Annotated in this window: 92 protein-coding genes, 3 pseudogenes and 2 riboswitches (1 of these 97 running past the window's edge); of the genes and pseudogenes, 26 read left to right on the top strand and 69 right to left on the bottom strand. The window is 67.5% G+C overall.

Going from position 1 to position 115,343, the window contains the following annotated elements:
- Both cobN and cobW read right to left on the bottom strand, forming a co-directional pair.
- Window positions 1-591, bottom strand: partial view of a cobaltochelatase subunit CobN gene (gene cobN, locus LGN17_RS30170; protein ID WP_226200698.1) — the 5' end (the start) only. Its footprint begins 3,207 nt before the window's first position; 591 of the gene's 3,798 nt are visible here — the first part of the coding sequence; its start codon is at window positions 589-591; the stop codon falls past the left edge of the window.
- Window positions 592-597: 6 nt separating this feature from the next.
- Entirely contained in the window at window positions 598-1,686 is a 1,089-nt protein-coding gene (cobW, locus tag LGN17_RS30165) for a cobalamin biosynthesis protein CobW (RefSeq protein WP_226200697.1), read from the bottom strand.
- A gap of 329 nt (window positions 1,687-2,015) precedes the next feature.
- Window positions 2,016-2,282, bottom strand: a riboswitch (cobalamin riboswitch).
- A gap of 113 nt (window positions 2,283-2,395) precedes the next feature.
- A riboswitch (cobalamin riboswitch) is annotated at window positions 2,396-2,633 on the top strand.
- Between the two features lie 168 nt (window positions 2,634-2,801).
- Here cobW and cobA point away from each other — a divergent pair.
- Genes cobA through LGN17_RS30145 form a run of 4 tightly spaced genes read left to right on the top strand, consistent with a single transcriptional unit; the run spans window position 2,802 to window position 5,873 of the window.
- Window positions 2,802-3,551: a uroporphyrinogen-III C-methyltransferase gene (gene cobA, locus LGN17_RS30160; RefSeq protein ID WP_175955505.1), complete on the top strand. Its 750-nt coding sequence runs from the start codon at window positions 2,802-2,804 to the stop codon at window positions 3,549-3,551.
- Complete coding sequence (locus LGN17_RS30155) at window positions 3,551-3,925, top strand: cobalamin biosynthesis protein (RefSeq protein WP_226200763.1); 375 nt, start codon at window positions 3,551-3,553, stop codon at window positions 3,923-3,925. The genes cobA and LGN17_RS30155 overlap by 1 nt, the downstream gene beginning before the upstream one ends.
- A gap of 38 nt (window positions 3,926-3,963) precedes the next feature.
- A complete protein-coding gene (gene cobO, locus LGN17_RS30150) occupies window positions 3,964-4,566 on the top strand; it encodes a cob(I)yrinic acid a,c-diamide adenosyltransferase (protein WP_175012900.1) in 603 nt (200 codons plus the stop codon).
- A 2-nt stretch (window positions 4,567-4,568) separates the two neighbouring features.
- Window positions 4,569-5,873, top strand: coding sequence for a cobyrinate a,c-diamide synthase (locus tag LGN17_RS30145; protein WP_226200696.1), 1,305 nt, complete (start codon window positions 4,569-4,571; stop codon window positions 5,871-5,873).
- 12 nt (window positions 5,874-5,885) lie between these two features.
- Here LGN17_RS30145 and LGN17_RS30140 read toward each other — a convergent pair.
- Window positions 5,886-6,095 (bottom strand): annotated as a pseudogene (locus LGN17_RS30140) (hypothetical protein); the annotation flags it as partial.
- A gap of 15 nt (window positions 6,096-6,110) precedes the next feature.
- Window positions 6,111-7,274 (bottom strand): M20 aminoacylase family protein, encoded by a 1,164-nt coding sequence (locus tag LGN17_RS30135; RefSeq protein ID WP_226200695.1) that lies wholly within the window; start codon window positions 7,272-7,274, stop codon window positions 6,111-6,113.
- A gap of 351 nt (window positions 7,275-7,625) precedes the next feature.
- On the opposite strand from LGN17_RS30135, the gene LGN17_RS30130 reads away from it, so the two are divergent.
- Both LGN17_RS30130 and LGN17_RS30125 read left to right on the top strand, forming a co-directional pair.
- The gene (locus LGN17_RS30130; protein WP_226200762.1) at window positions 7,626-8,699 is read left to right on the top strand and encodes a type IV toxin-antitoxin system AbiEi family antitoxin; all 1,074 of its coding nucleotides are present in this window, start codon (window positions 7,626-7,628) and stop codon (window positions 8,697-8,699) included.
- The gene (locus tag LGN17_RS30125) at window positions 8,668-9,573 is read left to right on the top strand and encodes a nucleotidyl transferase AbiEii/AbiGii toxin family protein (protein WP_226200694.1); all 906 of its coding nucleotides are present in this window, start codon (window positions 8,668-8,670) and stop codon (window positions 9,571-9,573) included. Before LGN17_RS30130 ends, LGN17_RS30125 begins: the two co-directional genes overlap by 32 nt.
- 48 nt (window positions 9,574-9,621) lie before the next feature.
- On the opposite strand, the pseudogene LGN17_RS30120 reads toward LGN17_RS30125, so the two are convergent.
- From LGN17_RS30120 to LGN17_RS30080, 9 genes and pseudogenes are all read right to left on the bottom strand, one after another.
- Window positions 9,622-10,038 (bottom strand): annotated as a pseudogene (locus tag LGN17_RS30120) (PIN domain-containing protein).
- Complete coding sequence (gene vapB / locus LGN17_RS30115; RefSeq protein ID WP_226200692.1) at window positions 10,035-10,298, bottom strand: type II toxin-antitoxin system VapB family antitoxin; 264 nt, start codon at window positions 10,296-10,298, stop codon at window positions 10,035-10,037. Before vapB ends, LGN17_RS30120 begins: the two are co-directional and overlap by 4 nt.
- Before the next feature lie 229 nt (window positions 10,299-10,527).
- Entirely contained in the window at window positions 10,528-11,544 is a 1,017-nt protein-coding gene (locus tag LGN17_RS30110) for a GNAT family N-acetyltransferase (RefSeq protein ID WP_226200691.1), read from the bottom strand.
- Window positions 11,544-12,383 carry a formyltransferase family protein gene (locus tag LGN17_RS30105; protein ID WP_226200690.1) on the bottom strand — a complete coding sequence of 280 codons (840 nt, stop codon included), beginning with the start codon at window positions 12,381-12,383 and terminating at the stop codon, window positions 11,544-11,546. The genes LGN17_RS30110 and LGN17_RS30105 overlap by 1 nt, the downstream gene beginning before the upstream one ends.
- An 86-nt stretch (window positions 12,384-12,469) precedes the next feature.
- Window positions 12,470-14,719 (bottom strand): TonB-dependent siderophore receptor, encoded by a 2,250-nt coding sequence (locus LGN17_RS30100; protein WP_226200689.1) that lies wholly within the window; start codon window positions 14,717-14,719, stop codon window positions 12,470-12,472.
- A gap of 22 nt (window positions 14,720-14,741) precedes the next feature.
- Complete coding sequence (locus LGN17_RS30095) at window positions 14,742-16,118, bottom strand: lysine N(6)-hydroxylase/L-ornithine N(5)-oxygenase family protein (RefSeq protein WP_226200688.1); 1,377 nt, start codon at window positions 16,116-16,118, stop codon at window positions 14,742-14,744.
- Between the two features lie 32 nt (window positions 16,119-16,150).
- A complete protein-coding gene (locus LGN17_RS30090; RefSeq protein WP_226200687.1) occupies window positions 16,151-17,176 on the bottom strand; it encodes a GNAT family N-acetyltransferase in 1,026 nt (341 codons plus the stop codon).
- A complete protein-coding gene (locus LGN17_RS30085; RefSeq protein ID WP_226200686.1) occupies window positions 17,166-22,166 on the bottom strand; it encodes a non-ribosomal peptide synthetase in 5,001 nt (1,666 codons plus the stop codon). The genes LGN17_RS30090 and LGN17_RS30085 overlap by 11 nt, the downstream gene beginning before the upstream one ends.
- 9 nt (window positions 22,167-22,175) lie before the next feature.
- Window positions 22,176-31,841, bottom strand: a complete 9,666-nt coding sequence (locus LGN17_RS30080) for a non-ribosomal peptide synthetase (RefSeq protein WP_226200685.1) — start codon at window positions 31,839-31,841, stop codon at window positions 22,176-22,178.
- A gap of 272 nt (window positions 31,842-32,113) precedes the next feature.
- On the opposite strand from LGN17_RS30080, the gene LGN17_RS30075 reads away from it, so the two are divergent.
- Window positions 32,114-33,859, top strand: coding sequence for a cyclic peptide export ABC transporter (locus tag LGN17_RS30075; RefSeq protein ID WP_175955391.1), 1,746 nt, complete (start codon window positions 32,114-32,116; stop codon window positions 33,857-33,859).
- Window positions 33,860-34,062: 203 nt separating this feature from the next.
- Here LGN17_RS30075 and LGN17_RS30070 read toward each other — a convergent pair whose 3' ends face one another.
- The 7 genes from LGN17_RS30070 to LGN17_RS30040 all read right to left on the bottom strand — a co-directional run bounded on the left by LGN17_RS30070 (window position 34,063) and on the right by LGN17_RS30040 (window position 40,876).
- Complete coding sequence (locus LGN17_RS30070; protein WP_226200684.1) at window positions 34,063-35,109, bottom strand: ABC transporter substrate-binding protein; 1,047 nt, start codon at window positions 35,107-35,109, stop codon at window positions 34,063-34,065.
- Complete coding sequence (gene fhuF / locus LGN17_RS30065) at window positions 35,106-35,906, bottom strand: siderophore-iron reductase FhuF (RefSeq protein ID WP_226200683.1); 801 nt, start codon at window positions 35,904-35,906, stop codon at window positions 35,106-35,108. Before fhuF ends, LGN17_RS30070 begins: the two co-directional genes overlap by 4 nt.
- Window positions 35,903-37,993 carry a Fe(3+)-hydroxamate ABC transporter permease FhuB gene (gene fhuB, locus LGN17_RS30060; RefSeq protein ID WP_226200682.1) on the bottom strand — a complete coding sequence of 697 codons (2,091 nt, stop codon included), beginning with the start codon at window positions 37,991-37,993 and terminating at the stop codon, window positions 35,903-35,905. The genes fhuF and fhuB overlap by 4 nt, the downstream gene beginning before the upstream one ends.
- On the bottom strand, window positions 37,990-38,838 hold the full coding sequence (locus LGN17_RS30055; protein ID WP_226200681.1) for an ABC transporter ATP-binding protein: 849 nt from the start codon (window positions 38,836-38,838) through the stop codon (window positions 37,990-37,992). The genes fhuB and LGN17_RS30055 overlap by 4 nt, the downstream gene beginning before the upstream one ends.
- Window positions 38,838-39,845 carry a TauD/TfdA family dioxygenase gene (locus LGN17_RS30050; protein WP_226200680.1) on the bottom strand — a complete coding sequence of 336 codons (1,008 nt, stop codon included), beginning with the start codon at window positions 39,843-39,845 and terminating at the stop codon, window positions 38,838-38,840. The genes LGN17_RS30055 and LGN17_RS30050 overlap by 1 nt, the downstream gene beginning before the upstream one ends.
- Window positions 39,846-39,890: 45 nt before the next feature.
- Window positions 39,891-40,133 carry an MbtH family protein gene (locus tag LGN17_RS30045; RefSeq protein ID WP_175955417.1) on the bottom strand — a complete coding sequence of 81 codons (243 nt, stop codon included), beginning with the start codon at window positions 40,131-40,133 and terminating at the stop codon, window positions 39,891-39,893.
- A gap of 86 nt (window positions 40,134-40,219) precedes the next feature.
- The gene (locus tag LGN17_RS30040; protein WP_226200679.1) at window positions 40,220-40,876 is read right to left on the bottom strand and encodes an RNA polymerase factor sigma-70; all 657 of its coding nucleotides are present in this window, start codon (window positions 40,874-40,876) and stop codon (window positions 40,220-40,222) included.
- A 281-nt stretch (window positions 40,877-41,157) separates the two neighbouring features.
- On the opposite strand from LGN17_RS30040, the gene LGN17_RS30035 reads away from it, so the two are divergent.
- Together LGN17_RS30035 and LGN17_RS30030 are read left to right on the top strand one after the other, a co-directional pair.
- Window positions 41,158-41,382: a hypothetical protein gene (locus LGN17_RS30035; protein WP_226200678.1), complete on the top strand. Its 225-nt coding sequence runs from the start codon at window positions 41,158-41,160 to the stop codon at window positions 41,380-41,382.
- 46 nt (window positions 41,383-41,428) lie between these two features.
- The gene (locus LGN17_RS30030) at window positions 41,429-41,566 is read left to right on the top strand and encodes an HHHH-motif protein (RefSeq protein WP_175955423.1); all 138 of its coding nucleotides are present in this window, start codon (window positions 41,429-41,431) and stop codon (window positions 41,564-41,566) included.
- Between the two features lie 154 nt (window positions 41,567-41,720).
- On the opposite strand, the gene LGN17_RS30025 is transcribed toward LGN17_RS30030, so the two are convergent.
- The 8 genes from LGN17_RS30025 to LGN17_RS29990 all read right to left on the bottom strand — a co-directional run bounded on the left by LGN17_RS30025 (window position 41,721) and on the right by LGN17_RS29990 (window position 53,242).
- A complete protein-coding gene (locus tag LGN17_RS30025; protein ID WP_226200677.1) occupies window positions 41,721-42,746 on the bottom strand; it encodes a fimbrial protein in 1,026 nt (341 codons plus the stop codon).
- Window positions 42,743-43,489 carry a molecular chaperone gene (locus LGN17_RS30020; RefSeq protein WP_226200676.1) on the bottom strand — a complete coding sequence of 249 codons (747 nt, stop codon included), beginning with the start codon at window positions 43,487-43,489 and terminating at the stop codon, window positions 42,743-42,745. Before LGN17_RS30020 ends, LGN17_RS30025 begins: the two co-directional genes overlap by 4 nt.
- Window positions 43,490-43,505: 16 nt before the next feature.
- Window positions 43,506-45,959: a fimbria/pilus outer membrane usher protein gene (locus LGN17_RS30015; protein ID WP_226200675.1), complete on the bottom strand. Its 2,454-nt coding sequence runs from the start codon at window positions 45,957-45,959 to the stop codon at window positions 43,506-43,508.
- Window positions 45,960-46,078: 119 nt separating this feature from the next.
- The gene (locus LGN17_RS30010) at window positions 46,079-46,591 is read right to left on the bottom strand and encodes a fimbrial protein (protein ID WP_226200674.1); all 513 of its coding nucleotides are present in this window, start codon (window positions 46,589-46,591) and stop codon (window positions 46,079-46,081) included.
- 205 nt (window positions 46,592-46,796) lie between these two features.
- On the bottom strand, window positions 46,797-47,054 hold the full coding sequence (locus LGN17_RS30005) for a hypothetical protein (RefSeq protein WP_226200673.1): 258 nt from the start codon (window positions 47,052-47,054) through the stop codon (window positions 46,797-46,799).
- Window positions 47,055-47,427: 373 nt separating this feature from the next.
- Window positions 47,428-48,885, bottom strand: coding sequence for an efflux transporter outer membrane subunit (locus LGN17_RS30000; protein ID WP_226200761.1), 1,458 nt, complete (start codon window positions 48,883-48,885; stop codon window positions 47,428-47,430).
- The gene (locus tag LGN17_RS29995) at window positions 48,885-52,022 is read right to left on the bottom strand and encodes a multidrug efflux RND transporter permease subunit (protein ID WP_226200672.1); all 3,138 of its coding nucleotides are present in this window, start codon (window positions 52,020-52,022) and stop codon (window positions 48,885-48,887) included. Before LGN17_RS29995 ends, LGN17_RS30000 begins: the two co-directional genes overlap by 1 nt.
- A gap of 20 nt (window positions 52,023-52,042) precedes the next feature.
- Complete coding sequence (locus LGN17_RS29990) at window positions 52,043-53,242, bottom strand: MexX/AxyX family multidrug efflux RND transporter periplasmic adaptor subunit (RefSeq protein WP_226200671.1); 1,200 nt, start codon at window positions 53,240-53,242, stop codon at window positions 52,043-52,045.
- Window positions 53,243-53,392: 150 nt separating this feature from the next.
- Between LGN17_RS29990 and LGN17_RS29985 the strand changes: the two genes are divergently transcribed.
- Window positions 53,393-54,040 carry a TetR family transcriptional regulator gene (locus LGN17_RS29985; protein WP_174980006.1) on the top strand — a complete coding sequence of 216 codons (648 nt, stop codon included), beginning with the start codon at window positions 53,393-53,395 and terminating at the stop codon, window positions 54,038-54,040.
- A gap of 335 nt (window positions 54,041-54,375) precedes the next feature.
- Window positions 54,376-55,638, top strand: a complete 1,263-nt coding sequence (locus LGN17_RS29980; protein WP_226200670.1) for a M23 family metallopeptidase — start codon at window positions 54,376-54,378, stop codon at window positions 55,636-55,638.
- A 169-nt stretch (window positions 55,639-55,807) separates the two neighbouring features.
- Here LGN17_RS29980 and LGN17_RS29975 read toward each other — a convergent pair whose 3' ends face one another.
- The 25 genes from LGN17_RS29975 to LGN17_RS29855 form a co-directional block, all read right to left on the bottom strand.
- On the bottom strand, window positions 55,808-56,533 hold the full coding sequence (locus LGN17_RS29975) for an amino acid ABC transporter permease (protein ID WP_226200669.1): 726 nt from the start codon (window positions 56,531-56,533) through the stop codon (window positions 55,808-55,810).
- 2 nt (window positions 56,534-56,535) lie between these two features.
- Entirely contained in the window at window positions 56,536-57,258 is a 723-nt protein-coding gene (locus LGN17_RS29970) for an amino acid ABC transporter permease (protein WP_175955442.1), read from the bottom strand.
- A gap of 94 nt (window positions 57,259-57,352) precedes the next feature.
- Window positions 57,353-58,168, bottom strand: coding sequence for an ABC transporter substrate-binding protein (locus LGN17_RS29965; protein WP_175955443.1), 816 nt, complete (start codon window positions 58,166-58,168; stop codon window positions 57,353-57,355).
- 198 nt (window positions 58,169-58,366) lie between these two features.
- Window positions 58,367-59,542, bottom strand: a complete 1,176-nt coding sequence (locus LGN17_RS29960; protein ID WP_226200668.1) for a fimbrial protein — start codon at window positions 59,540-59,542, stop codon at window positions 58,367-58,369.
- 59 nt (window positions 59,543-59,601) lie between these two features.
- On the bottom strand, window positions 59,602-62,598 hold the full coding sequence (locus LGN17_RS29955; protein ID WP_226200667.1) for a GLUG motif-containing protein: 2,997 nt from the start codon (window positions 62,596-62,598) through the stop codon (window positions 59,602-59,604).
- A gap of 80 nt (window positions 62,599-62,678) precedes the next feature.
- Complete coding sequence (locus LGN17_RS29950; RefSeq protein WP_319000875.1) at window positions 62,679-63,323, bottom strand: molecular chaperone; 645 nt, start codon at window positions 63,321-63,323, stop codon at window positions 62,679-62,681.
- A gap of 154 nt (window positions 63,324-63,477) precedes the next feature.
- Window positions 63,478-66,114, bottom strand: coding sequence for a fimbria/pilus outer membrane usher protein (locus LGN17_RS29945; RefSeq protein ID WP_226200665.1), 2,637 nt, complete (start codon window positions 66,112-66,114; stop codon window positions 63,478-63,480).
- Between the two features lie 178 nt (window positions 66,115-66,292).
- A complete protein-coding gene (locus tag LGN17_RS29940; RefSeq protein ID WP_175913381.1) occupies window positions 66,293-67,051 on the bottom strand; it encodes a molecular chaperone in 759 nt (252 codons plus the stop codon).
- Between the two features lie 24 nt (window positions 67,052-67,075).
- On the bottom strand, window positions 67,076-67,660 hold the full coding sequence (locus LGN17_RS29935) for a fimbrial protein (protein WP_226200664.1): 585 nt from the start codon (window positions 67,658-67,660) through the stop codon (window positions 67,076-67,078).
- Window positions 67,661-68,620: 960 nt separating this feature from the next.
- On the bottom strand, window positions 68,621-69,925 hold the full coding sequence (locus tag LGN17_RS29930) for an MFS family transporter (RefSeq protein ID WP_226200663.1): 1,305 nt from the start codon (window positions 69,923-69,925) through the stop codon (window positions 68,621-68,623).
- Between the two features lie 234 nt (window positions 69,926-70,159).
- Window positions 70,160-71,839, bottom strand: coding sequence for a SpoVR family protein (locus LGN17_RS29925; RefSeq protein WP_089494795.1), 1,680 nt, complete (start codon window positions 71,837-71,839; stop codon window positions 70,160-70,162).
- Window positions 71,836-73,104 (bottom strand): YeaH/YhbH family protein, encoded by a 1,269-nt coding sequence (locus tag LGN17_RS29920; RefSeq protein ID WP_039358726.1) that lies wholly within the window; start codon window positions 73,102-73,104, stop codon window positions 71,836-71,838. Before LGN17_RS29920 ends, LGN17_RS29925 begins: the two co-directional genes overlap by 4 nt.
- A gap of 125 nt (window positions 73,105-73,229) precedes the next feature.
- Window positions 73,230-75,152, bottom strand: coding sequence for a PrkA family serine protein kinase (locus LGN17_RS29915; protein ID WP_175970062.1), 1,923 nt, complete (start codon window positions 75,150-75,152; stop codon window positions 73,230-73,232).
- A 551-nt stretch (window positions 75,153-75,703) separates the two neighbouring features.
- Window positions 75,704-77,470, bottom strand: coding sequence for a methyl-accepting chemotaxis protein (locus tag LGN17_RS29910; RefSeq protein ID WP_226200662.1), 1,767 nt, complete (start codon window positions 77,468-77,470; stop codon window positions 75,704-75,706).
- Between the two features lie 280 nt (window positions 77,471-77,750).
- Window positions 77,751-78,677 (bottom strand): ribokinase, encoded by a 927-nt coding sequence (gene rbsK, locus LGN17_RS29905; protein ID WP_226200661.1) that lies wholly within the window; start codon window positions 78,675-78,677, stop codon window positions 77,751-77,753.
- Window positions 78,674-79,705 (bottom strand): LacI family DNA-binding transcriptional regulator, encoded by a 1,032-nt coding sequence (locus LGN17_RS29900; protein WP_011351902.1) that lies wholly within the window; start codon window positions 79,703-79,705, stop codon window positions 78,674-78,676. Before LGN17_RS29900 ends, rbsK begins: the two co-directional genes overlap by 4 nt.
- Window positions 79,706-79,740: 35 nt before the next feature.
- Window positions 79,741-80,760 carry an ABC transporter permease gene (locus LGN17_RS29895; protein WP_175004679.1) on the bottom strand — a complete coding sequence of 340 codons (1,020 nt, stop codon included), beginning with the start codon at window positions 80,758-80,760 and terminating at the stop codon, window positions 79,741-79,743.
- Window positions 80,757-82,370, bottom strand: coding sequence for a sugar ABC transporter ATP-binding protein (locus tag LGN17_RS29890; RefSeq protein ID WP_226200660.1), 1,614 nt, complete (start codon window positions 82,368-82,370; stop codon window positions 80,757-80,759). Before LGN17_RS29890 ends, LGN17_RS29895 begins: the two co-directional genes overlap by 4 nt.
- A 146-nt stretch (window positions 82,371-82,516) precedes the next feature.
- Window positions 82,517-83,467: a sugar ABC transporter substrate-binding protein gene (locus LGN17_RS29885; RefSeq protein ID WP_226200659.1), complete on the bottom strand. Its 951-nt coding sequence runs from the start codon at window positions 83,465-83,467 to the stop codon at window positions 82,517-82,519.
- A 276-nt stretch (window positions 83,468-83,743) separates the two neighbouring features.
- Window positions 83,744-84,130, bottom strand: coding sequence for a DUF805 domain-containing protein (locus tag LGN17_RS29880; protein WP_226200658.1), 387 nt, complete (start codon window positions 84,128-84,130; stop codon window positions 83,744-83,746).
- A gap of 502 nt (window positions 84,131-84,632) precedes the next feature.
- A complete protein-coding gene (locus LGN17_RS29875; protein ID WP_175955462.1) occupies window positions 84,633-85,559 on the bottom strand; it encodes a CysB family HTH-type transcriptional regulator in 927 nt (308 codons plus the stop codon).
- Window positions 85,560-85,634: 75 nt separating this feature from the next.
- The gene (locus LGN17_RS29870) at window positions 85,635-86,693 is read right to left on the bottom strand and encodes a sulfate/molybdate ABC transporter ATP-binding protein (RefSeq protein WP_175970070.1); all 1,059 of its coding nucleotides are present in this window, start codon (window positions 86,691-86,693) and stop codon (window positions 85,635-85,637) included.
- Between the two features lie 13 nt (window positions 86,694-86,706).
- Window positions 86,707-87,654 carry a sulfate ABC transporter permease subunit CysW gene (cysW, locus tag LGN17_RS29865; protein ID WP_226200657.1) on the bottom strand — a complete coding sequence of 316 codons (948 nt, stop codon included), beginning with the start codon at window positions 87,652-87,654 and terminating at the stop codon, window positions 86,707-86,709.
- On the bottom strand, window positions 87,651-88,550 hold the full coding sequence (gene cysT / locus LGN17_RS29860) for a sulfate ABC transporter permease subunit CysT (protein ID WP_226200656.1): 900 nt from the start codon (window positions 88,548-88,550) through the stop codon (window positions 87,651-87,653). The genes cysW and cysT overlap by 4 nt, the downstream gene beginning before the upstream one ends.
- Window positions 88,551-88,672: 122 nt before the next feature.
- Window positions 88,673-89,710, bottom strand: a complete 1,038-nt coding sequence (locus LGN17_RS29855; RefSeq protein WP_069256599.1) for a sulfate ABC transporter substrate-binding protein — start codon at window positions 89,708-89,710, stop codon at window positions 88,673-88,675.
- Window positions 89,711-89,974: 264 nt separating this feature from the next.
- Between LGN17_RS29855 and lexA the strand changes: the two genes are divergently transcribed.
- Genes lexA through LGN17_RS29840 form a run of 3 tightly spaced genes read left to right on the top strand, consistent with a single transcriptional unit; the run spans window position 89,975 to window position 91,733 of the window.
- On the top strand, window positions 89,975-90,622 hold the full coding sequence (gene lexA / locus LGN17_RS29850) for a transcriptional repressor LexA (RefSeq protein WP_009689103.1): 648 nt from the start codon (window positions 89,975-89,977) through the stop codon (window positions 90,620-90,622).
- A 26-nt stretch (window positions 90,623-90,648) separates the two neighbouring features.
- Complete coding sequence (locus LGN17_RS29845) at window positions 90,649-90,984, top strand: hypothetical protein (protein ID WP_043182727.1); 336 nt, start codon at window positions 90,649-90,651, stop codon at window positions 90,982-90,984.
- A gap of 29 nt (window positions 90,985-91,013) precedes the next feature.
- Complete coding sequence (locus LGN17_RS29840; RefSeq protein ID WP_226200760.1) at window positions 91,014-91,733, top strand: DUF2939 domain-containing protein; 720 nt, start codon at window positions 91,014-91,016, stop codon at window positions 91,731-91,733.
- Between the two features lie 97 nt (window positions 91,734-91,830).
- On the opposite strand, the gene LGN17_RS29835 is transcribed toward LGN17_RS29840, so the two are convergent.
- Window positions 91,831-92,328 carry a universal stress protein gene (locus LGN17_RS29835; RefSeq protein ID WP_175955466.1) on the bottom strand — a complete coding sequence of 166 codons (498 nt, stop codon included), beginning with the start codon at window positions 92,326-92,328 and terminating at the stop codon, window positions 91,831-91,833.
- Window positions 92,329-92,665: 337 nt separating this feature from the next.
- Between LGN17_RS29835 and nodI the strand changes: the two genes are divergently transcribed.
- Together nodI and LGN17_RS29825 are read left to right on the top strand one after the other, a co-directional pair.
- A complete protein-coding gene (gene nodI, locus LGN17_RS29830) occupies window positions 92,666-93,580 on the top strand; it encodes a nodulation factor ABC transporter ATP-binding protein NodI (RefSeq protein WP_226200655.1) in 915 nt (304 codons plus the stop codon).
- Between the two features lie 6 nt (window positions 93,581-93,586).
- The gene (locus tag LGN17_RS29825) at window positions 93,587-94,420 is read left to right on the top strand and encodes an ABC transporter permease (RefSeq protein ID WP_226200654.1); all 834 of its coding nucleotides are present in this window, start codon (window positions 93,587-93,589) and stop codon (window positions 94,418-94,420) included.
- Window positions 94,421-94,457: 37 nt separating this feature from the next.
- On the opposite strand, the gene LGN17_RS29820 is transcribed toward LGN17_RS29825, so the two are convergent.
- The 4 genes from LGN17_RS29820 to LGN17_RS29805 form a co-directional block, all read right to left on the bottom strand.
- Window positions 94,458-94,880 carry a hypothetical protein gene (locus LGN17_RS29820; protein WP_175955471.1) on the bottom strand — a complete coding sequence of 141 codons (423 nt, stop codon included), beginning with the start codon at window positions 94,878-94,880 and terminating at the stop codon, window positions 94,458-94,460.
- Between the two features lie 101 nt (window positions 94,881-94,981).
- Complete coding sequence (locus tag LGN17_RS29815; protein WP_175955473.1) at window positions 94,982-96,040, bottom strand: permease; 1,059 nt, start codon at window positions 96,038-96,040, stop codon at window positions 94,982-94,984.
- A complete protein-coding gene (gene mnmH, locus LGN17_RS29810) occupies window positions 96,037-97,164 on the bottom strand; it encodes a tRNA 2-selenouridine(34) synthase MnmH (protein WP_226200653.1) in 1,128 nt (375 codons plus the stop codon). The genes LGN17_RS29815 and mnmH overlap by 4 nt, the downstream gene beginning before the upstream one ends.
- 64 nt (window positions 97,165-97,228) lie before the next feature.
- Entirely contained in the window at window positions 97,229-98,182 is a 954-nt protein-coding gene (locus tag LGN17_RS29805) for a LysR family transcriptional regulator (RefSeq protein ID WP_226200652.1), read from the bottom strand.
- 165 nt (window positions 98,183-98,347) lie between these two features.
- Here LGN17_RS29805 and LGN17_RS29800 point away from each other — a divergent pair, with 165 nt between their 5' ends.
- Entirely contained in the window at window positions 98,348-99,769 is a 1,422-nt protein-coding gene (locus tag LGN17_RS29800) for a M20 family metallopeptidase (RefSeq protein ID WP_226200651.1), read from the top strand.
- A gap of 35 nt (window positions 99,770-99,804) precedes the next feature.
- The gene (locus LGN17_RS29795) at window positions 99,805-101,091 is read left to right on the top strand and encodes an MFS transporter (protein WP_226200650.1); all 1,287 of its coding nucleotides are present in this window, start codon (window positions 99,805-99,807) and stop codon (window positions 101,089-101,091) included.
- 86 nt (window positions 101,092-101,177) lie between these two features.
- On the opposite strand, the gene LGN17_RS29790 is transcribed toward LGN17_RS29795, so the two are convergent.
- Window positions 101,178-102,230, bottom strand: coding sequence for an NADP(H)-dependent aldo-keto reductase (locus LGN17_RS29790; RefSeq protein ID WP_226200649.1), 1,053 nt, complete (start codon window positions 102,228-102,230; stop codon window positions 101,178-101,180).
- 147 nt (window positions 102,231-102,377) lie between these two features.
- Window positions 102,378-102,815, bottom strand: coding sequence for a PaaI family thioesterase (locus LGN17_RS29785; protein ID WP_175955484.1), 438 nt, complete (start codon window positions 102,813-102,815; stop codon window positions 102,378-102,380).
- A gap of 169 nt (window positions 102,816-102,984) precedes the next feature.
- Between LGN17_RS29785 and LGN17_RS29780 the strand changes: the two genes are divergently transcribed.
- Window positions 102,985-103,473, top strand: a complete 489-nt coding sequence (locus LGN17_RS29780; protein WP_226200648.1) for a winged helix-turn-helix transcriptional regulator — start codon at window positions 102,985-102,987, stop codon at window positions 103,471-103,473.
- 341 nt (window positions 103,474-103,814) lie between these two features.
- Entirely contained in the window at window positions 103,815-104,438 is a 624-nt protein-coding gene (locus LGN17_RS29775) for a phospholipase D family protein (protein ID WP_319000874.1), read from the top strand.
- Between the two features lie 107 nt (window positions 104,439-104,545).
- On the opposite strand, the gene LGN17_RS29770 is transcribed toward LGN17_RS29775, so the two are convergent.
- Entirely contained in the window at window positions 104,546-104,773 is a 228-nt protein-coding gene (locus tag LGN17_RS29770; protein WP_226200646.1) for a hypothetical protein, read from the bottom strand.
- A gap of 264 nt (window positions 104,774-105,037) precedes the next feature.
- Between LGN17_RS29770 and LGN17_RS29765 the strand changes: the two genes are divergently transcribed.
- A complete protein-coding gene (locus LGN17_RS29765) occupies window positions 105,038-106,009 on the top strand; it encodes a sensor domain-containing diguanylate cyclase (RefSeq protein WP_226200645.1) in 972 nt (323 codons plus the stop codon).
- Window positions 106,010-106,069: 60 nt separating this feature from the next.
- On the opposite strand, the gene LGN17_RS29760 is transcribed toward LGN17_RS29765, so the two are convergent.
- The 5 genes from LGN17_RS29760 to LGN17_RS29745 all read right to left on the bottom strand — a co-directional run bounded on the left by LGN17_RS29760 (window position 106,070) and on the right by LGN17_RS29745 (window position 108,616).
- Window positions 106,070-106,543, bottom strand: a complete 474-nt coding sequence (locus LGN17_RS29760) for a VOC family protein (RefSeq protein WP_226200644.1) — start codon at window positions 106,541-106,543, stop codon at window positions 106,070-106,072.
- A gap of 161 nt (window positions 106,544-106,704) precedes the next feature.
- Window positions 106,705-107,247 carry an aspartyl-tRNA synthetase gene (locus tag LGN17_RS29755; protein ID WP_226200759.1) on the bottom strand — a complete coding sequence of 181 codons (543 nt, stop codon included), beginning with the start codon at window positions 107,245-107,247 and terminating at the stop codon, window positions 106,705-106,707.
- 178 nt (window positions 107,248-107,425) lie between these two features.
- On the bottom strand, window positions 107,426-107,668 hold the full coding sequence (locus LGN17_RS36790) for a hypothetical protein (RefSeq protein WP_319000877.1): 243 nt from the start codon (window positions 107,666-107,668) through the stop codon (window positions 107,426-107,428).
- Window positions 107,669-107,876: 208 nt separating this feature from the next.
- On the bottom strand, window positions 107,877-108,185 hold the full coding sequence (locus LGN17_RS29750; protein WP_046546333.1) for a phosphatidylserine/phosphatidylglycerophosphate/cardiolipin synthase: 309 nt from the start codon (window positions 108,183-108,185) through the stop codon (window positions 107,877-107,879).
- 47 nt (window positions 108,186-108,232) lie between these two features.
- Entirely contained in the window at window positions 108,233-108,616 is a 384-nt protein-coding gene (locus LGN17_RS29745; protein ID WP_226200643.1) for a VOC family protein, read from the bottom strand.
- A gap of 86 nt (window positions 108,617-108,702) precedes the next feature.
- On the opposite strand from LGN17_RS29745, the gene LGN17_RS29740 reads away from it, so the two are divergent.
- Window positions 108,703-109,455 (top strand): DUF695 domain-containing protein, encoded by a 753-nt coding sequence (locus LGN17_RS29740; protein ID WP_226200642.1) that lies wholly within the window; start codon window positions 108,703-108,705, stop codon window positions 109,453-109,455.
- A gap of 420 nt (window positions 109,456-109,875) precedes the next feature.
- On the opposite strand, the gene LGN17_RS29735 is transcribed toward LGN17_RS29740, so the two are convergent.
- Together LGN17_RS29735 and LGN17_RS29730 are read right to left on the bottom strand one after the other, a co-directional pair.
- A complete protein-coding gene (locus LGN17_RS29735; RefSeq protein WP_226200641.1) occupies window positions 109,876-110,190 on the bottom strand; it encodes a hypothetical protein in 315 nt (104 codons plus the stop codon).
- Window positions 110,191-110,543: 353 nt separating this feature from the next.
- Window positions 110,544-110,939, bottom strand: coding sequence for a hypothetical protein (locus tag LGN17_RS29730; RefSeq protein ID WP_226200640.1), 396 nt, complete (start codon window positions 110,937-110,939; stop codon window positions 110,544-110,546).
- A gap of 326 nt (window positions 110,940-111,265) precedes the next feature.
- Between LGN17_RS29730 and LGN17_RS29725 the strand changes: the two genes are divergently transcribed.
- Window positions 111,266-111,730 carry a plasmid fertility inhibition factor family protein gene (locus LGN17_RS29725; protein ID WP_226200639.1) on the top strand — a complete coding sequence of 155 codons (465 nt, stop codon included), beginning with the start codon at window positions 111,266-111,268 and terminating at the stop codon, window positions 111,728-111,730.
- Between the two features lie 74 nt (window positions 111,731-111,804).
- On the opposite strand, the gene LGN17_RS29720 is transcribed toward LGN17_RS29725, so the two are convergent.
- Window positions 111,805-112,320, bottom strand: coding sequence for a GNAT family N-acetyltransferase (locus tag LGN17_RS29720; RefSeq protein ID WP_226200638.1), 516 nt, complete (start codon window positions 112,318-112,320; stop codon window positions 111,805-111,807).
- A gap of 69 nt (window positions 112,321-112,389) precedes the next feature.
- Here LGN17_RS29720 and LGN17_RS29715 point away from each other — a divergent pair, with 69 nt between their 5' ends.
- From LGN17_RS29715 to LGN17_RS29705, 3 genes and pseudogenes are all read left to right on the top strand, one after another.
- On the top strand, window positions 112,390-112,815 hold the full coding sequence (locus LGN17_RS29715) for a hypothetical protein (protein ID WP_226200637.1): 426 nt from the start codon (window positions 112,390-112,392) through the stop codon (window positions 112,813-112,815).
- Window positions 112,816-113,357: 542 nt separating this feature from the next.
- Window positions 113,358-113,936 (top strand): VUT family protein, encoded by a 579-nt coding sequence (locus tag LGN17_RS29710; protein ID WP_226200636.1) that lies wholly within the window; start codon window positions 113,358-113,360, stop codon window positions 113,934-113,936.
- Window positions 113,937-114,159: 223 nt separating this feature from the next.
- A pseudogene (locus LGN17_RS29705) lies at window positions 114,160-115,308 on the top strand (IS256 family transposase); the annotation flags it as partial.
- Window positions 115,309-115,343 lie beyond the last annotated feature (35 nt).

The following is a 115,343-nucleotide window of genomic DNA, read 5'->3' as shown; positions in this document are numbered from 1 at the left end:
CCAGCGCGGCCGCCAGTCGTCGACGCTCGCGCGGTCGCGCGCCGGGTGGTACAGCGCGGCGGCCGGCAGCGGGCGCGGCAGCTCGGGTTCGTCGCCGAAGCCGAGCGTGTGGAATGCAATGCTGCGCAGCAGCGCCTCGGCGTTGTGCACGCCGCCTTCGCGCAGGTAGCGCCACCACAGCCGGCACAGGTCGGGCGCGACGGTGCTCTTCGCGACGAGGTTCGGGTCCTCCTGCAGGTCGCCCGAAAACATCGCGAGCTGCTGCCTGCGCTTCGACGCGAGCGACACAGCCTGCTCGATCCCGTACGGCCAATACGTCTCGCCGCCGAGATGATCGATCACGACCGACTTCGCATGCTGCAGCACGTCGTCGACGTAGAAGTCGACCGACGCCGGCTGCCGCAGGAACGTGACGTTCGCGAGCCGCACGCTCGGGAAGCCGGCCGGCAGCTGCGGCACGACGCTCGCCAGCAGCGACAGCGTCGTGTCGGCCGAGCTCAGGATCACGATGTCGGCCGGCTGCTGGTCGATCCGGACGACGCCCTGCGTATCGTCGACGAAGCCGCCCGGCGTGGTGCGCAGCAGATGCATCGTGCGTTACGCCTGTTGCGGCTCGGCCGCGCACGCGGCATCGAACGCGTGTTGCAGCGCGGCCGCGTCGAGATCCTCGCCGATCAGCACGAAGCGGCTCGCGCGCGTTTCGCCGTCCTGCCAGCGGCGATCGAAATAGCTGTCGAAGCGGCGGCCGACGCCCTGGATCACGAGCCGCATCGGCGCGCCGGGCAGCGCGGCGAAGCCCTTCGCGCGGTAGATCGTGTGCGCCTCGACGACGCGCTGCAGCGCGGCGATCGTCGCTTCGCGCGTGCCGGCGTCGCCCGACACGACCACCGAGTCGAAATCGTCGTGATGATGATCGTGATCGCCGTCGTCGGCCGAGCCGTGATGGTCGTGACGCAGGTGGATCGTTTCTTCCGATGCCGATTCGAGACCGAGCAGCATCGCGAGATCGAGCTCGCCGCGCGTCGCGCGCACGATCTTCACCTGCGGCGGGATCTCGTCGCGGATCGCGGTTTCGATCTGCGCGAACGCCGCGCCGTCGACGAGATCGGCCTTGTTCACGATCACGAGATCGGCGGACGACAGTTGATCGGCGAACAGCTCGTGCAGCGGCGATTCGTGGTCGAGGTTCGGATCGGCGCGGCGCTGCGCGTCGACGGCCTGCGGGTTTTCCGCGAACTGGCCGCTGGCGGCGGCCGGCCCGTCGACCACGGTCACGACCGCATCGACCGTGAAGCTGTTGCGGATCGTCGGCCAGTTGAACGCCTGCACGAGCGGCTTCGGCAGCGCGAGGCCGGACGTCTCGATCAGCACGTGGTCGATGTCCGCGCGGCGCTCGACGAGCGCTTCCATCACCGGATAGAACTCTTCCTGCACCGTGCAGCACAGGCAGCCGTTCGCGAGTTCGTAGAGCTGGCCGGACGCTTCGCCCTGCGCGCCGTCGGCATCCTCGCAGCCGATGCCGCAGCCCTTGAGGATTTCGCCGTCGATGCCGAGCTCGCCGAATTCGTTGACGATCACCGCGATGCGGCGGCCTTCGGCGTGCTGCAGGATGTGGCGCATCAGCGTGGTCTTGCCGCTGCCGAGAAAGCCCGTGACGATCGTGACGGGAAGCTTGCGTAGGGTCATGGTAGGTCCAGGGTCGAAAATGGAATCAGGCCGGGATGGTCGCGTCGAGGGCGGCGTGGCAGTTCATCTGGCGGATCGCGGGCAGGCCGCCGCGCGATCCGCACGGACAGTCGCGGGGCGGGCGGAACGACGAATCGGACATGGTGCTTCCTTGCGAACGGTCGACATCGTGAATGCCAACACGGCTGCCGCCGGCCCGGCTCGCGCAGCCGGCCGTTTCCCGCGACGGCCGGCGCGGGTTCGCGCATGGGCAGATCGGCGGAGGAAGCGGGCAACATGCGGGCGTCGGGCCTGCTGCGGCCGTGGACGATGCGCCGCCTCCCCGCGGCGCTGAACCCCAATGTTTAGGCCGGTATCCGGGCTGACGAACACGCCGCTTCGCCTTCCCGGATGCGCGCGGCATCCAGTGGCGGTCGTCCGCATGCGCGCAGCATGCGGCGAAGCGGCGTTGCGTGGCGCTTGCGCGCGACGCGTTCGCTTACCGTTGCGGGGGCAGCACAGGTTGGCTCGACTGCGGCGCAGGCGGGCGCCCTGTTTCCCGTTTAACTGCGCGCACCGGAGCGGCGCGCGCGAGCACCAAAACGCGTGCGAGTGTAGGCGGCGGTGCGGGGAGCGTCAAGGCGAAGCGGGCCGCCCGGCCCGGTTGCGGATGGCCGGCGCGCAGGGCTGGACGCCGTGCGCGGCGGTTCGTTCGGGTGGATCGCTGTGCTATCGTAGCGCCGCGTTCGGTGCTCGCATGCGCATTCCGCGCCTGCAGTTAAACGGGAAACAGGAGGCGGCCTGCCGCCCGGCCTGTGCTGTCCCCGCAACGGTACGCCGCCCGCGCGACGCGCTTCCCCGCGCACGCGCCCATGCCGCCCACGATGCCACTGCCCTTCAGCCGGGCGGGAAGGCTGCGGCCTGGCAAGCGGCCAGCCCGGATACCGGCCGACGCAAGGGGCGAGCCCGACGCTCGCCAAACGCCCGATCCGCGGGGGACGGATGGGTGCGCATTCCGCCCGCGTCCGCGCGGGCTTCGTTCGATCCGCCATGCGTGACCTGTCTGCCGGCCGCCACCGCGCTGCCCGCCTGCCCTGTTCCACTGTTTCGACACGGTGCGCGCCGTGCCGCGCCCGATGAGCCGCGCGTGGCTCGTCGGCGCCGGCCCCGGCGACGCCGACCTGCTGACGCTCAAGGCCGTCCATGCGATCGGCGCGGCGGACGTGCTGCTCGTCGACGATCTCGTGAATCCCGACGTACTGCGCCATGCGCGTGCCGATGCGCACATCGAGCACGTCGGCAAGCGCGGCGGTCATGCATCGACGCCGCAGGCGGCGATCGTCGCCGCGATGCTCGCGCATCTGCGCGCGGGCCGCAGCGTCGCGCGGCTCAAGGGCGGCGATCCGTTCGTGTTCGGCCGCGGCGGCGAGGAACTCGCCGCGCTCGGCGCGGCGGGATTCCCGGTCGAAGTCGTGAACGGCGTCACCGCGGGTATTGCCGCGCCGGCCGCCATCGGCATCCCGGTCACGCAGCGCGGCGACGCGCAGGGCGTGATCTTCGTCACGGGCCACGGCGCGGGCGCCGACGAGCCCGACTGGCGCGCGCTCGCGGCCACGCGCATGACGATCGTCATCTATATGGGCATCCGCCGGCTCGACGCGATTGCCACCGCGCTGCGCGAAGGCGGATTGCCCGGCGATACGCCGTGCGCGGCGATCGAGCATGCGACGCGCCCCGAACAGCGGCACGTGCTCGCGACGCTCGATACGCTCGTCGAACGCGTCGGCGCAACCGGCATCGGTTCGCCGGCGATCGTCGTGATCGGCCGCGTCGCGGCGTTCGCCGACGCTCCCGCGGTACGTGCCGCGCTCGGCGGCCGCGCGTGATGCGCGTCGCGCTCGGCATCGGTTTCCGTGCGGGCGCAACGGCCGCGCAACTCGATGCCGCGATCCGAGCGGCGCTGAAGCGGTACCCGGCCGCCGAACCGGCGCTCGTCGCCACGCTCGCCGACAAGGCAAGTGCCCGCGCGCTGCGCACGCTGTGCGCGCGACGCGGCTGGCCGCTCGTCGCGTTCGACGCGGCGCACCTCGCGCGCCATCCCGAACTGGCCGCCAGCGGCCCGTCGGATGCCGCGCTCGCCCGCTTCGGCGTCGCGGGAGTCGCCGAGCCATGCGCGCGGCTCGCGGCGCCGCACGGCCGGCTGCTGGGCCCCAAATCCATCCGGGACGGCGTGACGGTCGCACTCGCCGGCCCGCTCTGAACCCTTTTGTTTCGCTTTCTTTCGACAGGACGAATCCGATGAAAACCGACGCCGAATCCCATCAACGGATGACCGAACGCCGCCGCGCGGGCCACGAGAAGAAGCAGGCCGCCGCCGTCAACGAAAAGGGCCTGCTGATCGTCAACACCGGCAACGGCAAGGGCAAGAGCACGGCCGCGTTCGGCATGGCGGTGCGCGTGCTCGGCCACGGCATGCGGCTCGGCGTCGTGCAGTTCATCAAGGGCGCGCTGCACACGTCCGAGCGCGACTTCCTCGGCGCGGTGGCCGAGTGCGATTTCGTGACGATGGGCGACGGCTATACGTGGAACACGCAGAACCGCGACGCCGACATCGCGACCGCGCGCAAGGGCTGGGACGAGGCGCGCCGGATGATCGAGAGCGGCGACTACCGGATGGTGATCCTCGACGAGCTGAACACGGTTCTGAAGTACGAATACCTGCCGCTCGACGAAGTGCTCGCGACACTGGCCGCGCGGCCCGATTCGGTGCACGTCGTCGTGACCGGACGGCATGCGCCCGATGCGCTGATCGAGGCGGCCGACCTCGTCACCGAAATGCGGCTCGTCAAGCATCCGTACAAGGAACAGGGCGTGAAGGCGCAGCGCGGCGTGGAGTTCTGAGCATGCCCGCCTGCCCCGCGCTGTTCGTCAGTGCGCCCGCGTCGGTCCAGGGCAAGACGTCGGTGACGGCGGGTCTTGCTCGATTGCACCGCCGGCTCGGCCGGCGCGTGCGTGTATTCAAGACCGGGCCCGATTTTCTCGATCCGATGCTGCTCGAGCGCGCGAGCGGCGCGCCCGTGCATGCGCTCGACCTCGGGATGGTCGGCGAGGCCGGCTGCCGTGCGCTGCTTGCCGACGCCGCGCGCGAGGCGGACCTGATCCTGATCGAAGGCGTGATGGGGCTGTTCGACGGCACGCCGAGCAGTGCCGACCTTGCGGCCGCGTTCGGCGTGCCGGTCGTCGCGGTGATTTCCGCGAAGTCGATGGCGCAGACGTTCGCGGCGATCGCGTTCGGGCTCGCGCGGTTCCGGCCGGGGCTGCCGTTTCACGGCGTGCTGGCGAATCGCGTCGGCTCGGCCCGGCACGCGGAACTGCTGCAACAGGCGCTGCCCGACGACCTGCGCTGGCTCGGGCACGTGCCGGCCGATGCGGGCATCGCGTTGCCGGAGCGGCATCTCGGCCTGCACCAGCCGAACGACATCGACGATCTCGACGCGCGGCTCGATCGCGCGGCCGACGTGCTCGCGCACACGGCGCTTGCCGAATTGCCGCCGGCTGTCGGGTTCGCGGAACCGGATGCGGCAGCGCCGCTGCCGCGTGCGCTCGCCGGCAAGCGGATCGCGGTGGCGCGCGATGTCGCTTTTTCGTTCATCTATCCGGCGAATCTCGCATTGCTCGACAGGCTCGGCGCGCAGGTGCGATGCTTCTCGCCGCTCGCCGACGAACCCGTGCCGGACGACTGCGACGCACTGTTCCTGCCGGGCGGCTATCCGGAGCTGCATGCGGCGACCCTCGCGGCGAACGCCGCGACCGCACGGTCGATTCGCGCGCACGCGGCGGCGGGCAAGCCGGTCGTCGCGGAATGCGGCGGGATGGTGTACCTGTGTGAATCGCTGACCGATGTGGACGGCGCGACGACGCCGATGCTTGGACTGTTGCCGGGTCAGGCAACGATGCAGCGCCGGTTTGCCGCGCTCGGCATGCAGCAGCTCGATACGCGCAGCGGAACGATGCGCGGCCACACGTTCCATTATTCGCGGCTCGCGACGCCGCTCGAACCGGTCGCGAGCGCCGCGCGGCCCGACGGGATGTCGGGCAGCGGCGAAGCCGTCTATCGACGCGATGCGATCGTCGCGACGTACATGCACATGTACTGGCCGTCGAATCCGGAAGCGGTCGTGGCGATGTTCAGCGGGGAAGCGTTCTAGACTCGGGACGGCTCAAGTCATGCTGGGATTGCGCGCCCCGTCGCAACAATCCCAGGCGTACTTTATGCGGCTGCGGATGGCGTTCGATTCGCGCGTCGCCCGCATCCGGGCCAGGACGGCCTCGCTGCCGAACGGCTTGGGCGCGCCCGATGCCTCCCCGGTTTTCGACGCTTCCTGCCACGCTCGCCCCTGCGTTTCGTATGACTCGAGAAGCCGCCAACCGGCTCGTACGACGGGTCACACCAGGAACGCCTCCGCCAGCTTCACCCAGTACGACGCGCCGGTCGGCAGCGCCGCGTCGTTGAAGTCGTAGCCGGGGTTGTGCACCATGCAGCCCCCCTCCCCGTCGCCGTTGCCGATGATCAGGTAGCAGCCCGGCCGCTTCTCGAGCAGGAACGCGAAATCCTCGCTGCCGGTGAGCGGCACCATCTCGTCGATCAGGTTCGCTTCGCCCACCCACTCGCGTGCGACGTTGCGCGCGAACGCGGTCATTTCCGCATCGTTGACGAGCACCGGGTAGCGGCGCTGGTAGTCGATCGTCGCGGTCGCGCCGAACACGGCGGCCTGCGCATGCACGACCTCCTTGATGCGCGTCTCGAGCAGGTCGCGTACCTCGGGCTTCAACGCGCGCACCGACAGGCGCATCTGCGCGCGATCGGGAATCACGTTCGGCGCCTCGCCCGCGTGGATTGCGCCGACCGTGACGATCGCCATGTCGAGCGGCGGCACGTTGCGCGACACGATCGTCTGCAGCGCGATAACGATCTGCGCGCAGACGACCACCGAATCGACCGCCTTGTGCGGCACCGCGCCGTGGCCGCCACGCCCCTGCACGTCGACGATCACCGTATCCGACGACGCCATGAACGACCCCGGCAGGAAACCGAACTTGCCCGTCGGGAAGCCGGGCATGTTGTGCATCGCGAAGATCGCGTCGCACGGGAACAGCTCGAACAGCCCTTCGTCGAGCATCTTCTTCGCGCCGCCGAGCCCTTCCTCGGCCGGCTGGAAAATCAGGTTCAGCGTGCCCGAGAAGCGGCGCTCGCGGGCAAGATGCTTCGCGGCCGCGAGCAGCATCGCCGTGTGGCCGTCGTGGCCGCACGCGTGCATCTTGCCGGCGATCTTGCTCTCATACGGCAGGCCCGTGGCCTCGTGGATCGGCAGTGCGTCCATGTCGGCGCGCAGGCCGAGGCGCTGCGCGCCGTTGCCGACCTTCAACTGCGCGACGACGCCCGTGCCGCCGAGCCCGCGGTGCACCGTGTAGCCCCACGACTGCAGCTGTTCCGCGACGAGGTCGCTCGTCGCGAATTCCTCGAAGCCGAGCTCGGGGTGGGCATGGATGCGGTGCCGGATCTCGATCATTTCGTCGGCGAGGCCTGCGGGAATCACGCTGTGCGTCACGGTGTCGTCTCCTGATGTGCGGTGGTGCTGCCGGGATGTGCAGGCAAGGATAGTCCGTTCAACGGCAACCGAGCAGACGGAAAGTTGTCGCGGTAGCAACTCGCAGTTGCCATATTGAGAACGGTGCGCGAGCCGCGCAAGCTGGCCGTCCGGACGACTGCCGCGCCGGGGCCGGACACGCGAAACTGTGCGCCACCTGTCAACTTCTTGCGTATGAGGGCTCCAATGACCATTGCTCGGCATCATTAAATAGTTATGAATAATCAAAATCTTGCGAATATTTGTTCACTTTTTGACGCTCGTACATTTTTTGTGTACGATGGAAAAAAAGTGAACATGCGATTGCCTTCGATGCCCGCGAACCCTTCCCTCTCCATGTCGGAACAGCAGGTGCTCGACGAAGCCTGCGCCGCGTTCGAACGCGCTACCCGGCGCTTTCGTGCGCGGCCCGTACGGGTGCCGGCCGCCGGCCACGCGCGCGCCGACGCGATGATCCGCTTCGACGTTGCCGGGCACGCCTTCGAGATGCCGGCCGCCGTCAGCCTGCGCGTCGAATCGCTGGCGGACGCGCTCGCGACACTGCGCCGCCTCGGCGGCGATACCGCGAAGCCTGGGGAGCGGCCGCTGATGCTCGTCGCGCCATACCTTTCGGCCGAACTGGCCGCCGGCCTGACCGACCAGGGCATCCCGTATCTCGATACCGCCGGCAACGCATGCCTGATTCAGCCGGAGGCGACCGTGATGATCTCGGGCCGGCCGAAGCCCGCACGCGCACCGCGCCGGCAGGCGTCGCGCGCAACGACGCCCAAGGGGCTGGCCGTGATGTTCGCACTCGCGACGCAGCCGGGCCTCGTCGCCCAACCGTACCGGGCGATCGCCGCCGCGTCGGACGTCGCGCTCGGCACGGTCAATCTCGCGATGGACGATCTGGTCGCGCGCGCCCTCGTCGGGCAGCGCCGCAACGGCGAGCGCCTGATTCCCGACTGGCCGCGCTTCGTGCAGGAATGGGTCGCGCTCTACCCGAGCCGCTTGCGCGCGAAACTGCCGAGCCGACGATTTGCCGCGCTCTCGCCCGACTGGTGGCGCGGCTTCGATTTCGCCGCATTCAATGCGCGGCTCGGCGGCGAGCCGGCGGCCGACCTACTGACGCACGATCTGAAGCCGGCCGCGATCACCGTCTATACGCACGGCCCCGCGTCGAACCAGCTGCTGCTACAAGGCCGCCTGCGCGCTGACGAGCGCGGCGACGTCGAGCTCGTCGAAGCGTTCTGGCCGCCGCCGGCGGCGCTCGCCTGGCGCGAGCAGGACGTACCGGTCGTGCCGCCGCTGTTGATCTACGCGGATCTCGTCGCGTCCGGCGACAGCCGCAATCTCGCCGTCGCCGGGCGCATCCATGACCGATACCTCGCCCACCCGCCCGCTTGAGGTCGACGCACGCCGGCCGCTGGCGCCCGCGGCGCTTGCGCTGCTGCAGAGCGTGTGCTCGACCTGCTCACGCCTCGACGCGGCATTCGTGGTCGCCGGCGCAACCGCGCGCGACATCCTGATGTGGCACGTTCACGGCATTCAGCCGGCGCGCGCGACGCGCGATGTCGACGTTGCGGTGTGCGTGGTGAGCTGGCCGTTTCACGAGCGACTCATCGACGCGCTCGTCGCAACCGGGCAGTTCGCCCGCGCACCGAAACAGCAGCAGAAACTGCTGTTCGACAGCGGCACACACGGTGTTCGCACGGAGCTGGATCTCGTGCCGTTCGGGCCGCTCGAAACGCCGCCCGGCGAGATCGCGTGGCCGCCCGGCGGTGAGTTCGTGCTGAACGTGTTCGGTTTTCAGGAAGCGGTGGACACCGCGCAGCCGGTGTCGATCGACGCGCACACCGTGGTGCCGGTGGCCAGCCTGCCGGCGCTCGCGCTGCTCAAGCTGCTCGCGTGGAGGGATCGGCGCGCGCGCCAGAACAGCGACGCGTACGACCTGCTGTTCCTGCTGACGCATTTCCACGACGCCGGTAATCGCGAGCGCATCTGGGATGTCGCGCCGGACCTGCTCGAAATGCACGCGTTCCAGCCGGAACTCGCCGCTGCCGCGCTGCTCGCGCGCGACGCGCAACGGATTGCGTTGCCGCACACGCGCGACGCGATCCGCGCGCTGCTGTCGGATGAAGCGACTTATGCCGCGCTCGGCCAGGATCTGCTGGCACGCGCGTTCGCGCTGTTGCCCGGCGAATTCAGCGATGACGCCGACCGGTATCTCGACGCGTTCCGCACCGCCTTTCTCGCAGATCGCCCCGCACCGCGCACGTGACGCGCTGCTGCGGTACAGCCGCGCGACCGTGCGCGCGGCATGCTGCGCTCAGGCCGCCCAGTCTTCGAGCGACAACCCGGCGACACGGCCGAACTCGCGGCTGCCGTGGGTGTCGAGCACCGCCCCGGCCGCGATCGCATGCCCGGCGATCGACGTATCGTTCGCGCCGATCGGCGTGCCGCGCGCGGCAAGACCAGCACGAATCGCCGCCGTGGCATCGACGGCCGCCGTATCCCACGGCAGCACGCCGTCCAGGCGCGCAACGAAGGTCGCCACGAGTTCCGCATGCTTCGGCGACACCTTCCTGCCGAGCGCGCCGAACCGCATTTCGGCCTAGGTGATTGCCGAGACGACGATCCGGTGCTGCGCATTGACGCACGATTGCAGCCGCGACAGCACCACGGGCGGCCGCTCGCGCATGATGAACGAACAGATGTTCGTATCGAGCATGTAGAGCGTGGTCACCGGCTGGACTCCGTCGGCGCTTCGCCCTCACCGCAGAGGTCGAAGCGGCCGGACTCGATCACGGTCGGGCGTTCTGCGAGAAAATCGGCGTCGGCCAGCGGTTCGCTCGCGAACGACAGCCACGTAGGCCGCACCGGCCACAGCAGCAGCGTGTCGCCCTCGCGGCGGATTTCGAGTTCCGTCACCCCCTCGAACTCCATGTCCTTCGGGATACGGATTGCCTGGTTACGGGCATTCTTGAAAATGGAAACAGTACGCATGAGCCACTCCACGGGAGTACGATGCACCCGGTCTAGACATATGCCGGCATATGTCAATATGGGCGTACGCAACCCGGATGTCGCGCCCCATGCTGCGGAAGATGTTTCGCCATTGTTGCGGGCCTGTCGTCGATGAGGAGAGTGATCCATTCTTCACGACGCAGGCCGCGCGGTCCATATGCCGGACGGCCGATGCCGGCGCGTCGTGCCGCGCCGCGCATTCGCGCCGTCACGGCAACCGGAACGTGTCGAAGAACGTATCGCGCTCGATCATGGTGAGCGCCGCGCGCTTGTGCGGGAAGTCGAATTCCTTCAGCGTGTGGAACCCGAGCCGGTGCATGTACGCGATATGCCGCACGTGATCGACGCGCGGTTCGCCGACGAGGCGCTGCGTGCGCGGTTCGTCGACGAACATGTAGTGCAGCACCCCGCTCCACCAGGCATGCAGCTTGCCGGCGCTCTGGAAGCGCGGATCGCCGATCAGCAGGTGCAGCCCGCGGTCGTAGTCGTGCGCGTCGTAGAACGGCGCGAGACGGTCCTCCTTCGCCCAGTAGAACTCGAAATAGCCGAACGGCGTGTCGTCGAAATAGCCGATCATCGGGTGCATGTGCGGATCGGCAAGCCGCTCGGCGAGATACGCCGCGTGTTCGTCGCGCGTGCCGCGCTGGTCCCAGAACTGCGCGACGCGATCGAGGTTCATCCAGCCGCTGAACAGATCCGCGTGCGCGTCGACATCGACCGTGCGCAGGCTGAACGTCATCCCGACCTGCGGCATATAGCGTGCGTAGATCTCGCCGGCCGGCGATGGCGGCCGCACCGGGTGCCGATGGCCATTCGTGATCACGTGGCGCAGCGGCATGCCGCCCGACGCGGGCGCCTTCAGCCACGGCCGCGGGTTCTGCCAGAACGTCGCGCGCGACACGGTGAGACGCAGCGTGTCGCCGGCCACCTGCGCGCCGTCGATCACGCCCTCGCGCACCGCGCGAGCGACGTACGATGCAATCGCCGCCGCATCGGCGCCGCCGAGCGGCGCGGTGATCGTCGCCGCGTCGTAGCGCGTGTCGGTGTTGAACAGCGCGACGAACGCCGCGAGCAGTACGTCCGGCGAGTCGTCGGGCCGCCACGCGTCGAGCGTGTGCTCGGCGACCGCCAGCGCCTGCCCGCGCGCGGCGCCGTCGAGCGCGGCGGCCACTTCACCTTCGACGGCGTTCGGGGCGCCGGCCGGTTTCGTCAGCGTGTCTTCCATCACAGTGCTCCCGCGTCGTGGCGGTCGGCGAGGACGTGCAGCCCCCGCTCGAGTGCCGGAAACAGGCTGCGCTGGAAGTTGTTCCAGCGCAGTTCGAGAATCGTGTCGTCCGGCGCGATCGGCGTATCGAGCACGTCGCAGATCACCTCGCCGGAATCGATGCCGTTGTCGACGTAGTGGAACGATGCACCCGTCATCATCACGGGCTCGACGGACGACGTTGCGCCGCTCGCCCAGTCCACCCGTTCGCCGCGCGCGCCGTGCAGTGCGTCGAGCGTCGCCCACGCGCCGCGCCGCTGGTACGGCGAACCGTCGGCCGTGATGCCGGGGTGGATGTTGGCGATGCGCCGGTGAAAGCGCGCGCCGGGCCGCACGAGTTCGTCGAGGATCACGAGCAGCCCGTCGAGCACGACGACGTCGGCTTCGAGTTCGAGCAGGCGCTCGAGCAGACGGCGCTCGAACGCCTGTTTGGCCGCGGCGCGCTCGCGCGCGTCGCGCGGCAGCCGCCGGTACGTCGACGGGATCGTGCAGAACAGTTCGTCGACCGGCCGGCCCTGCACGGTCAGGCCTTCCGGCAGGATCCACGGGCGGCCGGGCGTGCGCGCGAAACCGTAGTCGGCGACTTTCGCGCGGTCGGCCGGCGAGCCTTCGTCGTCGTCGACGATCACGCCCTTGAGCGTGTAACGCTCGCCGAGCGGCGAGTCGTTCAGGCGCTCGACGAGGAATTCGAGCGGCGCCTTCATGTAGCGCGTGCCGCCGCGATAAGCGACCGGCTGGCCGGCGCGATCGGCCGCGCCGTTGCGCAGCGACTGGATGTAGACGAGATTTTTCTTCGGCATGGATGCGTCGTGGAAAAGCGGACGATGGCGCCGCGGCCCGCCCGCGCCGGCCACGCAGGCCGGCCGGCGCGCCGCGGCGCGCATCGTCACCAGTTGTATTTCGCGGTCGCGATCACGGTACGGTCGGTCCCGAACACGCAGACGTTCGCCGACTGGCAACCGCTGATGTAATGGCGGTTGAACAGGTTCGTCCCGTTCACGGCGAAGCGCCAGTTGCGCGTGTCGTAGTGCACGCCCGCGTCGAACAGCGTGACGCTCGATACCGTCAGCGAGTTGTCGGCCGCACCGGCCGATGCGCTCTGGTAGCGAACGCCGCCGCCGAGGCCGAAGCCCGCGAGCGGCCCCGTGTGCCACGTCCAGTCGGTCCACAGCGACGCCATCTGGCGCGGACGCGGAATGTCGACCGGCCAGTTGTTCAGCGACACGTCGTTGGCCTTCACGTTCTTCACGTCCTGGTAGACGTACGACGCGATCACCGACAGGTTGCGCGTGAGCTTGCCGGTCGCGCTCAGCTCGATCCCGCGCGAGCGCACTTCGCCGGTCTGCACCGACTTCGTGCCGGTATTGTCCTGGCTCGGCAGCGCCGGCGTGAGCACGTTGGTCTGGTTGATCTGGTAGATCGCCGCGTTCAGCATCAGGTTCTTGCCAGGCGGTTGCCAGCGCAGGCCGGCCTCGATCTGCTTGCCGCGCGTCGGCTGCGGCAGCCCGCCGCCGAGCAGGTTCACGCCGATCAGCGGATTGAACGACGTGGCATAGCTGACGTACGGCGACAGCCCGTAATCGCCCTGGTACGTGAGGCCCACGCGGCCGGTGAATGCCGTGACGTCCGCCTTCGTCGACGTGCCGCCCGCGCGGTCGTCCATCCGCATGTTGACCCAGTCCTCGCGGCCGCCGAGCGTCAGCGTCCAGCGGTTCCACTTGACCTGGTCCTGCGCGTACAGGCCGAACGTGTTCATCGTCGTGTACGTGTTGGTGCGGAACGTCGCGTCGGGCGTGAACACCGCCGTCGTGACGGGCTGGTACACCGGGTTGTAGATGTTCAGCGGCGGCGCGGCGGCGAGCCATTCGCTGTCGGTCGCGGTCTGCCGGTTGTACTGGAAACCGAGCAGCAGCGTGTGCTGGAGCGGGCCCGTCGCGAAGCGGCCTTCGAGGTTGTTGTCGATGTCGAAGCGGCTGTAGTTCATCTGGAACACGCCGGCCCAGCGCGACACGTCGGTCGTGCTGCCGTCGACGAAGCCGTTGCCGAACACCGACCCGTTGTCGAGCGACAGGTGCATCAGGCGCGTGTTCTGGCGGAACGTCCACGCCGGCGTCAGGTTCCGCTCGAACTGGTAGCCAACCGACCACTGCTTCTTGCGGTAGTAGTTGAAGTTCCCGTCGCCTTCGTAGATGTCCTTGTTGATCTGGCCGTTCGGGTTCGGCAGCACCGTGCCCTGCGCGGGCAGGAAGTTCGACGAGATGTCGCCCCAGTCCTGCAGATAGGTGGCCGACAGCGTCAGCGAGGTGTCCGCGTCCGGACGCCAGCGGAACGACGGCGCGAGCGCGACGCGCTGGTCGTTGTTCGGGCCGGTCAGCGCGTTGCCGTCGCGTGCAACGCCGACGAAGCGGTACGCATACTTGCCGTCCGGGTCGAGCTTGTCGCCGACGTCGATCATGAACTGCTTGCGCGCGTAGTTGCCGATCTGCACGCCGGCCTCGCGCACGCGCTCGCCGTCGGCGAGCTTGGTCTGCACGTCGACGATCGCGCCCGGGTCGCCCGCGCCGTACAGCACCGAGGTCGGCCCGCGCAGCACGCTGATGCTGTCGATCATGTACGGATCGACGCGCCAGCTCGCCAGGTTGATCGTGTTCGGCACCTGCAGCCCGTTCACGTACGCGGTCGGCGTGAAGCCGCGCAGCGCCGCGTACCAGTCGGAGCGGTTGTCCGAGCCGTACGACGAGAAACCCGGCACGTAGCGCAGCGCCGCGTTCACGTCGGTCGCGCCGGTCATCTCGATCTGCTGCGCGGTGACGACGTTGATCGTCTGCGGGATCTCGTTGATCGACGTACTGGTCTTCGTACCGGTCCGGCTGCGCTTCGCGACGAGCCCGACCGTGCCGTCTCCTTCCGAGGCCGCGTTGACGTTGATCGTCGGCAGCGTGCCGGTCGACCCATTGGCCGACGCACCGTTCTGCGCACTGCTGGCCGACGCCGCGGCGGCAGCGTTCACGGCTGGCGCCGTCTGGGCCTGCGCCTGCCCTGCCGCCACCCCGAACGCCACGCTCGCCGCGGCTGCGATCGCACGCAAACGCGTGCCTGTTGCCCACTCCATCTTTCTCTGCTCCACTTGTTTCATGCGGTCTCCGACCGCGCCTTTGTCAAAGAGCGAAAGCCATCCGGCTCGCGCTCACCCCGTTGTCCCGTCGTTTGTCCTGTGATGCCCGGGCCGCGCCTTCTTCATGGGCGGGTGCGATCTCGTTTTCGAGCGACGCGCAGATTTCGTCCGCGCGACGCGCCAGTACCGACAGCAGCGTGTCGGACAGGCCGTGGCTGTCTTCGCAGCAGCCTTGCAGGTAGATGCGCGGCGCGAAGTGCTCGGGCGTCGCGAGCAGGTAGTCGCGCGTCACGTCGCCGCGCGCGAGCGCGTCACCCAGGTGCGGCGCGAGCCCTTCGAGCAGCGCCGAATGCGTGTCGCGGCGGTAGCCGGTGGCCAGCACGAGCGCGTCGAAGCGCTCGACGCGCGTGTCGCCGCTCATCCGGTCGCGCAGCGTCAGCTCGATGCGGCCGTCGGCGGTGCGCACCGCGGCCTCGATCGCGCTGTTCGCGAGCAGCGCATGACGCGGCGTGCCGTCGATGCGCTGCAGGTACAGCATTTCGTAGATCTGTTCGATCAGCGGCCGGTCGACCACCGCGTAGTTCGTGTCGCGATAGCGCTCGAGCAGCGCGCGGCGCGCGGCGTGCGGCTGCGCGTAGACGACATCGGTGAACTCGGGGCTGAAGATCTCGTTGACGAACGGGCTGTCGTCGGCCGGCTTCAGCGCACCGGCGCGCATCACGAGGTTCGCGTCGACGTGCGGGAAGCGGCGCGCGAGATCGATGAACACCTCGGCCGCGCTCTGCCCCGCGCCGATCACCGCGACGCGGCGGCGCTCGCCGTCCGGCGACGCGACGAGCCGGCCGATGTCGGTCAGGTACGACGACGAGTGGATCACGCGGTCGCGGCCGAGCGCGGCGAACGCGTCCGGAATCGCCGGCGTGCCGCCGACGCCGACCGACAGCGCGCGCGTGACGCGCTGGCGCTCGTGGCCGGCCGCGTCGCGCGACAGCACGCGCAGCGCATCGATCCGCGCGCCGTCGCCGCGCACGGGCTCGATCGCCAGGACGGTTTCGCTGTAATGGACGCGATCGTCGAACGCCTCCGCCACCCAGCTCAGGTAGTCGTGGAACTCGACGCGGGTCGGATAGAAGTTCTTCAGGTTGACGAATTCGTTCAGCCGGCCGCGTTCGAACAGATAGTTGATGAACGTGTAGCGGCTTTTCGGATCGCGCATCGTGACGAGATCCTTCAGAAACGAGATCTGCATCCGGCAGTCGTCGAGCAGCATGCCGCGGTGCCAGCCGAATTCCGGCTGGCGCTCGACGAAGCAATGGGCGAGCGTGCGTGCGCCGCCGCGCTCGGCGAGGCGCACGGCCAGCGCCAGATTCGACGGCCCGAAGCCGACGCCGATCAGGTCGAATACGGTTTCTCTCTGCATGTCTCAGCTCCCTTGTCGGTGAATCCGGCGCGTCAGACGTGACGGCCGGAGAAGAACGTCTCGCGCAGCGTGCGCATCCACAGCGGCTGCGCGTCGGCCAGCGCGAGACGGCGCTGCCGCGCGAAGCCATGCCGCGCGAGATGGTCGGCAACCCGCGCGTGGCCGGCCGGAACGGCACAGCCGACCGCTTCGGTACGCGGGTCGTCGAGAAACAGGTAATGAACGACGGACGGCAGCCAGCCCGCCACGCAATGCGGGCCGCGCCAGCGCGGCTCGCCGACCAGCATCCACAGCCCGCGGTCGTAGTCGCGCGCCGCGACGTGCGGCGCGAGCGCGTCTTCCTTCAGCCAGACCGCTTCGAAATACGCGAACGGCTCGCCGTCGAAGCAGCCGACAAGCGGAATCACGTGCGGATCGGCGTCGGGCGCAGCGCCTTGCGTGCCGGGCGGCGTGCCCGGCCAGCCGTCGCGCACGCGCGGCTCGTCGAACCAGCGCGCGAGACGCGCGGCGTCCTCGGCCGGCTGCCAGCCGCGCAGCGTGAAGCGCACGCCGAGCGCAGGCAGGTCGCGCGCGTAGACCTCGCCGCGCGGCGCGGGCGGCCGGCGCGGATGACGGCGGCCGTCGGTGAACATCGGCAATGTCGCGCACGGCAGATGCGGGCCGACGAGCCACAGATCGGCCTGCTGCGCCCAGCCTTCACGCATGCAAAGACCGCCGTCGGCGAGCACGCCGCTCGCGCGCAGCGCATCGAGCGCAACCGCCGGCCACGCGGCCGGGTCGAGCCGGATCGCCGCGTGGCGGGCGCTATCCGAAAACGCCGCGGCCAGCGCGACCAGCAGCGCACGCCGCTGGTCGGCCGGGGCCGCGCGATGGTTGTACGCGACGAGGCGCAGCGCGCCATCGTCGCCGAGCTGTGCGCGCAGCAACTGCGCGCCGATGCCGTCGCCCTGCGCGACGCGGATCTGCGCGCCGTCGCGCACGGCGAACAGGCCGTCCGCGAACGCGAGGCGGCAGGTATCGAGCAGCGTGAATCCGTCCGGACGCACTTCAGCCAGCATGGCGCGCCTCCTGTCCCGTTTCCGTGTGCGCATCAAGTCGCGCGCCGAGTGCCGCGAGCGTCGGCGACGCGAACAGGTCGGCGACCGTCAGCGCGTGACCGGCACGGACCGCCGCGTCGACGAAGCGCACGACGTCGAACGAGGTCGCGCCGGCTTCGAACAGGTTGGCGTCCGCTTCGGGGGCGGCCGTCGCGAACGTGTCGGACCACAGCGCCGCGAGAGCGGCAGCCGCGTGCGGTGCACGTGACGACGTTGCCGCGCGCCCGTTGCCTTCCGCCTGCGAGCGATGCGACGCCGGCGCGACAGCATGCTGGTCGGGCGCGCCGAGCGCCGCTTCCGACGCGCCGGCGAAACGCGCGACTTCGTCGTGATAGACGTCGACGAGCGCATCGACGAAACCGCGGTCGATCAGCTCGTCCGCATACGAGAATGCGGCGCTCACGCGGCCGTCCGGATGCTCGACGACGTCCAGCTCCAGCGTAAACACGACGCGATGGCGCACCTCGTCGAATCCGGCCAGCGACAGGCCGGCCCAGTCGCGCGCCGCGGCACCCGCCGGGCGCAGGTAGTTGAACATCACCTGGAACAGCGGATTGGCCTGCGCGGCACGCGGCGCGCGCAGCGCCGCGACGACGTCCGCGAACGGCACGTCGGCGTGCGCGTAGGCCGTGAGCGCCGTGTCGCGCACTTGTGCGAGCACGTCCGCGCGGCGCGCGGCCGGGTCGAGCCGCGTGCGTACGACGACCGAATTGATGAAGAGGCCGAGCGCGTCGCGGGCCGCGTCGCCCGTCAGCTCGCGCGTCGACGCCAGCACGCCGACCGGCTGGTCGGCCGCGCCCGTCGTGCGGAACAGCGCGGTGTTGAGCGCCGCGTGCAGCAGCATCGGCAGTGTCGCGTGCGCGGCCGACGCCGTGTCGCGCGCGGCGCGGATCAGGGCGCCGTCGAATTCGAATGCGATGCGGGCCGCACGCCATTGCGGCACGGCCGGTGCGTCCGCGCGCTGCGGCAGCACGCGCGCCGGCAGATCGGCCAGCGCGTCGCGCCAGTACGCGACGCGGGCCGGATGGCACGGCGCGGGCAGCACGAGCGGCATGGCCGGTTCAACGGCCTCAACAGCCTCATCGGCCGGCGCGGCGCCGCCTTGCACGCGGGCGACATAGCGGGCACGAACCGCGTCGAGCCACAGCTCGATCGATTCGCCATCCGACACGATGTGATGAATCGTCACCGACAGCACATGATCTTCCGCCCCGAGCCGCAGTACCCGCGCGCGCCACAGCGGCGCATCGGCAGCGAGGTCGAACGGAGCGAGTGCATCCTCGCCGGTCAGCGCCGCGGCGCGAACGAGCGCATCGGGTTGCGCCGACAGGTCGACCACCGGCAGTTCGACGGCAATGTCCGAGTCGATCCGCTGGCCCGGAAGTGCGCCGTCACGCTCGACCAGCCGCGCGCGCAGCGCCGGATGCACGATCCCGACATCCGCAAAGGCCGCACGCAGCGCATCGACATCGAGCGGGCCGCGCACGCGCAGCGCGACCGGAATGTTGTACGCGGCGCTGTCCGGCTGCGCGCGCCACAGGAACCACAGGCCGAGCTGCGCCGGCGACAGCGGCCACACGCCGTGCGCGTCCGGTTGGGCGACGGCAACGCCCGGCGCTGCCGCACCGGCATGCGCGGCGTGCGGCGCACCGGCGACCTGCAACGCGTACTGCGCGAGCACGGGCGCTTCGAACAGCGCACGCACCGGGACGTCGCGGCCGAGCCGTTCGGCCACGCGCGTCGCCACGCGCACGGCGGCGAGCGAATGGCCGCCGAGATCGAAGAAGTGATCGCCGCGCCCCACGCGCTCGAGATTCAGCACGTCGCACCAGATCGCGGCGAGCGCGGCCTCGTCGCCGTCGTGCGGCGCTTCGTACGCGCGTTCGACACGTACCGGCGCCGGCAGCCGTGCGCGGTCGACCTTGCTGTTCGCGTTGCGCGGCAGCGCGTCGAGCACGATCAGCTGCGCGGGCACCATGTAGTCGGGCAGCGTGCGGCGCAGGTGCGCGTCGAGCGTCGCGGCTTCGACCGGCCGCGCGGCCGCCCGTGCGTCGGCGGTCAGCTCGACGTACGCGACCAGCTGCGCGCGTGCGCCCTGCCCGTGCACGACCGCGCACGCTTCGCGCACCGCGTCGTGCGCGGCAAGCTGGGCCTCGATCTCGCCGAGTTCGATGCGCAGCCCGCGCAGCTTCACCTGATGGTCGACGCGGCCGATGAAGTCGAACACGCCGTCCGCGCGACGCCGCACGAGGTCGCCCGTGCGGTACAGCCGCGCGCCCGGCGCGCCGTACGGATCGGGCACGAAGCGCTCGGCCGTCAGCGCGGGACGGTCGAGATAGCCGCGCGCGACGCCGATCCCCTCGCCGCCCAGATACAGTTCGCCGATCACGCCGACCGGCAGCGGATGCAGGCGTTCGTCGAGCACATGCGCGGTGCGCGCGCCGACCAGCGTACCGATCGGCAGGTAGGCGGCGTCGCCGAGCTTCGCGAGATCGTCGCCGGGCCGGAACATCCACAGCGTCGGCGTGATGACCGTCTCGGTCGGGCCATAGCCGTTGACCACGCGCACGTTCGGCAGCGCGCGGCGCAGCATCGCGAACGCCTCGCGCGACGTCGCCTCGCCGCCGACGGTCAGCGAACGCAGCGTCGGCGGCGCACCGTGCGCGAGCGCCCATTCGGCGAGCTGCGCGGCGCAGCCGGGCGGCACGTAGGTCATCGTCACGCCATCGCGGACCATCATCGCGCAGGTCTGCGCGGGCGGCCACAGCACGTCGGCCGTCACCGACACGGCGGCGCCCGACATGTACTGCGAAAACCAGCCTTCGTGCGCGCCGTCGAAGTTGACCGACTGGAACAGCAGGAACACGTCGTTCTCGCCCGCGCCGTAGCGCTCGGCGATCGCCGCGCAATGTCGCGCGAATGACGCATGATCGACGATCACGCCCTTCGGCTTGCCGGTCGAGCCCGACGTGTAGATCGCATAGGCCGCGTGGCCCGGCAGCACGTCCGGCAGCGCGACGTGCGCGGCTGCGTCGAGTGCATCGACTTCATCGGCACGCCACACGCGCAGATCCGGCAGTTCGGGCAGCGACGCGGCGCTCGCGCCGTCGGTCAGCACGTGCGCGATGTGCGCGTCGCCGACGATCTGCGCCAGCCGTTCGCGCGGATGCGCCGGATCGAGCGGCACGAACGCGGCGCCCGACTTCAGCACCGCGATCAGCGCGACGAGCAGATCGACCGAGCGCTGCAGCGCGACGCCCACGCGCATTTCGGGCCGTACGCCGGCCGCCACCAGATGGCGCGCCAGCCGTGCCGCGCGTGCATCGACTTCGCCACGCGTCAACGCGCGATCGGTATCGGCAACGCCGCGTGCGTCGGGCCGTGCCCGCGCATGCGCGGCGATGCGTGCATGAACGGGCACGAACGGTTCGGATTCGGCGGCGCCCGCCGGGGCGTTCCACGCAACGAGCTGCTCGCGTTCATCGGCGGGCAGCCAGTCGAGATCGCCGACCGGCATGCCGGGGCGCGCGAGCGCATCGGCCAGCAACGTGACGAAGCGCGCGGCCAGTCGTGCGATCGCGTCCGCGTCGAACAGGTCGAGCGCGTAGATGAATGCGGCGTCGAACGTGCCGTCCGGCGTCGCTTCGACCGAAAGCGTCAGGTCGAATTTCGCGGACGGCGTGCCCGACGGCAGCAACGCGGCCGACGCCGCGCCGAGCGCCGGCAGCGCGCGGCGCTCGCCGTACGCGGCCATCACCTGGAACAGCGGATGGTGACTCGCGCTGCGCGGCACGCCGAGCGCGTCGACCACCTGCTCGAACGGCACGTCCTGGTGCATCTGCGCGTCGACGAGCGCGCGCTGCGTGCGCGCGACCAGCGACGAGAAATCGCCGTGCGCGGGCACCTCGACGTCGATCGCGAGCGTGTTGACGAAGAAGCCGATCAGGCCGGCGACTTCCGCGCGTTCGCGGTTCGCGGCCGGCACGCCGACGCAGATCCGCGCGTCGCCGGTCGCGCGCGCCAGCAGCGCATCGAGCGCGGCAAGCAGCACCGCGAACGGCGTGGCGCCCGAGGCAGCCGCGAATGCGCGCAACTGCGCGCCGAGGCGCGCGTCGAGCGAAAACCCATGGCGTGCGCCGCGCGCACTGCGGCGTGCGGGTCGCGCAGCCGCGCCCGGCAGCGCCAGCACGCCGCGTTGCGGATCGAGCCGTTCGCGCCAGAACGCGAGCTGGCGGTCACGCTCGCCGGCGTCGAGCCAGCGGCGCTGCCACAGCGCGTAGTCGGCGTACTGGATCGGCAGCGGCGCGAGCGGCACCGGCCGGTCGGACGCATACGCGCGATAGAACGCCGCGAGCTCCTCGAGCATCACGCCCGACGACCAGCCGTCCGACACGATGTGATGCACGGTCAGCGCGAGCCAGTGACGGGTCGCATCGAAGCGCACCAGATGGGCGCGTACGAGCGGCGCCGCGCCGAGATCGAACGGCTCGGCTTCGTCAGCCGTCGCGACCGCCTCCGCGCGCGCCGTGCGCTGCGCATCCGGCAGCGCTTCGAGATCGGTTTCGCGCCACGGGCAGCGCAACGGCGCGTGGATCGTTTGCGTCACGCCGTCCTGCGTTTCGTCGAAGGTCGTGCGCAGCGCCTCGTGGCGCGCGATCAGCGCGTCGCACGCCAGGCGCAGCGCATGCGCGTCGAGCGGGCCCGTCAGCGCCAGGCGCTCGGTGATGTGATACGCGTCGGGCGCATCGATCAGCCGCGCATGCAGCCACAGCCGCGTCTGCGCGAACGACGCCGGCACGCGCTCGCTGCGCGGCGTGCGCGGCGGGATCGGCAGCACGCGGAAGTCGATGCCGGCCGCGCCGAGCTTGTCGATGAAGACCGCGCGCTGCGCGTCGGGCAGTTGCGCGAAACGCGTCGCGAGCGCGAGCCAGTCGGGTTGAACCTTCGTCATCCGTCGTCCTTATTGGGTTTCCAGTTCGCCGAGCAGCGCATCGATCGCGCTCGCCGCGTCGGTTTCGCCACGCGCCGCGCAGGCCGCGTCGATCGCCTCCGCGCAGCGCGCCAGCGTGCGCGTGTCGAACAGCGTGCGCAGCGGCAACGCGAGCCCCCAGTGCAGGTTCGCCTGCGCGTGGGCCTGCGTCGCGAGCAGCGAATGGCCGCCGAGCAGGAAGAAATCGTCGTCGCGGCCGATCGCCTCCACGTGCAGCACGCGTTGCCAGATCCCGGCGAGCGTGCGTTCCGTGTCGGTCGCAAGCGCGACGTCGGCTGCCGCTTCGCGCGCCGGCGCGGGCAGCGCATGGCGATCGCATTTGCCGTTCGGCGTGACGGGCAACGCGTCGAGTTCGATCAGTCGCGACGGCACCATGTAGGCCGGCAATTGCGCACGGAGCGCGTCGAGCAGCGCCACCCGGTCGAGCGGGCCCGCGTCGCCGCATGCGACATAGCCGATCAGTTGCTCGTCGCGCACGATCACGACGGCGTCGTTCACGCCGGGCGCCGCACGCAGCAGCGCCTCGATCTCGCCCGGCTCGATCCGCTGGCCGCGCAGCTTGACCTGCGTATCGACGCGGCCGAGGTAGTCGAGCGCACCGTCGGCACGCCGTCGGGCGACGTCACCGGTGCGGTACATGCGCGCGCCCGGCACGAACGGATCGGGCACGAAACGCTCGGCGGTCAGCGCCGGACGGCCGAGATAGCCGCGCGCGAGGCCCGCGCCCGCGAGATACAGTTCGCCGGTCGCGCCGGCCGGCACCGGCTGCCACGCCGCATCGAGCACGTGCAGTTGCAGGTTCGCGATCGGATGGCCGATCGGCACCGCGGCAGCCTCCGCATCGTCGGGGCCGCAGGTCCAGTGCGACACGTCGATCGCGGCTTCGGTCGGCCCGTACAGGTTCACGAGCGTCGCGTTCGGCAGCAGTCGCGCCGTCTTCGCGACGAGTTCAGGCGCGAGCGCCTCGCCGCTTGCAACGATCAGGCGCACGCTGTCGCACTGCGCGGCGGCCGAGAAATCGTCGAGATACGCGGCGAACGCGGCCAGCATCGACGGCACGAAGTGCAGCACCGTCACGCCGTGCGCGTGGATCGCGGCGGCCAGGCGCGCCGGGTCGCGATGGTCGCCGGGCGCGGCGATCGCGAGCTTCGCGCCGATCGCCAGCGGCCACACGAATTCCCACACCGACACGTCGAAGCCGAACGGCGTCTTGTGCAGCACGACGTCGTCGCGCGTCAGCCGGTATGCGTGCTGCATCCACGCGATCCGGTTCGCGAGCGCGCCGTGCGTGTTGCCGGCGCCCTTCGGCTTGCCGGTCGAACCGGACGTGTAAATCAGGTACGCGAGCTGCGCGTCGTGGATCGCTGCGGTCGCGCCGACGGCATCGCTTTCGGCTTCATCGGCGAGCAGGTCGGCAACCGTCAGCAATTGCGTGCCTGCACCGTCACCGAGCGCAGCTTCGACTGGCTCGCGCAGATGAGCCTGGGTGATCGCGACGGCCGGCCGCGCGTCGCGCAGCAGGTACGCGATGCGCTCGGCCGGATAGTCGGGATCGACCGGCAAGTAGGCTGCGCCGGCCTTCAGCACGCCAACCAGCGCCATCACCATGTCGAACGAACGCTCGACGCACAGGGCGACCGGCGTGTCGGGCCGCACGCCGCGCCGGCGCAATGCGGCCGCGATGCGCGACGTGCTGGCGTCGAGTTCGCGATAGGTCGCGCGATGCACGCCGCCGTGAACGTCCGCGTATTCGAGCGCGATCGCGTCGGGCGTCGCCCGCGCCGCATCGGCGAATTGCAGATGCAGCGGCTGACGTTGCGCGTCCGGCCAGGTGTGCGCGGTGTTGCGCGCACGGACCAGCGCGTCGCGAGTCGCTTCGTCGGCGATCGACAGCGTGCCGAGCAGCGCATCCGGCGTGCGGGCCAGCGCATCGAGCGCGCATGCAAACGCGCGGTGCCAGGTTTCCACCTGTCGCGCATCGACGCGCGCGGTGTCGTAGCCGTAGTCGATCGTCAGCTCGGCGCCGCTCTCGATCACGAGCGTCAGGGCGAAATCGGTGGCTTCGATGCTGCGCACGCCGCTCAACGCCAGCGCACGCGGATCGGCGTCGCGCGCCGTGTCGTCCACCGGGTAGTTCTCGAACACGACCAGCGTGTCGAACAGGGCGCCGCCCCCGCCGCGCGCCCAGCGCTGGATGTCGGCGAGCGGCGTGTGCGCGTGCTCGGCGGCAGCCGCGTTCTCGCGTTGCAGCGTTTGCAGCCAGTCGGCCGCGCGTTGTTGCGGCGCCGGTGCGGTGATCACCGGCAGCGTGTTGATGAACAGGCCGAGCACCGAATCGACGTCCGCGAGTGCATCGGGGCGGCCCGCGACGGTCGCGCCGAACGCGACGGCCGGCTGGTGCGTCATCCGCTGCAGGGCGAGCGCCCAGGCGCCCTGCACCAGCGTGTTGACGGTCAGCTTCAACGCGCGTGCGGTTTGCGCGACACGCGTCATCGCGCCGGCATCGAGCGTTGCGCGCCACGTGAGCATTTCGGCATCCGCACGGTCGGCCGTGCGTGCCGCGATCAGCGTCGGTGCGTCGAGTCGTGCGAGGCGCTCCGTCCAGAAGCGCTCGTCGGCGTCGCGGTCGCGCGTGCCGAGCCAGGCGATGAAGTCGCGATAACGCAGCGCCGGGCGGCTGGCGAACGGCGACACGGCGTCCGGGTCGCGATAGTCGCGCAGCACGTCGGCGAGCAGGCGCGCCGTGCTCCAGCCGTCGAGCAGCACGTGATGACGCGTCCACACGACGCGCCATGCGTCGTCGGTCACGCGGATCAGCGTGAGGCGCATCAGCGGCGGCTCGCGCCAGTCGAAACCGCGGGCGCGATCGGCCGCGAGCCAGGCGTCGAAATCGGCCTCGAGCGTGTCGCCGCGCGTGCGCCAGTCGAGCTGTTCGACCGGCATTCGCGCGTGGCGATGCACGCACTGCAGCGGCGCGGCTTCGTCCGGCATCACGCTCGTGCGCAGGATGTCGTGGCGCGCGATCGACGCGTCGAATGCGGCCGCGAGCCGGTCGGCGTCAAGTGCGATCGCGGTCGCGACGAGCTGGTTCACATAGCTGGCGTGACCGGGCGCGAACAGCGCATGGAACAGGATGCCCTGCTGCATCGGCGACAACGGATACACGTCGTCGATCGTGCGCCAGTCGAGCGGCGCGCGCTCGATCGCGGCCTGCGTGAGACCGGCGGACTGCGCGAGCGGGAAATCGCCCGGCGTCGCGCCGCCGCCGCGATGCGCCACGCGCGATGCGCACGCGTCGACGAGTTCGCGCAGCGCCGCCGCGAAGCGTTCGGCGAATGCGTCGATCGTCGCGCGTTCGAATTGCGGCGCACCGTAGACCCAGTGCACTTTCAGCGTGCGCGCGCCGTCACGATCCGTATCGAGGTACGCGTGGATCGCGAGCGTATTGCCGAGCGGCCCCTGGGGATCGCGCTCGACGCCGGCGCCGCCGAAGCGCGGCACGAGCACGGCATCGCGCGGCGCGTCGAACTGGCCGAGATAGTTGAACGTGACGCGCGGGCGCGGCACGGCGGCCAGCGCCGCACGCGTCGCCGCATCGCCGTAGTGCGCGAGCACGCCGAAGCCGAGACCCTTGTGCGGCACCGCGCGCAGCACGTCCTTGACCGCGCACAGCGTGTCACGCGCCGTGGCCGCGACCGGCAGCGTCACCGGGTAATGGCTCGTCAGCCAGCCGATCGTGCGGCTGGCGTCCGCGTCGTCGAACAGTGCCTCGCGGCCATGCCCTTCCAGTTCGACACGGCACGACGCGGCACCGCTCACGCCGGCCAGCGCCAGTGCGAGCGCCGCGCCCAGCACGTCGATCGTCTGCGTGCGATAGGCCGCATGCGCATCGGTCAGCGCCGCGCGAGTCAATGCCGCGTCGATCGTCTGCACGACGACGGCCGCATCGGCGTTCGTTGCCGCCGCGTCGGGATGGTCGGGCACGATGTCGTCGCCCTGCGCCATGCCGGCCCAGTACGCAGCCTCGGCCGCGAACGGCGAGCCCGGTTCCGTTGCCGCACGTGCGAGCCGAGCCGCCCATGCATCCGCGCGCAGGCCCGGCTGCGACAGCTTGACCGGCGCGCGTTCGCAAGCGGCGCGGTACGCCGTGTCGAGGTCGTCGAGCAGGATGCGCCACGACACGCCATCGACGATCGCATGGTGAATCGCGAGATGGAGCTGCGTGGAGCCGTCCGGCAAGCGTGCCGCGCACGCGCAGGCAAGCGGCCCGCGGCCGAGGTCGAGACGACGCTGCAACGCGTCGAAGCGCGCAAGCGCGTCGGCTTCGTCGCGGGCGGAGACTTCGGCGAACGGCAGCGCGTCGTACGGCTTCGCCGCCTCGCTGGCGTGCCACTTGCCGTCAGCGCCACCCGCGAAACGCCGGCGGAATGCGTCGTGATGCGTCAGCAACGATGCGAAGGCGCGCGCGAAGGCGTCGGCGTCGAACGGCCCGCGCACATCGAACGCAACCGACTGGTTCCAGTGGCCCGGATGCGGGATATCGAGCGCGAAGAAGCGCTGCTGAGCGGGCGTCAGGACCTGCGCAGCCGCCGGCACGCCAGCCGCGGCCGCAGGTTGCGCGGCGGCAGCGGCAGCCACATCCTCCGTCTTCGCAATGCGTGCGAGTTCGGCGACCGTCGGGCCGTCGAACAGCTGCTTCGGCGTGAATCGCACGCCGCGCTTGCGCGCACGGGCGATCACCTGCAGCACGAGAATCGAATCGCCGCCGAGCTCGAAGAAGTTGTCGTCGCGGCCGACCTTCGGCGCCTTCAGCACGGCCTGCCAGACTTCGGCGAGCACCGTTTCGACCGCGCCCTGCGGCGCATCGCCGGATGCCGTCGCGACCGGCGCGGCCGCCCGTTCACGCAACGCGGCGCGATCGATCTTGCCGTTCGCGGTGACCGGCAGGCGCGCGAGCGCGACGAACTGCGCGGGCACCATATAGTCGGGCAGCTTCGCGGCAAGCGCTTCGCGCAACGCAGCCTCGTCGAAGGTCGCACCGTCGCGCATCACGACGAACGTCGCGAGCCGCAGGCGGCCGTCGTGTTCGATCGCGAGGGTTTCGGCCTGCGCGACCTGGCCGGCCGCGCGCACGGCCCCACTCACCTCGCCCGGTTCGACGCGATAGCCGCGAATCTTCACCTGATCGTCGATACGGCCGAGGAACGCGAGGCGGCCGTCCGCGCGCAGGCGCACGCGGTCGCCGGTGCGATACAGCCGCGCGCCGGGCGTAAACGGATCGGGGACGAAGCGCTCGGCGGTCTGCGCCGGGCGCCCGAGGTAGCCGCGTGCGACGCCCGGCCCGCCCAGATACAGTTCGCCCGTCGCGCCGGCCGGCACGCACGCGCCGAATGCGTCGAACACCAGCGCGCGCGCGTTCGGCAGCGGCAGGCCGAGCGGCACGCCGCTCGCGGGATCGCGCGCATCGGCGGCGATCGACGCCGTGTCGCAGGCGATCGCGCCGACCGTCGCTTCGGTCGGCCCGTAGTGGTTGATCACGCGGCAGGCTGGCGCAAGCGCGGCCAGGCGCGCGACGAGCGCCCACGTGAGCGTTTCACCGCCGGTCACGAGCGCGTGGCGCGGCAGCACGTCGGCCGGCACGCGGGCATCGAGCAGCGCCTGCAGGTGGCTCGGCACGATCTTCAGCACGCCGACTTCGCGGCGGCGCATTTCATCGGCGAACAGGTCGGGATCGAACGCGCACGCGGCCGGCAGCAGGTGCAGCGTGCGGCCCGCGCACAGCGCGCCGAACAGCGTCGTGTGGCCGAGGTCGGCCGCGACGGTCGACACCATCGCGAACGACGCGTCCGGTGCGAACGCGAGTTCGTCGAGCATCCCCTGCACGTAGTCGGCGAGTGCGCCGTGCGACACGACGACGCCCTTCGGCGTGCCGGTCGAGCCCGACGTATAGATCAGGTATGCCCCCTGCTCCGGATGCGGCGCGATGCGCACGCCGGCTGCATGCGCGAGCGTGGCGTCCTGCGCCAGCGTGTCGACGTCGAGCGGCTGTGCGTCGATGCCGGCCGGCCAGGCGGCCGGCTCCGCGACGAGCGCCCAGCGCGCGCCGCAGTCGGCTGCCGCCGCGGCCAGTCGCGCGGCGGGCTGGGCGGGATCGAGCAACACGGCCAATGCGCCGGCCTTCAGCGCGCCGAGTAAACCGACGACGAAGCGCGCCGACCGTTCGATGCAGACGATGACGGACGCTTCGGCGGCCACGCCGCGCTGGGTCAGCGCGCGTGCGACGCGGTTCGATGCGTCGTCGAGTTCGGCGAACGTCAGCGACGCCGACGCGTCGGCGAGCGCGACGCGATGCGGATACGCGGCCGCCTGCCGCGCGAACGCGGCGACGATGTCCGCATGTTCGACGCGCAGCGCACGGCCGTCGCGCGGCTGGCGCGAAGCAGCCGATGCGTCACACGGCAGTGCGGCCGTCGTTTGGTGCGGATCGCGCGCGGCCGCACCCACGAGCGCCGCATAGCTGTCGAGCCATGCGCGCGCGGTGTCGCCGTCGATGCAGTCGGTCGCATACGCCGCGACCAGTTCGATGCCATTTGCATCGTCGGTGAAATCCACGGCGAAGTCGAAGCGTGCGGCGAGGTCAGGCCCCGGCGTCGCGACGGCCGTCGCGCCCGGCAGCACGCTGTCGTGCCGCGCGTCGAACTGCTGCGCGAATTTCACGCGCAGCCATTCGTCACCGCGCTTGACCGGCGGCTTCACCGCATCGACGACGCGCTCGAACGGCACGTCCTGGTGCGCGACCGCGTCGAGCGCTGCCGTGCGCGTCGCATCGACGAGCGCGCGGAACGGCAGCGTCGGCGCCACGCGTACGCGCAGCGCGACCGTATTCAGGAACAGGCCGAGCAGCGCGCGCGTTTCCGGGCGCTGGCGATGCGCGACCGGCACCGCGACGACGACATCCGTTGCGCCGGTCAGGCGCGACAGCCACACGTCAAGCGCGGCCAGCAGCACCGTGAAGGGGGTGGCCTGCGCGTCGCGCGCGAGTTGCCGCACGTCGGCCGCGACCGCGTCGGGCAGCCGCACCGACACGCGTGCGCCTTGCAGCGTGCGCACCGCCCCCGGCTGACGATCGACCGGCAGCGCGAGCGGGCCCGGCGCGTCGCGCAACGCATCGCGCCAGTAGTCGAGCTGACGCTCCCCCTCGCCGCCGGCCAGCATGTCGCGTTGCCAGTCCGCATAGTCGGCGTACTGGATCGGCAGTTCGGGCAGCGACGGTTCGCGGCCTTCGGCGTACGCACGATAGGCGGCCGACAGCTCGTCAAACGCGCAGCGCGAGCTCCAGCCGTCGGTGATCGCGTGATGGGCGGTCAGCAACAGGCGGTGACGGTCGTCGGCGAGTGCGACCAGCGTCGCGCGCAGCAGCGGGCCGCGTGCGAGGTCGAACGGTTCGGCCGCATCGCGCTCGGCGAGACGCGCGGCTTGCGCGTCGCGTGCGGCGGGCGGCTGGTCGCGCAGGTCGACATCGACGATCGGCACGTGCAGATGCGCATGAATCCGCTGGATCACGACGCCGTCGTCGTTGTCGACGAGCGTCGTGCGCCAGGCTTCGTGGCGCTCGATCACGTGATCGAGCGCGCGCTGCAACGCAGTGCGATCGAGCATGCCGTCGATCGTCCAGTGCGCGGCGATGTGATACGCGGCGCTCGCGTCACGTGTTTGTGCGAGCACCCAGAAGCGTTGCTGCGCGAGCGACGCGGCGCGGTCGACGTGCGGCGCGTCCGATTCGGCCGCTTCGGCCGGCGCGCGGCGCGCGGAAATGGCGGCCAGCGGTTCGCCGGTTTCGCGTTCCGCACGATCGACCGCTTCGGCCAGTTCGAAGAGCGCCGGATCGGCGAACAGCGTATCGAGCCGCAGGTTCACGCGTACGGCCGCACGGATCGCGGCCTGCAACTGCATCGCGGCGAGCGAATCGGCACCCAGCGCGAAGAACCGGTCGTCACGCGACGGCGTGACGTCAAGGCCGAGCAGCGTCTGCCAGAGGCCGGCGAGCTGCCGTTCGGTCGGCGTGCGCGGCGTGTCGCCGCTGTCTTGTGCGGTGTCGCGCGCGGCGGCAATCTTCTCGCGCAGCGCGGCGCGGTCGATCTTGCCGTTCAGCGTATACGGCAGCGCATCGCAACGCACGAACCGGTGCGGCTGCCAGGCGGCCGGCAGTTGCGCGGCCACGTGTGCTTTCAGCGCCGCATCGTCGGCCGCCGCGCGCAACGCGACGCACGCGATCAGCCGCGTCGGCCCGTTGCCGTTTTCGGCGACCACGGCCGCGTCGGCCACGGCCGGATGTGAGCGCAGGCATGCGGCGATTTCAGCGGGCTCCACACGCACGCCGCGCACCTGGACCTGATCGTCGAGGCGGCCGAGATAGTCGAATGCGCCGTCTTCGCGCAGTCGTGCGAGATCGCCGGTGCGGTACACGCGCGCCCCGGGTTCGCCGTCGGCATCGGGAATGAAACGTTCGGCCGTCAGCGCCGGACGGCCGTGATAGCCGCGCGCGATGCAAACGCCGCCCAGTAGCAGTTCGCCGACGCCGTCGCCGTCGCCGCCGTCGATACGCGCGACGCGCGGCCCGATCACGCGGCCGATCGGCAACGACGCATACGCGTCGGTGGCGGCCAGCGCGGGCGTCTCGCCCGGCTCGACCGGCCACAGCATCGGCGAAATGACGGCCTCCGTCGGCCCGTAGCCGTTGATCAGGCGTACCGACGGGAACGTGCTGCGCACGAATTCGAATGCCTGCTGCGGCAGCGCTTCGCCGCCGAACGCGAGCACGCGCAGTGCCGGCGGCACGCCGTCGCGCGCGGCCACCGCCGCGAATTCGCGCAGGTACGCAGGCGGGAACGCGGCGACGTTGACCGATTCGTTCACCATCAACGCATGCGCGGCATCCGGCGCGAACGGCTGCGGCGGCGCCACGACGATGCTGGCGCCGGTCGCGAGCGGCGCCAGCCAGCATTCGTGCGCGGCGTCGAAATTGACCGATGCGAAATGCAGCAGGCGGTCGCCGGCCTCGATCGGCAGCGCGGCAGCGAGCGCGTCGCAGTGCGCGGCGAGCGGCCCGTGTTCGACGACGACCGCCTTCGGCGTGCCGGTCGAACCCGACGTATAAATCATGTAGGCGGCCGAACGCGGGTGGACGGGCACGGCCTCGTCATCGGCGGACAGATCCTGCCCGTCCGCCGCTTCCGCTGCCGCTGCCGCGTCAAACGCGTGCTCGAACGGCTGACCGAGCGCCGCACGGCCAGCGGCATCGACGATCCCGTGCCGCAACTGCGCATCCTGGACGATCCAGTCGAGGCGCGCGGCCGGATGACGCGGGTCGAGCGGCACGAACACGCCGCCCGCCTTCAGCACGGCCAGCAGCGCGACGAACAATTCGCACGAACGCTCGACGCACACGCCCACCCGCACTTCCGCGCCGACGCCGGCCGCGCGCAGTTGCCGGGCCAGCCGCGATGCCCGCGCGTCGAGCGCGCCGCGCGACAGGCGCAAGTCATTCTGGAAAGGAATCGCGATGGCGGGTGCGTCGGGCGCGAGGCGCGCCAGTTCGCGGATTCGGTGATGCAGCGCAGTCGGGAAACTCGTCATGTGCGTGAAGTCCTTCGGTCCGGCCGCTTCGGCCAAGTCTCGGGGCCGCTTGGGGCGGCTTCACTGGTGTGACGAACGGCGCGGCCGATTTTTTACCGTTTTGTGCTCAAAGCCCGCGCGAAGGCTTTTTTTGTACACGCCGCTAAATATTCGCGCGGCCCGTTCGTCTATCAGGGAGGAACGCCGGAACGGGGCCCCGCCTCGCCGGCCGCTTTCACGTCCGTTTTGCCGTTTCCGCGTTTTCGCTTGCCTTCCCTTTACCGACGTTGCCGATGACTGCCGCCCACGAGCCTTCTTCCCCGCCGCCCCTCGACGCTTCCCCCGGCCGCCCCGCGGCGCGCCTGATCCTTGCGCTGTTGCGCGAAAGCCGTGCGTCGCTCGCGCTGGCGCTCACCGCGTGCGTGCTGAACGGCGTCGCGAGCGTGCTGCTCGTCGCGACGCTGAACCGCGCGCTCTCGCAGCCGGGCGCGGCCGATGCGTCGCTCGCGTGGCGCTTCGCGCTGTGCGCGGTGATCGCGCTCGTCACGCGAATCGTGTCGGGCACGCTGTTTGCCCGCCTGTCGCAGGACACGATGGCGCGGCTGCGCGTGCATCTCGCGCGGCGCGTCGGCGCGGCCGAGCTGCGCGACATCGAGCGGATCGGCGCGGCGCCCGTGCAGTCGGTGCTGACCGACGACGCCACCAACGTGTCGATGCTGTTCTTCGCGCTGCCGAACCTGGTCATGCACGGCTCGATCGTGTTCGGCTGCCTCGGCTATCTCGCGTGGCTGTCGTGGCCCGTGTGCCTGCTGGCGCTGGCCGCGATCATTGCCGGCTCGCTCGGCTATCACACCGGCGATCGCCGCGCGATCGCGTCGCTCGAAGCGGCGGGCCAGGCGCAGGACCGCCTGTTCGGCTATCTCGGCTCGCTGTTTTCCGGCGCGAAGGAACTGAAGCTGCACGACGAACGCGCACGCCAGTTCGTCGACGGCCAGCTCGGCGCCGCGATCGGCGAAGTACGCGACCACCGCCGCCGCGCGTTCAGCGCGTATGCGGTCGGCGTCGGCTGGATCATCTTCCTGTTCTATGTGTTCCTCGGCATCGCGTCGTTCTGGCCGCAACTCGGCGTGCATGCCGATCCGGCCGCGGCCGCCGGCTACGTGGTCGTGTTCCTGTTCATGCTCGTGCCGCTCGACGGGCTGCTGAACAACCTGCCGACCGTCAACGCGGCCCGCGTGTCGCTCACGCGGATCGAAGGCGTGATGGCCGAATTCGGCGCGCTGCGCACGGTACCGCCCGCGTCCGACGCGCCGGACGTGCCGCCGGCCGGCTCCGTGACGCTGCGCGGCGTCACGCATGCGTACTTCCACGAGCGCGACGAACGGATGTTCAGCATCGGGCCGATCAACCTGACGATCCAGCCGGGCGAGCTTGTGTTCATCGTCGGCGGCAACGGCAGCGGCAAGACGACGCTCGCGAAGGTGCTGACGGGGCTCTACGAGCCGGAAGAAGGCACGATCGAGGTCGACGGCCGCGCGATCGGCTGGCGCGAGCGCGCCGCGTACCGGCAACGCTTCAGCGCGGTGTTCAACGATTTCCACCTGTTCGATGCGCTGCTCGGCATCGTCGATCCCGACGATCCGTCCCGTGCGCAGGCCGATGCGCGCGCGAACGCGCTCGTCGCGAAACTCGCGCTCGACCACAAGGTGAAGGTGGTCGACGGCGCGTTCTCCACCCGCGCGCTGTCGACCGGGCAGCGCAAGCGGCTCGCGCTCGTCGTCGCGTACCTGGAGGACCGGCCGTTCTACCTGTTCGACGAATGGGCGGCCGACCAGGACCCGTCGTTCAAGGCCGTGTTCTACGAGCAACTGCTGCCCGAGCTGCGCGCGCGCGGCAAGGCAGTGATCGTGATCACGCACGACGACCGCTACTTCGATCTCGCCGACCGCCTGCTGAAGCTCGACAACGGGCGCATCGTCAGCGACACGACGCCGGCGCGATCGCGCGCGCAGGATGGCGTCGATGCGCTGAGCGCGTAACACCGCAGTCGATCAAAAAAATCGCCGACGCGCTGCTATGGCAGTGCGTCGGCGATTTGCGTTTCAGAAGGACAGGTTCCGGGTGTGCGGCGCGATCGTGGAAAAGCCCGGGCGGTTCACCGCGAATCAGGCCGACCGCAACGCGCTGCCCGTCGAAGCCGAAGCCGCATCATCCGCCGATCGAGCGCCGCGCACTCACGCGCTCAACGCACGGCCGGCAGCTTCAGCATCGTATCGGTCATCACGTCGGCCAGCTTCAGCGCCGACATCGGCCCGCCGAACCCCCAGATATTGCGTTCGACGAGCGCGATCCGGTGCGCCTTCATCGCGGGCACGAAGCGCCACACCGGCGAATCGAGTTTCGCGGACAGCGGCACCTCCATCCCCGATGCGGTCACGAACAGCACGGCCAGCTCGCGCTGCCTGAGCAAATCGGCCGACGTCACGTACAGCGTGCCTTCCCGCGTCGGCTTGTTCGGCCACGGATCGAGGCCGAGCGCCCGTGCGAGGCCCGCCGACGTGCTGTTGCCCGTATAGGCCCAGTAGCGGTCGGGCAAGCCGAGATCCTGCAGCAGCGCGACGCGCTCGCCCGTTCTGCCCGCGGCCGCGAGCCGCGCCGCATTGCGCGCGATGCCCGCATCGAGCTGCGCATCGACCGCCTGCGCCCGCGCGTCGCGCCCCGTCACCGCACCGATCGTCCGGAAGATCCGCCGCATCCAGTCGAGCTGCGTGACCGGTACGCCGCCATCGGACACGTTCGGGCTGAACTGGAACAGGATCGTCGGTGCGATCCGGTCGAGCGCGTCGAAGATCGGCGCATGCCGGAAGCCGACGCCGATGATCAGGTCGGGCTTGACCGCCGCGATCGCCTCGAGGCCCGGCTCCTGGCGCGAACCGATATCGGTCACGTGCGCGAGCCGGTCGCTTTGGTAGCCGAGCCAGCCCGGATAGAACGCGGTATCGGCCATCCCGACCGGCACGATGTCGAGCGCGATCACGCTTTCCGCGAACATGAAGTCGAGCGCGACCACGCGCTGCGGGCGCACCGGCATCGTCGCGCTCGCCTGGGACACGACGGGATTGCCGGCCAGCGACACCGCGCCCGGCGCGCGCACGCCCTGCGCGCCCTGCCCGCGGTGGGCGTCTAGGGTCGCGGCAACGGCGTGGGACCGAGCGCCAAGCGCGCCGCAGCACGCGGCGCCGAGCGCCGCGAGTGCGCCGAGCGCGTGCCGGCGGCCGGCATCCGTCACCGGATCGCGTCCTGCCCGGCCAGCGCCGCGTCGTCCATCGTCAGTAGCAGGGGGCAGCTTCCACACAGTTGCGTTTCTCCAGGAATTTCATAGCGCAGGCAGCACACGCGGCGCGCGCGAAACGGCGTCGGCAGCAGCGCCGAGCGCGGCACGGCATCGCGCACCGGCACGCGCAGCGGATTCGGTTCGCCGTGCACGCAGCTCGAACCGAACAGCCAGTCCGCATCCCGAACGGGATCGGCCGCGCATGGCAGCGAACGATACGTGTCGAGCAGATAGTCGAGCAGGTTGCCTGCGTTGCTCCACAGCACGCGCGGCGTGACGCGGCCCATCGCCGCGAGCGCATCGATCACGGCGCCAAGATGCGAGACGAGCCCCGCATAGCGTGGCGCCGGGGCGTCGCACGGTTCGCCGAGCGCATCGCGCGGGAAGTACAGCGCGGCGGGCATTCCGCCGTCGAGCGCGACGAACGTCCGCTCGGGCGTCATGTCGAGCGGGCGGCCGAGCGTCAGCGCGGCGACGACGCCGGCCGGCGCCGCGCGGCCGAAATAGTATTTGCTCCATTGCGACATCAGCGCGCGCGCATGCCGCGCAGGATCGCCGCCGTAATGGCCGACCATCGCGTCGAGCACGATGTCGCGGTGCGCGGGCAACGCGCTGACCGGCACGACGATGCGGCCCGGCGCGTGCGCGTCGTCGGGCATGCCGAGCCAGACGACGTCGAGGTGGTCGGCGAACGGTTCGGGCGCGAACGTCGAAAAACGCGTGGCAGGCGCGCCGTCGAGCGCGGGCGTCATCGCCCTGCGCGCCGGGCGCGGCGCCCCTCGAGGATCAGCAACCCGAGCAGGTACGGTGCGCCGATCAGCGCGGTCAGCACGCCGGCCGGCACTTCGCGCGGCGCGACGACCGTACGCGCCGCGAGATCCGCCACCCCGAGGATCAGCGCGCCGCACGCGGCCGCGAGCCACAGCCGCGTACGGTGCCGGCGCGCGCCGAGCATCGTCGCGACGTGCGGCGCCATCAACCCGATGAAGCCGACCGGCCCGACCGCCGCGACGGCCGCGCATGCGGCGAGCGTCGCGATCGTCAGCGCGAGCGGCCGCAGCACGGCCACCGGCAGGCCGAGCGCGGCCGCCTGATCGTCGCCGAGTGCGAGCATGTCGAGCGGTTTCGCGAGCCACGCAAACACCGGCACGGCGAGCACGCACCACGGCAGCAGCATCGACACCTCGCCCCAGCTCCGGCCATAAGTCCCGCCGACGAGCCACACGACGAAACGCGCGGGCTGCACGCTTTCCTGCGTGATCAGCCATTGCGCGAGCGTGGTCCACAATGCGCCGATCACGATGCCCGTCAGCGCCACCGCGAGCGGCGCGTAGCGATGCCGGTGATTCAGCGCGAGCGTGATCGCGAGCGACAGTCCGCCGCCGATCAGCGCGGCAGCCGCGAGCGTCAGGTGGCCCATCAGCGGCCACGTCGACAACGCGAACAGCGTGACCAGCCCCGCGCCCTGCGTGACGCCGAGCACTTCAGGGCCCGCGAGCGGATTGCGCACGACGCTTTGCATGGCGACGCCGCTCACCGCCAGCAGCGCGCCGGCCAGAAGCGCGCACAGCAGCCGCGGCATGCGCAGGTCGATCAGCATCCGCGCGAGCGCATCGTGACCGGACAGCGCATCGGACCAGCGCCCGATCGACAGCCACTCGGGGCCGGCCGATACGCCCACCAACACGATCAGCACGCCTGCCGCGACGAACAGCGCGGTGCGCAGCGGCCAGCCGAGCCGTTCGAGCCAGCCCACGAGCCGCGTCGCGCCGCCGCCTGCCGCGCGTTCGGCATCCGCATGCAGCACGCCCGACCACGCGGCGCCGCGCCGGATCATCGCAAGCATCAGCGGCGTGCCAACGAGCGCGATCGCGACGCCGGTCGACAGCGTCGCATCGAGGCCGGACGCGAGCACTGCGCTGTCGGTGACGAGCACGAGCGCACCGCCCGCGAGCGCCGACAGCGGCACCAGCACGCCGAGCCGCGCCGCGCGCGCGCCGCGCACCTGGCGCAGCAGGTTCGGCGCGACGAGGCCGACATACGACAGCGGGCCCGCGATACTGACCGCCACGCTCGTGAACGCGACCGCAACGATCGTCGCGGCGAGCCGCGTCGCATCGACGCGCACGCCGGCCGCGGCCGCCGCATCGTCGCCGAGCGTGAGCGGATTCAGCGGCCGGATCACGAACGGCAACGCGATGAGCGGCACGACGAGCCAGCGCGCGGCGAGCCCGAGGCCCGTCGCGCCCGGCTGGTAGAGGCTGCCGTTGGTCCACAGCGCGGCGCCCGCGATGTTCTGCTCGAAGAAGGCGAGCACGAGCGTCGACAGCGCCGCGAACAGCAGCATGCACACGCTGCCCGCGAGCACGAGCCGCAACGGCGTCGCGCGCCAGCCGCCGGCCGCGACGATCGCGATTGCGGCCGCGGCCAGCCCGCAGACGAACAGCAGCGGCACCGACGCGACACCGGCCAGCGCCGGCACGAGCATCGCCGCGAGCAGGCCGAGCTGGGCGCCGCCCGTCACGCCGAGCAGGTCGGGCGACGCGAGCGGATTGCGCGTGAGCGACTGGAACAGTGCGCCCGCGATGCCGAGGCAGCCGCCCGCGACGAGCGCGGCCGCGACGCGCGGCAGGTTGAGGTCGAACAGGAACACGTGCGCGAGCGCAGCGGCATCACTGCCGGGCACGGCGTCCCGCCACACGCGCAGATCGGGGGCGACGCGCAGCGCCGCGAGCAGCGCGATCAACGTGACGAGGCCGAACGCGATCGCGCCTGCCCGGCCCGCAGCCGCGCCCTTCCCCGCCGCCGCGAGGCGCTTGCGCATCGCGAACGTCGTCATACGGCGAGATCCCGGTCGAGGACGCCAGCCGCCTGCGGCGCGCCGTCGGTGGACGGCCCGTAGGCCGGCACGCACATCGGGGCGCCCGTTTGCGGATGCGCGAGCTTCAGCATCTCGACGCCGAACGCCGCACGCAGCCGCGCCGGATCGAGCATCGCGTCGGGCGTGCCCTGCGCGACGAGGCGGCCCGCGCGCATCAGCACGATCTCGTCGCTGTACGCGGCCGCCTGGTTCAAGTCGTGCAGCACCCACACGATCGTCAGCCCGCGCGTGCGGTTCAGCGTGCGCAGCGCATCGAGGATGTCGAGCTGATGATGGATGTCGAGGTAGGTCGTCGGTTCGTCGAGCAGCACGATCGGCGCCTGCTGCGCGAGCGCCATCGCGATCCACGCGCGCTGACGCTCGCCGCCGGACAACGCACCGACGTCGCGGTTCGCGTCGTCGGCGAGGCCGCTCGTCTCGAGCGCCTCGTCGATCGCCGCATGGTCGGTGCGCGACAGCCCGCGCAGGAAGCCGCCGTACGCATAGCGCCCGTACGCGACGAGCTCGCGCACCGTGAGGCCCGACGGAATCTGGTTGAACTGCGCGAGCATCGTCAGCTCGCGCGCGAGCGCGCGACGGCGAAACGACGCAAGCGGCCGGCCGTTGACTTCGACATGGCCGGCACGGGCGGGCTGCAGGCCCGCGAGCGTGCGCAGCAGCGTGCTCTTGCCGCAGCCGTTCGGTCCGCACAGCGCGGTGACGCGGCCGGCCGCGATCGACAGGTCCAGCCCGTCGATCACGACATGGTCGCGATAGCCTACCGACAGCCCGCGTGCGGCAAGCGCGGCGGTACTACACGTCATCAATCCTCCGTTCGGTCGCGCGGGACCGTATGACTCTGCGCCATCGCGACGACGACCTTGCGCGGCCCCTCGAACGGGTCGCGCGCATGCGCAGTCAGCATGTTGTCGAGCATCAGCACGTCGCCCGTGCGCCACGGGAACACGATGCGCTGCCGGTCGAGCACGCCGCGGATCTCCGCAAGCGCATCGGCTTCGAGCGGTTCGCCGTCGCCGTAATACACGTTGCGCGGCACGTTCTCGAGCCCGACCGCGTCGACGAGCGCTTCCTGCATGTCGTCGTCGAGCGCCGACAGGTGAAACAGGTTTGCCTGGTTGAACCACACGCGCTCGCCCGTGCGCGGATGGCGCGCAACGGCCTGGCAACGTTCGCGGGTGCGCAGCAGCAGTTCGCCGTCGTCGCCGGTGCGCCACGTGCATTCGATGCCGCGCGCCGCGCACATCCGTTCGACCTCGGCCGGCTCGTCGGTGCCGAACGACTGCTGCCACGGCAAGTCGAGCCCCTGCCCGAAATTGCGCACGTACAGCAGCTCGCGCTTCTCGAAGCGCGCAACCAGCGCCGGATCGAGCGCGCGGTAAACCGCGCGGCTGTCCGCGATCGGCGTCGCACCGCCCTTCGGGGCCGCGAGCGCGCAGTGGAACCAGATCCGCAGCGGCCATTCGCGCGTGTACGACTGCTCGTTGTGCAGCGGAATCGCGCGGTGCGGCGGGTATTCGGTCGACGTGTAGACCGCGCCTTCGACCTGGCTGCGCGGCGTCGACGCGTATTCATAGCCGATCAGCGGATCGCCGAACGACGCCGCGAACTGCTGGAACGCGTCGATCGACGGCACGCGAAAGCCCGTGAACAGCACGCCGCCGGCCCGTTCGAGCGCGCCGGCCGCGATCTCGCGCGCCAGCGGCGCGACGTCGTCGATCGACATCCCGTCGCCGCCGCGCGGCGACACGACGGTGGGCAGCCCCGGCTCGATACGCAGGTCGTCGAGCGTCGGCAACGAAAGCAGGGTCATGCAACGTCCTCTTCAGGTGGCGCGCCGGAAACCCGGCGCAGCGGGTCACGATGCGCGGGTCGCGCGCTCGCCGTCCATCGCGCGGCGCAGGCTCGCGGGGCGCATGTCGGTCCAGACGGTCTCGATGTGCGCGAGACAGTCGGCTTTCGGGCCGCTCACGCCGATCTCGCGCCAGCCGGCCGGCACGGGCCGGAACGTCGGCCAGATCGAATACTGTTCTTCGTCGTTGATGACGACCGTATAGACGAGGTCGTCGGTGTCGGCGGAAGGCGTCGTGGCTTGCGTCATGATCGGAAATCGCTGAGGCGGTTGAAGGTGGCGAAGCGGCGGTGTCGGCCGCTCCTGTCTGATAGACGATTGACCGGCGCGGTTTTTTACCGGCGGCGTGCGCGGCCGCCCAGGAACACCGGGCACGCGACGCCGCGATGGCACGCGTCGAGGCATTCCGCGCAGTGGCGCTCCGCGTCGCGCACCATGAAATGCACGAGCGTCTGCGACACGTTCAGCGCGCGCGCCGCCGTCTGCAGCGTCTCCTCGCGCAGCCGCACCATCTCGAAGGCGGCACGGCTGCGCGCCGGCAGGTCGTCGAGCGCGGCCCACACGCGCCGCAGCGTGTCGCGCGTCAGCAGCGCGGCTTCCGGCGTCGGCTCGGGCGACGGCACGTCGAAGCCGTCGTCCTCTTCCGTGTGATAGACGTTCTCGAGGCTTTGCCGGCGGCACGCGTCGATCGACGCATTGCGCACCATCCGCGTCACGTACGCGACCGGCTGGCGCACCGCGTCCTGGTTGGGGAATTCGACGAGTTTCACGAACACGTCATGCACGACGTCCTCGGCGCGGCTCGCACAACCGACGAAGCCGCGCGCGACATTGACGAGCATCGCGCGATGGGAGATCAGCACGTCGAGCAACGCACCCTGCGCACGGGGCGCCGCGGCACGGCGCGCACGCGGCGGCCGGTCGGGAAAATTGCCGAGGAACGGGTTCGCCGCTGCCGCCGCCGGTCGGTCGAGCACTTCCGCCATCGCCATCGATCTGCTCCGTCAAATTCCGAGATAGCGCAATTTAACGTAAACGCAAATCATTCTCAATACTATTACGAGATGACCTTTCCAGTTGTCAGGATTTGTCCGAATAATCGATGCAATCGTTGCGCGGACAGATAGGACGGGGCCGCCGGCGGCGCCGCACCGACACGATCTTTCACGCGTCTGTCGAAACGCCTGCGCGTGTCATGTGCGGTAGCAACTTATTACCACGTGAAATTTTGAGGGCTCGTACGATCGGGTTGCCGTTTCCAAGGGAGAACGACATGAAATCCATCGTGTTATCCGCCGTCATGGCGGGCGTGGTATCGAGCGTCATGCTCACCGGCTGCGTCGCCTATCCGGCGCCGGCCGAAGTCACGATCGGCTGGCATGGCGATCGTTACTGGGACGGACATCGCTACTGGGAGCGCCGTGACTGGGAGGCGCAGCATCCCGGTGACCGCCGGGACGACCGTCGCGACGATCAGCACCCGCAGCAGCAGTGGTGATGCCCTCCCCTTCCCGTAATTCGATCTTCAACAACAGGACCTCAACATGAAAACGCTACTCAAGACCCTGACCGTCGCGGCGCTCGCCGCCGCCGTGCTCGTGCCGGCGATCGCCGAAGCGCATCCGCACCGCGTGTGTCACTTCGATCATCACCATCACAAGATTTGCCGCTGGGTGCGGTAAACGAAACCGGGCGCCGGGGAACCGGCGCCGCTCCGTCGCGGTCCCGTCCGGTCGCGAAAATGACCGTGACGACCGCAGCAGGCTGCCGGACATCGCAGCCGCCCCGAAACCCTCCGATGCGAGGGTTTTTTGTTGCCCGCCGCCTGCGCCGGGATCAATAGATGAACAACCGGATCGTCGCCGTCGCATCGAATCGCCCGATCTTCGGCGGCCCGAACGACTTCAGCACCGCGTCCATCAGCACGCTCTGGTTCATCACGTTCGACGCGAACTGCGCCAGCGTGAACTGCTCGTTGAACGGAATCGCCTTGCCCGTGCCGTCTTCGATGCCGATGCCGAAATTGCTGTCCTTCGCGGGCACCAGCAAACCGTTCCGGACCGGATAGCTCGTTTCGAAGTACCCGTCGACGCGCACCGCGACGTTGCATTTCTTGGTCAGGGACAACGAGAACCGCTTGCGCGGCACCGCCGGCATGAAGCCGTTGCCGACCGCCTGCACCTGCCCGAAATTGACGATGCCCGGCTCGGGCGTCACGAGCACGTCGACAAAGCACGGCGTCGGCTTGAGATTGCTCAGGCCGCTCAGGCGATACTGGAAACTCGGGTTGATCGCGTTCAGCCCTTTCGCGCCGTCGAACTGGAACACCGTGTAAACGTCGCTTGGCGGCTGCACCCACGACCCGCGCTTGCGCACCACCACCTGGTAGGCAATGTCGATCGAAATCTTCGGGCACCGGCCGGCGTTCAGTTCCCGGTCCGTGCACGGCGGCACTGTCTTGCCCGTCGGTACGCCCGTGCCCGGCTGGTTCCCCGCACCGAAATAGTCGGTGCCCTTGTAGCGGATGCCGATCTCGAGCCCCCACCCGGCCGGGTTCTGCTTGTTCGGATTCGCATAGAACGAGATCGGGTCGGAAATGTCGATGTTGCCCTTACCGCCCAGATCCTTGAAGCAATAGCCCGTCGTATTGCGAACCGGCGACACCCAGATCACGTACCCGTCGGGCGCGTCGGTCGGATAGGACGCGACGCCGCCGATCGGCTCCGTCATCGATGTCGCGCCGCCGCTGGTCACGCAGCGCACCGCGAACGCCGGCTGCACGACGGCGACCAGCACGGCCAGCATCGCCCAGCGCAACCACGCCGTCATCGTTGGCGCGCCCTTTCGCATGCCCCCGCTCATTTCTTCACGCTCTTGCAAGCACCGGCCTCACACGCATACTCGACCGCCACCTGGCCGCCGTAGTCGTCCACATGCGTGACGAACAGCGTCGCCGGCGTCGCGGCCTTGAACGGCACGTCGGCCGTGCTCATCGGGCTCACCATCACCGGCTCCAGCGGCACATGCGTCTTCTGCGCACCCGAAGCCAGGTCGACGATCGTGATGTGATACGGCGTCGGGTTGTCGAACACCAGCTTGTGCGCGGCCGAATCGACCCGCAACGTCATCGGCAGCGTCCAGTCCTCGTCGCGCGCCGGCTGCACGGCCTTCGGCCGGTAGAACAGCTTCATCTGCGTATGCAGCGCGATCTGCAGCGTGTTCGGCGTATCCGTCTTCGGCGGCACTTCGCGGATGTTCAGGTAGAACACCGATTCGCGATCGGCCGGCAGTTCGGTGCCCGGCAGCTTCGCGATCCGCAGCACGTTGCGCTCGTTCGCCTCGACGCGCTGCAGCGGCGGCACGACCATCAGCGGCGACGTGATCTTGTTGCCCTTCGCGTCCTCGAGCCACGATTGCACGAGATACGGGTATGTCGTGCTCTTGTTGGTGATCGTGACGATCGCAGCCTGTTCGCCTTCGTTGAAGATCACGCGCGTGCGATCGGGCACGATCGCCGCCTGCGCGGCGCCCGCGAACAGCGCGCCGGCGGTTGCGAGCACACACCCTGCGCGCCGCGAAAAGGAAAGGGAGAAGGAATTTTTCATCGCTGGATCCGTGAATTCATCGTTCGACCCGTGCGGCCGCTGCATGCGACTCGCCGGGCGTCTGGCACGTCACCGGAATCGGCGTGCCTTCGAGTTGGAGCTGGTTCGGCAGCGTGTCGATCGTGCAGAGCGTGCGTTCGCCCGCCCGCACCGCCAGCGTCGATTTCGGCTGAACCTGGGTCAGGAACGCCGCACCGCCCTCGCCGACGATGCCGAGTTCCTTGCCGTTCGCCACGTCCTGCACCGATGCGCCGAACGGCAACGGCTTGCCGGCGGGGTCGGTCAACGTCAGGTACAGGTTGCTGCCGCGCGCGGCGGAAAACTTCACGAAGCCGATCGCGCCGTCGGTCAGCACCATGCGCTGGATCGGGTTCGTCACCTGCACTTCGAGCGGCAGCTTCTCGACGTTGACAGTCGCGTCGTACACGTTGTACGGCGAGATCCCGTCGAGCACCGCATAGCCGCGCGAATCGGTACGCGAGAGCGTGCCGGACAGCGGCACATCGGGCACGCCATCGGTCGACACCAGCAGGCGCGTATCGCCCGCATTGCCGTTCGCGTGCGCCGACACGCCGTATTGCGTCGCGACGAACGAGCCGTCGACTTCGAGCGAGGCGGCCGCGTACGCATTGGCGAGCGTCGACGCCTGCGCGGTCAGCTGGTACGCGGACGAGCGCTGGCGGTAGCTCGCGTTCGCCGACGCGCGTCCGTCGGTCGCGCCCGCGTTGATCTGGTAGGTGCGGCCATTCGGATCGTCGTAGATGTAGCCCGCATTCACGCTCGTGCTGCCGCTGCCCGTCGTCAGGTTCGACGTGACGGTGTGGCGGCCGCCGATCGGCAACGTCGCGGTGACCGAGACCTGGTTGCCGCTGGCACCGGCGCTCTGCGTACGGAAAGCCGACACGCTCACGTTCAGGTTGCGCAGCGTACCGATCGAGAACGCGCGCGTCAGCGTGAGGCCCACGCGCTGCTCGTTCGCACGTTCCCAGTAGGTCGTCTGGTCGTACGAGAAATAGGTCGATGTGTCGCCGAAACGCTTCGACAGCGTCGCCGAGTAGCGCTGCTTGCTGTTGGCGAGGCCGTACGCGGTCGGGTCGCCCGAGAACTGCGCGAAGTTCGTGTATTCGCGCTCGGAGAAGCGATAGCCGAAGAAACGCACGTCGGCATCGAGCCCGTCGAAGTGCTTCGAATAGTTGATGCGGTACGAGTTGCCGTTGCGGGTCGCGCCGTTCCACCACAGCGTCGCCCGCGCATGCGTGACGTCGGCCGACAGCGCGCCGAACGCGCCGAAATCGCGGCCCAGGCCGAGCGCGATCGACGTATAACCCGACGCGGCGATGAAGCCGCCGTACGCCGTGACGTCGAACGGCAGGCCGTAGGCGATTTCACCGAAGCCGAAGAACGGCGTGATGCCGGCGCCGCCGAACTGTCGCGGCTTGCCGACGGCGGCCTTGTAGCGCAATTGCCCGGCGCGCGCGAGGAACGGCACGGCGGCCGTCGTCACCTGGAAGCGCTGCACGCTGCCGTCCTCTTCCTCGACCGCGACGTCGAGCGTGCCCTGCACGCTCGTATTGATGTTCTGCAGCGCGAACGCGCCCGGCGACACGCGCGTCACGTACAACACGCGGCCCGCCTGCGAGACCGTCACGGTCGCGTTGGTGCGCGCGACGCCCGAGATCAGCGGCGCATAGCCGCGCAGCGAAGGCGGCAGCATGCGGTCGTCGCTGCGGATCGACGCACCCGTCAGCGCGAACGTGTCGAAGATGTCGGAAGTCAGGTAGTCGTCGCCGAACGTCACCGTCGACTGGATCGACGGCAGCGCGCGAAAGGCATAGAGCCGGCTGAAGCGGAACGTGCGATCCGCGTAGGCCGTATTGCCCACGTTCGATTGCGCCTGGTAGTCGCCGCGAAAGCGCCATGCATCCCAGTTCGCGCCAACCGTCCCGTAGGCCTGGATCGAATTCGTCTGGCTGCCGCCCGTACCGAAGTTGCGGTTCGTGTTCGCGATCACGCGATAGTCCAGCATCGCGCCCGGAATCCCTTCGGACCAGCGCGACGGCGGCAGGTAGGTCGTGTCGGTGAACTCGAGCGCGGCCTGCGGAATCGTGATCTTGAGCCGCCCGTCGCTTTTCAGGTAACGCACGGTCGCGCCCTCGATCGCGCCGAGGTCGACGCAACGTCCGCCCTGGAAGCGCGGCAGGTCCTTCAGGAGCGACGGCTTCAGCCCGAACTGCGCGACGAGTTCCGGCGGCAGGCACGGCTTGCCCGCCCCCGACGTGTCGACGGCGATGAACTCGATCGCCTGCAGCCCGTAGAACAGGTCGTTGACCTGCACGTCGAGCATGTACTCGCCGGGCAGCGTGAAGTCCGCTTGCGAGAACTGCGACAGATCGACGTTGTTCGAGCCGTCGATGTTCAGGAACGACGAATTGAATTCCGTCGCATGGCTCTGGCTGCTGACAACCAGCACGGAGACGCAAAGGAAGGAATGTCTGATTCGCACGCGGCGCTACCGGAAGTCCAGGGAAGGGGGAAAAGGAGGAAAAACGAACGAGGAAGGGTGTGCACACCCTTCCCCGGTACGGCGGCTTACTGGTAGCGGACGGTGAAATTCGCGACGCCTTCGGCGGTACCCGGCGTCACGCCGGCCGCGGTCGCTTCGTACATGGCGGCGAAGCGTGCGATGTTCGTGCCGTTCTGCAGCACGGTCGGCGCCTTCTGCTCGGCGCCGTTGTCGAGGTATTCGCCCGACGCGGCCTGCAGGCGGATGCCGACGTTGGTTGCCGAACCGATCGTCGCGAGCAGCTTCGGCTGGCCTGCGCTCGACGTGCCCGTGAACGTGAAGTACGCGTTCTGCGCGACGCTCGTGTCGCAATCGGTCAGCTGGATGTCGAACTTGGTCGGCGTGGACTTGTCGCCGGCCTGCTTGAACACGTTGGTCGGCACCTTGCCGAGGTTCACGGTCTGGTTGACCGAACCCGAATCGATGCCGCATGCGCCCGCGACGATCTCGCCCGTGAAGTTGATCGTGCCGGTGCCCGCTGCGAAGGCCGAGGTCGACAGGGCCGCGAGTGCGACAGCGGTCAGGAGGGATTTTTTCATGACGTTACCCGTAAGGAGTGCAAATGGAGTAGATGACGTGGCGGACACAAACGGCAGCGCGTGGTTGGCTTCCGTCCGTCACGAGGCGGCATTATCGAGATAATCATGAAAGTTTTCTGTAAATCATTGTCAAATGCTTCTGACAATCTTCGATTTACCCCTCCAAACCCGCACCATTTCCCACCCGTTTTCAATCCCGAGATTTTTATCCGCAGTCCTTTTTTATTCCATGGAAGCAATTGAAGATTAAAGACATTTTCGATCGACAGGCGCCGCCAACCCGCTCCTCCTTGCTGGCAAGGGCTCCAGGAAAATCATCCGGGAAAAAGACAAAATCTTGTCCAACACCGCCATCGTTGCCTGGCGACAACGCCAATATCAAATCATTTTCAACAAACAGGAAATTAACTCGCGATTCAATCAATATGATTCTTTCGCGCAAACGATTGCGATACGAATGCAAACGTTTTGCTGCGACACTTTGCCACCCTCATTATTTCCAATATATGGTTAATTCGATTGTCAATTCCGGATCGTAAATCGCCCATATGAACGGTCGCCGGAACCCGACATCCGGACCGCATTGCATGGGAGAAAGAAGGAGAAATGACCCGCACACGTTTGCGCGGGATGGCGACACGAGCGGTCGCAAGACGAGGGCCGTTCCGGAGCGCGTATATGCGCGTTGCCGCAGGATGAGGAACGTCCTGGCCGGCCTGTCAGTGGGGAACGCTATCGCTGGAAAGCGGTATGGATCGAAGGAAGCGGCGGCGGCACGCCGAAGCGTACCGCCGCCGTCATGCCGCCCGGTGCGTTGTCGCGTCAGGCGACGGGCATTACGCGGAAGCCGCGGCCTCCGCCGACGCCGGCGACCAGCCGCCGCCGAGCGCACGGTACAGCGTGATCGCATTCGCGAGCCGGAGCTGCTTGAGCCGGATCAGCTCCTGCCCCGACTCGTACGTGCTGCGCTGCGCGTCGAGCAGTTCGAGATACGTCGCGACACCGCCCGCGTAGCGACGCTCCGCGAGCTTCAGCCGCGCGCCGTCGGCCGCATGGACGTCCTGCTGCGCGGCAAGCTGGCGATCGATCCAGTCACGCGCGGCGAATGCGTCGGCCACTTCGCGGAACGCGGTCTGCACCGTCTTCTCGTAATCGGCAACCGCGATGTGCTTGCGCGCGTTCGCGACGTCGAGGTTCGCGCGATTGCGTCCGCCCGCGAAGATCGGCAGCGTGATGCGCGGCGCGAACGTCCACACGCTCGTGCCGCCGGCAAACAGGCTCGACAATGTGTCGCTGACCGAGCCGTAGTCGCTCGTCAGCGTGATGCGCGGGAAGAACGCCGCGCGCGCGGCGCCGATCTGCGCGTTGGCAGCCTTGAGCCGCGCTTCCGCCTGCCGGATGTCCGGCCGCCGTTCGAGCAGCGTACTCGGTGCGCCGGGCGCCACCGGCGCGATCGACAGCGTATCGAGCGCGGTCGTGTCGCCGGGTACGTTGCGCGCGAAGTCGCCCGCGAGTAACTGCAGCGCCCGCACGGACTGCGCATGATCGCGCTGCAGCGCGGCCTGCGACGCGCGCGCGGAGGCCACCAGCATCTCGGCCGAGCGCAGCTCGATCGCATCGCTCGTGCCGGCCGTATAGCGCCGCTGCGTGAGCGCGGCCATGCGTTCGCGAGCCTCCAGCGTGCGCTGCGCCAGCGCGAGTTGCTCGTGCAGCGAGCGCTCCGATACATAGGCGAGCGCCACGTCGGCGATCACGCCGATGCGAACCGTGCGTTGCGCGTTCGCCGTCGCGAAGTATTCGGCGAGCGCCGCGTCGGACAGGCTGCGCACGCGGCCGAACAGGTCGAGCTCGTACGCGCTGACGCCGACGCCCGCGCGATACAGCCCGCTGATCGCGCTTTCGCGCACGACCGGGTCGTACTGTCGCGCACGGTCGTAGCCCAGGTTCGCATCCACCGACGGCATCAGGTCCGCGCGCTGCACGCCGTACAGCGCGCGCGCTTCCTCGAGACGGCCGGCCGCGACCCGCAGGTCGCGGTTGTTCGCGAGCGCCGCATCGATCCACGCCTGCAACGCGGCGTCGGTAAAGTAGGTGCGCCAGTCGTCGAGCAGCGCGGCGTCGGCGGGCGACGCCTCGGCCGCCGGTGCGGCACTGTCGTCGACCGGCGCATAGGTCGCCGGCACCGGCGCCGCCGGCCGCTCGTAACGCGGCGCGAGCGTGCAGCCGGCCAGCGCGAGCGCGGCGGCCAGCGCAACCTGAACCCGCAGCGCGGCGCGTGCATTCAGCGCAAACATCATTGAGAACCCTCCATCGCCGCCGGCTGCGCCCCGCCGCGCCGGCGCGGGCCGACGTCGAACAGGCGGCCGACGATCACGAAAAACAGCGGGACGAGGAACACCGCGAGCACGGTCGCCGTGATCACGCCGCCGAGCACGCCGGTGCCGATCGCCATCTGCGCGCCGGACGCGGCGCCCGATGCAAACGCGAGCGGCAGCACGCCGACGCCGAACGCGAGCGACGTCATCACGATCGGCCGCAGCCGCAGGCGCGCGGCCTCGAGCGCCGCGTCGACGAGCGACATGCGCTGCGCGACCAGGTCCTTCGCGACTTCGACGATCAGGATCGCGTTCTTCGCGGACAACCCGATCGTCGCGATCAGCCCGACCTTGAAGTAGATGTCGTTCGGCATCGCGCGCAGCGTGACGCCGAGCACCGCGCCGATCACGCCGAGCGGCACGACCAGCATCACCGCGAACGGAATCGACCAGCTCTCGTAGAGCGCCGCGAGCGCGAGGAACACGACGAGCACCGACAGCGCGAACAGCATCGGCGCCTGCGCACCCGACAGCCGCTCCTCGAACGACTGCCCCGACCACGAGAAGCCGGTGCCGGCCGGCAGTTTCGCGGCGAGCCGCTCGATCGCGGTCATCGCCTCGCCGCTGCTGTGGCCTGCCGCGGCCGCGCCGTTGATCGTGAACGACGGATAGCCGTTGTAGCGCGTGAGCTGCGGCGGCCCCATCGTCCAGTGCAGCGTCGTGAACGCCGCGAGCGGCACCATCTCGCCGCGCGTGTTGCGCACGCGCAGCTTCTTCACGTCGTCCGGATCGAGCCGGTGCAGCCCGTCGGCCTGCACGACCACGCGCCGCACCTGCGTGCCATGCATGAAGTCGCCGATATAGTCGGAGCCGAACATCACCGCGAGCGTCGTGTTGATCTCGTCCATCGACACGCCGAGCGCGGACGCCTTCGCGCGATCGATGTCGAGCTTCAACTGCGGCGCGTCCTGCGTGCCGGCGAACATCAGGTCGGTCAGCGCCGGATCCTTGCGGCCCGTCGCGAGCAGTTGCTCGCGCGCGGCGCTGAACGTCGCATAGTCGAGCCCGCCGCGGTTCTGCAGCCGGAAGTCGAAGCCGCTCGACGAGCCGAGATCGGGCAGCGCCGGCGAGTTCATCGCGAACACCGTCGTGTTCGGCGTGCTCGCGAAGCGCTCGTTGATGCGCGCGACGATCGCCTGCACGTGAGCGTCTTCACTCTTGCGCTCCTTCCAGTTCTTCAGCGTGACGAAGATCATCCCGCCGTTCGGCCCTTCGCCGTACAGGTTGAAGCCGCCGAGCGCATACGTGAACGCGGCCGGCTCGTCGCGGCGGATGGCCGACTCGACCTCCCGCACGCTCTGCATCGTTTCCGCGAGCGGCGTGCCTTGCGGCCGGATCACCATCACCATGAAATTGCCCTGGTCCTCGTCCGGCAGGAACGCGGTCGGCAGCTGCGTGAGCATCAGCGCCGCGGCACCGGTCAACGCACCGTATACGACGAGCCAGCGCACCGGCTTCTTCAGCATCGCGCCGACGCGCGTCGCATAGCGCTTCGTCGCGTGTGCGACGAAGCGGTTGAACCAGCCGAAGAAGCCGCGCTTCTCGTGATGGTCGCCGGACACGGGCTTGAGCAGCGTCGCGCACAGTGCGGGTGTCAGCGACAGCGCGAGGAAGGCCGAGAAGCCGATCGACACCGCGAGCGACAACGCGAATTGCCGGTAGATGTTGCCCACCGCGCCGCCGAAGAACGCCATCGGCACGAACACCGACGTCAGCACCACGGTGATCCCGACGATCGCGCCGCTGATCTGCTTCATCGCCTTGACGGTCGCGTCGTAGGGTTGCAGCCCCTCCTCGACCATCAGCCGCTCGACGTTCTCGACCACGACGATCGCGTCGTCGACGAGGATGCCGATCGCGAGCACCATCCCGAACATCGTCAGCACGTTGATCGAGAAGCCCGCCGCATACATCACGCCGAACGTGCCCGCGAGCGCGACCGGCACGACGAGCGTCGGGATCAGCGTCGCGCGCAGGTTCTGCATGAACAGGAACATCACGAGGAACACGAGCACGCCGGCCTCGATCAGCGTCGTGACGACCTTGTTCATCGACACGCGCACGAACGACGACGTCTCGTACGGGATCTGGTACTTCACGCCCGGCGGAAAATACGCGGACAGCTCGTCCATCGTCGCGCGCACGCGCTTCTCGGTGGATACCGCGTTCGAGCCCGGCGCGAGCTTGATGCCCATCCCGGTCGCGACCTTGCCGTTCACGTACGACGGATAGTTGTAGTCGTTGCCGCCGAACTCGACGCGCGCGACGTCGCGCAAATACAGCGCGGAGCCGTCGGCCTGCGTGCGCAGCGCGATCGCGCCGAAATCGGCCGGCGTCTTCAGCGGCGCATCGGCGAACACGGTCGCCGCGATCGGCGCACTGGCCGGCACCGCGCTGCGGCCGATGTCGCCGATCGTCACGCGCGCGTTGTGCGCGCGCACGGCCGACGCGATATCCGACGCGGTGAGGCCGTGCCCGGCCATCTTCACCGGGTCGGGCCAGATCCGCATCGCGTACTCGGCGCCCCAGAACTGCACCTTGCCGACACCCTCGACGCGACGCAGCGCCTGCACGACGTTCGCCGACGCATATTCGCCGAGCTGCACGGCGCTCATCCGTCCGTCGTCGGACGTCAGCGACACCACGAGCTGAATGTTGTCGGCGGCCTTCTCGACCTGGATGCCGTCGCGCCGCACCGGTTCGGGCAGCCGCGCCTCGACCGTCTTCAGCCGGTTCTGCACTTCGACGGCCGCGAGATCGGCGTTCACGCCCTGCTTGAACGTCAGGTACAGCGATGCCGCCCCGGCGCTGCTGGTGGCCGACGTGTACAGCAGCCCCGGCGCGCCGTTCATTTCGCGCTCGATCAGCGCGGTCACCGATTCCTCGACGACTTGCGCGGACGCGCCCGGGTACGTCGCATAGATGCTGACGACGGGTGGCGCGATGTCCGGGTACTGCGCAACGGGCAGCGCGCGGATCGCGAATGCGCCGCCCAGCATGATGAAGATTGCGATCACCCACGCGAAGACGGGGCGATCGATGAAGAAACGTGCCATGGTGGTGTGGTGTTAACCGGTCAGGTTTGACGGGCAGCCGCCTGCGAAGCGGCCGCTGCCGGCGCTGCCTTCGACGGCGGCGCCTTCTCGACGGGCTTGACGGCCGTATCGGGCGCGAACTGCGCGGCGTTGTCGACGATCACGCGCTCGCCGCCCGCGAGGCCGCGCGTGATGCGCCAGTCATGGCCGCTCATCTGGTCGGCGGCGACCTCGACGTCCTTGACCTTGCCGTTCGCGCCGACCACGCGCACCGACGTGCGCTCGGCCGTGCGCAGCAACGCATCGCGCGGCACGAGGATCGCCCGCTGGTCGACCGCCGTGTCGAGCGCGATCCGCACATACGCGCCCGGCAGCAGCTCGCGCTCCGGATTCGGGAACAGCGCGCGCATCGCGACGGTGTCGGTGGTCGGATCGACCGCGAGATCGCTGAACAGCAGCTTGCCCTTCAGCGGATACGCGGTGCCGTCGGCGCGCAGCAGCGTCACCGCGATGTCGTGCTGCGCGATGCCCGTCGCACGCCCGCTCTTCACCGCGCGGCGCAGCGCGTCGACATCGGCGGCCGGCTGCGAGAAGTTCACGTAGATCGGATCGAGCTGCTCGACGGTCGTGAGCGGCGTCGCCTGGTCCTGGCCGACGAGCGCGCCTTCGGTCACCAGCGCACGCCGTGCGCGGCCCGCGATCGGCGCGGTGACGGTCGCATAGTCGAGTTGCAACTGCGCGCGTGCGAGCTCCGCCTTCGCGGAAGTCACGCCGGCCTTCGCCTGCGTGTCGTCGGCCACCGCCTCGGTATGGTCGCGCTCGCTCACCGCGCGATCGCGCACGAGATCGTCGTAACGGCGGCGCTTGTCGCTCGCCGCAAGCGCGGCGGCCTGCGCCTTCGCGAGCGCACCCTGCGCGGCGTCGCGCGCGGCCTTCAGCGGCGCGGGATCGATGCGGAACAGCACCGCGCCCTGCTTCACTTCCTGGCCTTCCTCGTAGGTGCGCGCGGTCACGATGCCCGCGACCCGCGCGCGTACTTGCGCCTGCCGGTACGCATCGAGCCGGCCCGGCAATTCGACGGTCATCGGCACGGCCGTCGGGCGCACCGTCACGACCGTTGCCTGTTTCGCGGCCTCCGGCGCGGCGTCCTGGTCGCCCTTTCCACATCCGGCCAGGGCCAGCATGGCCGCCAGCGCGAACGGCGCCAGACGGTGGCGCAACAGGGAGCGATTGTTATTCATGTGTGACCTCGGATCGTTCGCCACCGATAAAATGCGGCGGCTCAGGGTGGCCGATTATAATCAGTCACGACTGATTAAATACACACCGCTTCAATCTGACCGTCACACTGTCTCAATAAAACGACAGCGAACTGTAAGGAATTTCAGGACATGGCCCGCAAGACCCGCGAAGAATCGCTCGCCATCAAGCACCGAATCCTCGACGCCGCCGAGCTCGTGCTGCTCGAGAAAGGCGTGGCGCAAACCGCGATGGCGGACCTCGCCGAGGCCGCCGGGATGTCACGGGGCGCTGTCTACGGCCACTACCGCAACAAGATGGAAGTGTGTCTCGCGCTGTGCGACCGAGCGTTCGCGCGCACGTCGGAAGGCTTCGACGCGGGCGAAGGGCTGCCCCCGCTCGCCACGCTGCGGCGCGCCGCATCGCACTATCTGCAGGAATGCGGCGAGCCGGGCCCGATGCAGCGCGTGCTCGTGATCCTCTATACCAAGTGCGAGCAGAGCGAGGAAAACGGCGCGCTGCAGCGGCGCCGCATGCTGCTCGAATTGCAGATGCTGCGGATCACGAAGGCGCTGCTGCGTCGCGCGATCGCGGCCGGCGAAGTCGCCGCCGATCTCGACGTGCACCTGGCCGCCGTCTATCTCGTGTCGCTGCTCGAAGGCGTGTTCGCGTCGATGATCTGGACCAACCGGCTGCGCGGCAACCTGTGGACCGACGCCGAGGCCATGCTCGACGCCGGCTTCGACACCGTGCGCACGTCCGCCGCCTTGCGCATCCGCGCGCACAAATTGCCGGACTGACGAAAATTGTCGTAATAAATGCTGATTTAACCCAATTTGCCGCACTGCGAAACGAATGAGCTGACCCCCTTTAAAATTTTTAACGTTTTGCGGAACATCGGTAGACTGACGCTGTCATCTTTCTTTAGCGTCTTCGTGATAACCGGGTTCGACCCGGAATGCACGCCGCCGTTCGAAGCGGGCCCGCCCCGCGCGTTGGGTCGAACGGAAACAAAACAGGCCCCTGGCGGGGCCTGTTTTGTTGCACGCCCGCCCGCCCCGTCGCTGCCCGACGGATGTGCCGCCGGCGGTCCCTGCCCACACCCCTTTGAACCGCTTTCCTGGATGTGGACACCTTGGTCAAGCCTGTCGCTACCCCTGATGCTTTCGCGCCCGGCCGCGCGCAGCGCATTGTGCGCGCGCTCGTGCCGGCCGCCGTGCTCGGCGCCCTCGCCGCACTCGGCCTCGCCGCGCTGCCGGCCGTGTCGCAACTGCCGGGCGCCGTCGACTCGGGCACGGCCGCGCTACCGCAGCGCGTGCTGTCGGACACACCGTTTCCCACCGCGCAGCATTTCGTGACGAGCGAGCTCGCCCGCACGCTCGGCGAGCGCAACGATGCCGGCGAACGCAACGACCGCAGCCAGCAGCCGGGCCTGTTCGCGCCGCTCAGCGCGCACCGCAACGACATGCTCGGCTATGCGAACCTGTTCCAGTTCGCGGCCCCCGAAAGCCAGCACGGGATGCGTGCGGGCAACATCGAGCTCACGCTGTCCGATACGTTGAACCGTCTCGACGTGCCGCCCGAGGTGCGTATCCAGCTCGGCGATCTCGTCAGCGGCAAGGTCGCGATGCGGGCAAGCGCGCAGCGCGGCGACTATTACCGCATCGCGTTCGACACGAACGACGGCACGCCGCGCGTTACCGCACTCGAACTGCGCGTCGCCGGCCGCACGTTCGGCGCGATCTGGTTCCGCGCACCGGGCGCCGAGCACGGCGCGTACTACACGCTCGACGGCTCGCCGCTCGAAGCCGCCGCATTCACGATGCCGGTCAAGTGGACGCGCATCAGCTCGTTCTTCGGCGAGCGCGTCCATCCGCTGTCGCAGGCGATGGCGTTCCACACGGGCGTCGACCTCGCGGCACCCACCGGCACGCCCGTCGACGCAGCGGCCGACGGCGTCGTATCGTTCGTCGGCACCGATCCGGGCGGCTACGGCCGCTACGTGATCGTCGATCACGCCGACGGTTACTCGACGTACTACGCGCACCTGTCCGCGTTCGCACGCGGCCTCAAGACGGGCGAGACCGTGAAGCAGGGCCAGCGCATCGGCTCGGTCGGGATGACGGGCGCCGCGACGGGCCCGCACCTGCACTTCGAGGTGCGCGTCGCGAACAATCCGGTCGATCCGCTCGTCACGCTCGCGAGCGCACAGACCGCGCTGTCCGACATGCAGCTCACCGCATTCCGCCAGGAAGCGGCGCAATGGCGCTTCCGCCTCGCATCGATCAATACGGCGCCGTTCGCGTTCGCGCAGAACGACGGGCCGCTGTGGGGCGATTTCGCGACCGATTCATCGACGCTACGCGCAGTCTTCAATACGCATTACTCCGCGTCGTGACGCCCGTGCCGCGCGCAGTTGCCCGGCGGGTAGCGGCGCGCGCAGCCGGCGTTCTACCTTCCTTGTCCCTGCCCCTGCCCGCCGGGCCTGACCTGCCTGGCACGCAGCCCGCTGCACCCATTCACCGACACTGCCTCGTCGGCAGTTCAAAAACGGCCGCGGCATGCCGTCACCGCGCGGGTTCCGTATCCCCGGCCGCCGCGTGCGTCGCGCGCTCCGTACGCGGGCGCCGCGACAGCAGCCAGCGTGCCGCGCCGTCGAGCGACGTGCACAGCACCAGATAGATCAACGCGACGAACAGGAAGATCGGCGCCGGATACACCATCAGCCGGTTGTTCACCTGCGTCGCGACGAACGATAGCTCCGGCACGCCGACGATATACGCGAGCGACGTGTCCTTCACGAGCGCGACCCACTGGTTGACGAACGACGGCGTCATGATCCGGATCGCCTGCGGCAGCAGCACGTAGCGCACCGTCTGCCAGCGCGTGAGCCCGAGCGACAGCCCGGCCTGCCATTGCCCGTCGCCGGCCGCGACGATGCCCGCATGCACCGCGTGCGCGAGATACGCGCCGCCGATCAGCGCGAGCGCGCATACGACCGTCGCGAGCCCCGGCACGTCCATGTGCAGCACCACGGGTATCAGGAAGTAGGTCCAGAAAATCAGCATCAGCACGGGAATCGCGCGGAAGAAGCCGATGAACGCAAGCAGCAGCACGCGTGCTGGGCCGCGCGCGAGCGCCATCGCAACACCGAGCGCGATGCCGAGCACGGCCGACACGACGGCCGACGCGATTGCGAGCAGCAGCGACAGCGCGGCGCCGCCGAGCGGTCCTTCCGGGAACGCGCCGACGAGCAGGTACGGCAGATTGGCGAGCAGCAGCGAAAAGTCCATCGTCAGCGCCCCGCTCCCAGCCGGTCGCGCCATTGCGTGGCGGCATACGCGCCCGCTTCGATCGCGGCCACCGCCGCAACGTACAGCACGGTCGCCACGCCGAATGCCGCGAACGTCTTGAACGTCTCGGTCTCGACCTGCCGCGATGCATACGACAGCTCGGCCACGCCGATCGCCATCGCGAGCGACGAGTTCTTCACGAGATTCATGTATTGGCCGAACAGCGGCGGCAACGCGATGCGCACCGCCTGCGGCAGCACCACGTAACGCAGCGACTGCATCGGCGTGAGGCCGAGCGCGGCCGCCGCATCGTGCTGCGCGCGCCGCACGCCGCGCAAGCCCGCTTCGCACTCCTCGGCGACGAACGCGGCCGTATAGGCGCTCAGCCCGACCCAGCCCGCGACGAATTCGAACGACGGCCATGCGAGCGTGAACGGGCCGATGCTCAACGCATGGCGCGCGTTGAGCCACGCGATCCACGTGTCGGGCAGCAACGACGCGACGCCGAAATACCAGAACAGCAACTGCACGAGCAGTGGCGTGTTGCGAAACGTGACGACGTACGCGGCCGCCACCGTGCGCAGCCCCGGGCCGCGCGCATGCCGCATGACCGCGAGCAGCAGCCCGCCGGCGGTCGCGAAGACGGCCGACGCGGCCGCGAGGCCGAGCGTCAGCAGGAAGCCCTGCCAGAGCCAGGACAGATATTTGGGAGCCAACCCGAGCATGCTGTGTTGCGGGCGCGAAGCGCGCGATCGGAAGAAAACGGAAAGCGCCGCGAGGCCGGTGGCCCGGCCGGTTGCGGCGCGCGTGCGCTGCGGATCAGGTCTTGTCGCCGATCCGGAAGATGCGCGTGAGCGGCGTCTTCGTCGTCGGCCCGAACCATGCGTCGTAGATCTGCCCGGCACGGCCGTTCGCCTCGAGCCCCTTCAGCGTATCGTTGACGAAGCCGAGCAGGCGCGTCTCGCCCTTCGGCACGCCGACGCCCATGTAGTCGTTCGAGATCGTGAACGCCGGGATCTCGTAGTTCTGCTTGTCGGGCACGTTCGCGAGCAGCCCGATCAGCTTCGGGCCGTCCTGTGTGATCGCCTGCACGTTGCCGGCGCGCAGCGCGGCAAACGCGAACGGCGTGTCGTCATACGCGACGATCGTCGCCTTCGGGAATTTCTCGCGCAGCGTGATCTCGTTGGTCGTGCCCTTGTCGGCGCCGACGCGCAGCGTGTTCAGCTGGTCGGCCGATTTCAGCACGCCCTTCTTCGCGAGAAACTGCTGGCCCGACGAGAAATACGGAATGCTGAAGTCGACCTGCTTCGCGCGTTCGTCGGTGATCGTGAAGTTCGCGAGCACGAGATCGACCTTGCCGGACGTCAGGAACGGGATGCGGTTCGCGGGGTTGGTCGGCTGGAGTTGCAGCTTCACGCCGAGCTTGTCGGCGAGCGCCTTTGCATAGTCGACGTCGAGGCCGACGATGTGATTGCTTTTGCCGTCGACGTAACCGAACGGCGGGTTGCTGTCGAATGTCGCGACGCGCAGCACGCCGGCTTTCTTGATGTCGTCGAGACGGTCCGCATGTGCGACGGTGCTTGCAGCGATGAGCGCGGCCCCGGCGAGCCACGTAGCGAGCGTGTGGATTTTCATGAGCACGACCTGATTTGTTATGAAGGCCGCCGCGGATCGCGCGGCGGCCCGGTTTGAAGAACATCGCGACGGAGCGTGCCGTCGCGAAGCCGCTAACGTATCAGCGCGTGCGGCGAATCCGAACCAACAAATGGTGCTTTGCTCAGCGGGTTTCGTGATGAAGCGGGGCCGGCCCGATCGCAAAGCCGCCCGTCGCGTTCACGGAAAAGTAAACGAGAATTCCGCGCCGCCGCCGGCATAGCCGGGCTGCAGCTCGGCGTCCGCACCGGTACGAATGTACTGCGCGCGCAACGGCATCACGGCCATGTCGCCGGTGCGACGCATCGGATACTGGGTGGCCGTACCCGGCTCGCCGTACGCAATCCGCTCGCCGGTCAGCGCATTCGTCATCACGATGTTGAACCCGCGCGCGACCGTCTGCCCGGCCGGCGCGCTCAATTGCAGCAGCGTCTTGTCCGGATTCGGCTGCGCGGCCTTGTCGCGGAAACTGATCGACGGCTTTGCCGCTGCCGCGCACTGGCTGAGCGCGATATCGAAACTGACCGGCTTCGACATCGCATTCACGCTGGGAAAATTGCTGATCGCGAAATTGCCGAGCGTCACCGGCACGATCATGTTCGACTGGATCTCGCAGCGGTTCGGCACATGGATCTCGCACTCGCTGCCGATGCAGACGTTGCCGACGCCGACAAAGGTCTTCACCTGCTTGCACAGGTTGGGCGGCGTTGTCTGCCCCGGCACCGTCACCGTGCTGCCTATCGATGCGGCGCCTTTCGGAAAGTCGATCGCATAAATCGCGACGGTCGGATTGCCAGGCAGGTTCTTGATGATCAGCTTGCCCTGCGGCAGTTGCGAGACAGGCTTGTCGAGCACCAGAAACTGCCGGAAGCGCATCATCCGTATGTCGCTTCCGGCTTCTCCCGATCGAGTGAGTTCGGTCTTTGCGGTTACCATCGGCAGTGCATCTTGCCGCAGCGTGCGTTCCCCGCCGTCGTCGGACACGCCGGCCCATTTGAAGCCGATTCCGCTCACATTCGTCTGCGCCACACCGTCTGCGATAACGCTGCCCGGCATCCAGTGTGCGGCACTCGTCAGTTCGCGCGCGGCCGGTGCGGGGCCGTACTTGAACGAGACCATCAGAGAAACCGTGCGTTGATACAGGATCGCGCCGACCGGCGTCGTACTCGTCAACGGCGTGATCATGCGCCAGGATGACGCGTCGGGATTGCTGAACGTGCAATCCAGCGCCATCGCGCCACTACCGCCTTGCGCCATTGCGTGCGTGGCGAATGCAAGAACCATGTACCCCGCCGTCGCCAGGCGACGCATCGCCCGGCCGACTCGCGCGAGCCGGCGCCATCGAATCGTCTTCATGCTGCCCTCCCGTTGAACCGGCGGCGGGCGCCGGTCATGCTCGCCCGCCGCCTGCTGCATTACTCGATCAAACCGAGATTGAGGCCCGCAATCTTCTGCAGCGCAGCCTCGCCGGACGCGATGCTGTTGCGGAAGATGCCGCGGTTGATGCCGACGAGGCCGCCGAAAGTCTGGTTCGACGCCCCGTTGACCCGCCCGCTTGCGGCAGCGCGCTCGACGAGCCCCGCATTCAGGCCGACCAGGCCGCCGAGCGTCGCGCAGTAACCGGCGCTGACCGTCCCCGACGCCGACGCGTCGCGCACCGTGCCGAGGTTTTCGCCTGCGAACCCGCCCACCGTGCTCGACGAGCCGCCCGTCACGTTACCGGTGGCCGATGCGGCCTCGATCGTGCCGAACCGCGTGTTGGCACCGGCGAAGCCGCCCACCGACGCACTGGTGCCGGCCGACACGTCGCCGCTCGCATCGACGTCGGCCAATTCGGCCTCGTTGCTGCCGACGAAGCCGCCCGTCTTGCTGTAGCTGCCGCCCGTCGTCTTGCCGCGTGCGACCGCGTGAGCAATCCGGCCGCCGAGATGACTGCCGACGAACCCGCCATTGGCACCCTGGCCGCCCGTTACCGCGCCATGCGCTTCCGCCATGTCGATGAACGCGTTGTCGCTGAGGTTGATGCCGACGAAACCGCCCGTCGAACCCGCCGACGCGCTCGAGACGGCGCCCAGCGCCCGGCTGTCGGCCACCTTGCCCTGGTTCAGCCCGACGAAGCCGCCGACTGCCTGCGCGTATCGGCCGTCCACTACACCGCTCGCGCTCGAACCGGTGATCGCGCCGGTATTGTTGCCGACGAATCCGCCTGCCGTGCCGCTCGAGCCGCCCGTCACGCGCCCCAGGGCCGATCCGTCGACGATCGTGCCGAGCAGGTTCGAACCCACGAGTCCGCCGACATTCACGTCGGCGAGATACGCGCCGGATGTGGTGCCGCGACTCGTCGAGCGCAGGATTTCACCTCCCCGGTTCACGCCGACGAGACCGCCGATCGACGCGCGGTTCGAGGAACCACCGGAAACGGTCGCGTTGGACTCGCTGTCGGACACGATGCCGGCAGACCGATCCAGTTGGTTCTCACCGACCAGCCCGCCGACGGCATTCGACATGCCGTTGCCCGTTACCGATCCCGAAAACGATGCCCGGGAAAGCTCGCCGCTATTGATGCCGACCAGACCACCCAGCGCATTGCTGCGGCTGGCGCCGGCACTCACCTGCATGTCCGTCGCGGTCACGTTCGAGATCTTGCCGGCGTTTTCGCCCACCAGCCCGCCGATGGCCACCGGACCGACGCCCGACGCGGCGCTGACACGCAACGACTTCAGGTTGAGGTTGGCCAGCGTGCCGATGTTGCGGCCGAACAGCCCGGCATACGCATCGCTGCTCGCGATGGAGAGATTGCTGATCGTGTTGCCGAGGCCGTCGAACACGCCGGCGAACGGCGTGACCGAACCGATGGTCTTGAACGCGGTACCGTAATAGGAACCGGCGATGGTGTTGCCGAGCACGTACAGCCCGTTGAGATTCGCATTGATAGCCTGCAGTTGCTGCAGATTCTGGATCACGGTATAGCGATAGCCGTTCGCTTCGAAACCGGCACCGGCCCCCGACAACGTCACGGCCGCACCGCCCGCGAGCGAGTGCGCGACACCGTAGTCGAGCGTCAGCAGCGCGTTCGCGCCGGTCAACGCAATCGGGGCCGCGATCCGCACGTTCTGCTTCGCGTCGATGGCCACACGCGCATTCGCGCCCGTCGCGCGCAGCGCGCCGTTGACCGACACGTCGCCCTGCCGGCTGGCCAGCGTCAACCGGTTGCCGCTGGCCCACGTCACCGGCCCGTCGACCGACAGTTGCCCGCGTCCGGCGACCAGTTCGACATCGGTGGTCGCGAGATTGCGCGACAGCGTGTCGGCCACGATCGTACCCGGCTGGTTGGCGCCCGCCTTGACCGACACATCGGACGACGCGATGCGCCAGGTGCCGACACGCCCGTTGGTCGCGCGCGTGTCGACCATCGCGCCGAGCGCCACCTTCACGTCGGCGCCGCGGGTTTCGACCGTGCCGCCGTTGCCCGGCGCCGTTGCGCTCGCGTTCAGCACGCCCGCGACGTTAACGGTGCCGGCGTCGTGACCGTCCAGCGAAATTCGGCCCGCGGCATTCCTGAGCGTGCGCGCCTCGATGACGCCCTGGTTGTTGACCACCGTGCGCAGCAGCGTATCGGCGGTCTTCGCGCTCATCAGCACCTGCCCGCCGTCGGCCCTCAGCAACTGCTCGTTGCTGACCAGCGCGTTGACGATCCCCTGGTCGATCTGCACGCTGAGCAGCTTGCTGCCGTCGAAGTTCAGCGTGGCGTCGCTGCCCGCACCCAGCGCGACGGTGCCCATCTGCGCCTGGACGATCCCCTTGTTGACGACTTTCGCGCCAAGCAGCGCGATCCCGCCGCCGTCGGCCGCCACGAGATTGCCAAAGTTCTGGACTTCGCTCGGAGACTGGCCGGAAAACCGGTAGCGGCCCGCATCGAAGTCTTCGTTCCTGATATCCAGCGTCGTCGCCACCAGGCCGCCGACATTGACCTGCGCGTTCTTGCCGAACAGGATGCCGTTCGGGTTGACGAGGAACACGCGGCCGTTCGCGTCGAGACTGCCGTGGATTGCGCTGCCGTCCTGGCCGACGACCCGGTTCAGTGCGATCGATGCCGCGGACGGCTGGTTGAACGTGACGCGCTGCCCTTTGTCGATGTTGAACGTTTGCCAGTCCGTCACCAGCTTGTCGCTATGCTGGTTGACCGACATCTGCTGCCCGTTGTCGTAACGGTGAATATCGCCCTTCCCCGAGATGATCTTCTCGCCTGTCGGCAGCGCATGCACGGACGTCGTCGCGCCGCCGGCGAGCAGCGCCAGCACCGCGACGACACGTGCGCGCGTCGCGGACTTGCCATGCCGGCGCACCCGTTCGCCAGCGACCTGCCACTCGCCCTGCGCGTCGTTCCATATCAAAGAATAGGTCTTGTTCACTTTCGTTTTTCCTTGTTGTGGTTGAATCCCTGCCGATGCCCGCGGCAGGACGGGTACTACAAGCCTTCACGCGTCATCGGTCACGGCGGCGCGAGCCGCGCCCGGTATTCGTGCGTCGCGCCGCCGTCGTCGACGGCATCGAACACGATCTCGCCCGGCCCCGCGCCGGCCTGCATGCCGATCGGAATCTCTGCCCGGCCGAATGGTGCGACATCCACCGCCGTGTTCGCCGGCACCGCACGCTCGCCGTTGAGCAACACGCGCGTCAGCGTCACGTAGTACGGCGTAGGATTGAGCGCGACAATCGACGCCGCGCCGGTGCCGGCATGTGTCCATGCGAGCCGGTTCGGCGCGTCGTCCGAATCGCCGTCGAGACCGGGCGGTCGAACCAGCAGCTTCATCCTGAGCCGGTATGCGATGCGCAGCGCGTGATCGCCCGCCGGCGCGGCCGGCGGTACTTCGAGCAGGTTGATCCAGTAACAGGACTCACGGTCGGCGGCGAGACCGCCGCCGACCGACTGCACACGGATCGACAGCGGTTGCCCCGGATCGAGCCGGGCAAGCGGCGGCACGACGACGAACGGCACGCGCAAGCGGCTCGGGTCGGCGTTCGCATCGCCATCGTCGAGCCAGGCCTGGACGAGAATGGGTGCGTCCCCGCCGTTGCGCGCGAAGATCGTCAGTGCGCGCGCATCGCCCGGATAAACGAAGCGGGTACCGGTCACGGACAACGCCGCGTCGCACCGGACCGTTCCGAAGCTCGCGACGCAGGCCAGCGCCGCCGCGCGCGCGATGCGGCCGGCACCGGGATATCCACGCAAACGGCGCGGCAACGTGCAAACGACGGAAGCGGAGCGAGACGCCGATCGATGCATCGGGCTAGCGCTCCGCGATACGGCCGGCCGACGCTCCAGCCGCCGCCGGCACCACCGTCGCCGCGCGGCAAACGCCGGACAGCGTCACATAGCCGCTTCCCGAACGCTGCGCAGCCGGCACCGCGTAATCGATCACGCACTGCTGATCCGTGCGCGTACCCCATTCGACGCGAATCCGGCCGTCGTCCGCGGCACTGCGCACGAACAGGCGGCTGCCCTGCCCGACCACGCCGAGCGCCTCACCGGTACCCGCGTCGAGCGCGCGCGCGGCGAACGGCAGCGGCCGACCGTCGTCGGTCTGCGCGTCGATCAGCAGCGCGCGCGCCTTCAGCGTGTCGTAAGACAGCATCACGATCGAACCCGAGCGCGGCGCCACGCTGTGCGACACGGTTTTCAGTTCGACATCCTCGGGCACATCCTTCGGATCGATGTCGATCTTGTTGAGCTGATACGGAATGAGGCTCGGCACGATCGCGTAACCGAAGCGGTCGACGCGTGCGCTCGTGTTCGCAACCAGTGCGCCGCGTGCGTTCGGCGCGTGCACGATACCGATGGTCTCGCTCAGGGCGGGTGCCGGTGTCAGGCCGCCGGGGTGCAGCACCAGGCCGCCCGTTGCGCTCACCGACGCCTGCTGGTAGTCGCGCCCGATGCCGAGACTCGCCGACAGGGACACGGCCGGCCTCTGATAGCCGACGCCGAAACTGCCCGACGACGCCCGGTTGTTGCCGTCGTAGCTCGACGACAACGAATACGATCCGTCGTTGCGCTCGCCGAAACGGCCCGCGAGGCTCGCCGTCGCACTGATGCCGTTACTGCTGTCGTGCGTCATGAGCGTACTGAAGATCGGGGCGCGCCGTATGTTGCGCCCCAGCGGAACCGATACGTTCAGGCTCACGAGCGTGCTGCCTGCATCGCCGCCTGACGACGGTACCCGTGCGGACAGGTTGCGCACGCGCTGCACCGATGCAGTCACCGTGGCGTCGCGCCATTGCGTGCTGTATCCGAGCGTGAAGCTGAGCGACTGTCCGCCTCCCGCCCAGTAGCTGAGCGCCGATCCGTTCGCATAGAGGTTGCCAGACCGGCCGATTTGCTGACTCACGTTGAGATCGACCCGATTGCGCAGCCGCGAAAACGACGCGGCGCCCTGCTCGCCGCGGCCGTTCAGCAACAACGCGTCGCGCAGACCGAGATAGCCTTTCGTCGAATAGCGATACGCAAGCAGCGAAAAGTTCGTGCCGCTGTTCGGCAGGTTCTTGCTGTACGACACACGGATACTCGAGCCGGTCAGGCGCTCGCTGCCTGGCGGCTGGGTCCGTGCGATCGTGACGTCCGCCGCGAAGCCGCCGACCGACGTATTGAGCGCGACGCCCATCAGCACCGACTGGTAGCGGTTCGCGAACGCGGCGCCGCCATAGGCCGTCACTGCGTTGCTGAGCCCGCGCTGCAAGGTGAACTGGCCGACGTACTGCGTGCCGATGTCGCCGCCGAGTTCGATCGCCTGCCCCGCCATCGCGCTGAACCGCGTGCTGCCGGGACGCAGCAGCTGGACCGTCGTCGCGAACGGAACCACGAAGCTGCGCGTTTCGCCGTTGGCCTCGGTCACCGTCACGTTCAGATCACCGCCGTAGCTCATCGCCTGCAGGTTGTCGATCGCGAACGGCCCGGGCGCGACGGTTGTCTCGTGAACGAGATAGCCGCGCTGGTAGATCGATACCTTGGCATTCGACTGCGCGACGCCGCGCACGACCGGCGCGTAGTAGCGCTGCTCGTCGGGCAGCATCCGGTCGTCGCTCGCGAGCTGTACGCCGCGAAACGACACGGCGTCGAACAGCGCGCCGCTCGTCGAGCTTTCGCCGGCCAGCAGTTGCGCATGCCAGTCGGGCAGATCGGTTTGCGCGTAGACGTAGCCACGCTGATAGTGGGCGCCGCCGCGCTGCGACCAGGTGAGGTTGCCGTTGTGGCGAATCCGGAACCGCCCGGCGCTCGCGGCCATCGAGAGGCCGGTGTAGAGCTGCGAGAATTCGTAACCGCTGGAACGCGTCGTGAACACGCTGGCGTTGTAGTTCAGCCACGCGGCCGGCACGCCGTTCGTCCAGTTCGCCGGATCGACGTAGGTACTCTGGCTGGCGAGCCGCATGTAGAACTGCGGCACCGTCAGATACAGCTTCTGCTCGGCCGCATCGAACGACAGCGCGGCGCCGGGCACGTATCGGGACGGCGCATCGCAGATCGGCCCGTCGGGCATCGGATTCGGCGGCTGGCTGGCGTCCTGGCCCCGCGCGCTTCGGTCGAGGTCGACGCCGGCCCGCTGCAGCAGCGTCCGGTCGTAGCAAGGCAGCACGTCGCCACGCACGTCGTGACGGAACGTGATGTCTTCCACGCCGCGCCACTGCCCGTTGACGATCAGATCCGCACGATGCACGCCTGGCGCGACGGCATTCGGACGCCCGAACGGCGTCGTATCGATCGGTTCGCTGTCCGGGCCATGCATCAGCATCGAATCGTCGAAGTGCGTCTCGCCGGCCGCCGGCGCAACCGGCGACGCGCTTGCGGCCGCGCGGCGCGCATCTTCCCGCGCGACCGGGTCGATCGTATCCGCAACGGCGTTGGTGCCCGACGTTATCGCGACTGACGCGAACACGGAAGCGACCGCCAGCAGACAAGGCCGCTGCGGAAACCGCGGGGCGAGCCCCGACGCGCATGAAGATTGGAAACCTGCTGAACTACGCATGAGGATTCAGTTAATTCGCATGCCGAATCGATTATCCGAGCCGGTGTGCTGGATCGTGCCTTTTGGATGCGTTGCGTGGACAGACTGCTCAGTCGGTCAATTTTCTTGTTATCGTGCTCTGCCCGCCGTAGTCGTCGATGGTCACGAAGCGCACGGCCGTCGGGCGATGCGACTGCGCGGCGGCGCCCTGCAACGGGAAGCGCTGGGAGCCGAACGGTGCGACCATCCCGCCACCGGCCGGGATGAACGTGCCGCCTACGTCACCCTCGACCATCCCGAACGACACGTAATACGGCGTCGGATTGGAAACCTCGAGCGATATCTGCTGTCCGCCCGCGTGCGACGCGTCGGCGAAAACCTTCCAGACCAGTTTGTCCTGAGCCGTTTCGACGTCGTTCGCGAGCGACGAGGGCCGGTAAAACATCTTGATGCGGGTTCGGAAGGCGAAGCGCAGCCGGTTGTCCGCGTCCGGTTGTACCGTCGGCACTTCGAGCACGTTCAGCCAGAACACCGACTCACGGTCGACAGGCAACTGCGCCTGCATGTTCGTAATGCGCAACACGGCGCCCCTCCCCGCCTCGACGCGCACCAATGCCGGCGCAACCACGAATGGCGTGCGCATCTGTTCGGGCGGAACGTCGGCGCGACCGTCGTCGATCCAGCTCTGCGCGAGAACGGGTTCGGAACCGGAGTTTTCCATCCGAACCGTCACGTCCCGAGCGCGCTCGGGAAATATCACCCGGGTGCCGTCCAGCAAAAGCGCCGCCTGCGCCAGCGTGGCACAGGTGGCCCACGCCATGACACCGGCCACGACTTGTAAATAAGGATAACGAATTGACAAGGTCATGACGTGGAACGGAAAATGTACCGATCAGTGGTAAGCGAGCATATAGCGAATGAACGAGTTGCCCGAACCGGTCTTGATCGCATCCGGCGCGGCCGTCGACACGTACGACGCCGCATAGGTCAGGGTCGCGGTGTTGTTCGCGATGGTCGCGACCTGGGCATCCGCGATGTTCTGCGGCTTGCCGAGCGTGATCTTGCCGTTCTTTCCGTTACCCGCGTCGCTGATCTGGATCTCGACGCCTTCCGCCGGCTTGGTGCCGATGAGCTTCAGGTTGCCGGTCGCCGGATTGATGTTGACCGACACCGGGTCGAAATCGATCACGACCTTCGTGCCGTTGGTACAGCCCGTATTGCCGCCGATAGCGAGGTTGAACGTGACGGGCGCCGACGTCGCACCGATGTTGTTGAAGGTGCTCGGGCTGATGCGATCGCCGAGTTGCACTTCTGTCCGGTTGCCGGACCCGGGCGCTTCGCCATTGATGTTGCAGGTGACGTCGGAGATGCTGCCGTAGAAATCGAGCTGGCCGTCGAATGCGTGGGAAACCGACGGCACCAGTGCGACGCTCGCGATACTCGCTGCAACGCAACCCCGAAGCAGATTCATTTTCATCGTTGAATTCCTCTAAAAATGGACGATTTTTCTCGGAAAAAACCGATCGATACGCGGGCCGACTGCCCGCGACACGGATCGGATCGCCTTATTCCGGAATACCGGATGATTCCATCCGAAAAAATGACGACCGAGTCATTTTATTTACCCAAACGATTTCCCGATATCGTACGAGTAAGAAATATCGGAACCATTTGTCCATTCGGAAGAAATTAGAATGACTGCGCCGAGTCGATAGCCGCGCGCGCGGGCGAGGTCACGACTCTCTGCGCATGCCGGCCGGATCACGCGCACGGTGCTCGAGTCGGCTTCCAGTCGCGGCCGGACAGGCAGTCCTATCGGCACTTTCATCGCGGAACGCGCAAAGCCATCAAAAAAATCATCACATTCATCAATAAAGACAACAATTGATTATCTTGAAATTCGATTAATCAAGGATGTCCTATTGATGAAGATGGAAAATTTGACAAATCGTATAACCGAGCGCACCTCCTCTCGGTCATTCGACCCATGAGTTAACTGTGCATATGGCATATTGACAATCTGAATTCGCGTTTCGTACCGGGGCATCATTGCGAGCCCCATTTCTTCGCGCGACCGCATCGACGCAGATATCGTTACGAACTTGTCCCAAACGCATCGTTCCGGGCCGACATCCACGTTTCTCGCCCGGCACCGGACGCTGCACGCAAAAAAACGCCCGCTGCAAGCAGCGGGCGCGAATCCCAGTCAAGGAGGTGTCACACGAACTACGGGTTCAGGATAAAAGGATCGCCGGCCGGCGACAACGAACGGATCGCCATATCGATATCGCGCGCGCGGCGATACGCTTGCACGGGTTCGCACGAACATGGCCGGTCCGCAACCGCAAAAAAAAACGGCGCCCCGCCGCAATGGCGGGACGCCGCTGGTGGCGCGCCGGGCTGCACCGGACGAATGGTCGGGCAGCGCCGCCCGCGATCACGGCTCGTGACGCAGATACCCTTCCTTGCTCGGATCGCGCATCCGCCACGACACGATCAGCGAGATCGCGCACAGCACGGTCACGTACCAGTAGAAGGTTTCCTCGCTGCCGATCGACTTGAACCACAGCGCGACATACTCCGCCGACCCGCCGAAGATCGCGTTCGCGACCGCGTACGACAGGCCGACGCCCATCGCGCGCACTTCCGGCGGGAACATCTCGGCCTTGATCAGGCCGCTGATCGACGTGTAGAAGCTGACGATCGCGAGCGCGACGGTGATCAGCACGAATGCGGCCACCGGGCTCGTCACGTCCTTCAGCGCATGCATCAGCGGCACCGTGCCGATCACCGCGAACGAACCGAACAGGATCATCGACGTGCGGCGGCCGATCTTGTCGGACAGCGCACCGAACACCGGCTGCATCAGCATGTAGACGAGCAGCGCGACGGTCATCACGTTGCTGGCCGTCTTCGCATGCATGCCGGCCGTGTTGACGAGGTACTTCTGCATGTACGTCGTGAACGTGTAGAAGATCAGCGAGCCGCCGGCCGTGAAGCCGACCACTGTGAAGAACGCGCCCTTGTGCTGCCACACGCCGCGGATCGTGCCCGCGTTTTTCTTGTCGCGCGACGCGCTCGTCGACGTTTCGTCGAGCGACTTGCGCAGGTACAGCGAGATCAGCGCGGCCGCCGCGCCGACCACGAACGGAATGCGCCAGCCCCACGCCTTCAGTTCGTCGGCCGACAGCGTCTGCTGCAGGATCACGAGCACGAGCAGCGCGCACAGCTGGCCGCCGATCAGCGTCACGTACTGGAACGACGCGAAGAAACCGCGGCGGCCCTTCAGCGCCACCTCGCTCATGTAGGTCGCGCTCGTGCCGTATTCGCCGCCCACCGACAGCCCCTGGAACAGCCGCGCGACCAGCAGCAGCGCCGGCGCGAGCGCGCCGATCTGCGCATAGGTCGGCAGCACCGCGATCACGAGCGAGCCGCCGCACATCATCAGCACGGAGATCATCATCGCGTTGCGGCGGCCGTGGCGGTCGGCGATGCGGCCGAACAGCCAGCCGCCGATCGGACGCATCAGGAAGCCGGCCGCGAACACGCCCGCCGTGTTCAGCAACTGCGTCGTCGTGTTACCGCTCGGGAAGAACGCCGGCGCGAAGTACAGCGCGCAGAACGAATAGATGTAGAAGTCGAACCACTCGACGAGGTTGCCCGACGAGGCGCCGACGATGGCGAACACGCGCCGCCGGGTGTCGTGCGCGGACAGCGCGACTTGGTCGGTCTGGACGTCCATGGATGGGTCAGTTCCTTTTTTAGTGCTTTCTGGGCGAGACGGCGGGGGCCGCCGCGTGCGGTCGCATGTGGCACCGGTTCCGGCGCACGGCGCTACGGGATTTTAGCGAAATGTAAAGTAACAGGCTCTCCGGGTTCGTCCGGATGTAGAAAATTCTTCTCCCGCCATGTGTTCGTCATATGAAAACGCCAGCCCGCAGGCTGGCGTTCGATGCAAACTTTCTGCAGGCGAGGCTCAGATCCGCACCTCCGGCGGCACGTAGCGGCACTCGTAGCGCTTGCGCACGGTGCCGGCCTCGTCGACGCTTTCCAGGAACACGTCGAACTGCCACAGCCGCGCCATGTGCTTGAGCACCTCGTCGCTGTCGTTCGACAGGTGGCGGTTGTCGGTCATGAAGTGGCGCAGCGTGAGACTGCGGTCACCGCGCGTGTTCACCGCCCACACCTGGATGTTCGGCTCGCGGTGATGGATGTCGTACTGCCTCGACAGCGCCTGCCGCACGTACTGGTAGCCTGAATCGTCGTGGATCGCCGACACCTCGAGCGAATCGCGCATGTCGTCGTCAAGCACCGAGAAGAGCCGCATGTCGCGGATCAGGCTCGGCGACAGGTACTGCGCGATGAAGCTCTCGTCCTTGAAGTTGCGCATCGCGTAGTGCATCGCCGGCAGCCACGGGGTGCCCGCGATCTCCGGAAACCACTTGTAGTCTTCCTCAGTCGGCGCTTCGCAGATCCGCCGGATGTCGCTCATCATCGAGAAGCCGAGCGCATACGGGTTGATCCCGCTGTAGTACGGTTTCGTGACGGGCGGCTGGTAGACCACGTTGCTGTGCGAATGCAGGAACTCCATCATGAAGCTGTCTTCCAGCTTCCCCTGGTTGTACAGCGTGTTCAGCAGCGTGTAGTGCCAGAACGTCGCCCAGCCTTCGTTCATCACCTGCGTCTGCCGCTGCGGGTAGAAATACTGGCCGATCTTGCGCACGATGCGGATCACTTCCCGCTCCCACGGTTCGAGCAACGGCGCGTTCTTCTCCGCGAAATACAGCAGGTTCTCCTGCGGCTCGGGCGGATAGCGATCCTCCTGCTCCTCCATCAGCTCGGGCTTCTTGCCCGGCAGCGTGCGCCACAGTTCGTTCACCTGCGACTGCAGGTACGCCTCGCGTTCGCGCCGCAGCGCGGCTTCCTTCGACAGCGAAGGCTTCTGCGGCCGCTTGTAGCGGTCGACGCCGTAGTTCATCAGCGCATGGCACGAATCCAGCAGTTCCTCCACGCGATCGAGGCCGTAGCGCTCCTCGCATTCCGCCACGTAGTTCTTCGCGTACACGAGATAGTCGATGATCGCGTGCGCGTCGGTCCACAGCCGGAACAGGTAGTTGCCCTTGAAGAACGAGTTGTGTCCGTACGCCGCGTGCGCGATGACGAGCGCCTGCATCGTCATCGTGTTCTCTTCCATCAGGTACGCGATGCACGGGTTCGAGTTGATGACGATTTCGTACGCGAGCCCCATCTGGCCGCGACGGTAGCTCTTCTCGGTCGACAGGAAGTGCTTGCCGAACGACCAGTGACGGTAGTTGACGGGCATCCCGACCGACGCATACGCATCCATCATCTGCTCGGCGCTGATCAGTTCGAGCTGGATCGGGTAGATGTCGAGCTCGTATTGTTCGGCGACCTGCGAGATGTGCGTGTCGTATTCCTCAAGCAGTTCGAACGTCCAGTCGGACGGGCACGGCAGCGGCTTGCGTTCGGCAACGTTCATACGCGCTTCCTTTTGCCCTGGGCCGGGCAAGTCGGCGGCCGGCGGCGGCGGTTCGGCCTGCCCGCGTTGCTGCGATGCGGCAGGGCCGGCCGTGTCGTCGCCGGAAGGGCGCGGCGCATAGCCGCGCGACTCGTTGTGCAGATGGCGGGTCGTCATGACATTTCCACCTGCTTTTCGAACAATTCGCGAAATACCGGGTAAATGTCGGCAGCCGATTCCACTTTTTTCATCGCGAGATGCGGCTGTGACAAGGCTAGTTGCGCGTATTCCAGCCACAGGTTCTGCTCTTCCGGCGCGACCTGGATATACGCGAAGTAACGCGTCTTCGTGAGGATATCCTCTTCCAGGATTTTGCGACACTTGGGCGAATCGTCGGTCCAGTTGTCGCCGTCGGATGCCTGCGCGCCGTAGATGTTCCACTCGGTCGGCGAGTAGCGCTCGTTCATCACCTTGCGCATCAGCTCGAGCGCGCTCGACACCACCGTGCCGCCGCTCTCGGTCGAATGGAAGAAGGTGTCTTCGTCGACTTCCTCGGCGCGCGTGTGGTGACGGATGAACACGACCTCGATGCGCTCGTAGTTCCGCTTGAGGAACAGGTAAAGCAGGATGAAGAAGCGCTTCGACAGATCCTTGCGCTGCTCGTCCATCGAGCCCGACACGTCCATCAGGCAGAACATCACGGCCTGGCTCGAAGGCTGCGGCTGCTTCACGCGGTTGATGTAGCGCAAGTCGAACGGATCGATGAACGGAATCCGCCAGATGCGCCCCTTCAGGTGATGGATCTCGGCCTCGAGCACCGCGATCTCCGCGCGCCGGTCTTCCGGATCGCTCTTCATCGCCTCCAGCTGCGCTTCGAGTTCGCGCAGCTCGTTGACGAGCGGCGAGCCGAGCGCGATGCGGCGCCCGAGCGCGCTGCGCAGCGACCGCACGACATCGATGTTGTTTGGCGTGCCTTCCGCCGACCAGCCCGCGCGCACGTTCTTCCAGCTCGGCACCGTCAACAGGTGCGTCTTCACGAGGCGCGGCAGTTCGAGATCGTCGAAGAAGTACTGCATGAACTCGTCACGCGACAACTCGAACACGAAGTCGTCCTGCCCTTCGCCCTCGTTGCTCGCCTGGCTGCCTCCGCCGCCCGAGCCACCCTGCGGACGCGGGATCTTGTCGCCGCGCACGTAGTCCTCGTTGCCGGGGTGCACGTATTCACGACGCCCGCCAGGCGCGTGCCGAAAATTCGGCTCCGCGATGTCCTTGCGCGGGATCGTGATGCTCTGCGTGCTCTGGATATCCTTGATGCTACGGTCGCGCACCGCGTCCGACACGGCACGACGAATGTAGTTCTTGACGCGACGCAGAAAGCGTTCGCGGTTGGCGATACTCTTGTTCTTGCCGGCCAGCCTGCGGTCGATGATTTGATGAAGCACTGCCGGTCTCCCGCTCGAAAGTCGATATGCCGGGACGCTCGCCGCACATGCCGTCTCCCGTCATGCGGGCGGCGTCTCTGAAAGCGCCCGTACGGCGACGCCGTACGGGCTCGGTACCGCGCGCGTCATGACGACTTGCGCACACGCAGGTACCAGTCGCAAAGCAGCCTCACCTGCTTCGGCGTATAGCCCTTCGCGACCATCCGGTTCACAAAGTCCTCATGCTTGCGCTGCTCCTCCGCCGAACCCTTGGCGTTGAACGAAATCACCGGCAGCAGTTCCTCGGTGTTCGAGAACATCTTCTTCTCGATCACGACGCGCAACTTCTCGTAGCTCGTCCACACGGGGTTCTTGCCGGCATTCGCCGCCCGTGCACGCAACACGAAGTTCACGATCTCGTTGCGGTAATCCTTCGGATTACTGATGCCGGCCGGCTTCTCGATCTTCTCGAGCTCCGCGTTCAGCGCGGCGCGGTCGAAGCTCTCGCCCGTGTCGTGATCGCGGAATTCCTGGTCCTGGATCCAGAAGTCCGCATACGTGACGTAGCGGTCGAAGATGTTCTGGCCATACTCCGAATACGACTCGAGGTAGGCCGTCTGGATCTCCTTGCCGATGAATTCCGCGTAGCGCGACGCGAGTACGTCCTTCACGAAGGACAGGTACTTCTGCTCGGTTTCCGGCGGGAACTGCTCGCGTTCGATCTGCTGTTCGAGCACGTACATCAGGTGCACGGGGTTGGCCGCGACCTCGCTCGAATCGAAGTTGAACACGCGCGACAGGATCTTGAACGCGAAGCGCGTCGACACGCCCGTCATCCCTTCGTCCACGCCCGCGTAATCGCGGTATTCCTGGTACGACTTCGCCTTCGGATCGGTGTCCTTGAGGTTCTCGCCGTCATACACCTGCATCTTCGAGAACAGGCTCGAATTCTCCGGCTCGTGCAGGCGGGACAGCACCGAGAACTGCGACATCATCTTCAGCGTGCCCGGCGCGCAGACGGCCTCGGCCAGCGACGAGTTGCGGATCAGCTTCTCGTAGATCTTGGTCTCTTCCGAGACGCGCAGGCAATACGGCACCTTCACGACGAAGATCCGGTCGAGCAGTGCCTCGTTGTTGCGGTTGTTGCGGAACGCCTTCCACTCCGACTCGTTCGAGTGCGCGAGGATGATGCCGTCGAACGGAATCGCGCCGAAGCCCTCGGTGCCCTTGAAGTTGCCTTCCTGGGTGGCGGTGAGCAGCGGGTGCAACACCTTGATCGGCGCCTTGAACATTTCGACGAACTCGAGCAGGCCCTGGTTCGCCAGGCACAGGCCACCCGAGTAGCTGTACGCGTCGGCATCGTCCTGCGCGTACTGTTCGAGCTTGCGGATATCGACCTTGCCGACCAGCGACGAGATGTCCTGGTTGTTCTCGTCACCCGGCTCCGTCTTCGCGATGCCGACCTGCCGCAGGATCGACGGATAGCGGCGCACCACGCGGAACTGGCGGATGTCGCCGTTGTATTCGTGCAGCCGCTTGACGGCCCACGGACTCAGGATGTTCTTCAGGTAGCGGCGCGGAATGCCGTATTGTTCCTCGAGGATCGGGCCGTCTTCGTCGTAGTCGAACAGCCCGAGCGGCGATTCGTTGACGGGCGAACCCTTCAGCGAATAGAACGGCACGCGCTCCATCAGTTGCTTCAGACGCTCGGCGATCGACGACTTGCCGCCGCCCACCGGGCCAAGCAGATAGAGGATCTGCTTCTTCTCTTCGAGCCCTTGTGCAGCGTGGCGGAAATAGGCGACCACCTGCTCGATCACCTCCTCCATTCCGTAGAACTCACGGAACGCGGGATAGACCTTGATGACCTTGTTCGCAAAGATCCGCGACAGGCGCGGGTCGTTGCGGGTATCGACATGTTCAGGTTCCCCGATTGCTGCCAGCATGCGTTCACCAGCCGTCGCGTACGCGGATGGATCGTTCTTGCAGAGCGCGAGATACTCCTCCAGCGAGAGCTCTTCCTCTCGCGTTTTTTCGAAGCGGTTCGCGAAGCTGCTGTAAATATCCATGCTACCTCCCTCGCCTGAGTCTGAAGACTTGCCTGCCTTCGTACGACTGCGCAGAAGCAAGCGCGTTCGAATTCATCCTAAACCCTTTCTTATTTTTTTTCACGAACTCTTCGTATGAAGTTCGTCATTCTCGACAACACCGCTTGGACAACACATTTCGTCGTTTTACAATCGATCTCCCGAGTCGCAGAAACTGCATCCGGCGCATCTCGTCGAACGACGGAACGTCTTGTGTGTTGGACACATCCGGCGTCGTCACTTCTCCCCTTCATCCCTATACGTTCGAGCGGTCGTTTTCGACGACACGTTGCGCGTGCCGTTACAAATTTTTTTCGCAGTGCCCTTACGGAGATACCCGTACGACGGACGTGGGAACGTCACGTGCACCGATGCACGCATCCGTCGATGCAGGTCACGCGATGCGCGCGACGATGCGCGATCGTCATTCGTGCGCGCCGCCTGTCACATTTTTCAGCCGCGAAAACGACGACGCCCGCATGTCGCGGGCGTCGTTCGTCACCAAATGGGGAGAGATGCGCGGCAAGCGCGAATCAGAAGGTTTCCCAGTCGTCCGAGCCAGCGCTAACGGCAGTCTGTGCCGGCGCCGCAGAAGCAGCGACGGGCTTGCGCACCGGCGCCGCTGCGGCCGCGCGTTTCGGCGGCGCATCGCGATCGTCGCGCGCAGCAGCCTGGACGGGCGCGGCAACCGCTGCGGCGGGCGCACGCGGCGCGTGACGCACCGCAACCGGTGCGGCGCCGCCGGAACGTGACGTGTCGTCGTCGAGCTGGAACACCGCTGCCGTTTCACGCAGGCGTCCGGCCTGTTCGTCGAGCGATTGCGCGGCGGCCGCGGCTTCCTCGACGAGCGCCGCATTCTGCTGCGTGACCTCGTCCATCTGCGCGACCGCGCGCGCCACCTGGTCGATCCCGCCACTCTGTTCCTCGGACGCCGCCGCGATCTCGCCCATGATGTCGGTCACGCGTTGCACCGCACCGATCACGTCGCTCATCGTGCGCCCTGCTTCATCGACCAGCGTGGAACCCGACCGGATGCGCTCCACCGATGCGTCGATCAGCACCTTGATCTCCTTGGCCGCGGTCGACGAACGCTGGGCCAGACTGCGCACCTCGCCCGCGACGACCGCGAAACCGCGGCCTTCTTCGCCGGCCCGCGCGGCTTCGACTGCTGCATTCAGCGCAAGAATGTTGGTCTGGAACGCGATTCCTTCGATGATGGCAATGATGTCCGCGATCTTTGCCGAGCTGTCGTTGATCTCGCCCATCGTGCCGACCACCTGGCGGACCACCGTATTGCCCTTGTTTGCAATCTCCGACGCATTCGCGGCCAGCGAACTCGCCTGGCGTGCATTGTCCGCGTTCTGTTTCACGGTGCCGGTCAGTTGCTCCATGCTCGACGCGGTTTCCTGCAGCGCCGCGGCCTGTTCCTCGGTGCGCGACGACAGGTCGATGTTGCCGGCCGCAATCTGGCGCGCCGCGGTCGCGATCGACTCGCTGCCACCGCGCACGGTGCGCACCGTGTCGACGAGCCCGCGCTGCATCTTGCCGAGGCCCTCGAGAAGCTGGCCCATCTCGTCATGCCGGTCCACGACGATCGGCCGGCGCAGGTCGCCCGCGGCAATGGCGTCGAAATGCGCGAGCGCGTCGGCAATCGGGCGGCCGATCGCGCGGCTCAGCGTCAGCCACGACACGACCGCGGCGCCAAAGCCGGCCAACAACGCGACGATCGCCAGCACGCGCAGCGTGTCGTACGTCGATTCCGCGTGATCGAAGCCGGCTTGCGCATCGGTGAACTGGAAGTTGCGCAGCGCCTCGCTCGCCATCGCGAGGTCGTTGTAGCGCACCTGGAGCTGCTTCGCGCCTTCGCCGATCCGGTCGGCCTGATTCGCCCCGATCACGCTCGCGAACGCGTCACACTCGTGCTGCAGTGCCTGCCGCTTTGCGGCGACGTCCTGGGCGAGCCGGTCTTCCTCCGGCCCGCGCGGCAACGCGAGGTACTTCTGCCACCACGTATCGGACTGCGCGCGCATCGCGCGGCTGCGTTCGACGGCGGCCGCCGCGTCCGGCGAGCCGGCCAGGAGCGCCGCGCGGTCGAGCGCCAGGCGTTCGCGCGCAGCGTAGATCTCGGCCACCGAAACGTCGACCGCGCTCGGCATCTGGTTCGTGAAAATATCGCGCGTCGTATCGTTCGCGCGCGTCATCCCGTACACGCCGAGCCCGCCGATCACACCCAGGAGCACCGCCAGAAACGCCATCGTGAAACCGATGCGCGCACGAATCGTCAGGTTTTTGAACACCATCATCCTTCCTGTGTTGCGTCGTGATGGACGGGACAGGCCCGTCGCTTCGAAGCATTGCTTCGCTCGGTGCATTTACGACCATGCGCCGCACAACTTGATGGTGTTTCCGCTATTTTTTCGAATTATTCGTCTGTTTATTACAAATAGCTGAATGAAAATGCGCGCTTCAGCATGTCCTGCAAGCCAGGCAATAGGAGGTTCCCGGCTGCCGGCGAGCGTCGCGGATCCGCCGCCGGCCGTCGTTTGCGACGAGCCGGCCGCGATGCGTGATCCAGCCCTATCAGGCCAGTTCGGCAAGCGTGGGAATCGACGGTTGCGCGCCCGCGCGCGTGACCGACAGTGCCGCTGCGCGTTGCGCGAAGCGGATGGCCGTGTCGACGTCCGCGCCCGCCGCGAGCCGCGCGGAAAAGCCGCCGATGAAGGTATCGCCGGCCGCCGTCGTGTCGACGGCCTGCACGGCCGGCGCCGGATAATGCCGTGCCGCGCCATCGGCCGTCAGCGCAAGCACGCCGCGCGCGCCCAGCGTCACCAGCACGTTGCGTGCTCCGCCGGCCTGCAGCACGCGCGCGGCGGCTTCTGCCTCCACCGGGTCGCGCACCGGCAGCGCGGTCAGCGCGGCCGCCTCGACCTCGTTCGGGATCAGGTAATCCACGAGCGGCAGCCAGCCGGCCGGCAGCGGTGCGACGGCCGGGGCCGGATTGAGCACCACCGTGCGGCCGAGCCGACGCCCGGCCGACAGCGCCGCGAACACCGCGTCCGGCGGCGTCTCGAGCTGGCAGATCAGCACATCGGCCGACGCCAGTGCGGCCTCGTGCCGTGCGATCGTCTCGGTCGTGACCTCGCCGTTGCCGCCCGCGACGATCACGATCGCGTTCTGGCTCGCATCGTCGACGACGATCAGCGCAACGCCGGTCGATGCCGACGCGCTCGTCGCGAGCCCCGCACAGTCGATTCCCTCGGCTTCGAGGCCCGTGCGCAACGCCGCGCCGTGCGCATCCGCGCCGACACAGCCGATCATCGCGACCCGCGCACCGAGCCGTGCGGCCGCGACGGCCTGATTGCCGCCCTTGCCGCCCGCCGCCTGCGCGAACGCATGGCCGGCGAGCGTTTCGCCCGGCAGCGGCAAACGCGGCGCGCGCACGACGAGATCCATGTTGAGGCTGCCGACCACCGTCACGCGGCCGGCGCCTGCTGCGGGCGCGGTCATGCGCGACCGCCCGATGCCGGCGGTTCGCGGTAGATCGCCGTCGATTCACGCAGCACGAGGCGCGGCGACACGACGCGGCGACGGCTCGGCACGGCGGTCGATCCGCCGCCGATCCGCTCGATCAGCGTCTGCGCGGCCATTTCGCCGAGGGCGCGCACCGACTGGCCGACCGTCGACAGTGCCGGATACGTGTAGCGGGAGAATTCGATGTCGTCGAACCCGATGATCGAACAATCGTCGGGCACGCGCATGCCGCGCTCGGCCGCCGCGCGCAGCGCGCCGACGCCCATCAGGTCGTTGCCCGCGAAGATCGCGCTCGGCCGCACCGATTCGAACAGCCGCGACGCGGCGTGATAACCGCCGAGGCACGAAAAGTCGCTTTCCGCGATCGCGCCCGGCACGATGTCGACGCCGCGTTCGGCCATCGCGCGGATGAAGCCGTGCACGCGCATCGCGCTGACCGCCGTGTCGGTCGGCCCCGTGATGCAGCCGATCTTCGCGTGCCCGAGTTCGAGCAGATGGCGCGTCGCCAGGTATGCGCCGCGCTCGTGGTCGATCTGCACGAGGTCGGCCGCCAGCCCCTCGATGTTGCGGTCGACGACGACGAGCGGCGCATGGATGTCCGCGAGCGTCTGCGCGAGCACCGCGTCTTCGCCCGCCGATGCAACGATCAGCCCGTCGATGCGCTTTTCCTGCAGCACGCGCAGGTAGTTGCGCTGCTTCACGGGATCGTCATCCGAGTTGCAGAAGAACACGCAATAGCCGTTGGCCGCGCACTGATCCTCGATGCCGCGCGCAAGCTCCGCGAAGTACGGATTCGTGCTGTTCGGCACGACGAGGCCGATGGTCGCCGTCGCACGCGCCTTCAGCGAGCGTGCCACCGCCGACGGCACGTAATTCAGCTCGCGGATTGCACCCTCGACCTTCGCACGCACGTCCGCGGACACTGGCCTCGAATTGTTCACCACGTGCGAGACGGTCGTAAACGACACGCCCGCCATGGCTGCCACATCCTTGATCGTCGCCATTTCCCGTTTCTCTCTGGTCTGTTCTGTCTGTCGTTCTACCGCACGCGCGTGCGCCGGCTGCGATACGTATCGAGCACGACCGCCACCACGATCACCGCGCCGGTGATGATCCGTTTCGTCGGCTCGTTCGCGCCGATCTGCGCCAGCCCCGCGGCCAGCACGGAGATGATCAACACGCCGAAGAACGTGCTGATCACCGAGCCGCGCCCGCCCATCAGGCTCGTGCCGCCAATCACGACGGCGGCGATCACCTGCAGTTCGAGGCCGACGCCCGCATTCGGGTCGGCCGCTTCGAGCCGCGAAATCTGGAACAGCGACGCAAGCCCTGCGAGCGCGCCCATCAACGCGAATACGAGGATTTTATACGGCCTCGGGTTAACCCCTGCAAGTCGGACGGCTTCTTCGTTCGTGCCGATCCCGACGAGATAGCGTCCGAACACGGTGCGCGTCAGTACGAACTGCGCCGCGATCATTACCGCGACCGCGATCAGGAACGCCGGCGAAATGCCGAGCGCGATCGGGTTCGACAGGAAATCGAACGCGTCGCCGATGTAGGCCGTGCGCGAATTCGTCAGCTGGTACGCGAGGCCGCGCGCGGCCTCCAGTACACCGAGCGACACGATGAACGACGGGATCCGCCAGCCGACCGTGACCGCGCCCGTCAGCGCGCCCGTGACGGTCGCGACCGCGATGCCGATCAGCGCGGCCGGCAGCGGCCCCCACTGCCATTTCAGTGCGGCGACGCTGACCATCGACGCGGCGAGCGCGAGCACCGAGCCGACCGACAGGTCGATCCCGGCGATGATCAGCACGAAGGTCATCCCGACCGACATGACGACGAGATCGGGAATCTGGTTCGCGATCGTACTGAACGTATCGTAGGTCAGGAAATGCGAGCTCAGCGTCGAAAACAGCACGATCATCGCGGCGAGCGCGCCGGCGAGCCCGAGGTAGTTCGACAGGCCGAGCCGCGTGCCGGACAGCGTGCGCGCGCGGCGCCCGGTCACGTCCTGCTGCGCGCCTGCGTCGGTCGGGGTTACGGGAGGCTGGGTCATTGCTGTCGTCCTGTCGTCGAAGTACCCGGGGCGGCGCCTGGCGCCTGCCCTGCGTCCGGATGCTGCGCGCCGCCCGGCGGCGCGTCGCGGCCGAAGCCGGCGAACGCCGCCGCCAGCAGCGCATCCTGGGTCCAGTTGCCGCGCTCGAACACGGCGGTCATGCGGCCGGCCGACATCACGCCGATCCGGTCGCAGATCAGCATCAGCTCGCGCAAGTCGCTCGACACGACGACAAGCGCGCGGCCTTCGCGCGCGAGCGCGCCCATCAAAGTGTAGATCTCGAACTTTGCGCCGACGTCGATCCCGCGCGTCGGCTCGTCGAACAGCAGCACGCCCATGTCGCGCGCGAGCCATCGTCCGATCACGACCTTCTGCTGGTTGCCGCCCGACAGCTCGCCGACCACCTGCGTCGCGCCGTGCGTGCGGATCCGTAGCGCGTCGATCTGCTGTTCGGCGAGCGCCGTTTCGCGCGCGCCGTCGACGATCCCGCCGCGCGCGAGCCGGTCGAGCTGGCCGAGCGACACGTTCGCGGTGATCGACTGCGTCAGTAGCAGCCCCTCACCCTTGCGATCCTCGGTGATCAGCGCGATGCCGTGCTTCACCGCCTCGACGGGCGAGGCGATCCGCGTCGGCTTCGGCGGCTGGCCGACCGCGATCGTCCCCGCGTCCGGCGCATCCGCGCCGTAGATCAGCCGCAGCAGTTCGGTACGCCCCGCGCCGATCAACCCCGAGATGCCGAAGATCTCGCCCGCGCGCACCTCGAGCGACACGTCGCGCACCGCCGCCCCGCGGGTGAGGCCCGACACGACGAGCCGCGGCGCGCCGATATGGCGCTCGCCGAGATCGATGTGCTCGCCGATCTCGCGCCCGACCATCAGCGTGACGAGCCCGTCGGACGTCGTCGTCGCCATGTCGCCCGCATGCACGAGCCGGCCATCGCGCAGCACCGCGACACGCTCGGCGACACGCGCGAGTTCCTCGAGCCGGTGCGAGATGTAGATGATCGCGACGCCGCGCGCCTTCAGCCGGTCGATCTGTTCGAACAACAGCTCGACTTCACGCGCGGTCAGCATCGCGGTCGGTTCGTCGAGAATCAGCACGCGGCAGTCGCCGATCAGGTTGCGTGCGATCTCGACCATCTGCTGGTGGCCGATGCCGAGCGCGCCCACCGGCGTATCGGGATCGACCGTGTCGAGCCCGACCTGCGCCATCGCGGCCCGCGCATCGTCGCGCAGCCGCGCGCGATCGATGATCCCGAAACGCCGCGGCAGGCGGTTCAGGAACAGGTTCTCGGCGACCGTCAGTGTGGGCAGCAGGTTCAACTCCTGCATCACCATGCGCACGCCGAGCGCCTCGGCCTGCGACCGGCTCGCCGGCGCATAAGGCTGGCCGCCGAGTTGCATCGTGCCGGCGGTCGGCTCGACGAGCCCGCCGATGATCTTCGACAGCGTGCTCTTGCCGGCGCCGTTCTCACCCGTCAACGCAAGCGCGTGGCCCGGCTCGAGCGTCAGCGTGACGTCGGCGAGCACGGGTTCGGCATAGGTCTTGCCGATGCCGGATACGGACAGCACGGGAGTGGCTGCGCGGGAGGGTTGGAAAGTCGGGTCCATCGCGATCCTGGTTGCGGCCGCGCGCACGCGGCGCGCGGGTGGGACGCTCACAAGTGCATGTGCATGCAGTGGCCGTGATCGCGCTCACCCCGGATAACGGCCGCCGCGCCGAATTCTTGAGGACGGCGGCCGCATCGGGGGCCGCGTCACTTCGTCACGAGATCCACCGGCGTCTCGACCACGCCCGACAAGTCGGCCTGCTTGCGATGCTCCGCGATCGCCTTGAGCGCCGTGTCGATACCGAACACGGCCTGCTTCGCTGCGTACTGATCGGCGGTCGCGAGCACGCGGCCGTCCTTCAGCATCGGCTTGATCGCGTTGATGTTGTCGTAGCCGACCACGAGCACCTTGCCCTGCTTGCCGGCTGCGCGCACGGCCGACACGGCGCCGATCGCCATGTTGTCGTTACCGCACAGCAGCGCCTTCAGGTTCGGGTATTCGTTGAGCATCGCGGCAGCGACCGCATTGCCCTTGTCGATCTCCCATTCGCCGGATTGCACCGACACGACCTTCATCCCGCCCGCCTTCATCGCGTCCTGGAAACCGGCCGTGCGCTGCTGCGCGTTCGTCGTCGTCGACACGCCTTCGACGATACCGACCTGGTCGCCCGCCTTCAGCCGCTTCGCGAGGTAATCACCGATCTTGCGCGCGCCCTTGCGGTTGTCCGGACCGACGAACGGCACGTTCAGGTTCTTCGACTTCAGCACATCGGGATCGAGCCGGTTGTCGATGTTCACGACGATGATGCCCGCGTCGACGGCCTTCTTCACGACCGGCACGAGCGCCTTCGAATCAGCCGGCGCGAGCACGATCGCGTCGACCTTCGACACGATCATCTGCTCGACGATGCGGATCTGGTTCGCCGTGTCGGTCTCGTCCTTGATGCCGTTGGTGATCAGGTCGAACTGGCTCGCGTTGTGTTTCTGGTATTCCTTCGCGCCCGTTTCCATCGTCAGGAAGAACTCGTTGGCGAGCGACTTCATCACGAGCGCGACCTTCGGCTTGGCCGTAGACTGCGCGTGGACGGCCGGTGCGGCAGCGACCGCGACGGCGGCAAGCGCGGCGGTCAGGAAGCGACGGCGAAAGCGGACATTCATACTCATCTCCTGGCGACTGGCCCTGAGGGCCGGACTATTGTTTGACTGTTGTTTTAATGCGAGCAAACGTTTGCGCTACACTACCCGGGCAATGGCCATCGATGCTGCTGTCGGTACCGCGAAATGGAGGCGAGGCAGACGGCCGACTGCCTGACGCGTGCTGTCGATTACACGCCACCGCCGGCGGGACGCCGGCGGAGTGAAGGTATGCTGTACCGATTCGTGCCGGCGCGCAACCTGTCTGATCAATATTTAAGGGTTTATTCGGAGCCCGTGTCACGCCGGGTCCTGCGGCGCCGGCTCGTCTTCGCCGGCTGACGGCGGCTCGCCGAAGCGGTTTGCATGCGGCGTGCCGGCGATGAACCCATTCATCACGAACAACGCAAGCGCGCCGACGATCGGTACGAACAGCAACAGCATCCACCATCCCGCCTTGTCGATGTCGTGCAGCCGCTTCACGCCGACCGCAATCGACGACCACACCGCGACGACCGCAATGACGACGAGCACCAGCATCGCCAGCAGCGGCATATCCTCTTCCGGCGCGCCACGTGAACCCGCATCGAAAATCGCACCGAGCACCGTGGAAGCCAGCGCGTAGATCCACCACGGCAGGCGCCCGATCCGGCCTTCGAAGGAAAAGAGAAACCATTTCAGGTTCATTGTTCACCTCTTCGTCGCGCGTGTTGCGAACTGCGCGATATGTCTCCAAGTGTGCCGGGACCGGCAATTCGCGTGCATTGTTTGGTGAAGGTGGACGGCCTGCCGGATGCGCCTTTTGCGCTTCGCCCCGGCGTTGCTCATTGCGCCACCGGCGCATCCGGAACGTGACGCGGGGCCACGCGAACCTGCGTCAGCCGGCATTCACATGCATTGAATCATATCTGCAGCGATACGGATCGTCCGGTATGGATGACGGCCGCCGCCGAAACGAGGCGTTCAAGCGCGCCTGCTTGTTCTTGCCGTTGTGCCGGCAAGCGAATACATGTCGTTCGCCGGGTGCGGCGAAGAATTGGACGGAAAACCGCGCTGGCGATCGATGATTCCGTGAGTCGAACAACCAAGGCGGCGGCAGATCGCCTGCCGCCGCCCGATACATGACAACCCACGCAAGTACGTCGTGCCATCCGCGGTGATAGCGTGGATGGCGCACGACGCGCTGCCGTCAAACGGCTTCGCGCAACATCCCCGCGATTTCCGCTTCGTTCAGGTGCGGCGCGAACATCTCGATCAGCCGGTACGCATACGCGCGCAGGAACGCGCCCTTGCGCAGCCCGACCCGTGTCGTGCTCGCCTCGAACAGGTGCTGCGTATCGAGCGCGACGAGCCCCGTGTCACGCTGCGGATCGTAAGCCATCGCCGCGACGACGCCGATCCCCATTCCGAGCTCGACATAGGTCTTGATCACGTCCGCGTCGATCGCGGTCAGCACGACGTCGGGCACGGCACCCGCCGCCGTGAACGCCTGGTCGATGTGCGAGCGGCCCGTGAAGTCCTGGTCGTACGTGATGATCGGATACTCGGCGATTTCCTCGAGCGTGAGGTTCTCGCGGCCGACGAGCGGATGGCCCTTCGGCACGACGACCGTGTGGTGCCACGAATAGCACGGGAACGTGACGATGTCCGGATAGCGGTCGAGCGCCTCGGTCGAGATGCCGAGATCGGCCTCGCCGTTCAGGATCATCTGCGCGATCTGCTGCGGGCTGCCCTGGCGCAGCGCGAGATGCACTTTCGGGAACACGTCGGTGAACTGCCGGATCACCTTCGGCAGCGCGTAACGCGCCTGCGTGTGTGTCGTCGCGACGACGAGGTGGCCGCTGTCCTGATCCGCGAACTGGCGTGCAACGCGGCGCAGGTTCTCGGCGTCGAGCAGCATCCGCTCGATCAGCTGGTGCACGGCCTTGCCGGGCTCCGTGAGCCCCGTCAGCCGCTTGCCGCGCCGGATGAAGATGTCGACGCCCAGCTCATCCTCGAGATCCTTGATCTGCTTCGACACGCCCGACTGCGACGTGTACAGCACGTTCGCGACTTCCGTCAGGTTCATGTTCTGGCGCACCGCTTCGCGCACGAACCGCAATTGCTGAAAATTCATGGGTATGCCTCTTAGGCTGTCGTTGTTTGATTGTCGAATCGGAGCAATTTCCGCCCCCTGCCCTGCATTCTTGCGTTAACGCGCGGGAAACACCCTCACGGCGCGCGGCACGGCGGTCGCACCATCGCCGACCTGCAGCGACAGCGCACGCCACGCATCGCGATCGAGTTCCGCCTCGAGCGCCCCGCCCGCACGCGCCTCGAGTTCCACGCGCACCGACCCGCCGAGCGGAATCACGCGGCGCACGTCCACCGCGATGCCGTCGCGGTGCCCTTCGCCAATCGGCCACAGCTGCAGGTCGTGCGGGCGCACATAGGCATTCGCGGGGCCTGCGAAATCGGCATCGATCTCGATCGGCGCGGCCGCGCCCTCGGCGACGAAGCCACGCCCGGCGACGGTGCCCGGCAGCCGGTTGGCCGCGCCGAGGAACTCGTAGACGAACGCGCTCTGCGGATGATCGTAGACGTCCTGCGGGCTGCCGACCTGCTCGACATGGCCGCGGTTCAGCACGACGATGCGGTCCGCGACTTCCAGCGCCTCCTCCTGGTCGTGCGTGACGAAGATCGTCGAGATGTGCAGGTCGTCGTGCAGGCGACGCAGCCAGCCGCGCAACTCCTTGCGGACCTTCGCGTCGAGCGCGCCGAACGGCTCGTCGAGCAGCAGCACCTTCGGCTCGACCGCGAGTGCGCGAGCGAGCGCGATGCGCTGGCGCTGGCCGCCCGACAGCTCGGACGGATAGCGCTGCGCGAGCCAGTCGAGCTGCACGAGCTTCAGCAACTCGTGCACCTTGTCGCGGATCGCGCTTTCCGACGGTCGCTCGCGACGCGGCTTCACGCGCAGCCCGAACGCGACGTTCTCGAAGACCGTCATGTGGCGGAACAATGCGTAGTGCTGGAACACGAAACCGACCTGGCGATCCCGCGCGCCGACCGACGCGACGTCGAGCCCCTGCAGCACGACCTGGCCGGCGTCCGCGTGCTCGAGGCCGGCGATCACGCGCAGCAGCGTGGTCTTGCCGCAGCCGGACGGCCCCAGCAGCGCGACCAGCTCGCCGGGCGGGAAGTCGAGCGATACGTTGTCGAGCGCCGTGAAATCGCCGAAGCGCTTCTGAAGGTTACGGACGGTGATACCCATTCTGGTTGCCTCTTTACGATTTCGACGACACGGCGGCGACGGGGCCGGCATGTGCGGGAACGGTGTCGCGCGCGCCGGCCAGTTCGGCGGCGAGATGGCGCTCGGCGAGCAGCTTCAGCGCGAGCGTGACGAGCGCGAGCAGCGCCAGCACCGACGCCACCGCGAACGCCGCCGCGAAGTTGTATTCGTTGTACAGGATCTCGACGTGCAGCGGCATCGTGTCGGTCTGGCCGCGGATGTGGCCGGATACGACCGACACCGCGCCGAACTCGCCCATCGCGCGCGCATTGCACAGGATCACGCCGTACAGCAGCCCCCACTTCACGTTCGGCAGCGTCACGCGGCGGAAGATCTGCCAGCCGGATGCACCGAGCACGCGCGCGGCTTCTTCCTCGTCCGTGCCTTGTGCCTGCATCAGCGGAATCAGCTCGCGCGCAACGAACGGGAACGTGACGAAGATCGTCGCGAGCACGATGCCCGGCACCGCGAAGATGATCTGCACGTCGTGATCCTGCAGCCATGGCCCGAGCCAGCCCTGCGCGCCGAACAGCAGCACGTACACGAGACCCGAGATCACCGGCGACACCGAGAACGGCAGGTCGATCAGCGTCGTCAGCAGCGCCTTGCCGCGGAATTCGAATTTCGCGATCGCCCACGATGCGCACACGCCGAACACGAGGTTCAGCGGCACGGCGATCGCAGCGACGGTCAGCGTCAGCTTGATCGCCGACCACGCGTCGGGGTCGGCCAGCGATTCGAGATAGAAGCCGACGCCCTTTCTCAGCGCCTCGACGAACACCGCGGCGAGCGGCACGACGAGGAAGAACGCGAGGAACGCCAGCGCGATGCCCGTGAGCAGCCAGCGCACGACGCGCGACTCGCTGACGGGGTCGAGCCGCTTCGCGGCGCGCCCTTGCGCGGCCGACGACGGAGTTTTCAGCACGATGGCCTCCTGGCTCATTGCTGGCCTCCTGCCGCAACGGCGGTGACGGTGACGGTGGCGGGCGCGGGGCCGCTTGCGCCCTTGCTCGTCCTGCGCTGCAGATACCACTGCAGCGTGTTGATCAGCAGCAGCATCAGGAACGACACGACGAGCATCACGACCGCGAGCGCGGTCGCGCCCGCGTAGTCGTACTGCTCGAGCTTCGTGATGATCAGCAGCGACGTGATCTCGGATTTCATCGGCACGTTGCCGGCGATGAAGATCACCGACCCGTATTCCCCGAGCGCGCGCGCGAACGCGAGTGCGAACCCGGTGAGGAGCGCCGGCAGCACGGCCGGCAGCACGACGCGGCGGAACGTCAGCCAGCGCGACGCGCCGAGGCACGCGGCGGCCTCTTCCTGCTCGCGCTCGAAATCCTCGAGCACCGGCTGCACCGTGCGCACGACGAACGGCAGCCCGATGAAGGTCAGCGCGACCAGCACGCCGGCCGGCGTGAACGCGATCTTGATGCCGAGCGGCGCGAGATACTGGCCGACCCAGCCGTTGGTCGCGTAAACGGCCGCGAGCGAAATGCCGGCGACCGACGTCGGCAGCGCGAACGGCAGGTCGACGATCGCATCGACGAGGCGCTTGAACGGGAACGTGTAGCGCACGAGCACCCACGCGACGAGAAAGCCGAACACGGCGTTGATCAGCGCGCCGCCGAGCGCGGAAGAGAACGTCAGCCGGTACGACGCGAGCACGCGCGGCGACGTGACGGCGGTGACGAACTGGTCCCACGACAGCGTCGCGGTCTTCAGGAACGTGGCGGCGAGCGGTATCAGCACCACGAGGCTCAAATAGGCCACCGTGATGCCTAGCGTCACGCCGAAACCGGGCAGCGCGCTCGGCTTGCGAAAGGTGTACGTCGTCATCGGATGCTCTTGCTGGGTCGATGCTGCTCATGGGTCCGACGCAAACGCCGGCGCAGTGAATCGCGCCGGCGGACCGTCGGGGATGCGGCGCGCTATCGTGGCGCGCCGCTGTCGTTATGGCGTTACTGCGGCTTGTAGATCGAATCGAACACGCCGCCGTCCGCGAAATGCGTCTTCTGCGCATTCGTCCAGCCGCCGAAGGTATCGTCGACCGTGTACAGCTTCAGCTTCGGGAACTGCTTCGTCAGCTCCGCCGGCACATTCTTCGAACGCGGCCGGTAGTAGTTGCGCGCCGCGATCTCCTGGCCCTGCGGGCTGTACAGGAAGTTCAGGTATGCATCGGCCAGCTTGCGCGTGCCCTTCTTGTCGACCACCTTGTCGACCACCGCGACGGGCGGCTCGGCCAGGATGCTCACCGACGGCACGACGATCTCGAACTTGTCGGTACCGAACTCCTTGACCGACAGGAATGCCTCGTTTTCCCATGCGATCAGCACGTCGCCGATCCCGCGCTGCACGAAGCTCGTGGTCGCGCCGCGCGCGCCCGAATCGAGCACGCCCGCGTTCTTGTACAGCTTCGTGACGAATTCCTTCGCCGTCTGCTCGTTGCCGCCCGGCTTGTGCACCGCGTATGCCCATGCGGCCAGGTAGTTCCAGCGCGCGCCGCCCGACGTCTTCGGATTCGGCGTGACGATCGAGATGCCCGGCTTGGTCAGGTCGTCCCAGTCCTTGATCCCCTTCGGATTGCCCTTGCGCACCAGGAACACGATCGTCGAGGTGTACGGCGACGCGTTGTCGGGCAGCCGCTTCTGCCAGTCCTTGCTGACGAGGCCCTTGTTCGCGAGCGCGTCGATGTCGTACGCCAGCGCCAGCGTCACGACGTCGGCCTGGAGGCCGTCGAGCACCGAGCGCGCCTGCGCGCCCGAGCCGCCATGCGACTGCTTGAAGTTGACGGTCTCGCCCGTCTTCGCCTTCCACTCCTTGCCGAACGCCTGGTTGAAGTCCTGATACAGCTCGCGCGTCGGGTCGTACGACACGTTCAGGAAGGTCGTATCGGCCTGCGCGTGCGTCGCGACGCCCAGCGCCGCCGCCGCGCCCAGCGCGAGTGTTGCGATCAGGCGGCCCACCCCGCCCACCAGCCCCGTGTTGCGCTTGCCCATCCTTGGTTCTCCAGTGTTGTCGGTATTGCGATGTCGGGCCAGTCTAACGAACGGGTTACATGATTAAAAATAATCGTTCCTCATTTTTTAATACTCAAAAGTGCTAACGCAGGCTGGATGGACGGTTGCGGCAGATGAACCGGCGTCCGGGCGTCGCGAAATCGCGCCGGAACCGGCGCGATCGCGTCGAACCTCAAGTAACACTTGAAATTCGCGAACTACTGTATAAAAATACAGCTCACTGTCTATCCATACAGTTGAGCCATGACCAAACTCACCGCCCGTCAGCAGCAAGTGTTCGACTTGATCCGTCGCGCGATCGAGCGCTCCGGATTCCCGCCCACCCGTGCCGAGATCGCGGCCGAACTGGGCTTCAGCTCGCCGAATGCGGCCGAGGAGCACCTGCGCGCGCTGGCGCGCAAGGGTGTGATCGAGCTGGCCGCCGGCGCATCGCGCGGCATCCGCCTGCTCGGCATCGACGATGCCCCGCACCAGTTCACGCTGCCGCACGCCGGCCTGATGCAGCTGTCGCTGCCGCTCGTCGGCCGCGTCGCGGCCGGTAGCCCGATCCTTGCGCAGGAGCACATCTCGCAGCATTACGCGTGCGATCCCGCGCTGTTCTCCAGCAAGCCCGATTACCTGCTGAAAGTGCGCGGCCTGTCGATGCGCGACGCCGGCATCCTCGACGGCGATCTCCTCGCCGTGCAGAAGCGCACGGAAGCGAAGGACGGCCAGATCATCGTTGCGCGTCTCGGCGACGACGTTACGGTCAAGCGCCTGATGCGCCGGCCTGGCGGTCTCGAGCTGATCGCGGAGAACCCGGATTACGAAAACATCTTCGTCAAGGCCGGCAGCGCGGAATTCGCGCTGGAAGGCATCGCCGTCGGGCTGATTCGCTCGGGCGAACTCTGACATTCCGTCTCGCTCAGGAGAACATCATGGAACGCCTTTCCCGTCTGCTGCCTTTCCGTCAATTCGGTCGCCTGCGTCACCTGCGCGGCCGCACGCCCTGCGCACCGCTGTCCGCGGCGGCGCCCGTGCAAGAAGAAGTCGCAGTCGAACGGCAGGCGTCCCTGCTGCCGTCGGCGCTTCCCGCTTTCGCGCGGGTATCGCTGAACGCCGGCCTGAATCACGCCGAACCCGCGCGCCGCGCGCCGGTGCGCGTCTATCACGGCCGTTCGCGCCTGATCATGGTCGGCACGATCGATGCCGTGTGCCGGATGATCGATCGCTGCATCGCGGAGGAACGATCGGCCACGCCAGGCGGTCTCTGATTGCGGAATATCCCCGCACCGGAGGCAACGTGACCGGATCTTCGGGCCGCGCATGGCGGCTCAAGCCCCTGCTGATCGTCGTGCTGGCCGTCGCCATCATTGCGGCGATCGGCTATGGCTACGCGTCGCCATACGTCGCGCTCGGTCGCCTGAAATCGGCGATCGATGCGCGCGATGCGCAGGCCATCAGTGAGTATGTCGATTTCCCGTCGCTGCGCATCAGCCTGAAGCAGCAGGTCACGGAAGAGTTGATGCGCCGGATCGACGCGGTGAAGAAGAACAATCCGTTCGCGGTGATCGGTGCGCTGATCGGGTCGGCACTGATCGGCCCCCTGGTCGATGCGTACGCAACCCCGGAGGGCGTGGCCGCGCTGATGAGCGGATTGCCGCCGCGTGGCAATCCGGGTGAGCGTCCACCTGAATGGTCGAATTTACCGCCAGGCAGCAATGCGCCGGGCAACACGCCGGCCGCCCCCGCAGCCAATCCGGCTCCGGCGAGCGCAACCGCTCCGGGCAGCGACGCGGCCACCACGGCAGCGCCATCGCAATCACCCGCCGCTGCCGCACCGGCAAGCCCGGTCGACGCAACGCATGCGCCGCACCAGCAGCAAACCAGCGCCGGCTACCGGAATATCGATGAATTCGTCGTGACCTACCAGCGCAGTGCCGACGGCACGCGCTATGCGGCAATATTCCACCGCTTCGGCCTGTTCTCGTGGAAGTTGTCCGCGATCGACCTGCACGCTTGACAGGTCTTGAGTGGCCGCGGTCAGCGGCCGCGCCACGAATATGGCACGACGCCTGACCGGCGCGATTCGCCGGTCAGGCAGTCATCGAATCATTGGATTATTTGCCGTTCGCCGTGGCCGCTTCACGCTCACGCGCGATTTCGGCCTTCTGCTCCTGCGCCGACGAACACGCAACCAGAATGCTGCAGTTCACGCGGTCGAGCAGTTGCGTGTTGCCCGACCCCATCCACCATCTCGATAAGCCGCTACGGCACCGATGGCCGACAACGACGAGGTCGACCTTCAGTTCCGCCGCGAGATTCGCGATTTCGTCGATCGGATAGCCGAACGCGAAATGGCCTTCGGCCTGCACGCCGCGCTCGCGCAGCCAGTTCACCCCTTCCTGCAGGATTTCGCGCGCGGTTTCCTCGAACCGGCCGCACGCGACGTCGGTCAGCAAGCCTGCGCTCTGTGCAATGCTCGAGCGCATATCGACAACCGACAGCAAATGCGTCTCGGCCTTCAGATCCATCGCGAGGTTGGCGCCGCAGCGCAGGGCCTTGCGTCCTTCGAGCGTGCCGTCGTAACACAACAGAATCTTGTTGTAGCTAGCCATGAAGCCTCCCTATCGCAACAACGAGCCTACGCATTCATCATGGTGCGCCGCAATTCAGGATGCAAGGGATGGAAAACGCTGATTCGCCCCGCTCGGCTCGTGCGCGATGATGCAGTGCACGATCGGTGCGTACATGCATCGCACCGTGCAGGCATGCCCGGAAGAGACGCAACCAATGCACTAGAATGGCTCGTTCGTACTCCAGCAGGCCAACAGGCGCCGGCGTCGTGCGCTTCGGCCATGCCCGTGCGACACGCAATCGTCCGATCGGTTCGCCAACCGGCCACCCATCCGGCGGCGGAATGCGTCCGCGCCCGCTTACAACGACAACCAACCCATGTCCGATGTACCGATCGATTTCCGGAACGTCGAAAAGCGCTATGGCGACAAGCTCGTCGTGAACGGCCTGTCCTTCACCGTACAGGCCGGCGAGTGCTACGGCCTGCTCGGGCCGAACGGCGCCGGCAAGACCACCACGCTGAAAATGCTGCTCGGCCTCACGCATCCCGATGCAGGCACCATTTCGCTCTGCGGCGAACCGGTTCCATCGCGTGCACGGCATGCGCGCCAGCGTGTCGGGGTCGTCCCGCAGTTCGACAATCTCGACCCCGACTTCACCGTGCGCGAGAACCTGCTCGTGTTCAGCCGCTATTTCGGTATGTCGGCGCAGGCTGCGCACGCGCTCGTGAAGCCGCTGCTCGAATTCGCGAAGCTCGAGAACAAGGCCAATGCGAAGGTAGGCGAGTTGTCGGGCGGCATGAAGCGCCGCCTGACGCTCGCCCGTGCGCTCGTCAACGATCCCGATGTGCTGGTGCTCGACGAGCCGACGACAGGCCTCGACCCGCAGGCGCGTCACCTCATGTGGGAACGGCTGCGCTCGCTGCTCGCACGCGGCAAGACGATCCTGATCACCACGCACTTCATGGAAGAAGCCGAGCGTCTGTGCGACCGCCTGTGCGTGATCGAGGAAGGCCGCAAGATCGCCGAAGGTGCGCCGCACGCACTGATCGAATCGGAGATCGGCTGCGACGTGATCGAGATCTACGGGCCCGATCCAGCCACGCTGCGCGACGAGCTGTCGGCGTTCGCGAAGCGCACCGAGATCAGCGGCGAAACGCTGTTCTGCTACGTGAACGACCCGGAACCGCTCAGTGCGCGGCTCAAGGGCCGCACGGGGTTGCGCTATCTGCATCGCCCGGCCAATCTTGAAGATGTGTTCCTGCGGCTCACGGGCCGCGAAATGCAGGACTGATCGATCATGGATGTCCGCAACTATTCCGCCGCCGCACCGTCGGCCCCCCCGCGCGTGTCACGTTTCGCGATCGCGATGCCCGCGAACGCGACCAACTGGATCGCTGTCTGGCGGCGCAACTATCTCGTCTGGCGCAAGCTCGCGCTCGCGTCGATGTTCGGCAATCTCGCCGATCCGATGATCTATCTGTTCGGGTTGGGGTTCGGGCTCGGCCTGATGCTCGGCCACGTCGACGGCGTGTCGTATATCGCGTTCCTCGCGGCCGGCACGGTCGGGTCGAGCGTGATGATGTCCGCGAGCTTCGAGTCGATGTATTCGGGATTCTCGCGGATGCACGTGCAACGCACGTGGGAAGCAATCATGCATACGCCGCTCGCGCTCGGCGACATCGTGCTCGGCGAGATCGTCTGGGGGGCCAGCAAGGCGATGCTGTCGGGGGCCGCGATCATGCTCGTCGCGGGGGCGCTCGGCTATGCGCGGTTTCCGTCGATGCTCGCGGCGCTGCCCGTGATCGCGCTCGCGGGCCTCGCGTTTGCAAGCATCGCGATGATCGTCACGGCGCTCGCGCCGTCCTACGATTTCTTCATGTTTTATCAGACGCTCGTGCTGACGCCGATGCTGCTGCTGTCGGGCGTGTTCTTCCCGAGCTCGCAGTTGCCGCCGATCGCGCGGCATGCGGCGCAGGCGCTGCCGCTCGCGAATGCCGTCGAGTTGATTCGGCCCGCGATGCTCGGCCGGCCGGCGACCGACGTCGCGCTGCATGTCGCGGTGCTCGCAGGTTACGCGGTCGGCGGATTCCTGCTGTCCGCATGGCTGTTCCGGCGGCGGATGATGCGCTGACGGCCGGCGCACCCGGCGCCGGCTTCATGCGACGACGTTACTCGTCGTCGTCGCTCCACGGGATCTCGACGTCGGTCAGGAACGCGACGGTCGCGAGCGGGCCACCTTCCTGGCGGCCCAGCTTGCCGTCCGCGCGATGCCATTCGACGCGGAACTGCGTGCCCGGATCATCGGCAAGCAGATACACCGAGCGCAGCTCTTCCTTGTCAGCTTCGTCCACCGGGCCATCGAACGACACCAGCATCTTCTGCGGCCACAGGCCGTTGACCGGATCGTAAATGCGATCGCCCTGCGGAATGTCGATGCTGGCTTCGACGCCGATCGTTGCGGAGGCCTCGATGATCATCATGCCGAGTGCGCTCAGCACGGCAGTCGCCCGCGCGGAATTGGCCTGGCGGATCGCGAGATCGCCGCGCGTCAGCGCCTTTTCGAGTCGAGGATGGATCTTCGGTTGGGTCATGCGTTTTCCTGTTTGCTTCTTGTAAATGGCCCCGCACGCGTGAAACGGCGGCGCCGGATGAATACGACGATTGCGCCCGATTGGCGCGCCGCTTGCGCGCGTCAGAACCCGAGCGCAACCGCGAGCAGGCCGCTTGCGATCCCGAACACGACGACGAGGATCGCGACGATGGCCAGCATGTAAGGCTTGAACGAACGCGCGAGCATCGCGAGCGACGGCACGCTGATCGGCGGCAGCGTCATCAGCAGCGCGGCGGCCGGGCCGACGCCCATGCCGAGCGACAGCATCGCCTGGATGATCGGCACCTCGCCGGCCGTCGGGATCACGAACAGCATGCCCGCGACCGCGAATGCGACGATCCAGCCGAGATGATTGCCGATGTCCGGGCCGATATGCGGGAACAGCCACGCACGCGCGGCGCCGAGCAGCAGCACGAGCACGATGTATTCGGGCACGAGCCGCACGGCCATGCGCGCAAGCAGCTTCATCCAGCGGACGAACGGATTGCCGGCCGCGGCCTGCTCGGCCGCCAGCGCGGCGAGCTGTGCATCGTCGATGCTGCGGTCTTCAGGGCGTGCGATGCGGTTCAGCAGATAGCCGATCCCGAACACCATCGCGATGCCGAGCACCAGGCGCAGCGCACTCCAGTGCCAGCCGAGCACGAAGCCCATGAACACCAGCGCCGCCGGGTTCAGCACCGTGTTGCCGAGCCAGAACGCGACCGCGCCGCCCGGCGATGCATGGCGCGCACGCAGCCCCGCGACGACCGGCGCCGCGCAGCACGTGCACATCATGCCGGGCAGCGACAGCAGGCCGCCCGCGGCGACGCTGCCGAAACCGGTGCGGCCGAGCACGCGCGCAACCCAGTGCGCGGGCAGCAGCGCCTGCACGGCCGAACCGAGCAGCAGGCCCAGCACCATCGCCTGCCAGATCGCCTTGCCGTACGCCCACGCGTAATCGAGCGCGGCCTTCAGCGACGGCTCGGGAGCGGCCGCCGACGTGCCCATCAGGATCGACTGGCCGATCGAATGATGCTCGGCGGCAACGAACGCCTTGTTGTAGTACGGGAACCATTTCACATAGAACAGGCCCGCGACCGCGATCAGCAGGAAGGTCATCCAGCCGAGGGTCGGACTGGGTTGGGTACGTGTGGTCGTCATCGTGTGGTCGTCGATTGGTCTTGGTCGGATTCGGATGTCGCGCCCGCGGCAAGCGCGGCCGATGCGGGCAGCCCGGCCTGCGCGAGTGCGGCCAGCAGCGCACGCGCCTGATCGCGCCCGTCGGTGGCGTTGGGCCGGAACGTGAACGTCAGCGCCCGGTTCGGCTTGTTGTACGTCGCGCGATAGGTGCGCGCATAGGCGGGATCGTAATGCTTGTCGATCAGCTCGGTGAACAGCTCCGCCCGCGCGTCCGCATCGATCAGCGCCTTCCAGCGTGTTACCTGTTCGCGGCTATGCAGGCCGATCAGCCGATCGAGCTGCGCCTTGAAGGTGTCCGGTTCGTCGAACAGGTGCGCATAATCGTCGAGGAGGAATGCGATGCGCTCGTCGTGCGCCGCGTCGACATGCACCCACGGCCCTGCGTGAAACGCTTCGATCAACGCGATCGGCAACTGCACGAGCCCGATCCTGCGGCTTTCCGATTCGACGAACACCGGCCATTCGGGGTCGAAACGCCCGAGTGTTTCGACGAGCCCGGAGTCGAACCCCTTCTGCGCCGGCTGCGGCTTGCCCGGAAGCGCGCCGAGCAGCGAGCCGCGATGGCACGCAAGCGCCTCGAGGTCGAGCGTCTGCGCGCCGACGTCGCGCAATGCGTTCAGCAGGCGCGTCTTGCCGCAGCCCGTATGGCCGACGAGCGCGATGTAGCGAAAGCGCGTCGGCAGCGAGTCGAGCGTCGCGCACACCGACTGGCGGTACGACTTGTAGCCGCCGTCGAGCTGGCGCGCTTTCCAGCCGATCAGGTTGAACCAGGTCGTCATCGAGCCCGAGCGCTTGCCACCGCGCCAGCAGTAGATCAGCGGCCGCCAGTTGCGCGGCCGGTCGGCGAACGTCGTATCCAGATGCCGTGCGATGTTGCGCGCGACGATCGCCGCGCCGACCCGGGTCGCCTCGTATGGCGACACCTGCCGGTACATCGTGCCGATGAGCACGCGCTCCTCATTGCTGAGTACGGGCGCGTTCAGCGCGCCAGGGATATGATCCTCGGCGAACTCGAGCGGCGTGCGCACGTCGATGATCTCGTCGAACTCACCGGCGTGATCGAGGGTGACAAGCAGGTTCTTCAATTTGGCGTCGAACAGGGGCGATGCGGCTCGATGAGTCGCATGGGCGCGGAAGGCGGATTGACGATTATCTCACGGGCCGGCGTCTCGGGCCGCGCGCGGCGGTCGGCGGCGCCGAGGCGGCCTGCATCGCATCGATCAGATGGTCGCGGAACGCACGAACCGACGCGGGTAGATCGCGCCCCGCCATCGTCTGCACCTGGATGCTGCGCTCGCGCAGCTGCGGGTTCGTCACGGGCACGACGACGAAGCCGTCCGCGGCGCAGCGATCGCGCACCGACAGCAGCCCCGTAAACATCACCGCGCCCGTGCGCCGTGCGTAGCCGTACATCGCCGCCGTGTTGTTGCTCGTCAGTTCGGGCTCGAGCAGCAGCCCGTCGAGCGCGCACGCGATGTCGATCAGTTGGCGCACCGTCGTGCCGGCCTCGGGCAGCACGTGCGGATGACGCGCGACCTCGGCGAGCGACACCGCTTCCCGCGTCGCGAGCGGATGGTCGTGCCGCACCAGCGCGAAGATCGGCGCGCGCTCGGTGTGCTCGACACGCACGCCCTTCTCCGGCGCGAGGCTGAAGCTCAGCGCGATGTCCACGTCGCCGTCGCGCACTCGCCGCGTCGCGTCCGCCGGCGACACCACCCACACGGAGAAATCGACGCCCGGATGGCGCGCCTTGAAACTGGCGAGCGTGCCGGGCAGGAAATCGATCGCGAACCCTTCCGAGCACGCGATCTTCAGCAGGCTGCCGTGCAGCGCATCGAGCCCGCCGATGTCCTTCATCACGTGCTCGGCCTCGAGCAGGCTGCGCTGCGCGAACGCCAGGAGCCGCTCGCCGGCCTCCGACAGCGCCATCCCGCGCGGCCGGCGCTCGAACAGCGGTGCGCCAAGCTCGCTCTCCAGTTTCGCGATCTGGCGGCTGATCGCCGATACGGCCACGTGCAGCCGCGCGGACGCGTCACTGATCGAGCCGGTGCGCGCCACTTCGACGAAATACCGCAACGCCAGGCCATGCAGGAAAGCCGCCATCGTTCTGTCTCCGCCCGGCTGCCGGCCGCGCTGCCTTGCCTTTTCGGCAAAGAAAGGTTCGAAATTCGATCATTGTGACAAAAAAAACGGCTTTCTAGAATCGATCGCACCTCACGCTGCAGGCACGATCCGGCGCGTGCAGCGAACCCGACCGAGGAGCACGACTTGAGCCGTACCGCCGCCATCCAGCACGCGCTGAACCAGTTCGAATCCGGTGCGTTCTTCACGACCCTGAGCCGCCGCGTCGGCCTGCGCACCGAAAGTCAGGAAAGCGGCAACGATGCCGCGCTGCGCGCGTACCTGACCGACGAGATCGCCCCCGAAGCCGCGCGCCTCGGCTTCACGTCGCGGATCGTCGACAACCCCGTCGACGGCGGCGGCCCGTTTCTGCTCGCATCGCGCCACGAAGACGACGCACTGCCGACCGTGCTGATCTACGGCCACGGCGACGTCGTGCGCGGCTACGATGCGCAATGGCGCGCACCGCTGTCGCCGTGGACGCTGACGGCCGACGGCGACCGCTGGTACGGCCGCGGCAGCGCCGACAACAAGGGCCAGCACACCATCAACCTGGCCGCGCTGGCGAGCGTGCTCGACGCGCGCGGCGGCCAGCTCGGCTTCAACGCGAAGCTGCTGATCGAGATGGGCGAGGAAACGGGTTCGCCGGGCCTCGACGCGCTGTGCCGCCAGGAGCGCCGCGCGCTCGCAGCCGACGTGCTGATCGCGTCCGACGGCCCGCGCATCGCCGCCGCGCGCCCAACGGTTTTCCTCGGTTCGCGCGGCTCGGTCAATTTCAAGCTGAGCCTGCGCGCCCGCGACGGCGCGCATCACTCCGGCAACTGGGGCGGGCTGCTGCGCAATCCGGCGATCGTGCTCGCCCATGCGCTCGCGAGCCTCGTCGACGCGCGCGGTGCGATTCGCGTCGCGGGGCTGCGTCCGCCGCCGATCCCCGCCGCCGTGCGCGATGCGCTCGCTGATCTCTCCGTTGGCGGCGGCCCCGGCGACCCGGCGCTCGACGCCGACTGGGGCGAGCCCGGCCTCACCGCGGCCGAGCGCGTATTCGGCTGGAACACGTTCGAGATCCTCGCGTTCAAGGCCGGCAACCCCGAGCACCCCGTCAATGCGATCCCGCCCGCCGCGTATGCGCACTGCCAGTTGCGCTTCGTCGTCGGCACCGACTGGGAAGCGCTGCATGCGCATCTGCGCACGCACCTCGATGCGCACGGCTTCGCCGACATCGAGATCGACGTCGAACGCGGCGCCCCGGCGACGCGCGTGCCGCCGGACGATCCGTGGGTCCGCTGGGCCGTCGCATCGCTGGCGCGGACCACCGGCAAGAAGCCCGCGATCCTGCCGAATCTCGGCGGCACGCTGCCGAACGAAGTGTTCGCCGACACGCTCGGGCTGCCGACGTTGTGGGTGCCGCACTCGTACCCGGCGTGCTCGCAGCATGCACCCGACGAGCACCTGCTCGCGAGCGTCGTCAGCGAGGGGCTGCAGATGATGGCCGGCCTCTTCTGGGATCTCGGCGACGACGCGCCGACCGTTCGCCGCGCGGCGCCCGCCGCGACCGGCGCCGCCCTGTAACGCGCTTCGCCCCTTTCACGGGACCTGCTCACACGATGAACACGACCACCCTGACCTCGCAGGAAGCCGCCCGCCCCAGCGCCGCGAAGATCCGGCGCATCATCTTCGCGGCGTCGATCGGCAACGCACTCGAATGGTTCGACCTGATCGTCTACGGCTTCTTCGCGGTGACGATCGCCAAGCTGTTCTTCCCCGCGACGAGCGAAGCGACGTCGCTGATGCTCACGCTCGGCACGTTCGGGCTGTCCTACCTGATCCGGCCGATCGGCGGCTTCGTGCTCGGCGCGTACGCGGATCGCGCGGGCCGCAAGGCGTCGCTGCTGCTGTCGATCGCGATGATGATGGCCGGCACGCTGCTGATCGCGCTGATGCCGACCTACGCGGCGATCGGCATATTCGCGCCGCTCGGGATCATGCTGTCGCGGCTGATGCAGGGCTTTTCCGCGGGCGGCGAATTCGCGAGCTCGACCGCGTTCCTCGTCGAGCACGCACCGCAGCGGCGCGGTTTCATGTCGAGCTGGCAGTTCGCGAGCCAGGGCCTCGCGACGCTGCTCGCATCGGGCTTCGGCGCCCTGCTGACATCCACGCTGACGACCGCGCAACTCGAAAGCTGGGGCTGGCGCGTGCCGTTCCTGTTCGGGCTCGCGATCGGCCCGGTCGGGCTGTACATCCGCCGCTACGTCGACGAAGGCGTCGAGTTCAAGACGCAGGCACGCTCGGAAGCGCCCGTGCGCGAGTTGTTCGCGGATCAGAAGTTGCGGCTTTTGCTATCGGTCGGCGCGCTCGTGATTTCGACGGCGATCAACTACATGGTGCTGTACATGCCGACCTATGCGATCAAGCAGCTCGGGCTGCCCGCGTCGACGGGCTTCGCGGCGACGCTCGCGACCGGCTTCGTGCTCACGCTCGTCACGCCGGTCGTCGGCCACCTGTCCGATCGTACCGGGCGGATCCGCATGATGGCGGTTGCGGCAATCCTGATGCTCGTCACCGTGTACCCGACATTCGCGTGGCTCACGCGTCACGCATCGTTCGCGACGATGCTCGCCGCCCTGGTCTGGATCGGTGCGCTGAAGGCGATGTACTGCGGTGCGCTGCCGGCGCTGATGGCCGAGCTGTTCCCGTCGCAGACGCGCGCAACGGGGCTCGCGGTCAGCTACAACACGGGCGTCACGCTGTTCGGCGGCTTCGCGCCGTTCGTCATCACCTGGCTGATCAGCGCGACCGGCAACCGGCTGTCGCCGGCGCTCTATCTGATGGGCTGCGCGCTGCTGAGCCTCGCCGCGCTGTTCGTCGCGCGCACACGGCTCAAGATGCGATAACGGACGAAACGACGCGCAGCGATGCGTCGCCGGTGCGGCCCGTCGCGGCATGGCTGCCGCACGGACCGCGCACCGCCTGGTTCAGGTCAAGGCGCCGGGTTCGGTTGCAATTCATGCAGCGCGTCGATCTCGGCGAGGATTTCGTCGGACAGCTTCACGTCGATGCTGCCGATGTTCTCCTTCAACTGCTCGAGCGACGTCGCCCCGACCAGGTTGCTGCGCGTGAACGGCCGGCTGTTGACGAACGCCAGCGCGAGCTGCGCGGGCGACAGCCCGTGACGCCGTGCGAGCGCGACATAGCGCGACGTCGCCTCGACGGCCTGCGGCTTGCTGTACCGCTGGAAGCGTTCGAACAGCGTGATGCGTGCGCCGGCCGGACGCGCGCCGTTTTCGTACTTGCCGGACAGCCAGCCGAACGCGAGCGGCGAATAGGCGAGCAGGCCGACGCCGTCGCGATGCGTGAATTCCGACAGGCCGTTTTCGAACGTGCGGTTCAGCAGGCTGTACGGATTCTGGATGCTCGCGATGCGCGGCAGCCCGAGCTTCTCGGCCGCGCGCAGGAACTGCGCGACGCCCCACGGCGTTTCGTTCGACACGCCGATCGCGCGCACCTTGCCGGCCTTCACGAATTCCGCGAGCACGCCGAGGGTCTCCTCGATCGGCACCGTATAGGCGTCGTCGACCCACGGATAGGCAGGACGGCCGAACGTCGTCGTGCTGCGGTCGGGCCAGTGCAACTGGTAGAGATCGACGTAGTCGGTCTGCAGGCGCTTGAGGCTGCCGTCGAGCGCTTCGGTCAGGTTCTTGCGGTCGAACTGGTTGCCTTCGCCGCGAATATGGCGCGGATTGTGCGGCTGCCGTGCCGGCCCAGCGATTTTCGTCGCGAGCACGATGCGCTCGCGCTGCGCGCGATGCTGTGCGAGCCAGGTGCCGATGTACGCCTCGGTGCGCCCCTGCGTATCGGGTTTCGGCGGCACCGGATACATTTCCGCGGCATCGATCAGCGTTACGCCCTGCCCGATCGCGTAGTCGATCTGCTCGTGCGCATCGCGCTCCGAATTCTGCTCGCCCCACGTCATCGTGCCCAGGCCGATCAGGCTGACCTCGATGCCCGAATCGCCAAGTGTGCGGTATTCCATGCTGTTCCTGTCGCGTCGGTGGAAAGCAGGAACGCTATCACATTGCAGCGACTGCTTCAGACAGGCGCCGCATACGCCTACAGACGGCCTTCGGCACCGGCGTGGAGGTTCGCGCGCCGGCCCGAACGACGGTGTTGCCGCCCGCCGTTACTGCGGCCGCTGGATGAAGCAGGTCGCCGACGCATGCGCGACGATCTTGTCGTCCGCGGTCTTCAGCGTGCCCTCCGCGACGCCCAGCGAACGCGACAGGTGAATCACGCGCCCTTCCGCAACCAGGTCGACGTCGCGCGGCACGGGCCGCAGCATCTTCACATGCAGATCGACCGTGCCGTAGCCGACACCCGCATCCAGCATCGAATGCACCGCGCACCCCGTGACCGAATCGAGCACCGTCGCGGCGAACCCGCCATGGACGCCGCCAAGCGGATTCAGGTGCCGGCCGTCCGCCCGCGCCGAAAACCTCACATAACCGAGCTCGACGTCGAGCGGACGCATCGGGATCGTCTCGGAAATCGACGCGAGCGGCGCATCGCCCGACACCGCTGCGCGCAGCAGATCGAGACCGGACAGGGAAAGCGGGTTCATCGGGTTGTCTCCGGGTTGAAAGCGCGTCGCCGCGCGAGTAAGTTCTAAATTGGAACTCATTATTGACAGCGACGGCGGCCGTTGTCAACGTGGCCGGGCCCGTTACAACCGAAGGCGGGTTCTATAATCGAACCCGCTATTTTGCTGAACCGCCGCAAGAGACTCGACGATGAAATGGGATGACATCGGCACGCTGAACTGTTCGGTCGCGCGTACGCTCGCCGTGCTCGGCGACCGCTGGACCATGCTGATCCTCCGCAACGCGTTCCTCGGCTGCCGCCGCTTCGACGCGTTCCAGACCCAGCTTGGCCTCACGCGCCATGTGCTGGCCGAGCGGCTCGCGCGGCTCGTTGACGAAGGCGTGCTGGTCAAGCGCGCGTATCAGGATCGGCCGCCGCGTTTCGAATATCGGCTGACGGACAAGGGCCTCGACCTCTACCCGACCCTGCTCGCGCTGACGGCGTGGGGCGACCGCTGGAAAGACGACGGCCAGGGGCCGCCGGTGCAGTTGCGCCACCGCACCTGCGGCCATCTGATGCATGCGGTCACCGTATGCTCGGCGTGCGGCGAACCGCTCGACGCACACGACGTGCAGCCGGAGCGTGGCCCAGGGTGGATCGCAGACGAGGCAGCCGGGGCGCCCGCGGCCGAGGATTGACGCAGCGTCGGGCACACTTGAATGAACGCGCGACGCGCACGGATCGTTAGTCGCGCTCGCGCTGCTGTCGCGGGCCGCACCGAGCCCGCCCGGCTGCACTCCTGCATGGCTTGCATGCCGCAATTCCGCCACCGCCGCACGCGCAATCGCATGCTGCTTTCGATCACATCCGCTGATTGAACTGATCACGCACTCGGATACCGCACAACGCAACTTTGCGTCACCGCCTCTGCCATCGCCGGTCATCGCGATGAGTCACCCCGTCTCATCCGCACGTGACCGGGCCGCCACGTCTGCGTTACACTCACGGCCCGCTGTCTCGAAATTGTTCGCTGTCCAAGATGTTGTCGCGCAATCGCCTCGCCGCTGCCTGTCTCGCCGCCTCCCTGCTCGCCACTCCGTTCTCCGCCTTCGGCAAGACGCAAAGCGAATCGCTGCTCCAGCAGGCGATCGATCTCGTGTCACGTTGGCTGCCGGCCCCCACTCACGAAGCGCCCGCGACACAGGTCGTCGAATCGGCGTTTTCGCCCGACGGCGGTGCCGAAGCGCTCGTGCTGAAAGCAATCGGCGCCGCGCGCAGCTCGATCCGTGTCGCCGCCTATTCGTTCACGTCGCCGCCTGTCACACGCGCACTGCTCGCCGCCAGGCGACGCGGCGTGAATATCGCGGTGGTGGTCGACGACAAGGGCAATCGCGCAAAGAGCAGCAAGCAGGCGTTGAACCTCCTCGTCAACGCAGGTATCCCGACGCGCACGATCGACGCCTACGCGATCCATCACGACAAGTACCTCGTGATCGACGCCGAGCACGTCGAAACGGGTTCGTTCAACTACAGCGCGTCGGCGGCCAGCCGCAATTCCGAGAACGTCGTCGTGGTGTGGAACAACCCGCAACTCGCGTCGCGTTATCTCACGCACTGGCAAAGCCGCTTCGACCAGGGCACGCCGTACCGCTCCAGCTACTGAGGCAAGCCGCGCGGCGCACACCGCCGTGTTCGATCCGCCGTGTTGCCGATGATCGGCGAGCACGGCGCGACGTTCAATTCAGCCGAATGGCCAGCGCGCCGCCGCACTCAATGGATTTCGGGCGTCCGCCCGATCGCTGCACCGGCCTGCGTCGTCGGTGCACAACGATTCGCCTGACCGCTCGCGCCGCTTGCCGAAGACGTCGACAAACCGCCGGCGACGCTTGGCAGCGCGCTGCTCACGCAAACGACACCGAATGCCAGCGTGTTCTGAACCATCGGATAAAGAAGATACAGCGCAAACGCGAGATAGCCCGCGTACAGAAATCGAACCATGGTGCGATGGGAAGCGTTGAACGAGTGGACACGCCCTGTTTACGGCACTGCGCCGGGCACCTTGAGGCATCGCGCCTCGGATTGCGCATCGGCGTGAAACACGATCCCATGGCGCCCGCTTCTCACCCCATCTGCATCGATCCGCGCCAGGCCCAAACCGCCCGTCGGCGGATTTGCACCGTGGCGATGCGCCGAACAATGCGCGATACTGTCCGCCATACGATCTCGTGACCGGCCTCGCAGCCGGGACCAAAGACAACGCCCATGCAAATCGCACCGAAACCGGCCGACGAGGCGGCCCGGCTCGATACGCTTCATTCGCTCTCTATCCTCGACACGCCGCCCGAAGAGCGCTTCGATCGCCTGACGCGTCTCGCACGCAGGCTGTTCGACGTACCGATCGCGCTCGTCAGCCTCGTCGACGACGATCGGCAGTGGTTCAAGAGCCACGCCGGGCTCGACATCACGCAAACGTCGCGCGACGTGTCGTTCTGCGCCCATGCGCTGCTCGAGGGCAATACGACGGTGATCCAGGATGCGCTGAACGACAGCCGCTTCCACGACAACCCGCTCGTCACCGGCGCGCCCGGCATCCGCTTCTACGCCGGTCGGCCGCTTACGGCACCGAACGGTGCGCCCATCGGCACGCTGTGCCTGATCGACACGCGGCCGCGCTCGCTCGAGCCCGACGAACTCGCGCTGCTCGGCGATCTCGCCCACATGACCGAACGTGAAATCGCCGCGCTGCATTTCGCGACCACCGACGAACTCACGCAACTGACCAACCGGCGCGGCTTCGAGATCCTGGCCCGTCACGTGCTGAGGCTGTGCGATCGCCTTGACCGTCACGCGGTGCTGCTGTTCTTCGACCTGAACGATTTCAAGTCGATCAACGACCGCTTCGGCCACGCCGAAGGCGACCACGCGCTCAAGACATTCGCCGATACGCTGACGGGCGCGCTGCGCGACAGCGACGTGATCGCACGGCTTGGCGGCGACGAGTTCGTCGTGCTGCTGAGCACCACTGGTCCGGCCGACGTTGCCGAGGCGGTCGAACGCGTGACGCGGGCGCTCGCGCTGCGCAACGCGGCCGACGCACGCGGCTATGACATCCGGTTCAGCGTCGGGCACGTCGACTACGATCCCGCGCACCATCGCGACGTGGCCGACCTGCTCGCATCGGCCGATCGACGGATGTACGAGGACAAGCAGCGCGGCAAGACTGCCGGCGCGTAAGTACGGGCTGACCGGGCGCGTGGCGCCGCCCTGCCGCCCAACTGCGGTGGCGTGGTTGCGTCAGCTTCCGCACGGCGGCGCGCTGGCCATGGCCTCCGCGATCTGCTCGGGCGTCAGGTCGCGCTGGTGCGTCGCGAGCGACCAGCGATGGCCGAACGGATCCTCGACCTGTCCGTAGCGATCGCCCCAGAACATGTCGGCCGCCGGAATCGTGACCGTCGCGCCAGCCTCGACCGCCTTCGCGATCGCCGCGTCGGTATCCGGCACGTACAGGTGCAGGCAGACCGGCGTGCCTTTGAGTGCCTTCGGCCCGAGCGCGCCGTGCTCGGGCATTTCATCCACCAGCATCAGTGTCGAATCGCCAATCACGAGGCACGCGTGCGCGAGTCGACCGTCGGGCGTCGCCAGGCGAAACTGTTCGCTCGCATCGAACGCGCGCTTGTAAAAGTCGATGGCCGCTGTTGCGCCGGCGCAGATCAGGTGCGGCGTCAGCGTGCGCATCCCTTTCGGGATCGGTTTGACGGACGTGGACATGGGTATCGCTCCTTCGGTCGGTTGTCGTATCGGAATCGGGACGGACGCGCGATGCGCACGCCTCCGATGCTACGACGGACGAACCCGGCGGAAATCGACACTGCGCCCGACATTTTTTGTTTTCTCGGGTATCGGCGCACGCGGGCTCCCCGCACCGCGCGTCATCGGCCTGTTCGGTCGACCTCGTTGCCCGGCGCACCGAACTGCCGGCGGCATGCCTCCAGCAATCCGGCCACCGCATCGAGCGGCAGATCGGCAAACCGGGCGATCGGCAGCATCACGCCGCCCGGCACCCGGGTGCGCGACGAATGCGCCGAGAACTGATAGCCGATGTAACGATTTCCGGCGACGCTGATGATCCGGAATTCGGTGACGTCGCGCCATGGTGTGACGGGTTGTTCGCGCAATGCCCCAATCAGCCTGAAGCCCGTCTCGTCGACATGCAGCGCCATCCTGCGCCGCGACGACACGAGGAAGAGGGCCGCCGCCAGCGCCAGCAACACGGCCAATGCCGCCACCGGCCAGAGCGCCGGGGCGGCCGCATAACCGCACAGGCTCGCCGCGGCCAGCACCGCGCACGCGATCGCCCTTCTTTGCAGGCTCCGGCCGTCGACCGCCAGCGTCACCGGCAACTGGCCGACGACGGTTCCCGCGACGGGATCGACATGCCAGCCGGAATCGGTGGTTTCGCTTTCGCCGTTCATCGCACGATCGCTCACATCGACGACAATCGGCTCATCGAGGTCGGACACCCTATCGCCCCGCCGAGACGGACAGCGTGCCGACAGGAAATGGTCGAGATCGACGAAGGTAAGCATCGACGCACGACAACACGCTTTCGTCCACGCGAAACGGGCAGCATGCCGTCGGTATCGGCCATTTTCAGTTGCACACCTTGACGGCGCCGTTGGTCGTGCATTGACCGACGGCCCAGTGACTCTGCCCTGCCAGATGAGGGGCCAGGCCGACGCCACGGATCGGCTCGGACGGCGACGATGCCGGAACGGCTGTGGCTGCCGACGCGGTGTCGGGCGACGGTAGCAGAGGCGGCTCGGATGCGGTCTGGCAAGCCGACAGCGCCAGACAAAAAGTGGATGCCAACGGGGCGATGAGCGGTCTGGACATGGTTTCGTACGCGTTTGCGATATTCGCTTCTGGTAAAACGGGCTCGCGGAAAATCACGTGCCCCGTCAGACCGACCGGCGCAACCGCCGACGCAGCATGACGGTCATCCAATACTACGCCTCGCGACCGACGTCGTGCGACTAGCCGTTCGGCCAGGCACCGCCATCCATGCGGCGGCACCCGCTTGCGCTGATGCATGCCGCGCCGGTCAGATTTGCGGCAGATCGCGCAACGTACGCGACTCGTTCGTTGCATCGATGTCGAGTTCGATGCCTTCCGATGCATCGCGATACAGCACGCGTTTCAGCCTGGGCCCGATCGCGGTGGCATCCGATGCCGAGAAAATTGCGCGGACATCGTTGCCGGACGCAAGCGCGCGCGCCACGTCCGCCACCGGCGCCTCGCTTGGCGTCGCCGCCCACGACCGATCAGCCGGATTCACGGCCGCCCAGCGCACGTGCGTCACGCGCGCGCTGAGCGGATCGATTCGCACGCCATTCACCGCAAACATCGACATCGACATCTCCTTAAAATTTTTTTGCGGCCCGCCATACCGATGCGCGGTCACGGACGGCCCCAGATTTCGCAGACGTTTCCCGCCGGATCCGCCACGGATATCGCGATCGTGCCGTCGCCGTAGTCCCACTCGTTCAGGATGCCGACGCGGCACGCTTCAAGTCGCGCAATGGCTTCCGAGACACGCGCCACTTCAATGGCCAGCGCAATACCATGGCCGGTCGGCCGAAACTCCGGATACGGAAACTCGCCACCGCGGCCCGTATGAATGGTCAGCGTCGCCCCGTCCACGACAAAGCGATGCCATGGATTCCCCGCAGCCGACACGCCTTCGGAATGCACCGGTAGCGCGAGCGCCAAACGATAGAAATCCACCACCGCCCGGAAGCGATCGTCCTCGACCGGCACGAGGATGCCCAGACGCTCGATCATGTGCGCTTCTCCGGCCAACGCGATTTTCGATGATACATTGCGACGCTTTACAACCGTCAACAGACAATCGTGCACGGGAGAAACACATGACCGACGCTTGGGGAACCTTCCCTGCCCGAATGGGCGACCATCAGGCCTTCATCAGCTTCAACCACGGCTTTGCGGACATTGCCGAAGGCGATCCGCGCACGTCGCTGCTCAGCGTGCGCGTCCCCTTTGCGCATCCGACGCCGGAAGGCCTGCCGACCGGCGACGAATTCACCGGTCTCGCGCAGATCGAGGATCTGCTGGACGCCACCATTACCGCGAAAGGTGGCGTGCAGGTAGGCCGCATCACCGTCGACGGCCATCGCGATTTCCTTTTCTACGTGCCGTTCGACGAAGAGGCAGCGGCGGAGATTGTCGACGCGCTGGCCGATCAGACAACCTACGCACTGCAGTACGCGCACCAGGTCGATCCGGACAAGCAAGCGTACTGGCAGACGCTCTACCCGACCGACGACGACTGGCAGATCATGCGCGACATGCGCGTGCTGGATGAATTGCGGAAGAAAGGCGACGCCAGCGACGTCAGCCGGCGCGTGATGCACTGGGCGTACTTCCCCGACCCTGGCGACGCGCATCAGTTCGCGGACTGGGCCGAAGCGAAAGGCTATCCGGTCGAGTCGGTTGCGCCCACCGAAGACGGCAAGTCGGCCGTCCGGTTTTCGCACGAAGGCACGATGGCGCTGGCTGACATCACGCGCCATACGGTCGCGATCAGCCGCGAAGTACGTTCGCTCGGAGGGGAATACGACGGATGGGAAACCAGCGTCGAACAGGCTGGCCGAGCGGGTTGACCTACCCGCTGCGCGACACGTGATGCGAAGCGTCCGGTGCAAAAAATATCCCGGCGGCATGCTTGCGCGCCGCCGGGACCAAGGCATCACCGGCCGAAGCCGGCGATGGGCCTGAGGGTTCGCTCAGGCACGAGGAAAGCGATTCGTGCGGATCAGGCGAACGGACGCCGGGGCGCGCAACCGATGCGATTACGCCGCCCGCCGGACGCCTGTCCGGTTCCGCCAACGCAACCTTCCGGCGTCGGACGGGCAAAAAGCCCCGCTCCTGCGCGAGCGAGCGGGGAAACGGTTGACCGGGCCGGGGAAGAACGGTCAACCGGCCAAATTGTGTGCGCGGGCCGCGCGACGATCTGTGCGGCAACTCACTGTTTGGTGACGATGCCGCAGCATTCGGTTCGCTCGCGTGCCGCCCGGATCGCGTCACGGTCCGAGCGCAACGCCCGCGACCGGCACGAGCATCACCTCGATGATCGGCGACAGCACCACGGCCCCGATCGTCATCACGCCGTCGGCCGCGAGCGTAACAGGCGTCGCGAGCACACGCACGGTCTTGCCCGCCGCCGTGATGCGGTCGGTATCGCGGCGCAGCTGCAGCGAGAACTTGCCCAAGACCTTGCTGCCCTGCGCGACGAGCCCATATAACGATGCATTGATCGATTTCCGGTAAGACGATGCCGGCACAGCGCCGAGATGCTCCGGCATATCGAAGGTGTAGTGATATTGCTTGCCGAGCACGATGCATTTCTTGCCGTCCTCGCGGACGAGAAATTAGTCGACTGTCGCTTCGTCTCTGTCGTCTTCGAACAGCATTGCAGTGCAGGCTGTCAGTCCGGCGGCGACAACGATCGCGCCCGCCGCCAGCAGCGCTCTTCTTTTCATGTCTGGAATTTTGTCTTGTTTTAATTCAATCGGATATTTTCAGGCCCGGGCCCAGTTTCCGGTAAGTCACGAATGTTGTCAAAGCAGGATTATTCTATTTTTCCGATCGACATGATTCTGGCTTCTTTTTTTGTACCGATTTTTTCGAAACCGCGTTTCGTGAACACTGGAACTCATGTCATGACAACCGGATTTCGTCATCGTGACGGTCAGCCGAAAAGCCATTCCGCAACCCTCTCGATCCAGTCGAGATCGCCGGCGATATCCATGACGGTTTCGCCGACGATTTCGGCAGTCGATGTGGTTGAGGCGTCCGTCGCCACCGCTCCGGCAGCCACCGCGTTCGCCTTCGCCATGTCGACCGACGCGCCCGATCTCGGATCGGCCAGCCGTTCCAACCAGTCGACGATGTTGGCACGCGCCTCCTCTTCATCGAGGAAATCATGCCGCGCGAGAAAGCGGTCGAATACGATCCACGCAAGCGTCTTGCTTCGCGAATCGGATTCGAGATGCCAATCGACAACGCCGGTCCGACCGGACTCCTTGATTTCGAGCGTCGCCGTGAAACGGTAATCGAGGTACTCGATCTCAAGTTTCGACGACATGGTTTTCTCCGGTCAATCTGCCCTCTCCATTCTTATGATGACCCGTGCACGCCGGGTTTCACGACACAGTGTGAATTTTCGATGAAATTCTCGCGGTGCGCCATTGCCCCTGACAGTATCGCGATACGCTCGTGACCTGTCGATATTGATCGCCAACGTATGACCGCATTCGATTTACCCACCATTCCACTCTGCGCTTTTGCTCGCGGTTCAGGTTCTGCCGCGAATCGCGCCACTTTCCTGTTCCGGGTATGGCCCTGCTTCACCAACGCAATCGAAGGGCTAAACTCCAGTCAGGAAGACCGCTTGCAGCACCAGAGGAAACCATGGCACTCGCCCGCGCACAACAGAATGGCGTAGAAGTCTGGATTATCCAGCTTCCCGGGCACGCCCCCTATGCCTATGCTCATCTCAAGCGGGTATTCTCGTCCGACGATACGCGACACCGCGTCGTAACGATCGACGTGAAAAAACTGCTGGCATGCGCCGACCGAGACACGACGGACTACGTGTTGCCGTCGGTGCTGTACTGGGCCCCTGGAAAAGCCGCGGGCATTCGCGAATTCCTCGATCCTGAGCAGGACAGGATTCCGGACATGCCGTACATCACGTTTCGCGAGACGAGAACGCGAACGCTGCTCGGCATCCCCGGCCTGTCGAAAGTCGGCGTGGCGTCGTTCCGCAACGGCCAGCATCGCGCGCGTTATCTCGCCTATGCAGGCGCAACGATCCTGCCCGTCGAGGTGCACGAGACGGAAGCCGATCTGCTCGTGCGGTACTGCGGCGGGTAACGACGGAGTACGTTCGACCGTTGCCCGGCGATGGCCGCATCTCGTGCGGCCATTCGTGCGATGCCGCCAGGCCACTACGCCTGTATCGCGTAGATCCGGTCGGTGACCTCCACCTGGCCGAGGCAGCTCGTTTCGATACCCGCCAGTTGCCAGCCGTTGTGCTCATAGAAGCCGATCGCGCGTTCGTTGCCCGCCAGCACCTTCAGGTGGACCCTGTCCACGCCGAGCGTGCGCGCCCAGGCGCGAACGGCTTCCATCATGCGCTTGCCCGTGCCGCTTCCGTGATACGAAGGATGGACGTGCAGGCAGTCGAGCAGCACGCCAAGCGCCGGATCGCCGGGCCGCTCGGCACTGACGAAACCCACCGGCTCGCCGTCCGCCTCGGCGATCAGCACGAGGCCCCACTCCTTTTCATTGCGATCGAGATAGTGCCGCCATCGGATCGTGTGTTCCGTCGGCACCTCGTCGGACAAGTAGGCCGCCGGCAGGATGTGGCTGTATGCGGTTTGCCAGCTCAGCGTGTGCAGGCGAGCGATGAGGTTTGCGTCTTGCGCTGTCGCGGCACGCAGCGTGGCCCGGGTTTCCGGCATCGGTGGTCACTCCTTCAGTTCGTTTTCCTGATCGGATGTCTCGTTGCAAAATATGCCGCGCGCGGCGGCATGCAACCCTCAACGTCGCTGTGCTCGAACGATACCGTGGCGGCCTTCCCCGGGAAAACGGGAAATGAACTTCGGGGAAATCAAGCGATGCGACTTCTCCTTGGAACGATCGGATTTGCGATCGCGGGCATCATCAGCGTGACCGCATGGGCCGCGATCGACAGCCGCCTGTGTGTCGCGTTCGATCGGTTGGGCGTGCCGCCGGCCGGTTCCTGCGGTGGCGGCGTAGATGCGTGCGCAGCAACGACACTCGCCGCCATCGAATTGTTCGCGTATCTGTTCGGCCCGCCCGTCCTGTTCGCGATGCTCGGCGCCTGTCAGTTTTCAAGGCGTCGCCCTCCGCACGTGATCGTCGCGTACCTTGCATGCGCTGTCGCCGCCCACTGGCTCGTGACATTCGCAGGCGTTCGCCTCCTTCACGTCTGACGCGATCGCGTCGGCGCCCGCCTGCCGCGGCGTCGCTGCAACTCATTGCCAGTGCACGGGATGCAGGCAAAAAAAATCCCGACACCTTCGTTGGTCGCCGGGATCGAACGGCCCTGCAAAGCATGAGGGCACGAGGAAGTCGACACATTACACCAATGTAATACTGTTACGCATTATCGGCTCGCGCCAAATCCCTGTCCCATTCCGCCATTCATGCGGCAAAGCGCGGCCATGAACGAAAAAAGCCTGCTCACGCGGAACGCGAGCAGGCAAGAAAACGGATCAGCATTCGAGGCACGAGGGCTGTCCATAAAAGATAACGGCGCGGGGCGCAAGAACCTTAGGCGGGAAACGAAACTTCGCAACATCACGTCGACGGGATACGGCCATACACGCTCGCGTTGAAGGTCCATGGATGAAAACCTGCGACACAGTGACGATATCCCTTCACTCCCAACCCCGGCCGGCCATCGTGCGCAATTCCACCCGGCTTGCTCGCAGCGATGCTGCCCGTTCGTTTTAGCCAGTCCGTTTAATCGGCCATGTATGGCAAACTTCGGCTCCGAATCGATGCAGCGCGCACTCTTTACCGCAGGGAAAACATGTACGTCTTGATCTATATCGCAGCAGTCGCTGTCGCGAACCTGATGGTCGCTCATTTCGGGCCGGCTGCTACACCGATCATCGCGTTCTTTCTGATCGGACTCGATCTCGCGATTCGAGACCGGCTCCACCTGGACTGGCGCGGCCGCGCGCTTTGGTCACGGATGTTCGCGTTGATCGCGGCCGCTGGCGTCGTCAGTTACGCGCTCAACCCGGCTGCCAAGGAAATCGCCCTCGCGTCTCTCGTCGCGTTCGGTTCGGCAGCCTTGGCGAGCGCAATCGTGTTTCAACTCGCACGTCGCTTTCCGATACTGGCACGCGCAAACGGCGCGAACGTCGCGGGCGCGGCCGTCGACTCCATCATCTTTCCACTTATTGCGTTCGGGGCAGTGTTCCCGACGATCGCCGCATTGCAGTTCGTCGCGAAGGTCGCGGGCGGCGCGTTATGGTCGTGGGTGGTTTTTCGAAATACTCGAACGGTTCAGGCGGGGATCGCAAGCAATGCGGTCGATCGTTAAGAACGGGTTGCGCGTATAGCGGCGTGGTTCGTTGCCGAGGTCGTCGTCGTTTCGTTTCAGTTTGCCTTGGCGTTTCTTGCGTAGACCAAGCGCACCATCACGGAGCAAAGACCGGAGTGTCGTGTTGTTGGTCGGTTGCGTGGACGGCACGAGGATCGAACGACGCTGAGCCTATCCGAACCTTTGTGTGTGAGGCATAAACTGATGGCCAAGGAGCCACTTTATGCCACGCAAACGCAAGGAAGAAGTGACGATTGAGCCGGGCAAGGGCTTGAACCTGGACCCGGAACTGATCAAGCAACTGGTGCCCGGAACGCTGGATCGAGCAACGATCAACGAGCAGCTCGCGGCGCTCAAGAAGGCGATCTTCGAGCGCGCGCTGGGCGGCGAACTGACCCACCACCTTGGCTACGAGAAGGGTGAAGCCAAACCGGGCGGCCGCACGAACCATCGCAACGGCACCAGCCGCAAGCGCGTTGCAACCGACGACGACTTGCTCGACGTCGAGATTCCGCGCGACCGCGAAGGGACGTTCGATCCGGTGCTAATTGCCAAGGGCGAACGACGCTTTACCGGCTTCGACGACAAGATCATCGCGATGTATGCACGCGGCATGAGCGTGCGGGAGATTCAGGGCTTCCTGCTGGAGATGTACGGCATCGAGGTATCGCCGGACTTCATCAGCACCGTCACTGACGCGGTGATCGACGAAGTGCGCGAGTGGCAACAGCGACCGCTCGAGCCGATGTACCCGGTCGTGTTCTTCGACGCCTTGCGCGTCAAGATCCGCGACGAGGGCGTCGTGCGCAATAAGGCGATCTACGTGGCGCTGGGCGTGCGCCGCGACGGCACACGTGACGTGCTGGGCCTTTGGATCGAGCAGACCGAGGGCGCGAAGTTCTGGCTGCGGGTGGTCAACGACCTGAAGCTGCGCGGCGTGCAGGACATCCTGATTGCCGTGGTCGACGGCCTGAAGGGTTTCCCGGAAGCGATCAACACGGTGTTCCCGGAAACGACGGTCCAGACCTGCATCGTGCATCTGATCCGGAACTCGCTGGACTTCGCGAGCTGGAAAGACCGGAAATCGGTCGCAGCAGCGCTCAAGGAGGTCTATCGGGCACCGTCGGCCGAAGCGGCCGCCGTGGCGCTGGATGCGTTCGACACGAGCCCGTGGGGTACGAAATACCCACCGATTGCCGCCCTCTGGTGCCGGGCCTGGGATCAGGTGATTCCGTTCTACGCCTTCGCGCCTGACATCCGGAAAATTGTATATACGACCAAGGGCCTGTCAGGAATTTTGTGTTTAAGGCATAACATGCTCCCAAGGAGAATTTATGCCTCGCAAACCGAAAGCCCAGCCGGCGGCTCTGCCGGCGATTCCGGCCGAGTTGCTTGAGCAGTTCGGCA

The sequence above is a fragment of the Burkholderia sp. AU30280 genome, assembly GCF_020420125.1.
Lineage (GTDB): Bacteria > Pseudomonadota > Gammaproteobacteria > Burkholderiales > Burkholderiaceae > Burkholderia.
Note: the sequence above shows the minus strand (reverse complement) of the source record. Positions and strands in the feature narration are given on the sequence as shown.

Excerpts from the sequence above, each read along its gene's own strand:
- cobW (WP_226200697.1), bottom strand. The coding sequence starts at position 1,686 with ATGACCCTACGCAAGCTTCCCGTCACGATCGTCACGGGCTTTCTCGGC.
- cobA (WP_175955505.1), top strand. The coding sequence starts at position 2,802 with ATGAGCCGCGCGTGGCTCGTCGGCGCCGGCCCCGGCGACGCCGACCTG.
- LGN17_RS30155 (WP_226200763.1), top strand. The coding sequence starts at position 3,551 with ATGCGCGTCGCGCTCGGCATCGGTTTCCGTGCGGGCGCAACGGCCGCG.
- cobO (WP_175012900.1), top strand. The coding sequence starts at position 3,964 with ATGAAAACCGACGCCGAATCCCATCAACGGATGACCGAACGCCGCCGC.
- LGN17_RS30145 (WP_226200696.1), top strand. The coding sequence starts at position 4,569 with ATGCCCGCCTGCCCCGCGCTGTTCGTCAGTGCGCCCGCGTCGGTCCAG.
- LGN17_RS30130 (WP_226200762.1), top strand. The coding sequence starts at position 7,626 with ATGCCCGCGAACCCTTCCCTCTCCATGTCGGAACAGCAGGTGCTCGAC.
- LGN17_RS30125 (WP_226200694.1), top strand. The coding sequence starts at position 8,668 with ATGACCGATACCTCGCCCACCCGCCCGCTTGAGGTCGACGCACGCCGG.
- vapB (WP_226200692.1), bottom strand. The coding sequence starts at position 10,298 with ATGCGTACTGTTTCCATTTTCAAGAATGCCCGTAACCAGGCAATCCGT.
- LGN17_RS30110 (WP_226200691.1), bottom strand. The coding sequence starts at position 11,544 with ATGGAAGACACGCTGACGAAACCGGCCGGCGCCCCGAACGCCGTCGAA.
- LGN17_RS30105 (WP_226200690.1), bottom strand. The coding sequence starts at position 12,383 with ATGCCGAAGAAAAATCTCGTCTACATCCAGTCGCTGCGCAACGGCGCG.
- LGN17_RS30100 (WP_226200689.1), bottom strand. The coding sequence starts at position 14,719 with ATGAAACAAGTGGAGCAGAGAAAGATGGAGTGGGCAACAGGCACGCGT.
- LGN17_RS30095 (WP_226200688.1), bottom strand. The coding sequence starts at position 16,118 with ATGCAGAGAGAAACCGTATTCGACCTGATCGGCGTCGGCTTCGGGCCG.
- LGN17_RS30090 (WP_226200687.1), bottom strand. The coding sequence starts at position 17,176 with ATGCTGGCTGAAGTGCGTCCGGACGGATTCACGCTGCTCGATACCTGC.
- LGN17_RS30085 (WP_226200686.1), bottom strand. The coding sequence starts at position 22,166 with ATGACGAAGGTTCAACCCGACTGGCTCGCGCTCGCGACGCGTTTCGCG.
- LGN17_RS30080 (WP_226200685.1), bottom strand. The coding sequence starts at position 31,841 with ATGACGAGTTTCCCGACTGCGCTGCATCACCGAATCCGCGAACTGGCG.
- LGN17_RS30075 (WP_175955391.1), top strand. The coding sequence starts at position 32,114 with ATGACTGCCGCCCACGAGCCTTCTTCCCCGCCGCCCCTCGACGCTTCC.
- fhuF (WP_226200683.1), bottom strand. The coding sequence starts at position 35,906 with ATGACGCCCGCGCTCGACGGCGCGCCTGCCACGCGTTTTTCGACGTTC.
- fhuB (WP_226200682.1), bottom strand. The coding sequence starts at position 37,993 with ATGACGACGTTCGCGATGCGCAAGCGCCTCGCGGCGGCGGGGAAGGGC.
- LGN17_RS30055 (WP_226200681.1), bottom strand. The coding sequence starts at position 38,838 with ATGACGTGTAGTACCGCCGCGCTTGCCGCACGCGGGCTGTCGGTAGGC.
- LGN17_RS30050 (WP_226200680.1), bottom strand. The coding sequence starts at position 39,845 with ATGACCCTGCTTTCGTTGCCGACGCTCGACGACCTGCGTATCGAGCCG.
- LGN17_RS30045 (WP_175955417.1), bottom strand. The coding sequence starts at position 40,133 with ATGACGCAAGCCACGACGCCTTCCGCCGACACCGACGACCTCGTCTAT.
- LGN17_RS30040 (WP_226200679.1), bottom strand. The coding sequence starts at position 40,876 with ATGGCGATGGCGGAAGTGCTCGACCGACCGGCGGCGGCAGCGGCGAAC.
- LGN17_RS30035 (WP_226200678.1), top strand. The coding sequence starts at position 41,158 with ATGAAATCCATCGTGTTATCCGCCGTCATGGCGGGCGTGGTATCGAGC.
- LGN17_RS30030 (WP_175955423.1), top strand. The coding sequence starts at position 41,429 with ATGAAAACGCTACTCAAGACCCTGACCGTCGCGGCGCTCGCCGCCGCC.
- LGN17_RS30025 (WP_226200677.1), bottom strand. The coding sequence starts at position 42,746 with ATGAGCGGGGGCATGCGAAAGGGCGCGCCAACGATGACGGCGTGGTTG.
- LGN17_RS30020 (WP_226200676.1), bottom strand. The coding sequence starts at position 43,489 with ATGAAAAATTCCTTCTCCCTTTCCTTTTCGCGGCGCGCAGGGTGTGTG.
- LGN17_RS30010 (WP_226200674.1), bottom strand. The coding sequence starts at position 46,591 with ATGAAAAAATCCCTCCTGACCGCTGTCGCACTCGCGGCCCTGTCGACC.
- LGN17_RS30000 (WP_226200761.1), bottom strand. The coding sequence starts at position 48,885 with ATGTTTGCGCTGAATGCACGCGCCGCGCTGCGGGTTCAGGTTGCGCTG.
- LGN17_RS29995 (WP_226200672.1), bottom strand. The coding sequence starts at position 52,022 with ATGGCACGTTTCTTCATCGATCGCCCCGTCTTCGCGTGGGTGATCGCA.
- LGN17_RS29990 (WP_226200671.1), bottom strand. The coding sequence starts at position 53,242 with ATGAATAACAATCGCTCCCTGTTGCGCCACCGTCTGGCGCCGTTCGCG.
- LGN17_RS29985 (WP_174980006.1), top strand. The coding sequence starts at position 53,393 with ATGGCCCGCAAGACCCGCGAAGAATCGCTCGCCATCAAGCACCGAATC.
- LGN17_RS29975 (WP_226200669.1), bottom strand. The coding sequence starts at position 56,533 with ATGGACTTTTCGCTGCTGCTCGCCAATCTGCCGTACCTGCTCGTCGGC.
- LGN17_RS29970 (WP_175955442.1), bottom strand. The coding sequence starts at position 57,258 with ATGCTCGGGTTGGCTCCCAAATATCTGTCCTGGCTCTGGCAGGGCTTC.
- LGN17_RS29965 (WP_175955443.1), bottom strand. The coding sequence starts at position 58,168 with ATGAAAATCCACACGCTCGCTACGTGGCTCGCCGGGGCCGCGCTCATC.
- LGN17_RS29960 (WP_226200668.1), bottom strand. The coding sequence starts at position 59,542 with ATGAAGACGATTCGATGGCGCCGGCTCGCGCGAGTCGGCCGGGCGATG.
- LGN17_RS29940 (WP_175913381.1), bottom strand. The coding sequence starts at position 67,051 with ATGACCTTGTCAATTCGTTATCCTTATTTACAAGTCGTGGCCGGTGTC.
- LGN17_RS29935 (WP_226200664.1), bottom strand. The coding sequence starts at position 67,660 with ATGAAAATGAATCTGCTTCGGGGTTGCGTTGCAGCGAGTATCGCGAGC.
- LGN17_RS29930 (WP_226200663.1), bottom strand. The coding sequence starts at position 69,925 with ATGGACGTCCAGACCGACCAAGTCGCGCTGTCCGCGCACGACACCCGG.
- LGN17_RS29925 (WP_089494795.1), bottom strand. The coding sequence starts at position 71,839 with ATGACGACCCGCCATCTGCACAACGAGTCGCGCGGCTATGCGCCGCGC.
- LGN17_RS29915 (WP_175970062.1), bottom strand. The coding sequence starts at position 75,152 with ATGGATATTTACAGCAGCTTCGCGAACCGCTTCGAAAAAACGCGAGAG.
- LGN17_RS29910 (WP_226200662.1), bottom strand. The coding sequence starts at position 77,470 with ATGGTGTTCAAAAACCTGACGATTCGTGCGCGCATCGGTTTCACGATG.
- rbsK (WP_226200661.1), bottom strand. The coding sequence starts at position 78,677 with ATGACCGCGCCCGCAGCAGGCGCCGGCCGCGTGACGGTGGTCGGCAGC.
- LGN17_RS29900 (WP_011351902.1), bottom strand. The coding sequence starts at position 79,705 with ATGGCGACGATCAAGGATGTGGCAGCCATGGCGGGCGTGTCGTTTACG.
- LGN17_RS29895 (WP_175004679.1), bottom strand. The coding sequence starts at position 80,760 with ATGACCCAGCCTCCCGTAACCCCGACCGACGCAGGCGCGCAGCAGGAC.
- LGN17_RS29890 (WP_226200660.1), bottom strand. The coding sequence starts at position 82,370 with ATGGACCCGACTTTCCAACCCTCCCGCGCAGCCACTCCCGTGCTGTCC.
- LGN17_RS29885 (WP_226200659.1), bottom strand. The coding sequence starts at position 83,467 with ATGAATGTCCGCTTTCGCCGTCGCTTCCTGACCGCCGCGCTTGCCGCC.
- LGN17_RS29880 (WP_226200658.1), bottom strand. The coding sequence starts at position 84,130 with ATGAACCTGAAATGGTTTCTCTTTTCCTTCGAAGGCCGGATCGGGCGC.
- LGN17_RS29875 (WP_175955462.1), bottom strand. The coding sequence starts at position 85,559 with ATGAATTTTCAGCAATTGCGGTTCGTGCGCGAAGCGGTGCGCCAGAAC.
- LGN17_RS29870 (WP_175970070.1), bottom strand. The coding sequence starts at position 86,693 with ATGGGTATCACCGTCCGTAACCTTCAGAAGCGCTTCGGCGATTTCACG.
- cysW (WP_226200657.1), bottom strand. The coding sequence starts at position 87,654 with ATGAGCCAGGAGGCCATCGTGCTGAAAACTCCGTCGTCGGCCGCGCAA.
- cysT (WP_226200656.1), bottom strand. The coding sequence starts at position 88,550 with ATGACGACGTACACCTTTCGCAAGCCGAGCGCGCTGCCCGGTTTCGGC.
- LGN17_RS29855 (WP_069256599.1), bottom strand. The coding sequence starts at position 89,710 with ATGGGCAAGCGCAACACGGGGCTGGTGGGCGGGGTGGGCCGCCTGATC.
- lexA (WP_009689103.1), top strand. The coding sequence starts at position 89,975 with ATGACCAAACTCACCGCCCGTCAGCAGCAAGTGTTCGACTTGATCCGT.
- LGN17_RS29845 (WP_043182727.1), top strand. The coding sequence starts at position 90,649 with ATGGAACGCCTTTCCCGTCTGCTGCCTTTCCGTCAATTCGGTCGCCTG.
- LGN17_RS29835 (WP_175955466.1), bottom strand. The coding sequence starts at position 92,328 with ATGGCTAGCTACAACAAGATTCTGTTGTGTTACGACGGCACGCTCGAA.
- nodI (WP_226200655.1), top strand. The coding sequence starts at position 92,666 with ATGTCCGATGTACCGATCGATTTCCGGAACGTCGAAAAGCGCTATGGC.
- LGN17_RS29825 (WP_226200654.1), top strand. The coding sequence starts at position 93,587 with ATGGATGTCCGCAACTATTCCGCCGCCGCACCGTCGGCCCCCCCGCGC.
- LGN17_RS29820 (WP_175955471.1), bottom strand. The coding sequence starts at position 94,880 with ATGACCCAACCGAAGATCCATCCTCGACTCGAAAAGGCGCTGACGCGC.
- LGN17_RS29815 (WP_175955473.1), bottom strand. The coding sequence starts at position 96,040 with ATGACGACCACACGTACCCAACCCAGTCCGACCCTCGGCTGGATGACC.
- LGN17_RS29805 (WP_226200652.1), bottom strand. The coding sequence starts at position 98,182 with ATGGCGGCTTTCCTGCATGGCCTGGCGTTGCGGTATTTCGTCGAAGTG.
- LGN17_RS29795 (WP_226200650.1), top strand. The coding sequence starts at position 99,805 with ATGAACACGACCACCCTGACCTCGCAGGAAGCCGCCCGCCCCAGCGCC.
- LGN17_RS29790 (WP_226200649.1), bottom strand. The coding sequence starts at position 102,230 with ATGGAATACCGCACACTTGGCGATTCGGGCATCGAGGTCAGCCTGATC.
- LGN17_RS29785 (WP_175955484.1), bottom strand. The coding sequence starts at position 102,815 with ATGAACCCGCTTTCCCTGTCCGGTCTCGATCTGCTGCGCGCAGCGGTG.
- LGN17_RS29780 (WP_226200648.1), top strand. The coding sequence starts at position 102,985 with ATGAAATGGGATGACATCGGCACGCTGAACTGTTCGGTCGCGCGTACG.
- LGN17_RS29775 (WP_319000874.1), top strand. The coding sequence starts at position 103,815 with ATGTTGTCGCGCAATCGCCTCGCCGCTGCCTGTCTCGCCGCCTCCCTG.
- LGN17_RS29770 (WP_226200646.1), bottom strand. The coding sequence starts at position 104,773 with ATGGTTCGATTTCTGTACGCGGGCTATCTCGCGTTTGCGCTGTATCTT.
- LGN17_RS29765 (WP_226200645.1), top strand. The coding sequence starts at position 105,038 with ATGCAAATCGCACCGAAACCGGCCGACGAGGCGGCCCGGCTCGATACG.
- LGN17_RS29760 (WP_226200644.1), bottom strand. The coding sequence starts at position 106,543 with ATGTCCACGTCCGTCAAACCGATCCCGAAAGGGATGCGCACGCTGACG.
- LGN17_RS29755 (WP_226200759.1), bottom strand. The coding sequence starts at position 107,247 with ATGAACGGCGAAAGCGAAACCACCGATTCCGGCTGGCATGTCGATCCC.
- LGN17_RS36790 (WP_319000877.1), bottom strand. The coding sequence starts at position 107,668 with ATGTCCAGACCGCTCATCGCCCCGTTGGCATCCACTTTTTGTCTGGCG.
- LGN17_RS29750 (WP_046546333.1), bottom strand. The coding sequence starts at position 108,185 with ATGTCGATGTTTGCGGTGAATGGCGTGCGAATCGATCCGCTCAGCGCG.
- LGN17_RS29745 (WP_226200643.1), bottom strand. The coding sequence starts at position 108,616 with ATGATCGAGCGTCTGGGCATCCTCGTGCCGGTCGAGGACGATCGCTTC.
- LGN17_RS29740 (WP_226200642.1), top strand. The coding sequence starts at position 108,703 with ATGACCGACGCTTGGGGAACCTTCCCTGCCCGAATGGGCGACCATCAG.
- LGN17_RS29730 (WP_226200640.1), bottom strand. The coding sequence starts at position 110,939 with ATGTCGTCGAAACTTGAGATCGAGTACCTCGATTACCGTTTCACGGCG.
- LGN17_RS29725 (WP_226200639.1), top strand. The coding sequence starts at position 111,266 with ATGGCACTCGCCCGCGCACAACAGAATGGCGTAGAAGTCTGGATTATC.
- LGN17_RS29720 (WP_226200638.1), bottom strand. The coding sequence starts at position 112,320 with ATGCCGGAAACCCGGGCCACGCTGCGTGCCGCGACAGCGCAAGACGCA.
- LGN17_RS29715 (WP_226200637.1), top strand. The coding sequence starts at position 112,390 with ATGCAACCCTCAACGTCGCTGTGCTCGAACGATACCGTGGCGGCCTTC.
- LGN17_RS29710 (WP_226200636.1), top strand. The coding sequence starts at position 113,358 with ATGTATGGCAAACTTCGGCTCCGAATCGATGCAGCGCGCACTCTTTAC.